This is a genomic window from Pseudoalteromonas sp. NJ631, assembly GCF_000276645.1.
Taxonomy (GTDB): Bacteria; Pseudomonadota; Gammaproteobacteria; order Enterobacterales; family Alteromonadaceae; genus Pseudoalteromonas; species Pseudoalteromonas piscicida.
The window spans coordinates 1-115343 of the sequence record NZ_AKXJ01000016.1 but is presented as its reverse complement, the minus strand read 5'-3'; the positions used below and the strand labels follow the sequence as shown (position 1 = coordinate 115343).

Annotated in this window: 102 protein-coding genes and 1 other RNA gene (1 of these 103 running past the window's edge); 43 read left to right on the top strand and 60 right to left on the bottom strand. The window is 43.1% G+C overall.

Features of this window, described 5'->3' with window-relative positions; genetic code table 11:
* Window positions 1-734, top strand: the final stretch of a protein-coding gene (locus tag A587_RS0120355) for a S8 family peptidase (RefSeq protein WP_017219080.1). 1417 nt of this gene lie to the left of the window's left edge; the window shows 734 of its 2151 coding nt (coding positions 1418-2151); its start codon lies off the left edge, out of view; the stop codon is at window positions 732-734.
* A 619-nt stretch (window positions 735-1353) separates the two neighbouring features.
* Here A587_RS0120355 and A587_RS0120350 read toward each other — a convergent pair.
* From A587_RS0120350 to prlC, 4 genes are all read right to left on the bottom strand, one after another.
* The gene (locus A587_RS0120350) at window positions 1354-3276 is read right to left on the bottom strand and encodes a methyl-accepting chemotaxis protein (RefSeq protein WP_017219079.1); all 1923 of its coding nucleotides are present in this window, start codon (window positions 3274-3276) and stop codon (window positions 1354-1356) included.
* A gap of 162 nt (window positions 3277-3438) precedes the next feature.
* Window positions 3439-4194 (bottom strand): class I SAM-dependent methyltransferase, encoded by a 756-nt coding sequence (locus tag A587_RS0120345; protein WP_017219078.1) that lies wholly within the window; start codon window positions 4192-4194, stop codon window positions 3439-3441.
* A gap of 74 nt (window positions 4195-4268) precedes the next feature.
* Entirely contained in the window at window positions 4269-5420 is a 1152-nt protein-coding gene (locus tag A587_RS0120340; RefSeq protein WP_017219077.1) for a response regulator, read from the bottom strand.
* A gap of 126 nt (window positions 5421-5546) precedes the next feature.
* A complete protein-coding gene (gene prlC, locus A587_RS0120335) occupies window positions 5547-7586 on the bottom strand; it encodes an oligopeptidase A (RefSeq protein ID WP_017219076.1) in 2040 nt (679 codons plus the stop codon).
* Between the two features lie 177 nt (window positions 7587-7763).
* Between prlC and gorA the strand changes: the two genes are divergently transcribed.
* Window positions 7764-9122 carry a glutathione-disulfide reductase gene (gorA, locus tag A587_RS0120330; protein WP_017219075.1) on the top strand — a complete coding sequence of 453 codons (1359 nt, stop codon included), beginning with the start codon at window positions 7764-7766 and terminating at the stop codon, window positions 9120-9122.
* Window positions 9123-9241: 119 nt separating this feature from the next.
* On the opposite strand, the gene A587_RS0120325 is transcribed toward gorA, so the two are convergent.
* Window positions 9242-11065, bottom strand: coding sequence for an alpha/beta hydrolase (locus tag A587_RS0120325; RefSeq protein WP_017219074.1), 1824 nt, complete (start codon window positions 11063-11065; stop codon window positions 9242-9244).
* A 131-nt stretch (window positions 11066-11196) separates the two neighbouring features.
* Here A587_RS0120325 and A587_RS0120320 point away from each other — a divergent pair, with 131 nt between their 5' ends.
* Window positions 11197-13170 (top strand): winged helix-turn-helix domain-containing protein, encoded by a 1974-nt coding sequence (locus A587_RS0120320; protein ID WP_017219073.1) that lies wholly within the window; start codon window positions 11197-11199, stop codon window positions 13168-13170.
* Between the two features lie 56 nt (window positions 13171-13226).
* Here the strand turns inward: A587_RS0120320 and rpmG are convergent, their stop codons facing one another.
* From rpmG to radC, 3 genes are all read right to left on the bottom strand, one after another.
* A complete protein-coding gene (gene rpmG / locus A587_RS0120315; RefSeq protein ID WP_010364212.1) occupies window positions 13227-13382 on the bottom strand; it encodes a 50S ribosomal protein L33 in 156 nt (51 codons plus the stop codon).
* An 11-nt stretch (window positions 13383-13393) separates the two neighbouring features.
* Window positions 13394-13630 (bottom strand): 50S ribosomal protein L28, encoded by a 237-nt coding sequence (gene rpmB, locus A587_RS0120310; RefSeq protein WP_010376746.1) that lies wholly within the window; start codon window positions 13628-13630, stop codon window positions 13394-13396.
* Between the two features lie 459 nt (window positions 13631-14089).
* Window positions 14090-14764 carry a RadC family protein gene (gene radC / locus A587_RS0120305; RefSeq protein ID WP_017219072.1) on the bottom strand — a complete coding sequence of 225 codons (675 nt, stop codon included), beginning with the start codon at window positions 14762-14764 and terminating at the stop codon, window positions 14090-14092.
* 128 nt (window positions 14765-14892) lie between these two features.
* Here radC and coaBC point away from each other — a divergent pair, with 128 nt between their 5' ends.
* The 4 genes from coaBC to A587_RS0120285 all read left to right on the top strand — a co-directional run bounded on the left by coaBC (window position 14893) and on the right by A587_RS0120285 (window position 22891).
* Window positions 14893-16089, top strand: a complete 1197-nt coding sequence (gene coaBC / locus A587_RS0120300) for a bifunctional phosphopantothenoylcysteine decarboxylase/phosphopantothenate--cysteine ligase CoaBC (RefSeq protein ID WP_017219071.1) — start codon at window positions 14893-14895, stop codon at window positions 16087-16089.
* A gap of 157 nt (window positions 16090-16246) precedes the next feature.
* A complete protein-coding gene (gene slmA, locus A587_RS0120295) occupies window positions 16247-16834 on the top strand; it encodes a nucleoid occlusion factor SlmA (RefSeq protein WP_010376740.1) in 588 nt (195 codons plus the stop codon).
* Window positions 16835-16940: 106 nt separating this feature from the next.
* Entirely contained in the window at window positions 16941-19712 is a 2772-nt protein-coding gene (locus A587_RS0120290) for a S9 family peptidase (protein ID WP_017219070.1), read from the top strand.
* A 266-nt stretch (window positions 19713-19978) separates the two neighbouring features.
* Window positions 19979-22891, top strand: a complete 2913-nt coding sequence (locus A587_RS0120285) for a TonB-dependent receptor plug domain-containing protein (protein WP_017219069.1) — start codon at window positions 19979-19981, stop codon at window positions 22889-22891.
* A 735-nt stretch (window positions 22892-23626) separates the two neighbouring features.
* Here the strand turns inward: A587_RS0120285 and A587_RS0120280 are convergent.
* A complete protein-coding gene (locus A587_RS0120280) occupies window positions 23627-23887 on the bottom strand; it encodes a hypothetical protein (protein WP_010376734.1) in 261 nt (86 codons plus the stop codon).
* A 123-nt stretch (window positions 23888-24010) separates the two neighbouring features.
* Entirely contained in the window at window positions 24011-26200 is a 2190-nt protein-coding gene (locus A587_RS0120275; RefSeq protein ID WP_017219068.1) for a bifunctional diguanylate cyclase/phosphodiesterase, read from the bottom strand.
* Window positions 26201-26420: 220 nt separating this feature from the next.
* Here A587_RS0120275 and A587_RS0120270 point away from each other — a divergent pair, with 220 nt between their 5' ends.
* Both A587_RS0120270 and A587_RS0120265 read left to right on the top strand, forming a co-directional pair.
* The gene (locus tag A587_RS0120270; RefSeq protein ID WP_026001075.1) at window positions 26421-26903 is read left to right on the top strand and encodes a hypothetical protein; all 483 of its coding nucleotides are present in this window, start codon (window positions 26421-26423) and stop codon (window positions 26901-26903) included.
* 1 nt (window position 26904) lies between these two features.
* The gene (locus A587_RS0120265) at window positions 26905-27783 is read left to right on the top strand and encodes a TIGR03899 family protein (protein ID WP_017219066.1); all 879 of its coding nucleotides are present in this window, start codon (window positions 26905-26907) and stop codon (window positions 27781-27783) included.
* Window positions 27784-27869: 86 nt separating this feature from the next.
* Here A587_RS0120265 and A587_RS0120260 read toward each other — a convergent pair whose 3' ends face one another.
* From A587_RS0120260 to rsmI, 13 genes are all read right to left on the bottom strand, one after another.
* Complete coding sequence (locus tag A587_RS0120260; RefSeq protein WP_017219065.1) at window positions 27870-28631, bottom strand: TIGR04219 family outer membrane beta-barrel protein; 762 nt, start codon at window positions 28629-28631, stop codon at window positions 27870-27872.
* A 4-nt stretch (window positions 28632-28635) separates the two neighbouring features.
* Window positions 28636-29622, bottom strand: a complete 987-nt coding sequence (locus tag A587_RS0120255) for a DUF2333 family protein (RefSeq protein WP_010376722.1) — start codon at window positions 29620-29622, stop codon at window positions 28636-28638.
* Window positions 29623-29639: 17 nt separating this feature from the next.
* A complete protein-coding gene (locus A587_RS0120250; RefSeq protein WP_017219064.1) occupies window positions 29640-30164 on the bottom strand; it encodes a copper chaperone PCu(A)C in 525 nt (174 codons plus the stop codon).
* Window positions 30165-30259: 95 nt separating this feature from the next.
* Window positions 30260-30601 (bottom strand): hypothetical protein, encoded by a 342-nt coding sequence (locus A587_RS0120245; RefSeq protein WP_010376718.1) that lies wholly within the window; start codon window positions 30599-30601, stop codon window positions 30260-30262.
* A gap of 23 nt (window positions 30602-30624) precedes the next feature.
* Window positions 30625-30834, bottom strand: coding sequence for a PspC domain-containing protein (locus tag A587_RS0120240; protein WP_010376716.1), 210 nt, complete (start codon window positions 30832-30834; stop codon window positions 30625-30627).
* 47 nt (window positions 30835-30881) lie between these two features.
* Window positions 30882-31538 (bottom strand): PspA/IM30 family protein, encoded by a 657-nt coding sequence (locus tag A587_RS0120235; protein ID WP_017219063.1) that lies wholly within the window; start codon window positions 31536-31538, stop codon window positions 30882-30884.
* A 179-nt stretch (window positions 31539-31717) separates the two neighbouring features.
* On the bottom strand, window positions 31718-32737 hold the full coding sequence (gene dusA / locus A587_RS0120230) for a tRNA dihydrouridine(20/20a) synthase DusA (RefSeq protein ID WP_017219062.1): 1020 nt from the start codon (window positions 32735-32737) through the stop codon (window positions 31718-31720).
* Window positions 32738-32950: 213 nt separating this feature from the next.
* A complete protein-coding gene (locus A587_RS0120220; protein ID WP_017219060.1) occupies window positions 32951-34426 on the bottom strand; it encodes a serine hydrolase domain-containing protein in 1476 nt (491 codons plus the stop codon).
* A gap of 219 nt (window positions 34427-34645) precedes the next feature.
* Entirely contained in the window at window positions 34646-35302 is a 657-nt protein-coding gene (locus A587_RS0120215; protein WP_017219059.1) for a substrate-binding periplasmic protein, read from the bottom strand.
* Between the two features lie 225 nt (window positions 35303-35527).
* A complete protein-coding gene (locus A587_RS0120210; RefSeq protein ID WP_017219058.1) occupies window positions 35528-36931 on the bottom strand; it encodes an MBL fold metallo-hydrolase RNA specificity domain-containing protein in 1404 nt (467 codons plus the stop codon).
* Between the two features lie 136 nt (window positions 36932-37067).
* Window positions 37068-38264: a hypothetical protein gene (locus tag A587_RS0120205; protein ID WP_017219057.1), complete on the bottom strand. Its 1197-nt coding sequence runs from the start codon at window positions 38262-38264 to the stop codon at window positions 37068-37070.
* 267 nt (window positions 38265-38531) lie between these two features.
* Window positions 38532-38902, bottom strand: an RNA gene (rnpB, locus tag A587_RS24565) — RNase P RNA component class A.
* A gap of 54 nt (window positions 38903-38956) precedes the next feature.
* The gene (gene rsmI, locus A587_RS0120200) at window positions 38957-39817 is read right to left on the bottom strand and encodes a 16S rRNA (cytidine(1402)-2'-O)-methyltransferase (protein WP_017219056.1); all 861 of its coding nucleotides are present in this window, start codon (window positions 39815-39817) and stop codon (window positions 38957-38959) included.
* A gap of 60 nt (window positions 39818-39877) precedes the next feature.
* Here rsmI and A587_RS0120195 point away from each other — a divergent pair, with 60 nt between their 5' ends.
* From A587_RS0120195 to dolP, 4 genes are read left to right on the top strand one after another with little or no spacing between them, the layout of a single operon-like run.
* Window positions 39878-41764 carry a penicillin-binding protein activator gene (locus A587_RS0120195; RefSeq protein WP_017219055.1) on the top strand — a complete coding sequence of 629 codons (1887 nt, stop codon included), beginning with the start codon at window positions 39878-39880 and terminating at the stop codon, window positions 41762-41764.
* A gap of 9 nt (window positions 41765-41773) precedes the next feature.
* Entirely contained in the window at window positions 41774-42139 is a 366-nt protein-coding gene (locus A587_RS0120190) for a YraN family protein (RefSeq protein WP_017219054.1), read from the top strand.
* A gap of 1 nt (window position 42140) precedes the next feature.
* Window positions 42141-42728, top strand: a complete 588-nt coding sequence (locus A587_RS0120185; RefSeq protein WP_010376705.1) for an SIS domain-containing protein — start codon at window positions 42141-42143, stop codon at window positions 42726-42728.
* On the top strand, window positions 42725-43291 hold the full coding sequence (dolP, locus tag A587_RS0120180; RefSeq protein ID WP_017219053.1) for a division/outer membrane stress-associated lipid-binding lipoprotein: 567 nt from the start codon (window positions 42725-42727) through the stop codon (window positions 43289-43291). The genes A587_RS0120185 and dolP overlap by 4 nt, the downstream gene beginning before the upstream one ends.
* 44 nt (window positions 43292-43335) lie before the next feature.
* Here the strand turns inward: dolP and A587_RS0120175 are convergent, their stop codons facing one another.
* From A587_RS0120175 to zapE, 8 genes are all read right to left on the bottom strand, one after another.
* A complete protein-coding gene (locus tag A587_RS0120175; RefSeq protein WP_010376703.1) occupies window positions 43336-43761 on the bottom strand; it encodes a ClpXP protease specificity-enhancing factor in 426 nt (141 codons plus the stop codon).
* Window positions 43761-44387, bottom strand: coding sequence for a stringent starvation protein SspA (gene sspA / locus A587_RS0120170; RefSeq protein ID WP_017219052.1), 627 nt, complete (start codon window positions 44385-44387; stop codon window positions 43761-43763). The genes A587_RS0120175 and sspA overlap by 1 nt, the downstream gene beginning before the upstream one ends.
* 96 nt (window positions 44388-44483) lie before the next feature.
* Window positions 44484-45221, bottom strand: coding sequence for a cytochrome c1 (locus A587_RS0120165; protein ID WP_017219051.1), 738 nt, complete (start codon window positions 45219-45221; stop codon window positions 44484-44486).
* The gene (locus A587_RS0120160; protein ID WP_017219050.1) at window positions 45218-46519 is read right to left on the bottom strand and encodes a cytochrome b; all 1302 of its coding nucleotides are present in this window, start codon (window positions 46517-46519) and stop codon (window positions 45218-45220) included. The genes A587_RS0120165 and A587_RS0120160 overlap by 4 nt, the downstream gene beginning before the upstream one ends.
* A complete protein-coding gene (petA, locus tag A587_RS0120155; protein ID WP_010376697.1) occupies window positions 46519-47109 on the bottom strand; it encodes a ubiquinol-cytochrome c reductase iron-sulfur subunit in 591 nt (196 codons plus the stop codon). The genes A587_RS0120160 and petA overlap by 1 nt, the downstream gene beginning before the upstream one ends.
* 514 nt (window positions 47110-47623) lie before the next feature.
* Window positions 47624-48016, bottom strand: coding sequence for a 30S ribosomal protein S9 (gene rpsI, locus A587_RS0120150; RefSeq protein ID WP_161796706.1), 393 nt, complete (start codon window positions 48014-48016; stop codon window positions 47624-47626).
* An 8-nt stretch (window positions 48017-48024) separates the two neighbouring features.
* On the bottom strand, window positions 48025-48453 hold the full coding sequence (rplM, locus tag A587_RS0120145) for a 50S ribosomal protein L13 (RefSeq protein ID WP_010376694.1): 429 nt from the start codon (window positions 48451-48453) through the stop codon (window positions 48025-48027).
* 354 nt (window positions 48454-48807) lie between these two features.
* On the bottom strand, window positions 48808-49896 hold the full coding sequence (zapE, locus tag A587_RS0120140) for a cell division protein ZapE (RefSeq protein ID WP_017219049.1): 1089 nt from the start codon (window positions 49894-49896) through the stop codon (window positions 48808-48810).
* Between the two features lie 123 nt (window positions 49897-50019).
* Between zapE and A587_RS0120135 the strand changes: the two genes are divergently transcribed.
* The 3 genes from A587_RS0120135 (at window position 50020) to A587_RS0120125 (ending at window position 53389) form a co-directional block, all read left to right on the top strand.
* On the top strand, window positions 50020-50475 hold the full coding sequence (locus A587_RS0120135; protein WP_010376689.1) for a YhcB family protein: 456 nt from the start codon (window positions 50020-50022) through the stop codon (window positions 50473-50475).
* Between the two features lie 379 nt (window positions 50476-50854).
* Complete coding sequence (locus A587_RS0120130; protein ID WP_017219048.1) at window positions 50855-52207, top strand: DegQ family serine endoprotease; 1353 nt, start codon at window positions 50855-50857, stop codon at window positions 52205-52207.
* A 102-nt stretch (window positions 52208-52309) separates the two neighbouring features.
* On the top strand, window positions 52310-53389 hold the full coding sequence (locus A587_RS0120125) for a trypsin-like peptidase domain-containing protein (RefSeq protein ID WP_017219047.1): 1080 nt from the start codon (window positions 52310-52312) through the stop codon (window positions 53387-53389).
* 54 nt (window positions 53390-53443) lie between these two features.
* On the opposite strand, the gene murA is transcribed toward A587_RS0120125, so the two are convergent.
* Genes murA through A587_RS0120090 form a run of 7 tightly spaced genes read right to left on the bottom strand, consistent with a single transcriptional unit; the run spans window position 53444 to window position 58100 of the window.
* Window positions 53444-54703, bottom strand: coding sequence for a UDP-N-acetylglucosamine 1-carboxyvinyltransferase (gene murA / locus A587_RS0120120; RefSeq protein WP_017219046.1), 1260 nt, complete (start codon window positions 54701-54703; stop codon window positions 53444-53446).
* Between the two features lie 12 nt (window positions 54704-54715).
* On the bottom strand, window positions 54716-54973 hold the full coding sequence (locus A587_RS0120115; protein WP_010376682.1) for a BolA family protein: 258 nt from the start codon (window positions 54971-54973) through the stop codon (window positions 54716-54718).
* A gap of 5 nt (window positions 54974-54978) precedes the next feature.
* A complete protein-coding gene (locus tag A587_RS0120110; RefSeq protein WP_010376680.1) occupies window positions 54979-55284 on the bottom strand; it encodes an STAS domain-containing protein in 306 nt (101 codons plus the stop codon).
* On the bottom strand, window positions 55271-55957 hold the full coding sequence (locus tag A587_RS0120105; RefSeq protein ID WP_010376677.1) for an MlaC/ttg2D family ABC transporter substrate-binding protein: 687 nt from the start codon (window positions 55955-55957) through the stop codon (window positions 55271-55273). The genes A587_RS0120110 and A587_RS0120105 overlap by 14 nt, the downstream gene beginning before the upstream one ends.
* Before the next feature lie 2 nt (window positions 55958-55959).
* Window positions 55960-56505, bottom strand: coding sequence for an outer membrane lipid asymmetry maintenance protein MlaD (gene mlaD / locus A587_RS0120100; RefSeq protein WP_010376676.1), 546 nt, complete (start codon window positions 56503-56505; stop codon window positions 55960-55962).
* Window positions 56506-56517: 12 nt separating this feature from the next.
* Window positions 56518-57297 (bottom strand): lipid asymmetry maintenance ABC transporter permease subunit MlaE, encoded by a 780-nt coding sequence (mlaE, locus tag A587_RS0120095; RefSeq protein ID WP_010376675.1) that lies wholly within the window; start codon window positions 57295-57297, stop codon window positions 56518-56520.
* Window positions 57298-57299: 2 nt separating this feature from the next.
* Window positions 57300-58100 (bottom strand): ATP-binding cassette domain-containing protein, encoded by an 801-nt coding sequence (locus A587_RS0120090; protein ID WP_010376674.1) that lies wholly within the window; start codon window positions 58098-58100, stop codon window positions 57300-57302.
* A gap of 174 nt (window positions 58101-58274) precedes the next feature.
* On the opposite strand from A587_RS0120090, the gene A587_RS0120085 reads away from it, so the two are divergent.
* The 12 genes from A587_RS0120085 (at window position 58275) to mgtE (ending at window position 67907) form a co-directional block, all read left to right on the top strand.
* Entirely contained in the window at window positions 58275-59234 is a 960-nt protein-coding gene (locus tag A587_RS0120085) for a calcium/sodium antiporter (RefSeq protein WP_010376669.1), read from the top strand.
* A 9-nt stretch (window positions 59235-59243) separates the two neighbouring features.
* On the top strand, window positions 59244-60215 hold the full coding sequence (locus A587_RS0120080) for a KpsF/GutQ family sugar-phosphate isomerase (RefSeq protein WP_017219044.1): 972 nt from the start codon (window positions 59244-59246) through the stop codon (window positions 60213-60215).
* On the top strand, window positions 60215-60766 hold the full coding sequence (kdsC, locus tag A587_RS0120075; protein ID WP_017219043.1) for a 3-deoxy-manno-octulosonate-8-phosphatase KdsC: 552 nt from the start codon (window positions 60215-60217) through the stop codon (window positions 60764-60766). The genes A587_RS0120080 and kdsC overlap by 1 nt, the downstream gene beginning before the upstream one ends.
* On the top strand, window positions 60763-61317 hold the full coding sequence (gene lptC, locus A587_RS0120070; protein WP_017219042.1) for an LPS export ABC transporter periplasmic protein LptC: 555 nt from the start codon (window positions 60763-60765) through the stop codon (window positions 61315-61317). The genes kdsC and lptC overlap by 4 nt, the downstream gene beginning before the upstream one ends.
* Window positions 61307-61849 (top strand): lipopolysaccharide transport periplasmic protein LptA, encoded by a 543-nt coding sequence (gene lptA, locus A587_RS0120065; protein ID WP_017219041.1) that lies wholly within the window; start codon window positions 61307-61309, stop codon window positions 61847-61849. The genes lptC and lptA overlap by 11 nt, the downstream gene beginning before the upstream one ends.
* Complete coding sequence (gene lptB, locus A587_RS0120060; RefSeq protein WP_010376664.1) at window positions 61849-62574, top strand: LPS export ABC transporter ATP-binding protein; 726 nt, start codon at window positions 61849-61851, stop codon at window positions 62572-62574. Before lptA ends, lptB begins: the two co-directional genes overlap by 1 nt.
* A gap of 46 nt (window positions 62575-62620) precedes the next feature.
* Window positions 62621-64120, top strand: coding sequence for an RNA polymerase factor sigma-54 (locus A587_RS0120055; RefSeq protein ID WP_017219040.1), 1500 nt, complete (start codon window positions 62621-62623; stop codon window positions 64118-64120).
* A 29-nt stretch (window positions 64121-64149) separates the two neighbouring features.
* Window positions 64150-64437: a ribosome hibernation promoting factor gene (hpf, locus tag A587_RS0120050; RefSeq protein ID WP_010376661.1), complete on the top strand. Its 288-nt coding sequence runs from the start codon at window positions 64150-64152 to the stop codon at window positions 64435-64437.
* Between the two features lies 1 nt (window position 64438).
* On the top strand, window positions 64439-64897 hold the full coding sequence (ptsN, locus tag A587_RS0120045) for a PTS IIA-like nitrogen regulatory protein PtsN (RefSeq protein ID WP_010605936.1): 459 nt from the start codon (window positions 64439-64441) through the stop codon (window positions 64895-64897).
* Window positions 64890-65756 (top strand): RNase adapter RapZ, encoded by an 867-nt coding sequence (rapZ, locus tag A587_RS0120040; protein ID WP_010605937.1) that lies wholly within the window; start codon window positions 64890-64892, stop codon window positions 65754-65756. The genes ptsN and rapZ overlap by 8 nt, the downstream gene beginning before the upstream one ends.
* Window positions 65757-66026 carry an HPr family phosphocarrier protein gene (locus A587_RS0120035; protein WP_010376658.1) on the top strand — a complete coding sequence of 90 codons (270 nt, stop codon included), beginning with the start codon at window positions 65757-65759 and terminating at the stop codon, window positions 66024-66026.
* A 522-nt stretch (window positions 66027-66548) separates the two neighbouring features.
* Entirely contained in the window at window positions 66549-67907 is a 1359-nt protein-coding gene (mgtE, locus tag A587_RS0120030; protein ID WP_010376656.1) for a magnesium transporter, read from the top strand.
* A gap of 67 nt (window positions 67908-67974) precedes the next feature.
* Here mgtE and pmbA read toward each other — a convergent pair whose 3' ends face one another.
* Entirely contained in the window at window positions 67975-69324 is a 1350-nt protein-coding gene (gene pmbA, locus A587_RS0120025) for a metalloprotease PmbA (protein ID WP_010376655.1), read from the bottom strand.
* A 136-nt stretch (window positions 69325-69460) separates the two neighbouring features.
* Between pmbA and yjgA the strand changes: the two genes are divergently transcribed.
* Window positions 69461-69979: a ribosome biogenesis factor YjgA gene (gene yjgA / locus A587_RS0120020; RefSeq protein WP_010376654.1), complete on the top strand. Its 519-nt coding sequence runs from the start codon at window positions 69461-69463 to the stop codon at window positions 69977-69979.
* A gap of 343 nt (window positions 69980-70322) precedes the next feature.
* On the opposite strand, the gene tldD is transcribed toward yjgA, so the two are convergent.
* The 9 genes from tldD to A587_RS0119975 form a co-directional block, all read right to left on the bottom strand.
* Complete coding sequence (tldD, locus tag A587_RS0120015; protein WP_010376653.1) at window positions 70323-71762, bottom strand: metalloprotease TldD; 1440 nt, start codon at window positions 71760-71762, stop codon at window positions 70323-70325.
* Window positions 71759-72574 (bottom strand): carbon-nitrogen hydrolase family protein, encoded by an 816-nt coding sequence (locus tag A587_RS0120010; protein WP_017219039.1) that lies wholly within the window; start codon window positions 72572-72574, stop codon window positions 71759-71761. The genes tldD and A587_RS0120010 overlap by 4 nt, the downstream gene beginning before the upstream one ends.
* Window positions 72567-76496 carry a YhdP family protein gene (locus A587_RS0120005; protein WP_017219038.1) on the bottom strand — a complete coding sequence of 1310 codons (3930 nt, stop codon included), beginning with the start codon at window positions 76494-76496 and terminating at the stop codon, window positions 72567-72569. The genes A587_RS0120010 and A587_RS0120005 overlap by 8 nt, the downstream gene beginning before the upstream one ends.
* Window positions 76497-76510: 14 nt before the next feature.
* The gene (gene rng, locus A587_RS0120000; RefSeq protein ID WP_010376650.1) at window positions 76511-77983 is read right to left on the bottom strand and encodes a ribonuclease G; all 1473 of its coding nucleotides are present in this window, start codon (window positions 77981-77983) and stop codon (window positions 76511-76513) included.
* Window positions 77984-77986: 3 nt separating this feature from the next.
* Window positions 77987-78553: a Maf family protein gene (locus tag A587_RS0119995; RefSeq protein WP_017219037.1), complete on the bottom strand. Its 567-nt coding sequence runs from the start codon at window positions 78551-78553 to the stop codon at window positions 77987-77989.
* Window positions 78553-79032: a rod shape-determining protein MreD gene (mreD, locus tag A587_RS0119990; RefSeq protein WP_010376646.1), complete on the bottom strand. Its 480-nt coding sequence runs from the start codon at window positions 79030-79032 to the stop codon at window positions 78553-78555. Before mreD ends, A587_RS0119995 begins: the two co-directional genes overlap by 1 nt.
* Entirely contained in the window at window positions 79025-79867 is an 843-nt protein-coding gene (mreC, locus tag A587_RS0119985; RefSeq protein WP_010376644.1) for a rod shape-determining protein MreC, read from the bottom strand. The genes mreD and mreC overlap by 8 nt, the downstream gene beginning before the upstream one ends.
* Window positions 79867-80910, bottom strand: a complete 1044-nt coding sequence (locus A587_RS0119980; protein WP_010376642.1) for a rod shape-determining protein — start codon at window positions 80908-80910, stop codon at window positions 79867-79869. Before A587_RS0119980 ends, mreC begins: the two co-directional genes overlap by 1 nt.
* A 67-nt stretch (window positions 80911-80977) precedes the next feature.
* A complete protein-coding gene (locus A587_RS0119975; protein ID WP_017219036.1) occupies window positions 80978-82990 on the bottom strand; it encodes an SUMF1/EgtB/PvdO family nonheme iron enzyme in 2013 nt (670 codons plus the stop codon).
* Window positions 82991-83289: 299 nt separating this feature from the next.
* Between A587_RS0119975 and A587_RS0119970 the strand changes: the two genes are divergently transcribed.
* Complete coding sequence (locus A587_RS0119970; protein ID WP_017219035.1) at window positions 83290-84195, top strand: 1-aminocyclopropane-1-carboxylate deaminase/D-cysteine desulfhydrase; 906 nt, start codon at window positions 83290-83292, stop codon at window positions 84193-84195.
* A gap of 27 nt (window positions 84196-84222) precedes the next feature.
* Here A587_RS0119970 and A587_RS0119965 read toward each other — a convergent pair whose 3' ends face one another.
* A complete protein-coding gene (locus tag A587_RS0119965; RefSeq protein ID WP_017219034.1) occupies window positions 84223-85809 on the bottom strand; it encodes an EAL domain-containing protein in 1587 nt (528 codons plus the stop codon).
* A gap of 896 nt (window positions 85810-86705) precedes the next feature.
* On the opposite strand from A587_RS0119965, the gene A587_RS0119950 reads away from it, so the two are divergent.
* A complete protein-coding gene (locus A587_RS0119950) occupies window positions 86706-87038 on the top strand; it encodes a hypothetical protein (protein WP_157234688.1) in 333 nt (110 codons plus the stop codon).
* A gap of 126 nt (window positions 87039-87164) precedes the next feature.
* Here the strand turns inward: A587_RS0119950 and A587_RS0119945 are convergent, their stop codons facing one another.
* Window positions 87165-88118 carry a pyridoxal-phosphate dependent enzyme gene (locus A587_RS0119945; protein WP_017219031.1) on the bottom strand — a complete coding sequence of 318 codons (954 nt, stop codon included), beginning with the start codon at window positions 88116-88118 and terminating at the stop codon, window positions 87165-87167.
* 109 nt (window positions 88119-88227) lie between these two features.
* Between A587_RS0119945 and A587_RS24245 the strand changes: the two genes are divergently transcribed.
* From A587_RS24245 to A587_RS0119925, 4 genes are read left to right on the top strand one after another with little or no spacing between them, the layout of a single operon-like run.
* On the top strand, window positions 88228-91152 hold the full coding sequence (locus A587_RS24245; protein ID WP_017219030.1) for an SUMF1/EgtB/PvdO family nonheme iron enzyme: 2925 nt from the start codon (window positions 88228-88230) through the stop codon (window positions 91150-91152).
* Window positions 91094-92053, top strand: coding sequence for an ornithine cyclodeaminase family protein (locus tag A587_RS0119935; protein ID WP_017219029.1), 960 nt, complete (start codon window positions 91094-91096; stop codon window positions 92051-92053). Before A587_RS24245 ends, A587_RS0119935 begins: the two co-directional genes overlap by 59 nt.
* Before the next feature lies 1 nt (window position 92054).
* Window positions 92055-93404 (top strand): FAD-binding oxidoreductase, encoded by a 1350-nt coding sequence (locus tag A587_RS0119930; RefSeq protein ID WP_017219028.1) that lies wholly within the window; start codon window positions 92055-92057, stop codon window positions 93402-93404.
* Window positions 93401-94126, top strand: coding sequence for an aminotransferase class I/II-fold pyridoxal phosphate-dependent enzyme (locus A587_RS0119925; RefSeq protein ID WP_017219027.1), 726 nt, complete (start codon window positions 93401-93403; stop codon window positions 94124-94126). Before A587_RS0119930 ends, A587_RS0119925 begins: the two co-directional genes overlap by 4 nt.
* Before the next feature lie 192 nt (window positions 94127-94318).
* Here A587_RS0119925 and ssb read toward each other — a convergent pair whose 3' ends face one another.
* From ssb to A587_RS0119910, 3 genes are all read right to left on the bottom strand, one after another.
* Window positions 94319-94972 (bottom strand): single-stranded DNA-binding protein, encoded by a 654-nt coding sequence (gene ssb / locus A587_RS0119920; RefSeq protein WP_010376633.1) that lies wholly within the window; start codon window positions 94970-94972, stop codon window positions 94319-94321.
* 17 nt (window positions 94973-94989) lie between these two features.
* Window positions 94990-96357 carry an MFS transporter gene (locus tag A587_RS0119915; RefSeq protein ID WP_026001071.1) on the bottom strand — a complete coding sequence of 456 codons (1368 nt, stop codon included), beginning with the start codon at window positions 96355-96357 and terminating at the stop codon, window positions 94990-94992.
* A gap of 140 nt (window positions 96358-96497) precedes the next feature.
* A complete protein-coding gene (locus tag A587_RS0119910) occupies window positions 96498-97244 on the bottom strand; it encodes a substrate-binding periplasmic protein (RefSeq protein WP_017219025.1) in 747 nt (248 codons plus the stop codon).
* Window positions 97245-97424: 180 nt separating this feature from the next.
* On the opposite strand from A587_RS0119910, the gene uvrA reads away from it, so the two are divergent.
* Complete coding sequence (gene uvrA, locus A587_RS0119905; protein WP_017219024.1) at window positions 97425-100247, top strand: excinuclease ABC subunit UvrA; 2823 nt, start codon at window positions 97425-97427, stop codon at window positions 100245-100247.
* A gap of 50 nt (window positions 100248-100297) precedes the next feature.
* Window positions 100298-101392 (top strand): hypothetical protein, encoded by a 1095-nt coding sequence (locus A587_RS0119900; protein WP_017219023.1) that lies wholly within the window; start codon window positions 100298-100300, stop codon window positions 101390-101392.
* On the opposite strand, the gene A587_RS0119895 is transcribed toward A587_RS0119900, so the two are convergent.
* Window positions 101373-101771 (bottom strand): acyl-CoA thioesterase, encoded by a 399-nt coding sequence (locus A587_RS0119895; RefSeq protein WP_010605953.1) that lies wholly within the window; start codon window positions 101769-101771, stop codon window positions 101373-101375. The genes A587_RS0119900 and A587_RS0119895 overlap by 20 nt on opposite strands.
* 29 nt (window positions 101772-101800) lie before the next feature.
* Between A587_RS0119895 and A587_RS0119890 the strand changes: the two genes are divergently transcribed.
* Window positions 101801-102502, top strand: coding sequence for a 2OG-Fe(II) oxygenase (locus A587_RS0119890; RefSeq protein ID WP_017219022.1), 702 nt, complete (start codon window positions 101801-101803; stop codon window positions 102500-102502).
* 63 nt (window positions 102503-102565) lie between these two features.
* Here A587_RS0119890 and A587_RS0119885 read toward each other — a convergent pair whose 3' ends face one another.
* A complete protein-coding gene (locus tag A587_RS0119885) occupies window positions 102566-102934 on the bottom strand; it encodes a YacL family protein (protein ID WP_017219021.1) in 369 nt (122 codons plus the stop codon).
* Window positions 102935-103038: 104 nt separating this feature from the next.
* Between A587_RS0119885 and A587_RS0119880 the strand changes: the two genes are divergently transcribed.
* The gene (locus tag A587_RS0119880) at window positions 103039-103941 is read left to right on the top strand and encodes an AEC family transporter (protein WP_017219020.1); all 903 of its coding nucleotides are present in this window, start codon (window positions 103039-103041) and stop codon (window positions 103939-103941) included.
* Between the two features lie 3 nt (window positions 103942-103944).
* Here the strand turns inward: A587_RS0119880 and A587_RS0119875 are convergent, their stop codons facing one another.
* Window positions 103945-104172, bottom strand: coding sequence for a hypothetical protein (locus A587_RS0119875; RefSeq protein ID WP_010376621.1), 228 nt, complete (start codon window positions 104170-104172; stop codon window positions 103945-103947).
* Window positions 104173-104392: 220 nt separating this feature from the next.
* Between A587_RS0119875 and A587_RS0119870 the strand changes: the two genes are divergently transcribed.
* Entirely contained in the window at window positions 104393-105706 is a 1314-nt protein-coding gene (locus tag A587_RS0119870; RefSeq protein ID WP_017219019.1) for a short-chain fatty acid transporter, read from the top strand.
* 30 nt (window positions 105707-105736) lie between these two features.
* Here the strand turns inward: A587_RS0119870 and A587_RS0119865 are convergent, their stop codons facing one another.
* Complete coding sequence (locus A587_RS0119865) at window positions 105737-106747, bottom strand: metalloprotease (protein ID WP_017219018.1); 1011 nt, start codon at window positions 106745-106747, stop codon at window positions 105737-105739.
* A gap of 210 nt (window positions 106748-106957) precedes the next feature.
* Here A587_RS0119865 and A587_RS0119860 point away from each other — a divergent pair, with 210 nt between their 5' ends.
* Window positions 106958-108166 carry an EAL domain-containing response regulator gene (locus A587_RS0119860; RefSeq protein ID WP_010376614.1) on the top strand — a complete coding sequence of 403 codons (1209 nt, stop codon included), beginning with the start codon at window positions 106958-106960 and terminating at the stop codon, window positions 108164-108166.
* Here the strand turns inward: A587_RS0119860 and A587_RS0119855 are convergent.
* Window positions 108150-109277, bottom strand: a complete 1128-nt coding sequence (locus tag A587_RS0119855) for a hemolysin family protein (RefSeq protein ID WP_026001070.1) — start codon at window positions 109275-109277, stop codon at window positions 108150-108152. The two genes, A587_RS0119860 and A587_RS0119855, sit on opposite strands and share 17 nt — an antisense overlap.
* 166 nt (window positions 109278-109443) lie before the next feature.
* Between A587_RS0119855 and A587_RS0119850 the strand changes: the two genes are divergently transcribed.
* Window positions 109444-111897: an alpha/beta hydrolase family protein gene (locus A587_RS0119850; protein ID WP_017219016.1), complete on the top strand. Its 2454-nt coding sequence runs from the start codon at window positions 109444-109446 to the stop codon at window positions 111895-111897.
* Between the two features lie 225 nt (window positions 111898-112122).
* On the top strand, window positions 112123-112818 hold the full coding sequence (locus A587_RS0119845; RefSeq protein WP_017219015.1) for a response regulator transcription factor: 696 nt from the start codon (window positions 112123-112125) through the stop codon (window positions 112816-112818).
* Window positions 112819-112861: 43 nt separating this feature from the next.
* Here the strand turns inward: A587_RS0119845 and A587_RS0119840 are convergent, their stop codons facing one another.
* Both A587_RS0119840 and A587_RS0119835 read right to left on the bottom strand, forming a co-directional pair.
* Entirely contained in the window at window positions 112862-114382 is a 1521-nt protein-coding gene (locus tag A587_RS0119840; protein ID WP_017219014.1) for a YifB family Mg chelatase-like AAA ATPase, read from the bottom strand.
* Window positions 114383-114399: 17 nt separating this feature from the next.
* Entirely contained in the window at window positions 114400-115014 is a 615-nt protein-coding gene (locus A587_RS0119835; protein WP_010376603.1) for a trimeric intracellular cation channel family protein, read from the bottom strand.
* Window positions 115015-115343: the final 329 nt, after the last annotated feature.

Below are 115343 nucleotides of genomic sequence, written 5' to 3'. Positions count from 1 at the left end.
GTAGCTTCGCTGGTAGCTGTTCAAACTGTGGTACTGGTGTTGTTGATGCAGCCGCTGCGGTAAATGAAGCTTTAGGCGATGTTGTCACACCACCTACAGGTAATACGCTTGAAGATGGCGTTGCAAAAACGGGTCTAAGCGGCGCGGCTGGCAGCAATCAATTTTTCACTTTTGACGTACCCGCTGGTAAAACCAATGTAACCTTCACGATGAGCGGTGGAACAGGTGATGCTGACCTTTATGTAAAACTTGGCAGTCAACCAACTTCAGGCAGCTATGACTGTCGCCCATATGAAGGCGGTAATGCCGAAGTTTGTAGCTTTGACGCACCTCAAGCTGGTACATACCATGTAATGATTAACGGCTATAAAGCTTATTCAGGCGTAAGTTTAGTTGCGGCAACTTCGGGCTCTAGCACAGGTGGTCCACAAGCAGGTGGCGGTACAATTGAAGATATTTCAGCTTCAAGCGGCCAGTGGGTTCATTACACAATCGAAGTACCAGAGGGTATGAGCGACTTCACCGTGAAAACATTTGGTGGCTCAGGTGACGCTGACTTATTCGTTAAGTTTGGCTCACAACCTACAACAAGCAGCTATGACTGTCGTCCATACGAAAATGGTAATACCGAGACTTGTGTAATCACTAATCCACAAGCGGGTACATGGCACCTAAGCGTTAATGCTTACCGTACGTTCTCGGGTCTAACCTTAGACGCGCAGTACAAGCCATAAGCAAAATTTAGTAGGCTCAGATTGAGTCTTCTTTCCCCAACGAGAGGCCGCATTTGCGGCCTTTTTTAATTATTTCGAGTTTAGTTTGTGGGAACGAGTTTACCTCGCGAGCTTTTAACTGCTCGCCGCGTGAAGCGGCTCCGACGTTTTGTCTTATGCTGTCGAGATAAATCTCGACCTACAAAACACGCTGGTAGGAACGAGTTTACCTCGCGATCTTTTAACTGCTCGCCGCGTGAAGCGGCTCCGACATTTCAGCTTATGCTGTCGAGATAAATCTCGACCTACAACACTCGATGGTGGGTGCGAGTTTACCTCACGATCTTGTAACTGCTCGCCGCGTGAAGCGGCTCCGACGTTTCAGCTTATACTGTCGAGATAAATCTCGACCTACAAAACGCGCTGGTGGGAACGAGTTCACCTCGCGAGCTTTTAACTGCTCGCCGCATGAAGCGGCTCCGACGTTTTGGCTTATGCTGTCGAGATAAATCTCGACCTATAACACTCGCTGGTGGGAGCGAGTTTACCTCGCGAGCTTTCAACTGCTCGCCGCGTGAAGCGGCTCCGACGTTTTGTCTTATGCTGTCGAGATAAATCTCGACCTACAGCATAATCGTTATTACCGCAGGCCCAAAGTGCCCCTGATCTCCCGCATTTTTTCTTTAAGGCTTTGCTGGATTTGTTGCACTTGCTCATGTGAGCTATTAACCTGACCTTTCATGCTATCCATAGCGTGGCCAAAGGTATCTAAGAGATCCGATTGCTGATTGGCAAGATCCATTGCATGGGCGGCAACTTGGTTGGCGCTTTGTGCGCTCTCTGCCACACCTTCTGAATTGCGTTTCAACTCTTGTGCATGACCAGTTTGCTGCTGTGCCTCGTCTGCCAAAGCCGAGATTTGTGTCGATACTTTGTTTGAATTATCACTCAAAACATTTAATTGCTGGTGAATATCAGTCAGTGAGGCTTGTGTTTGCTGTGCAAGCTTTCGTACTTCATCCGCAACGACCGCAAACCCGCGGCCATGCTCACCTGCGCGCGCCGACTCAATCGCCGCGTTGAGCGCGAGTAGGTTTGTTTGTTCTGCGATGGAGCTGATCATATCAATTACTTTACTCACATCTGAAACACCATTAAGTAATTCATTTAAGCTCTCTAATCCCTGCTCTACCCGCTTTTGCGTGGTAGATGAAGCGCTCAACATAGCATCCGCATAGGACACACTTTGTGTCATTGCTTCAAAGGTGTTATTGGCATTGTCGGCAACTTGTGCGTTGATTTGATTGGCATCTGCCCCAAGCGCTTTAAGCGAGTCAAGCTGTGCTTGGTTTTGCTCCACCTGCTCAAACGTGTTTCCAGCTTGTGCAGAGATCTGCGCCAAGTTAGTGTTCATCTCTTCCATAAAGGTATTTATCACACTCAGCATTTCTGAGCGTTCGTCCGCTTCTGCTCGCTGCCTATCAATTAACTGATTAAAGTAACTCGCAATTTCGCCAATTTCAGTGTCTTGGTTTTTACTTTCAATATTACGTAATTCATTGCTTTCGATAAGCTGAGCGAAGCCATCGCGTAGTTGTCTTAGCGGAGTTAATACTTGATTGAACTGCACAAAATAGACACCACCAGCGAGCAGTACGAGTAACCCAATGGCCACACCAAACAGCATAAACACATTGGTTTTTACGTCAGCCTGCTCTGTTTTTAAGTTGGTCTCTGCTTGTAGGATATTCTCTGAGATTGCTTTAATATCACCTCGCAGTGCCAGCATGCCAGCTTGGCGTTGTTTGGACTGCTGCAAGGTATTTTCTAAGTCGCGGGCATAACGTTTAGGCCAGCTCACAAGCTCTGCTTTTATTTCTAGCGCTAAGTCTTCGGCTTCGGCACCTAAAAATAGCTCGTCTTCGTCTACCTCACTCATTACCCCTAAGTTTTCGAGTCGGTCTATTCGCGCGGCAATATCCTGCAAACGGCTTAAGCTCGACATCAAACTCTGCTCGGTCTGCTGTTCGTAAGCCATAACTAATTGGTAGGTATATAAGCTCAAATTCGAGACTTCGCTAAAGTAGTCTGAAGCGAGATTAAAGTAGGATTCTTTGGCAGCACTATCTTGTGCTTTAATTGCGTACTTAACGAGACTCGATGCTGAACCTGACATTTGCCTAAGCGCATTATCCAACAGCGCAAGTTCATTACCTGAGAGCTTGCCGAGTGCTCGATATTTACCTGCAATATCCTGTTGTAGTTGTGTGAGTTTAGTTTTAAGTTGCTCAGCAAGCGCTGGTGGCAACTGCTCTACACTTTGCTGTAATGCTTTGATTTGTTCATCAGCCTTACTTAAATACTGGCTATCGCCCGCACTCAAGTAATCTTCTACTGTACCCTCAAGCTCGATGATCACCGCATTTTTAACTTGATTGTAAGCGGCGTCTTGCACATCAAGCTCCGTTAACACTTGGCTTGCCCAAAACAGACTCGCCCCAAGTAGAATACTCGCTGTCGTCAGTAATATTGCCAATAACCGAGTAAAAGTAGACACGCGCATAGAATCACAACCCCTTAATCAAAATGCTCCGCAAGAGTATTAAGGATTTATGACAACTTGATTAAATCTGGTTACCTTTTCTGTACAATAGTACAAAACCATACTTTTTGCGTATATCCATCTAGATATCTACTGCACAAAATTAAATCAGGTAGTGGTGTGCTATTTCATCGCGGCATTAACATAAACGTCAAAGCGGTTTTTCTTGGTTTTTATTTGCATACTTGGCGTTTTATCATTTAAGAAGCCAGCGTAGTCTGGACGTTTTACCACAACTCTTTTAGTGGCTAACTGCAAAGCAAAAGGCAAAAGTGCGTCCGCATCTAAGTCATTGCCAACTAAGTCTTGAAATACTCGCATTTCTTTCTTCACTTGCGCTGACTTTTCACGATGCGGAAACATAGGATCAAGATATACTACATCCGGACGCCAACCCGCTTGCTCTAGCAAGTCATGGCTGGAGCCAAACTCCAGCCGCATAGTTGACCGCACCCATTCGCCAATTTCAGCATCTTGATAGGCGCGTTGCAAGCCGTCATATAGCAGCGCTGCGACTATCGGGTTACGCTCGTGTAACACGACTTTGCAACCCATAGACGCAAGCACAAAGGCATCGCGTCCAAGTCCCGCAGTTGCATCCAATACTGTAGGCACAGCACCTTTATTTAAGCCCACCGCTTTTGCAATTGCTTGTCCTTTGCCACCACCAAATTTGCGTCGATGAGCAACTGCGCCGGTAACAAAGTCAACTCGGATAGCACCGAGCTTTGGTTCATCTTTTTTGAATAACTGTAAGCCTAGTTCATCATAGACCAATTGAAACTCCGCCTCGTTAATAGTGAGGGCGGATAAATTAAACAGCTTAGTTAGCGTATCTAGGTAGGATCTGTTTTCTTCAAAAGGGGTGTGAATGTACAAGCTAAGCTCCCAAGGGTTACCAACCGTGGCAGTATACCCCTTTCCCTTTCTAGTGTCTTTGATTATCCAGTGGTTTAAAACAGTTCAATATCTGCTTGCGACGCCACTTCATCCTCACCCCAAGGTTTCGCTATTTTGTTTAAACTCTCTATAAGCTGCTGGCGTACCTCAGTCACTTCTCCTAACTTATATTTAATTATGGTTAGCTCATCGCTTAAATAAGTGAAATGCTCATAGAGCTCTTGCAACCGTTCTCTTTCACTTGACTCTAAGACTGCAAGCTTGTCGCTTTCTAGCACTGTCTGAAACTCAGCAACTTTACCACTGTAATGATCACCAACGCCGCTTAAATGATCGCTCAGCTCAGCAAATACTTGCCCGATATGTTCCACTTTATTGAGCGCATCTTCACTGACTTCCATGTCTCTGATTTTGGCATCAGTGGCTTCCAGTATGTGCGGAAACAGATCTTTATAGCGACCATAAACCGCAACATCGTCGACAGGCATGTTCTTAATCAGTAAAGAGACTTTAGGATAGTTAATGATAGTTCTGCGACCAAAATCAACAAAGCGACTGCCATCTTTGTGTTTCTCAAATAACTCTTGCTCTATCGGTTGAATCGCCCCTTCACTGGAGTAAAACATCGCGTCTTGGTGATACCAAAAGGCCACCGCAACATCGAGCTCCATCGGCATAAAAAACTCTAAAAAATGAGCGCTCAAAGTATTGAGGTCATGCGCGTGATACGATTGCCCAACGTAGCGCATTATACGACCCATATCACCAGAGTCGGTCATGGCGATTTCAGCTGTGGTTTGGGCGCGCTGTACGTCTTGTTTGAGCTGCGACGAGGTTTTTCTATAGTCATCAAGGACATTAATACGCGCTAGCAATTCTTCGGCGTTAAAGGGTTTGACTATGTAGTCGGCAGCGCCGGCGTTGTAGCCCCGCATTCGCTCTGAAATATCGGCACGAGAAGACAAAAACATAACTGGGATCTCAGTGGTGTCCTCTAGTTTTTTGAGTTGCTCACATACCTCAAAGCCCGACAGTCCAGGCATCTCGACATCAAGCAAAATAATATCCGGACGGTATTTTTTAGCCAACCGTAAGCCTTCCTCGCCATTTTTCGCATGTAATATTTTGCACGTACGCGATAGCGCCTCATCAACAATGTGATGGACGAGTTTATCATCATCAATGGCAAGAACCAGTTTCGTCATGTGGCTTTCCCTATTAATTCATATCTTTATAGAATAGTCAGAGATATTGAATTTGCTAACAAAAAGTCACACTTTCTAAGACAAAAAAAACGCCTTCAGAAGAAGGCGCTTGGAGTGGAAATATAACTAGGCGGCAATCCCGCTGTGGCGCAGCAACGCATCTACTTTTGGCTCTCGACCACGGAAGCGAGTAAACAGTACCATCGGCGCTTCTGATCCCCCCTTTTCAAGAATGTGATGCATAAATTCACGCCCAGTTTGCGGGTTAAATATCCCTTCTTCTTCAAACTTAGAAAACGCATCCGCAGACAGCACTTCTGCCCACTTATAAGAGTAGTAGCCCGCGCTATAGCCACCAGCAAAAATATGGCTAAAGCTATGCTGGAAGCGATTAAATTCAGGCGCTTTAACAACCGCAGTACGCTCACGCACCGCATTGAGCGTTGCTTGAATTTGGCAATCCGTATTTGGCTCAAAGTCTGCGTGAATATGAAAATCAAACAACGAAAACTCCAACTGACGTAGCATTTGCATGGCTGATTGGAAGTTCTTTGCCGCGAGTAATTTGTCTAACATTTCTTTTGGTAGCGGCTCACCCGTTTCATAGTGCCCTGAAATGAAGTTCAACGCTTCTTCTTCATAGCACCAGTTCTCTAAAAACTGACTTGGCAGCTCAACCGCATCCCATGCCACACCATTAATACCAGCAACTGGCGCTGCATCCACTTGCGTTAGCATGTGATGAATACCGTGACCAAACTCATGGAATAAGGTGGTTACTTCATTATGGGTAAATAGCGCAGGTTTATTGCCAACGGCTTTATTGAAGTTACACACTAAATAAGCGACAGGAGTCTGCAACGCACCATTTGCGCGTACTTTTCGGCCCATGCAGTCATCCATCCAAGCCCCACCACGCTTATGTTCACGGGCATATAGGTCGAGATAGAAATGACCACGTAACTCACCTTTATCATCGTGAATAGCAAAAAAGCGTACGTCTGGATGATAAGTATCAACGTCTTTAACTTCACTCACACGGATCCCAAATAGGCGATTTACGGTTTCAAATAAACCGGCAAGTACCTTATGCTCAGGGAAGTAAGGGCGCAGTGCCTCGTCAGAAATCGCATACTTAGCTTGTTTTAACTTTTCGCCATAATATGCGTAATCCCAAGGTTTTAGCTCACTTACACCGTGTTCTTTATTCGCAAAGTCACGAAGTTCAGCCACTTCTTGCTCGGCTTGTGGTTTTGACTTAGCGGCAAGATCATTCAAAAACTTAAATACTTGCTCTGGTGTCTCAGCCATTTTGGTTGCCAGTGATTTTTCTGCAAAACTAGAAAAGCCAAGCAACTGAGCCAGTTCGTGTCTAAGCGTAAGCGCTTCATGCATAATCGCTGAGTTATCAAACTCGCCAGCATTAGGCCCTTGATCCGAGGCGCGTGTTACAAACGCACGATAAGCTTCTTCACGGAGCGTTTGGCTATCTGCGTAAGTCATCACAGGAAGGTAAGAAGGAATATCTAGCGTAAATACCCAGCCCTCTAATCCTTTGGATTCGGCAGTATGGGCGGCGAGTGCTAAGGCTGATTCAGGTAGCCCAGTTAAATCAGACTCATCAGTAATATGCTTTTGCCATGTCTGAGTGGCATCCATTACGTTGTTGCCAAACTTTGATTCCAGCTCCGACAGTCGTGCCACAATTTCGCCATAGCGCTTTTGCTTCGCAGCTTCAAGCGCAATGCCAGAAAGTTGAAAATCACGCAGTGCATTATCCACCGACGTTTGCTGAGCAATCGTTAAGTTACCAAACTCAGCTGACTCTTTTACTGCTTTATAGGCTTCATATAGCCCCTGATGTTGGCCACTATAAGTCGAATATTCGGAGATTAATGGCAAACACTCATCATATGCTTTGCGCAGCGCGTCTGAATTGACCACTGAGTGCATATGCGACACTGGCGACCACATGCGGCTAAGTTTATCGTCCGCTTCTTCTAGCGGTAGTACAAAGTTGTCCCAGGTATAATTCGACTGCGCTAAAACAGTGTCGATAGTTTCACGACAGTGCGCGATGGCAGATTTTAATGCTTCAACAATATGTTCAGGCTTAATTTTCGAAAAAGGAGGCAATCCTTCTAGCCCGATTAATGGGTTACTCATGGGCACGCTCTTTATTTTCTAATCTAATATTGAGGTTGAAATAAGGGTGAATGACCGCATTTACAAGTATCTGAACAGATTTTTGCTTAATATCGGTCTTCGGTTGTGCACTTTTGCTATTTACTTAATATAAAGTAGTAGGGTTTAAGCAAAACAAATAATTGGCGAGGAATTTTTATGGCTCAACATTTTGACTATATCGCAATCGGTGGCGGTAGTGGTGGGATCGCATCTGCAAACCGAGCGGCGATGCGAGGTGCCAAGGTGGCATTAATAGAAGCAAAGCACTTAGGCGGTACTTGCGTAAACGTGGGCTGCGTTCCAAAAAAAGCGATGTGGCACGGCGCTCAAGTTGCTGAAGCCATTAAACTATACGCACCAGATTATGGTTTTGATGTTGAACTAAAGAACTTCGATTGGGGTAAGCTGGTAGAAAGCCGCGAAGCCTACATTGGCCGTATTCACCAAGGTTACAACGGCTACCTAGCGAAAAACGGCGTAACCGTGATCAATGGCTTTGCTAAGTTTGTTGATAACAACACTATTGAAGTCAATGGTGAGCACTACACTGCCGATCATATCAATATTACCGTCGGTGGCCGCCCAACGATCCCTAATATTCCAGGCGCTGAGCATGGTATCGATTCAAACGGTTTCTTTGAGCTTAAAGAGCAACCTCGCCGCGTAGCGGTTGTAGGCGCGGGTTATATCGCGGTAGAACTTGCGGGTGTATTGCACAGCTTGGGCACAGAAACCCACCTATTTGTTCGTAAGCACGCTCCACTTCGTAATTTTGATCCTATCTTGGTTGAAACCTTAACTGAGGTAATGGAAAAAGAAGGCCCAACGCTGCACACTCACGCAGTACCACAGTCAGTGACCAAAGAAGAGGATGGCTCAGTCACCTTACATCTTGAAAATGGTGAGTCTTACACCGTAGACAAACTGATCTGGGCAATTGGCCGTGAACCAATGACAGATCTTATCAACCTCGCTGCGACAGATGTAGAAACCACGTCTAGCGGCCATATTAAAGTCGACGAATGGCAAAACACCACAGCCAAAGGTATCTACGCGCTCGGTGATATTATGGATGGTGGCATAGAGCTGACTCCTGTTGCCGTGAAAGCAGGTCGAATGCTAGCCGAACGCTTATTCAATCCGGAATTGCCAAACGCAAAAATGGATTACGACTTAGTCCCCACCGTCGTCTTTAGCCACCCACCGATTGGTACCATTGGCCTAACAGAGCCGGAAGCGGAAGAGAAATACGGTAAAGACAATATCAAGGTCTATACCTCTACCTTTGCTGCAATGTACACCGCGGTCACTCAGCACCGCCAACCGTGTCGTATGAAACTTGTATGCGCAGGCCCAGAAGAAACCGTGGTAGGCCTACACGGCATCGGCTTTGCCGTAGATGAGATGATCCAAGGTTTCGCCGTCGCAATGAAGATGGGCGCAACCAAAGCAGACTTTGACTCGGTAGTCGCGATACACCCAACCGGCTCCGAGGAATTTGTCACCATGAGGTAACAGACTGATTTAAATATCAAATAATCTTTTAAAAATTAAACGCGAGCGGCAGACAAGCTCGCGTTTTTTTATATGTTAACTCAATGCTTCAAGCGTTCATCTAGCAAATTGGATAGGTGTCATTGGTTCGCAAGCTCAGTCAATGCCTGCTTGATAAGCTCAGGATGGGTAAATGGGATCAGGTGCTCAGTTGATGATATTGGTAAGTATTGCCCACCGCTGGTTTCAGCAACTTCTTGTGACCATTTTCTCCCCTCAGCCTCCCATTTTATTAGATTGGCTTTCACTTCCTCAGAGTCTGCATTGGCAATATCTAGTTTTTCAAACTCACTATCTATCACTGAAATCGGAATGCTGCTGTCTGGCTGCCAATTTCTTACTAACTCCAAGTCATCATGGTAGTTTATCATTTCGTGTACTCGAGTAAGTTGAGCTGCAACACTATGACGGGTTTGCATGATGTGATTGAAATATTGCCAATCCATGTAGTCTGCAAACTCACTCCCTTCAAGCAGAGCTTCAATGTGCGCCTGTTCTTCAGCTATTTTTCCATCCATTTTTTCTTGCCAATTACCGGCAGCAACATGATCAATCAAGTCTTGTCCGTATTGACGATAAACATCAACTGGGTAACCTTGATACTGAGCAATAGAATGTGGCAGTAAAATATCTGGGTCTAACCACAACATGCTTGCTATCTTTTGCTTAAATTCCTGTGATTTTTGCATCGCAATTAGCGGCACTGAATTACTATTTGCGTAACTCAGCAAATGCACATCACTGAGATTGAGCTTTTCAAATAGTACTGGAAGGTCGTGTGCAAATTTATTCATGGAAGGCGTGTCATCTACACTACTTAACCCCTGCCCTAGCCTATCAATGACGTAAACATTAAAACTGTCTGCCAAGTAAGGCTGTAGTAACGCGAACCAAGCACTGTCACTATGAAAATGCATATTCGCACCCGAGAGCATGACCACAGTTGGTCTATCAGTGTGCTGTTTTAATTGTCGAACATGGTAATAACCGTTGTTTACTGAGATAAGATCAGAACCTTGGGGCAGTGCATAACGACTTGTCGATTCAAAAAATGTCATTATCGATTCGGTGGTATGGACAGGTGGTAAATTCCAACTATGATGAGCCCCGTCTACACTAATTAGCTGCGTTTGAATATTGCGATTAGGATAGTGAGTTAACGTCACGCCTTCCGCTATTTCTTCATCAACAGATAAAGCAGCCTCATAATTTAAGTTAGCAATAATTTTAATCGCTTGAGGTGACGAGAGTAGCCCAAAATTTGCGTGACTTTTGCCATTATAAGGCAATACTGAGTCTGCTTTACCGTGCATAATTCGGTAGTTTGTAGGTGTCGAAAAATTACAGCTATCACCTAATTGGTAGGACATAGGTGCTGCAACCGTTACTATCGCATTAAACGTCCCCGAGCGGTTACATAATAGGTTTTGTACAAATAACCCGCCTTGAGAAAAGCCAGTCGCATAAATTTCACCGTCAATGACATCATATTTGGCTTTTATTTCCGCAATCATCTGATCAACAAAGCCTAAGTCATCTACACCTAAACGATGTGCCTTGTTACAACCACAGCCTTCATTCCACTCTTCATTTTTTGATTTGGGATAAACGACGATATAATCATCGCTTTGCTCATGTAGCTTGGTTAAACCTGCCATACCGTAAGCAGTGCCACCAGAACCATGAAAGGCTAACATCAGCTTGTACGCTTTATGCGACTTTTCAATCGGCTTCATATAATAGTAACGCCCATTGAGTTGATGAACCTCTAAACCATTTACGGGCTTTAACACTCCATCGTCATTGCTTGACGCCTTTTTGCTGTCGCTACTGCTGCCACAACCCGCGACTAAAGCTGCGAGTGTTAAACCTAACGCCTGTTTTAAAAACATTCGACTTGTCATGTTAGCCATTCCTATTTTATTGTTTTCATGTACTCTAAATACTTTGAAAAAGGCCGCGACGAATTCACATGAAATCGTTGTGAGGAATTCCTTACCAATAAATATAAACAATATAATCAAAGGGATAATAAATGCGCTATGAGATTGCAGCCATTCGGTTTGATACGGTTAATCGAACGCTGACAAGTAGCACAGACTCCATCAGACTTGAGCCTAAGCCATACTTATTGCTACAAACCTTAATTGCTGCAAATGGTAATGTTGTTTCGCGCGATAAACTCATTGCAGAAGTGTGGCGAGGTCGCGTAGTCACAGAAAGCGCAATCAATAAAGCCGTGTCGACGTTGCGCCAGTATATGAATAAATTAGATGGTAAAACTGAGTATATAGAGACTATCCCTACCCTTGGATACCGACTGATTCCCGCGGTCACAAGTCATACTCCGGCAACAATAAATAAGACCAGCTCCCAGATCGCGCCACTTTTAGGTGTTTCTCTACTTATTACCAGCGTATGTGCATTTATTGCCTATCAGTTCATGCAGCCAGCGCACAATAACGAACCACTCCTACCACAAAAATTAACGGGCCAGAGCGGTATTGAGCTGCAGTTAAGTAGCGCGCCAAAATATAAAAGCTTTAGTTACCTGCATCCTACCGACACTCAGCAGTCGGAGCTGTGGCTCAATCACAACGAGCAACATAGAAAGCTGTTTTCAGGCAACATCAGCGCACAAGCCTTAAGCTCAGACGCCAAACACATCGCCTATATTGACGATAATAATGGCTGTACCGTGAAACAGTTTGATATCGCGCAGGCACAGCACACTACGCTATTTTATTGCCAGCCTATCGAAAACATTAAACTAATATGGGGCGCAAATCCGCACGAAATCATTTATCGAAAACGCACAAATATACATAGTGGATACGGCCTTTACCGTTTCGATTCGAATACAAAGCAACATAGTCAGCTAACGCTTCCTCCAATCTCAGGAAACCTTAGAGGCGATCATCTATTTAGTTTATCTACAACTAAAGACCAACTCGCCGCCGCACGCTATCTTGGAGAAGATAAGCACGAACTGACGGTGTACGATTACCCAAGCATGTCAGTAAAGAGCACCGTTAAGTTACCTTATAATCTCACGGCACTAACTTGGTCTGCCAGCGGACAATCTATTTACTTTAGCGCAGGTAGTAGCGTTTATCGCGCTGATATAAAATCGAGTAAAGCAGAACTGCTTCACAAGCTCACAGCACCAATCGAAAGCCTAGTATTACAAGATAGCAATGAGACCCTGCTCTTTAACCAATATAAGTTAACTAGCCTAATTCACCTTTTCGACGCATCGGATCAAACCTTTTCACCACTTGTTGATAATCAGGCATTGAATCGCTTACCTCGCGCAAATCAAATGCCGCGAGTTTGGTATATTTCGGATCACGGCGCGCATTCCGCTTTATGGTCTATCGACACTGAAACACAACAACACACTCAAGTTGACTTGCCTCACATATTTAATTTTCAGCGCTTTCAACTTAACCACGATGCCTCAACAATACTGTATGAATATCAAGACGCTATTTACCAGTTTGCTATCAACAGCCAAAAAACAACACAACTTATAAGTCCTGAGCTTAAGCCTTACGTTGCCAATTACAGCCAAGATAACAACGAAATCATTTACAGCAGTGAACGTTCTGGTAGTTGGCAGTTATGGTCTCTAAATCTAATAACAAACCAACATCAGCAACTTACAACACAAGGTGGCTACAGCGGCTACAAGCTTAATAATGTGTTGTATTTTACCAAGTTTACACAACCCGGAATTTGGCAACTGGAAGACGGGCTAGAGTCTGTAGTTGTGACGGATGTACCAGTGAGAAATTGGTTGAATTGGCGACTCAGAGATAATGCGCTTTACTATGAAAAAGACAAAAGTATTTGGCGATTTGACCTGAAGACTAAACAAGAAAAGTTGTATTTCACCCCGCCACAACGATTTATTGGACAGTTTGATATATTGCAAAATGGCGATGTGATTTTCAGTGAGCTGAAGCAACCAAGTGGTGAGCTTTGGCAATTAACCGTGAAAAATTAAAGTACAAAAACAAAAAACCCAGCCGAGGCTGGGTTTTTATTGATTCTTGAAACGAATTACTTGATTTTCGCTTCTTTGAAGATCACGTGTTTACGAACCTTAGGGTCGAACTTTTTGATCTCCATTTTTTCAGGCATGTTACGCTTGTTCTTGTCGGTAGTGTAGAAATAACCAGTACCAGCAGTTGAAACTAAACGGATCTTATCACGCATGATTCAGCTCCTTAAACTTTTTCGCCGCGAGCACGGATATCTACTAATACCGCGTCGATGCCTTTTTTATCGATAATACGCATACCTTTAGTAGTAGTGCGTAGAGAAACGAAACGCTTTTCGCTTTCAACCCAAAAACGGTGTGTTTGTAGGTTAGGTAGGAAGCGACGCTTAGTAGCGTTGCGCGCGTGCGAACGGTGGTTACCAACCACTGGGCGCTTACCTGTAACTTGACAGACTTTAGACATGTCTATGTATCTCCAATAACTTCGCTCGAGCTTAATTTTCCCTTAAAGGCCTTTTAACTGCGTGCCCTAGGTAAAATCAAAGGGCGCTCTTTATACAGTATCTACAGGCAGAGATCAAGGTTCTGATCCTACTGAAATCAGCTCATGGGTAAATTTGATAGCGGCCAATTATAATGATCCGAAGCCCACTAGGAAAGTAAAAACTGCATTTAAATTGAACTAATTTATAAAATTTATACAAATATGCTGATTTAACGAGCAAATTTCTTTTTTGGCCCTTTGTCGATGGTGATTTTGACTGTCTAATTTTCGTGCTTATGCGTATATTTGGGCAGCAATACTCCACCAGCTACCTCACACTTCGAGTAAAAGTTGAGTGTTCAAGCTCCATTCCACTTTGCTCAGTTCGAAAGGACAGCTTGAGAAAGCAAAACCCACCTGATAAAACAGCAGCTCAGCTTAAATCAGTCCTCGTTCGGCAAACGAAATACAATGACTTCCAGCGACGATTAAATGATCAAGCACATTAATATCAACCAATGCCAAGCCTTGCTGCAATTTTTTCGTAATGAGTTTATCCGCTTCGCTGGGCTCTGCCACGCCCGATGGATGGTTATGGGCAAAAATCACAGCTGCACTATGGTATTTGAGTGCCGCCTTTACTACTTCTCTTGGATAAACCGAAGCTGCGTTAATTGTGCCGTGAAACAACACTTCATCTTTTATCAGACGATTTTGGTTGTCTAGATATAGCACCATAAACACTTCATGCCCAAGCCCCCGTAGTTGAGCACTCAAATAGTCACGTACCGCTGTCGGGTTTTGAAATACCGTTTCTCTTAAGCACTCTTCTTTTAGATAACGCCGGCTTAGCTCTAAAACGGCCTGTAACTGAGTATATTTGGCAACGCCTAAGCCTTTTAACGCTGAAAACTCTTCTAACGAGGCATTGAATAAACGCTGTAACGTTTGCTGTTCTTGCAACAAGGATTCGGCAAGCTCTATGGCATTTAATCCTTTGATCCCTGTGCGTAAAAAGATAGCCAATAACTCGGCGTTGGATAACGCCTCAGGGCCTTGTTCTATTAACTTTTCTCTTGGCCGTGCGGATTTGGGTAAGGCTGATATTTGCATCCTACTATTCCTTATATTTGTATGTCTCCTTGACTAAATTAAGCTTAGCGGGTGATCACGATTATTCAAAAGCAAACACAGACTGTGATATCTTTAGTTTATTGATACTGTGATCGTATAAAACAAACATGCAAAGAAATAAACGCCTCTTACTTGGGATCAGCGGTGGTATCGCTGCTTACAAATGCGCAGAACTTGTTCGCCGCCTAAAAGAACAGCAAATAGATGTCAAAGTGGTGATGACTGAGTCTGCCAAGCACTTTATCACGCCACTGACAATGCAGGCGGTCTCTGGTGAAATCGTTTCTGACTCTTTGCTTGACCCACAAGCAGAAGCATCAATGGGCCATATCGAATTTGCAAAATGGGCAGATCTAGTGCTGGTTGCTCCTGCGACCTCGAATATCCTCGCCAAAATGGCGGCAGGTATTGCGGATGATTTACTGACCACATTACTGCTCGCAACGCCCGCGCCTGTTGCCGTAGCGCCGGCAATGAATCAACAGATGTATGCACATCTATCGACTCAAGCAAATCTCAATACCCTTACTTCACGCCATGTCCAAATCTGGGGACCCGGTAAAGGCGAGCAAGCCTGCGGAGATGTAGGCGCAGGACGCATGCTTGAACCTCACGAGTTGGTACAACTGTGTTTAACTGCACTTCGCCCTACTGAGCAAGTATTAGCAGGAAAAACGGTAACTATCACCGCAGGACCGACACGCGAAGCATTAGATCCGGTACGTTTTATTACTAACCACAGTTCAGGAAAAATGGGCTTTAGCCTTGCCGAGGCGGCAAAAGCCTTAGGCGCAACCGTAAACCTGATCGCAGGGCCGGTTTCACTAAATACCCCCACAGGAATTACTCGAGTTGATGTAGAAAGTGCTGAGCAGATGCAACAGGCCGCACTCGAATATGCAGTACAGTCGGATATTTTTATCGGCTGCGCCGCAGTCGCTGATTACCGAGCAGCCAACGTTGCCGAACAAAAAATTAAAAAGCAAGGCGATGAAATCACACTTACACTGGTCAAAAACCCCGATATTATCGCCACTGTCGCAGCACTAAAACAGTCTCGTCCTTATACCGTTGGCTTTGCCGCTGAGACGCAGAATGTCGCCGAATATGCGCAAGGAAAATTGGTAAATAAAGGGCTGGATATGATCTGTGCGAATGATGTGTCGGATAGCACAGGTGGTTTTAATTCAGATAACAACGCATTGACCCTATATTGGAAAAAAGACCGACTTGAACTCCCTCACTCTAGCAAAAAAGAGTTAGCACTCACTGTCATGCAAGCTATTGCCGAAAAGATAAAATAACCTTCATGTAAAAGACTGGAAAGAAACTGAATAAAACATTAACATGATACCCCGATAACGTGTAAACGAGTCGGGGTTTGCACTTCTGCGCATCACTCTCTGTGCTTAATAAACCCGACAAAAACAATATAACAATTAGAAAAATAAGGGAAATTTCATGCCAGCGACAAAACGTAGTAATCGCAAAGAGCAAATTCTTCAATCACTCGCACAAATGCTGGAAACCAGCCCGGGACAGCGTATCACCACAGCTAAACTCGCTGCTGAAGTCGGGGTTTCAGAAGCTGCGCTTTACCGCCACTTTCCAAGTAAAGCGAGAATGTTTGAGGGGCTTATTGAGTTCATCGAAGATACGTTACTGTCACGCATTAATTTAATCCTAGAAAACGAAAAAGAAACTCGTAACCGGATCTACAACATTCTTACTCTACTCCTAGCCTTTGCAGAGAAAAATCCTGGGATCACGCGTATTTTAACGGGTGATGCACTACAAGGTGAGCAAGAACGTTTACGTGAACGAGTGCAAAGCTTATTTGAAAAGCTTGAGACACAATTCAAACAAGTATTAAGAGAGCGTAAATTGAGAGAAGGTAAGGCGTTCACGAGTGAAGAAAGTGTTCTGGCTAACCTATTCTTAGCTTTTGTTGAGGGTAAGATGAACCAGTTTGTCAGAAGTGACTTTAAAGCAAAACCAACCGCGCAATTTGATAAACAGTGGGTTGAGCTTGAGAAAATCTGGCTTTAAGCACCTGCGGCTAGCCGCTTAAATACATCCGCACACCGCAGAGCATTTTAGTTTCACCGTTAAAAGTGATAAAAACATCATAAATACATACTAAAATGCTCTAAATATGACTCTAAAACTCTCTCTCTTAAGCGCAGCACTTTTTAGTGTAAGCAGCTTAGCAGCTAAGCCCAGCCTTGAATTTAAAGATGTTTTTGATTTTCGTTACCCTCAGGGTACGGTGATCTCCGAACAAGGCACATTCCTCGGCCTAAGTGCAAAGCCTTACCGTGGTGACAGCGAAGGCCAAGTGTATTCTCTCAATAATAAAGCACTGATTGCATCGGTTCCCCGTGGCACGAATCCAGTTATTAATAAAAGTGGTCAATGGGTTGGCTTTACCCAACGCCCTACCCTACTTGAAAAAGAAACGGCAGATAAAAAGAAGAAGAAAACACTAAAAAACAACTTAGTGTTGGTGAATACCACAACTAAGGCCCAGCAAACCTTTAGCTCGGTTAAAGATTATCAACTTTCAGATGATGGCCTATGGCTGGTGTACCGTGAGGATGCAAAAAAAGGCGACAACAAATCAGACGCAAAAGCGAATACAGACGAGCAAACGGATGAACTCAAAATCAGTGCAGATAAAGGCGACGACACCTTAACGCTTGTGGTACTGAATCTTTCTAACAATGAGAGCACTCGCTATGACGACATCGCAGCATACAAAGTAGCACCAAATAGTAACGCGATACTGGTCAATCAGCGCAGTGAAGACGGCAGTAAAAACCGTGTGGCCGTTATTGACTTAGCAAGCAATCAAATCACAAGTCTTATTGATGAGCCCGGTGTGACTTTAGGAGACATTGCTTGGCAACCCAATTCTCAACATGTCGCTTTTTATTTAGGTAATTATGTCAACGATGACAAGCGCCGCCGCGACTACCAACTCAAATTATGGTCTCCAACAAGCAATAAAATAACCGACATCCACAACCCAAGCGGTTGGTTTTCAGGTAAGACAGCATCAATCAAATGGTCTGAAGATGGCTCACGACTGTTTTTTGAAAATCGTCCACAGCTTGAAGAAAAAGCCAAAGTGCTTAAATACACAGATGAAAGCTCACTTTTTGATTACGATACCATTCGCCAGCAAAAAGGCTTAAAGGTTTGGCACAATGCCGATCCTGAAATCAAAACTCGAGAAATAAAAACATGGAATGAAAGCCGTCGAGATCAACATTATCAAGCGGTTTATCATATTAATGGCGAGCGTATAGTACAGCTTGAAAACCTTCAAGTGCCTGCTATTTCATTGCGCACAAACGCAAATTTTGTGCTGGGCAGCGACGATACTCCCTACCTAAAGCAGATTATGTACAAAGGCTTCTATCGCGACTACTACAGCGTTGATATCAGCAGTGGTGATAAACAACTCATTGTTAAAGAAAGTTCAAATCGCCCTACCGTCGCGCCTGATGGTAAACATGCGGCCTATTTCGACGGTGAACAAGTCTGGTTGAAATCGCTATCCACACAACAGCTTACCCCGGTCAGCAAAGCGGTTAAAAACGCACTGTTTGCTGATGATAAACATGATAAACCAGAACCAAACGAAGGGTTTGGATTTGCTGGTTGGCAGCTCGATGGTTCGACGCTCTACGCCTACAGTAAATATGATATTTGGGCATTTGATACCAAAACGGCAAAAGCAACTCGACTAACTGACGGCTATAAGACCCAAACACAATACCGCATTGAGTATAAAGATAAGGACAAACTAGGCTTTAACCCAGACGATACCTTACTGTTAAGTGCGCACAACCTCGAAAATAAACAAACGCATATTGCAACGCTTTCCCTACAAGATAACAAGTTGCAAACTGTTTTGTCTGGCGAAGCTAAATATGGTGTTGTGAGAAAAGCCAAAGAGGCGGAAACTTATATTTTCACAAGACAGTCTTATCAAGAATTTCCTGATTATTGGATCTCAGATAGCAGCTTTAATAACCCGACAAAACTCACAGATTTAAATCCACAGCAGCAGACATTTGCTTGGGGCCAAAAACCTGAACTTGTGAAGTACAAAGGCTACGATGGCGAAGATCTTCAAGGCGTGTTAATCAAACCGGCTGATTATAAAGCTGGTGATAAAGTGCCAGTGGTGATTTACTTCTACCGCTATATGAGCCAGCGCATGTATGACTTCCCGAAAATGGAGTTAAATCACAGACCAAACCTGCCAATGTATACCTCAAACGGTTATGCGATATTCTTGCCTGATATTCGTTTTGAAATCGGCCACCCAGGGCGCTCTTCAACACAAACCATGATCAATGCAGCACAAGCGCTGATTGATACAGGTGTTGCGGATCCGGATAAAATTGGCTTACAAGGCCACTCTTGGGCTGGTTACCAAAGTGCATTTATGATCACACAGACAGATATGTTTAAAGCGGTTGTGTCTGGCGCGCCAGTATCTAATATGACCTCTGCGTTCAGTGGGATCCGTTTAGAATCGGGTCTTGCAAGACAGTTCCAGTACGAAACAGGCCAAAGCCGTATTGGTAAACCGCTAACAGAAGCGCCTGAATTATATATAGAAAACTCTCCAGTGTTTTACGCAGATAAAGTAAACACGCCAATTTTGATCATGTTTGGTGATAACGACGGCGCAGTGCCTTGGCAAGAAGGTATTCAATACTATTTAGCCTTAAGAAGACATGATAAAGACGCTATTTTCTTGCAATACGAAGGTGAACCGCACCATCTGAAAAAGCTGCCAAATCAGCTAGATTATTCAATTCGTATGAAAGAATACTTTGATTATCACCTGAAAGGATTGCCACCAGCAGAGTGGATTCAATCCGGTGAAGCATTTATCACTGAAGAGTAAGCAACTCCACAGGTATTCATCGTCAAGGACACCATCGCGGTGTCCTTTTTTTGGCAACAATTTACTCATTCCTTTGTTTTACTTTCATCTAGAAATGTTTTGTTTCAACTTTCATCCGTATAATTTCGTTATAAAAAAGCTCATATCTCCATTACATTTGACGGTTTTACAAACGAACCATTGAACTTTCAGTAGATGCGTTGTAAGTTCTATGTTGCAGGAACATTTTCCTACTCTGCTAATAAATAAATAAATAAGGAAATAAGATGAAACTTTCTAACCTATCAGCAACGATCAGGCTATCTCTACTGGCTTGTTCAACGCTGACTGCAGGCGTATCAGGTATCGCCCACGCTGAAGAAACAGATGCCAACGCTACTAATAGCGTAGAACGAATTGAGGTTACAGGTACTCGTATCAAGCGAGCTGCCATGACCGGTGCGAGCCCTGTAACAAGTGTTACGGCCGAAGACATTAAAGTTGCAGGTATTACTAGGGTAGAAGATCTACTCAACGATATGCCTGCAATCTTTGCTGACCAAACTTCAGGCCAAGCAAATGGAGCTACAGGTACCGCAACAGTAAACCTTCGTAACTTAGGCACAGAACGTACATTGGTACTCGTTAATGGACGTCGCTTGCCTTCTGGTTCTCCTGTTGCTGGTGGTATCGGTGCTGACCTTAACCAAATCCCAGCAGCTTTAGTTGATCGTGTCGATGTGTTAACTGGTGGTTCGTCAGCAACATACGGCTCAGACGCTGTTGCTGGTGTTGTAAACTTTATCATGAAAGACGACTTTGAAGGCTTCCAAGTTGAGTATCAAGGTAGTGTTTATCAACATGATAACGACCACAAAGACATGCAACGAGCACTAAAAGACAGAGGCTTCCCGGTACCTGACGGAAGTCAATGGGATGGCGACACCCATGATATCTCTCTGACTTTTGGTGCAAACTCTGCAGATGGCCGTGCTAACATCACAGGTTACGCGACTTGGCGTGATATCGAAGAGGTGACACAGGATAACCGTGACTACAGTGCCTGTGCTATGAATATAAACGCGACAGGTACACGTGTCTGTGGTGGTTCAGGAACAATTCCAGATGGCCGTATTACCGATTTCGATACCTATGACTACAAAGTATCTGGTACCGATCTAGTTCCTACAGCTGGCACAGTATACAACTACGGCCCACTAAACTATTTCCAACGTCCAGACAAACGTAAAACATTTGGTTTACTGGGTCACTATGATTTTAACGACAACCATACGTTTTATGCTGAGTTTAACTACATGGACAACCGCACAGTGGCTCAGATCGCACCTTCTGGTTCATTCCTGAATCAAGTTGATATTAGCTGTGATAACCCACTACTTTCAGCTTCACAAAGAAATACGCTTTGCGGACCTGATGGTGTTGCAACAGATGGTGTTGTTAAGGGTGCTTTCATCGGTAAACGTAATGTTGAAGGTGGCCCTCGTCAAGACGATATTCGCCATACCTCAACTCGTTTTGTACTAGGTGTTCGCGGTGAAATCGATGACAACTGGAGTTATGATGCGTATATGAACTTTGGTAACGTATCATATGCTCAGACTTACCAAAACGACATGTCTACAACCAGAATCATTCGTTCATTACAAGCAACAACAGATGATGACGGTAACGTGGTATGTAAGTCAGTTGTAGATGGTAGCGATCCAACCTGTATTCCTTGGAATATTTTCGATCCAGCGAACATCACTCAAGAGCAAATCGACTATCTAACTATGCCTCTATTTGCTCGTGGTGACACGAGAACAAAACAAATTAGTGGTTATGTTACTGGTGACCTTACTGAGTACGGTGTTGTAGTACCTGGTACTTCCACTGGTGTGGGCGTGGTATTTGGTCTTGAGCACAGAAAAGAGTCGCTAGACTTCAATCCGGATCAAGGCTTCCAGTCGGGTGACGGTGCAGGTCAAGGTGGTCCAGTTCTTGGCGTAAGTGGTGAATTTGACGTCAATGAATTCTTTACTGAATTTAACGTACCTTTAGTTGAAGACTCTGAATTTGCTGATTATATTACTTTAGAGTTAGCTTACCGCTACTCTGATTATTCAACGGATAAAACAACTAACACCTATAAAGGTGCATTTGATATCCGCGTTAATGACCAACTTGGTTTGAGAACAAGCTTCCAACGCGCAGTGCGTGCAGGTAACGTACGTGACCTATTCAGATCTGCTGGTTTAGGTTTGTTTAACTGGGAAGATCCATGTGGTGGCGCGAATCCAACTTTAACTGTTGAGCAGTGTGCCAGAACAGGTCTTGATCCATCTAAATATGGTTCTAACGCACTAATCAACCCAGCAGGTCAATACAATAGTATCACTGGTGGTAACCCAGACCTAGAGCCTGAGAAATCAGATACTATCTCGTTTGGTATTCTATTATCTCCTGAAGCCATTGAAGGTTTAGACATTGCGATTGACTACTTCGACATTACTGTTGAAGACGCAATTCAAGAAATCCCTGAAGCAACAATCTTCAATCAATGTGCGATTAATGGTAACGACGAGTTCTGTGGACTTATTAACCGTGGTCCAACAGGCTCATTGTGGCTAGGCCAGGATGCGATCACTGCGATTGATACCAACATTGGTAGCGTAGAAACAAGCGGTATCGATTTTGATGCATCATACCGTTATAACCTACCTGATGATATGGGTCTTTTACGCTTCAAGCTAATCGGTACATGGCTAGATAAGTTTGCAACTCAAAACTTACCAGGTGGTGATATTGACGATTGTGCTGGTCGTTGGGACAGAGCGGTATGTGAATACCCAGTTCCTGACTTTAAGTCAAACTTCTCAACAACTTGGGTAACACCTTGGGATGCAAACGTTACAGCAACCTATCGTTATGTAAGTGAAGTGAAGGAATTCGCACGAAATGACGACGGTCAAGTAATCGATGGACCAGTTCCAATGACTGCGCGTGACTACGTTGATATTGCAGTAACATGGAATGCTTCTGATAACCTGCAATTCCGCGGTGGTGTAAATAATATCTTTGATAATACTGCTCCACTAGTACCAAATGGTCCTGCAGGCCCAGCAAATGGTAACACTTACCCTGGTTTCTATGATTCTTTGGGTCGCTATATCTTCGCAGGTTTCACATTTAGACTGTAGTCTAAAGCCCGCAAGATTTAGTCGTAATTATGAGCCCCCGCAAGTTTAACGCTGCGGGGGCTTTTTTAGTTTAACGTCACTCTCACCACTGTTTAATAATGATGCCTAGAAGGCAAATATCTGTTAACCACTCATCTGACATCAAAGCTTTTTTAATAAGGTGAGCTATTTTTGAGGTTAGAAAGTCTTGTCGCTTGCTCCGCATCCAGCTAGCAGCAAGGCACCTAGTTGTTCTAAAAAAGAAGTTTTTAACTCAGCTAGCGTCAGATTTTTCTCTCACATCGAGTGGGTATTAAGACTATTTGGTATTAAAACATGAGATACCATGCATACAATAATATCTATCACCGCTAACGTTCATACACCGTAATCACAATTAAATAACCTGGGCTTCGGATAATTAATGCCTTTCTAGCAGCCAGTTTTAGCGCTAACTGCGTTGAATTCACTTCCAATAGCCAGCTATTGGTGCATAAATTCGCCTTGTTATCCCTAAAACTGTCTGGCTAGATAAGGGGATAATTTAATGTGTTATTAAAAACAATGAGTTAGCTCATTCCTTATCCAAACCTCAGGTTAAATAAGTGGAGATAGTCAGGAAAGATAAAGCGTAATTTAAACTTGAGAGAAAGAAAGGTAATTGCTCTAAAAGAGGAGTTTTCAGCGCAATTCGCAACTGTTTCCTCAATTAGAGCAAATAATTAGACTGCTCGTGCTAGTCTAACAAAGCAATATTTACTGACCGCCCTGGACGCCAACAGTACTCTGCTGACGGTTAAGCATGTCTTTTGCCGCACGTCGATCATGCTCGATCTGATCTTTAGTACGACATCTTCGTTTTGTAAACTTACTACCAGTGATGATATCTTGCTTACAGTATAAATCATCTTGATTTTTAGCTATCGTGCTCTCATTATTGTTTTTTGCCGACTCGGTCGTTGAATTACAACCCGTCAGAAGCACCAATAGGACAACACAAACTCCTGCGATTTTCATAGCAAATCCCTTATTATTGATAATACAAAGTACCTAAGTACATTTAAGAACGGAGTGTTCAAACTTTAGTCTAATCAACATTACAAAGAAAAGCAATTGCACCGATTTTAACAACACAATTGTCTAATTTGATTCTAAAAATTCAAGCAAGTCTCGCTCAGGCATTGGCTTTGCTAATAAAAATCCCTGTACCTCATCGCAGCCGAGCTTTTGTAGCACAGTCATTTGCTCTTCTGTCTCAACACCTTCCGCAATGGTTTTTAGGCCAAGATGCTGCCCTAAAGAGATGACAAGATCGGCAATAGCACCGCTGTCATCATGAGGAATATCTTTGACAAAAGCACGGTCGATTTTAAGCCGTGCTAAAGGAAGCTTTTGCAAATAGCTCAAAGAAGAAAATCCAGTACCAAAGTCATCAATAGCCACCTCAACACCAAATTCTTGTAACTCTTGGAGTGTATTGATCACCGAGTTTACCTCATCCATGACTACACTTTCTGTCACTTCAAGCTCAATATGCTTAGGCTCCACATTAAACGACAAGATAGTGTCCTTAACCTGCTGTGCATAGTTTGGCACCTTAAACTGCGGCACAGAGACGTTAACAGCAATGCTAAGCTCACCGAATCCCTGTTGCTGCAAAGTTGCCTGCAACTGACAGGCTTGTTCTAATACCCATTGGCCAATTTCGACAATAAGCCCTGCATTTTCCGCAAGCGGAACAAAAATCGCAGGGGAAATATAATTCCCGTTTCCAGAAGGCCAACGCAACAAAGCCTCACAGCCAATCACCTTGCGATCAGCAATAGAAAACTGAGGCTGATACCAGACCTCGAGTTTTTTCATCTCAAAATCTTGCCTGAGCTGTCTTATTAACCCCAGCTTCCAAGCCATTTTTTCTTCTAAATCTGGGGTATACCAATCCAGTGGAATACTCGACTGTTTTGCTTGGTTAAGCGCAATATACGCAAGTTTTAAGGTCTCTATTCCTTGCGGTTGGAAGTCTTCTTGACGGCACACTCCAATATGAAAGTGCATAGTCAACAAATGCTCCCCGACATGGTAGGGCACGCACAAGTTATCAATAAAAGACTCTTCATCAAACTGCGACTCTGGCATTAAAAAGCCAAACACATCCGCACCTATACGTGAAATTAACTGGGCCTCAGGAAACTCAATACTAATTCGCTCAGCAACTCCTAATAACAACAAGTTCCCAACTTCTTGGCCTAACCCGTTATTGATGTCAGAAAATTGAGCAATATCAACAAGAATAAAAACGAGCGACTGTTGTTGGTTAAAGTAAGACTCTATTTTCTCGATAAAATTAGCGCGATTAGGCAGTTTGGTGAGATTATCTTTGTAAGCAACCTCACGTAATTCATTGAATAGCTTAATATTATCAAGACCAACACCAACGTTCGTTAGGAATATCTCAGCAAACTTCAATTGCGCTTCCGATGGCTCAACCTCTAGCTCTAAATAAATGGCTGCTTTTTTGTTTTTGCTTTCAAGTAAGAAGGTAATGTCATGCGCGGTAGATTGGTGGGATTCGGTATCAATACAGTTTTGCACTTGCATGATGACACGACCATTATCAAGCTGCTCTATACCATGACCAAAGAATTCACGGTACTGCTCGCTACCGCCAAACACCCTTAAATGCATATCATCATCTAGGTAGCCACTCACTAAGCCTTCGCCTGACGCATCTAAAATATTTGCCAATTGGGCAACGACCGCTGATGCAAAGGAACCCATATCGGTATGACCGAGTATAGCGCGAGAAGCTGAAAGGATTTGCTCTAATGCGTGGCTTTGCGCTTCGAGCTCACAAATTTGTTGATAAGAACGGATAGCGGTAAGTAAAGAAGTAACCAGTTTGCTGCGGGTGAGTTCTGTCTTCATTTTATAATCGTTAATGTCGAACTCACGAATGATCTTTTCTTCCGGTGCATAACCCGGTTGACCTGTACGCATAATAATACGTACTGCCATATTTTTGATCTCTTCGCGCACTCGACGCACAACGTTAAGACCTGCGTCGTCGGTTTCCATCACTACATCGAGTAAAAGGATACTGATATTATTTTGTTCTTTTAAAATCTCAATGGCTTCTTTGCCGGAATAGGCGTGAAAAAACCTGAGCTTTTTGCCCCAAAACTCTAAATTAGACAGCGCAAGTTTAGTAACAGAATGGATCTCTGGATCATCATCAACGACTAAGACATCCCAAAAAGCACTTGTAGTTTCTTCTTCTTGAGTAACTTCTTCGTGCTCTGCAAACAAATAATCTTCTTGCTCAGGTGCCATGTTTTACCCTTTAAATCCGCACTACTCTTTAATTATAGGCACTGATTCACTCCAGTGTTTACCATCTTACAAAATATGGTACATTTTTACTATTACAGTTCTGTTTGATTAACATACATGAAATATTATAGTCGAGCATAGAACAAAATAGATGATTTAGCATACTTTTTACCAAAGAGGATTCTGTATCAAACGTTTATCTACTCCTATTAGAATGCTGATGATTTTGGCACTTGTCATTGTGATTGCTGGTTTAGCGATGCCACACCATTATAAAGTGGTAAAAAGCACCGATATTTCTGCAAATAACACAACACTCTCTCCATTGGTATTATCCCATTGGCCAGCATTATTTAATTGGCAAGCAACCGAAGACATCCACTTTCGTATTTTGCCAAAAAAGCAACGAGTGGGAGGCTCAGCTGTGTTAGTGCATCCTTGGGGAGAAGCTGAAATGACCATCACCAAAATCAACGAACAGAGTTTAGAGCTGTCATTACATGTAGACGATGAACATTTAGCCAAAATCAGCCTTAATTTGTTGACCGTTCAGGCCGATAAAAAACTGACCATCACGATTGAAGGAAGAGCCAATACGCCGTTTATTGGCAGTTTTATCGCACTTTTTATGCAGCAGTATTTACAGCAACTAACTAACTCTGCAGTGAACCATATGCACACACTATATAAACTACGAGCTTGATATGGCAGTCAAAAATGCACAAGTAAAGTCAGCCTTAGCGCTTTCGATTGAAGAAAAGCTCGGCTACCCCATGGTGAAACGGATCACACCGCTTGTCACTCAAAATGACCGTTATCAGTCTGATAAAAATAAAGACAACCAATACACGGTGCGAACTGAGCACGGTACACTAAAACGCGCTCTAAAGCGCCAACAACTAATCAAAATCCAGCGCCAGCAAAATCTTGAGGCCATTATGGGCATGGCACTTACTCTATGCCCCGAGGTTACCGCCCGAGGTCGCCCCGATCCCGATTGGTTGGAGCACTTCATCACCCTTGCAGAAGACATTGCCAATCACTCTATGCAAAAGTTGTGGGCAAAGATATTAGTGGGTGAAAGTATTACACCCGGCACTTTTTCAATTAAAAGTCTGCAAACCCTAAAGATGATGACCCAGCGTGAAGCAACCGCTTTACAAAGATGTGCACCATTGTGTGGTTACTTAGAAAAAGAAGACAGCTACCTTATTCTTCATGGATACTATAAAAAGCCGTCTATTTTTGATTTGCTACGTAAAGGCAGCACCGAATCCATCAACTTAAGCCAAGCTGGGCTGAACTTCCCAAATATACTTACGCTGATGGACATTAATATCCTTTATCGGCAAGAAATTGAGTCCGCATCGCTACAAAAAGGACAGTCAATGCAGCTGGTGTATTTACGTAAAAAAATGACCTTAACGGCCAAATCCAATGACTTGGTACTGAGCTATTACAAGTTGACGCAAACCGGAGACGAGCTAAAAAAACTACTCCAAAGCCCAATCAATAAACAATACAAGCAACTTGTAGAAAAGGCCTTTGAAAGCGAATTTTCTCTCGAGTGGGAAGATAGGTAAAGAAGTTGTTCTATTTACTCAACACAAACCAAAACGGCTTGGCCGATCACTCGCACCAAGCCGCTAAAGGAGTAAACTACACTATCTTAGAAATGTAGTTGGATCCCTGCAAATGGACCAGAGACATCTAAGTCAGTGTAGATATCATCGATATCATCTAGCTCAAGTACCATAGAGCGGTAACCCACTTTTACCGCCACATCAACAGCCATATTGTCGATAAACTCATAAGCGATACCAATTTGATAATCTTGGATTTTGCTGTCATCAATTGCAAGCATGCTGCCTTCGGCAAAAACACTTAGCCCTGTAAGTGGTAAACCCACTTCACCGCGCAAATAACCTAGAGGAACAAAGCCTGAGAATTCAACTTCTTCTTTGCGTGTTTGACCATTTGCAGTACCAGTTACCATGATAGAACCGTCAAACTGCTTAAAGTTCACACCAAAGTCTAACGTCAACAAGTCATTGTCTAGCACTTCGTAATACAATGTGTAGTCGATGTGGTTTAGATCTGCGTTTGTTGTCGCATCAGTACCTACCGTATAAACTTGGCCACCAAAGTCAAAAGACTCCGTTAACGTCGTTTGACCATTTAACTCAAGCTCGGTATAGCGTAACTTGATATTTGGTACCAGCGGTACTGGGTGCTCAAGTGCAGCATAGAAACTCGTAAAAGTTTCATCGTCAAAGTTAAAGGTTTGCATATTGCCTTTTTCAGCAAAGCTACCTTCGGTTTCGGTATCCCACCCTTCTGCACCGACATAAAGCCCGAGTACCGTGTCTGCGTGTGCAGCAGGTGCTAAGCAAGCGAGAGATAATGCCGCTGCTAAAAAGTGTTTTTTCATGATGTTATCCTTGCGCTAAAAGTTCACTAAGTTCGATGAGAGCCGCATTGGCTCGCGAAATATAATTTGCCATAACCAGAGAGTGGTTCGCTACCAAGCCAAAGCCACTGCCGTTTAACACCATAGGGCTCCACACCGTCTCTTGAGTCGCCTCTAACTCTCTGATGATCTGCTGTAGGCTGACAAGTGCATTTTTCTTTTCAAGCACAGGTCTAAAGTCATGCTCTACTGCTTTCATATAGTGCAGTAACGCCCACGTGGCGCCTCTGGCTTCATAAAATACATCATCAATCTGCCACCAAGAGGTTTTCACCATATTATGGCTTGGCGTCATGGTTGCTTGATCAGCTGCCGAATCCCCAGCTAAATCGGTATTTAATCTGTCTTGACCTACGCTTGCACTTAATCTTTGGCTTAGACTGCCCATGCGCTTTTCGGCCTCTTTTAGCCAAGCTCTCAAGTTATCAGCACGCGCATAAAACTGACTGTCGCGGTTACTATTATCAGAGATTTGAGTCAAATACTGACGTAGTAAGTCATTGCCTTTTTGATATTCACCTTCAGCACTTGGCCACATCCACGCTGTTGAACTGATATTAAACTGTGGTTGTGCTAGCTTTAAACTTGGGTGTTCAGTCGATTGAGATTGTGAACGACTAAAATCTTTACGCATCGAAAGTGTAAGATCTCGTGTCATCTCAAGCACGCCGTATTCCCAAGCAGGCATGTTATCCATCATTACGCTTGGTGGCATCATGTCATTCGACAAGTAACCACCTGGCTTATTTAAAAGCGTATCTGTCACTTTAATCAAGGTATGTGTCGTTACATATCCAGTGACTAATGTATTGCCATTTTTCTGCGCATCCGCTTTTGCTGCTGCGACGACGTCAAACTGCTCTGGTTCCACACTCCAATACACGGCTATAACATAACCCAGAAGTATGACAGCGATAATGCCAGAGATGATTTTTCCCGTATGATTTCCCATTTAATACCTCACTGTTTTTAGTGATGAGAGTGATGTCCGGCGTTTGATTTTTCTTTGCCACCAAACATGTCTGCAAGTGCGACGACTTCCGCCATGGTGAAGATCCTATCGCCATCAGCAAAATATAGCGTAAGCTTACGCTTCTCACCGACTTTTAATGTTTCTACTGGCTCAAACACCATTAAGTGATAACCACCAGGTTGAAATGTCACTGATTTACCCGCAGGGATCGCAAGCTCGTCGACACGTTGCATTTTCATCATGTCTTCTTTATGAACATGCTCGTGAATTTCAACACGCTTAACGCCTTCAAGCGAAGCCTTAATCAACACTTTCTTTTGCTGCGTTGGGTTTTCAATAACGAGGTAACCTGCAGTTGAAGGTGCTGCCGGTAAAAAAGTACGCACGGTTGCGTTGTGAACAGAAAGTTGCTCCGAACCATGATGATGTTCACCATGTTCATGCCCTTGATGAGCTGAAGCGTTAAAGCCGATAAAAGTTGATAAAGCAAAAATTAAGGTTTTGATTACACTTGATTTCATGTTGGCTTTCCTTGGATTTATAACTGCAAATAACTATATCACAGATCCCAATTTAGCGTGTTTTTTATCTCCTACCGCCAACAAAAACCCACAGCTCACACTTTTGCTTGAGCAGATTTGTCTACCACTAACCACACAATTGCAATAATACAGATGAGTGGAAATAGCACTATTAGCGAATTAAATAGCAACGTCATTACTAGCCCAATGAACACAATAAGGAGCATCCCTAAAACACCTGCGCTCAAGAGTGCTCCCAGCACCACCAGCGCTACAATTGCAAATAGCAACGTGAGTATTTCAAAGCCAAACCAACCTAGGTCAAATCCCATATCGAGTTGCAGATCGCTGATGTCTAACCATACCAGTGGCAGCGACACCCAAGATAGCGCCAATAAAAATACCAGCGCTAATAATATACCGGCCACGACTTTCATAGTGTCTACCTCGTCGCCGTTACTTAGTTTTCGTATTGCGCTTTTGGCATTGCAAACCAAGCGACGCCATACGCCAATAGCACCAACATTGGAAACTTAAAAAACAGCAATACCGTTAGTAAACGTGTTAACCAAATTGGCATATCAAAACGTTGTGCTAGTTGCGCACATACGCCACCAATTTTCTTTGAACTATTCATTTGAGACAGTGTTGATTGATATCTATTTTTCATCTTTATCCCCTTTCGCTTTGATTACTCAGTCGTTGCTGTGGGCGAGCCTAGCTCGCCATTTTTTGCTTCAGTTGGGCTAATTCATCGTCGATTTGTTGTTGCTTTTGCTCATCTTCAAAGCGCTGCCATACATCAGGCTGCCCTAAGTCATAGGATTCGACTTCAGCTTCAAGGCGCGCCACCTTACGCTCTAACTCGTCGAACTTGCGCGTTGCAGAGTGCATGTCGTCACTATTCAGCGTTTGTTTGATGGTTAACCTTGCCTTGCCAGCTTCCAAGCGGCGCAACATGGCCTTTTCTTTTGCCTTTAATTGCTGAATTTTGCTTTGCAGCTTGTCAGCATCTGCGCTGAGCTTTTCAAGTGCAGGCGTTAGATCATCAATTTTTTGCTGTGCTTCTTGTGCTTTTTCGGTTTCTCGCTGCTTTTGCTCAAGGGCTGAGCGGGCAAGATCTTCACGACCTTTTTCAAGAGCATGTTCGGCTTTGCTTTGCCACGTTGCCGCAGCTTTATTTGCTTGCTCAACTTGACGCTGCGCTACTTTTTGTTGGCAAATAAGCTCAGCTGCCGTTGCACGACAATCAGATAGCGCTTCTTCTAAATCACGCACTAACTGAGTTGCCATTTTTTGTGGGTCTTCGGCTTTGTCTAGTAATGCGTTAAGTTCTGCTTTGATAAGATCTTCAATTCTGTTGATGATGGTCATTGTTCGGCTCCTTTTATAATATAGTTAGACTATTCCAAGAGCCGTGCCAAAAATAAAAACAAAATTAAATCATTGAGTTAAGATTTTTTGAAAAGAAAAATAGATTTATTGAGAGACATTAAATAGTGAAAAAGACGATAAAATCGTCTTTTTCACACACAGTATTGGAGCAATATATTTTATGCTTCAGGTACAAAAGACAGCGCCTTTTCCATCACCTCTATGCCAGCCTCTTTTTTGTGGCCATTTTCTGATAAATGACGACGGAATCCTCTCGCACCGGGCTGATTTTGAAAAATACCCAACATGTGACGCGCAATATGCCAAAAATTTGCACCATTCGACATTTCACTTTCAAAGTAGTCATACATGCTTCTTACGACTTGATGGCGAGTTTGCGTAAACGCAGCTTCGCCATACAATAGCTCATCAACCTGCGACAACATAAACGGGTTGCTGTAGGCTTCACGGCCAACCATGACGCCGTCAAGGTGAGCCAAATGATGCTGACATTCCTCAAGGGTTTTAACGCCACCATTAATACTAATATGCAGATCTGGATAGTCTTTCTTTAATTGATAAACACGAGGATAATCTAATGGTGGGATCTCACGGTTTTCTTTCGGGCTTAAGCCTTGCAACCATGCTTTACGGGCATGAATGATAAAGTCATCACAGCCCACCGCCTGCGAGGCTTCAATCAACGCCGTAAGAAACTCATAAGAGTCTTGTTCATCAATACCAATGCGCGTTTTTACCGTTACCGGAATATCCACTTCTGCCTTCATCGCCGCCACACAATCAGCAACTAACTGCGGCTCAGCCATTAAACACGCACCAAAGCGACCATTTTGCACGCGATCTGACGGGCAACCCACGTTTAGGTTTACCTCACTGTAACCATATTGCTCAGCACGCTTGGCGCACTCTGCCAACGCCTTAGGATCAGAGCCACCCAACTGCAATGCCACCGGTAACTCATGCGCACCAAATGCCAAATAATCCCCTTTACCAAAAATAATCGCTCCTGTAGTGATCATTTCAGTATAAAGCACCGCATGTTTAGTCAGCTTACGGTGAAAGGTTCTGCAATGGCGATCCGTCCAATCCAGCATGGGTGCAACGCTAAAGCGGCGAAAGGCATCAACACAGTGATTAGGTGTTTGTGGCTCAAAGGGTGGAGTAGGTTGTTGGCTCATGGTATGACTTTCTCAATCAGGTTTACTATCAATGACCTGTACTAGTTATGTCTATAGCAGTACATAGCTCAAATAGGTGATTGCGTAGTATACCGCAGCTTCTAATACTTCGTTAAGTATAGACAGCGATTTATTGCCAATACTAAAAAGCCGCAAGTAATTGAACTTGCGGCTTTCGATTTGTTTAGGCTGCCGCCACAATCTTATGGTGAGTTAAAGATACTCCTTCACTTCCGCCACTTTATTTGTTGCGAACTGACTGTTTGGATTTATCGCAAGTAACTGCTGATAGTGCTCAAGTGCTTGCGCATACTGCTTATTTAACTCATACGCTTGCGCGATGCTGTTATGGTAATAGGACTGCTCGTTATTTTGTGTCAGCGCAAATTTAAAGATTTCGATACCATTATTAACTTGGCCATCTTCAACAAGCTTATTGCCCCACTCCACTAGGATCTCTAAATCATACATTACACCGGTATCTTGCTGCGCTTTTGCAAACGTAGCCGCAAAGTCGGTAAAGCCATGTTTATCTGTAAGCTGCTTTAAGTACACCATCGGCTGATAGGCCTTTTGCTTACTTGCGTCGTTAAAGTTGGGAATATAATAAGCGGCAATATCATCAACAAACTCAATGGGTAATCCACCCAATAGGTTAGTAAGCACAATCACGGAAACCTTATCTTCAGGGTAGGTGATCACCGTAGTCGCGTTTCCACCGCTTGCGCTGATCGCTGGGTGATATTTACGCTGAATCACTTGCCAGCCCATTGCATAGCCGTTTTCTTTGGTGTTAAAGGCTTCTGTGCGTCCGTTGTTCAGCTTAACTGGCGTCCATAGCATATCCAACTCTTTAACCAGCTCACCTTGTTGTAGTGATACAACATAGTTAGCCAGTTCAGTTGCGGTTGAACTCATTCCCGCTGCGGTTCTTAGCATATATGGGAATTCGCCGTAAAAGTTTTTGTAATTTCCCTCACCTAAATGAATATATTGGCGAGCCTGATTTGGCACCATAAGTTCAAGATAATCAAAACCTGCCTGCGCTGTCTTTGGCATATTGGCACGTGCTAACTGCATCTTGGTAATAAAAGCAGGAAACCCTTCAGGTGCATATTTATCAATGATTTTACCCAAAATCACATAGCCGGTTTGGTTATAACTAAAACGGGAGTTAGGTGTAAATTGAAGAGGTTGCTTTTGCACAGCTTGCCATGAGGCACCAATATCATTCGGTACAATGGTTTCTAGGGCATAATTTGATGCGAGGATCGGCGGCAGACCTGTGGTATGAGCCATTAATTGGTTAATTTTGAGTTGCTGCCAAGCCTTTGGTAAATCGGGTAAGTGCTTACCAATTTCATCGTCCATGTTGAGATAACCTTGTTCAGCGAGCTGTACAATCGCAACACCGGTAAACGCCTTTGTCATCGAATTAATCGGAAATAAAGTCTGCTCAGTCACAGGCACTTGATGCTGTAAGTCTGCAAAACCATAACTTCCTTGCTTAATGATTTTATCGTCTTTTACTACAGCTAACTGTAAGCCCGGAATGTGCCTTTCTTTCATGAGGGTTTTGATCAGCTTGTCTACCGACTCAGCCTTCACTAAGGATGAAAATAATGCCGACCATAAAAGCGTGCCAAACCATAACAGGGTTGATAGTAAAACTTTGTTGTTCTTGTACATGATTGTTCCATCGTTCATTTACATTAAGAGATGGTTAGTTATTTTCAAGTCTTATGCCAAAACTAAATTTATTTTATTTTCAATATCTTAATTAAAAATTATTGCTTCCAGTTAAGCCTACATAAAAACAAAATAGTGAAAAAGATAAAGAAATAGTGAATTTGACGAACATATCAGGGGATTTTGGTAAACAGCGGAATAATGAGGCATACAGCACGATCATTCTCTTTCAACGGCATGGTATTGTTGCTGTATTTGTTTAAACGCTGCTGTTTGTTTAAAGGAGAGCATCGCGGCATCAAACTCATTTGCTCGTTCGGCCAAACGCCCTAACTTGGGTAACGTGATATAGGCAGGATTTATATTCAGCGGTGGTTGTAATAGCTTAACTTGGTCAAGCGCCCCTAAGGCTTTTAACTCCATCATTGCAGTTAAATCATTTTCAAATACAGCATCAACCCGCCCTAATAGCAACATTTGCAAACTACTTTGGGACGTATTGGTTAATTGAATATACTTCACTAAGTGTTGACGCGTACGCTGAAACTCGTCATCGTTCGCCTTGTCTCGGTATATTGAGACTGTATGTTGATGCAAAAACATGGCTATGTTTCCGTCAAATGTGATGGTGCTATCTTTTCTGACTATGATCACGTTTTTTTGATCTAGGATGGGCCGATTTTGAAAAACCATATAACTTGCGTAACCTCGCCGCATAAGTACCGTCAAGACAATATCACGCAGCCCTTTTTGCGCCATGTATGCGACTCTGGGCCACGGAAAATATTCAATCTTTATCGGCCAATCAAGTCGCTGAGCTAATGCTTGCAACACCTTTATCGCATAGCCATCCGGCTCACCGTCAGTATTAAGCATTGTTTTAGGGGTCGGCGTTAGACTCCTGATAAGGTGCTAATAGCTTATCTGACGCGTGCGTTTTTGCACTACCAAGAGTACAAGCTAAAACACTGAATAAATATAAGATAAAGCAAAGTCTCAAACTCAAAATCTCATTAGTTAGCACTGCAATGACACATACTACTATTTGCTATCACTTATTATTTTGTCGTTAGTTATATAACTATTCTCAGCAAATAGCCGCTAAAACTCTATTGTTTCCCCCAACACGGGAATTTCAGCCCGAATGTTATGTTGCAGCTTAAGCGCCTCTGCAAGTCCTTCTAATGCGTCGGGTTCACCGTGAACAAGCATCACTTTAGGACAACTTTTAAAATGGCTAACCCATTCAATCAATGCAGCTTGCCCGGCATGTGCTGAAAAGCCGTTTAGTGTTTCGATATTTGCTTTCACTATAATATCATCGCCAAATAATTTGATGCGTTGGGCGCCGTCAACCAATATCCTTCCTAAGGTGCCTTTGGCCTGATATCCGACAAAGATGATGGTATTGCGACTATCCCAAATGCGATGTTTAAAATGATGAGTGATCCGCCCACCTGTACACATTCCACTACCCGCGATGATTAATGCCCCGCTGCTTATTTTGTTAATTGCCATTGAGTCTTCGGCATCTACCATCAAATGCAATGTAGATAAGAAATTTTTGAGTAAGCTTTGCTCTCCGGTATGAAGTTTTTTAACGCCTTCACAATTCAAAGTCGGGAGCCACTGGTCGTATACTTCAGTGACCTCAATAGCCATTGGACTATCGAGAAAAACTTGCCAATTATCAAGCTCACCGGCGTGCTGTAACTTACCTAGATAAAGCAATAACTCCTGCGCTCTGCCCACTGCAAACGCGGGGATCATCACATTACCACCGCGTGCAAACGCATCGTCCAAAATGCCTTTTAGTTGGGTTTGTGTATCACCTAAAGACTTATGTTCACGGTCCCCATAGGTACCTTCCATTAATACAATATCAGCTTGTTCTAGCAACGTAGGATCATTCATCAACAGTGTATCTTTGTTACCAAGATCACCCGAAAAAACCACCTTTTTCTGTTTCCCTTGCTCATCAAAGGTTAGCTCTGTAATTGCCGAGCCAAGAATGTGCCCAGCATCGTGAAAGCGCACACTCGCGCCTTTTGCAATTTTTACTTCTTGCTGATAAACAATAGGCTTGAGACAGTCCAATACATCCAGTACATCTTCTTTGGTGTACTGTGCGGGAATATCATCGAGCCCCTTACGTGCACGCTTTCTGTTTTCTCTACGCAAATCATTTTCGTATAAACTTAACGCATCAAATAGCATAATGGGCAACAATTGCGACGTCGCCTCTGTGCAATAGATTGGGCCTGTAAAGCCATCATGTAATAAGCAAGGCAGCCTACCCGAATGGTCCGAGTGCGCATGGGAGAGAATAACCATATCAATACTATTTGGATTAAATTCAAATTGCTCACGCGAGATAAGGTGCTTTGCTCTCATCCCTTGATGCATACCGCAATCAAGTAGTACATCACCTAATGAAGGCGAGCTAATAAGGTGGCAAGACCCTGTAACTTCTTGCGCAGCCCCATGGAAGGTAATTGTTGCCATCGCTTTTACTCATTTCTTCGCTCGGGGTAGTTCCCCTTGGGTTTATGTAAGTTTAGTTACAAAAATCCAAGTTGCTTATGTGCTGCATCAAAAGAGTTACAGATGTGAGTTTTATAGTTTTAGCTGGTATAACCAATTAAAGTAGATACTCAATGTCATTAGCTATCACGGTTAGCTTTGGCATTTTCCCTTCTAAAGCCTGTAGACGAGATATGTTTTGCTGAGGGTGACCATAACTATTGTCGCCAACAGATATAGGGCACTCAATATTTGGAAAAGCAGTTTGCCACCTAGAGACACTTAAATAACCCGCTTCACCACCATGGTGAGGGGTCACTAGGATCACTCCCCTATCACTAAATGAGGAGGTGCTTACCGCGTCCAATATCTTCGGATAATGATGATCTCCTGTAAGCAGAGCCACTTTATTTTTACCTTTAATCGCTAACATGATACCAGTTTGATTTCTTGAGCTGCCGGCGCTAGCTCTGTAGACATCTATCGTTGCTGAAGAATAAATCGAGCTGAGCGTGATTTCTCTTCCTTTTCGCGAAATTGTTGTACGTAAACATACAATAGCAACATTATTACTCTCTAAGTGCTCTATGGTATCTCTGTAAACTAAAGTATCGGGAATATTATCTGGACCAAATACAGCGTCACAATCAGCGAGCTGTGTGGGGCTGCAAAACTTTAACGCTTGAAAATGATCCATATCCCAGTGACTGATGATAACGGTATAGCGACGACCATTCATTGCACGCATTCTTCTAGAAATGAGATCTTTCACTTGCCGGTCACTATATCGTTGAGATGCTCCAAAATCATAAACTAAGACATGCTCGGAGCTGTGCACTTCATTCCAATTACCTTGGCCACAATTAACAACGGTCAAACTATTCCACTGATGCTCTAACTTAATAAACGGGAGAGTAGGAGTAGAGGGAGAAATAAATTGCGTATCGGTGAGGTACTGACTGAATGTAAAATGAGAGCGTGTGCGTAGTGAGTATGCGACAAAAGCACTTCCCTCACCGTTTTCTAATTCAAACTCCTCATTTTCTAATTCAAACTCCTCAAAAAAGGTATACGGCATGCTATAGAAAGAACCAGCAGCTAGACGGCTATGTCTCATATGTGGAGTAGTCAGCCGGTAAAACCTTGCCACTTCAGGTATCAACTCTTGCCCAAACAACCGAGCTACCGACTGAGCATCTTCATAGCAACAAAAGTCGATAATGTACTCTACTTTGTCACCTTCACCCGGCCTGCTATAACTCTCTATATAAATCACAATATTTCGGGCTGATTGTTTAGTTTGGTTGCTGCTCACAACTTCTCTCTCTTATTTCATTTTATTGAGTAAGCCTACTTTATAAAATTGAGCTAACTTACTCGACTCAATAGCCAATGCAAAATCTAACGCTGCTATTACTATGATTACATACTAGCAAAATAGTGCATTGGCACAAAAATCAAAAAGTTAGATGGAAGTGATTAAGTTTAAAGATACAAAGTCTGTTAGGAAGTTAATACTAAAAGTTGGTAGTTTGAGAGAACCGCTCGATTTACTTCAGCAAATCAAGCGGTTCTCTTGAATGGGGTGAGTCAGCCTATAAGCCGGGTTCTGTTCACTCCCGAAGGAGATCGATAATCATTCGTCTAGGCCTAGGATCGCTCCTAGGCTCAAGCAACCTACCCGGTTCCGATGCGGGCCACACCATAAGGAACCCTATTTGGTCTTGCTCCGGGTGGAGTTTACCTTGCAACCAACTGTTACCAGTGGCCCGGTGCGCTCTTACCGCACCCTTTCACCCTTACCGGTCCCGAAGGACTTAGGCGGTCTTCTCTCTGCTGCACTTGTCGTAGGCTCACGCCCCCCAGCCGTTAGCTGGCACCCTGCCCATTGGAGCCCGGACTTTCCTCCCCCTGATCATTTTCGTCACAGGCAGCGATTATCCGGCTGACTCAGGCGGGCGATTATACGCACTTTAATGCAATAACGCACGCGATAAATTGCGTGTATTACGCTTCTCGCTCAGCAATGATAGCCTTATACAAGGCGTTCTTTTTTAGCCCTAAATATTCAGCAGCCACGCCGCAAGCCTTCTTTAATGGCATTTCTGGCTCTAGTAACTCAATCAGTTTTTTCGCTTCTGGCGTTAATGCTTGTTCATCTCTTTGTTCACCGGGTAGCATCAACACCAGTTCGCCTTTTTGCTTTTCAGGCGTTGCGGTTAAAAACTCAATGAGCTCAGTAACCGTGCCACTGAAAAAGGTTTCATAGGTTTTGGTCAGTTCTTTAGCAAAAACGACTTGTTGTGTTTCGCCCAGCGCGATTTTCATATCTTCTAGACTTGCCATAATGCGGTGGGTGCTTTCGTACAAGATACTGGTGATGCCAGAGGCGACTGCATCTTTAAAAAATTGCTGACGCGCTTGGCTTTTTGCTGGTGAAAATCCCACGAATTGGAATTTATCTGTTGGTAAGCCTGAACAACTCACCGCAGCAATGGCGGCACACGCGCCTGGAACGGGAGTCACAGTAGCACCTGCTTCACGGCACAGGTTTACCACGGCATAGCCTGGATCGCTGATAAGCGGCGTCCCCGCATCAGACACTAACGCGATATCTTTACCTTCGTTTAACCAATCTAAAATTTGCTGCGCTTTTTGCTTCTCGTTGTGATCATGCAGTGCAAAAGTTTTTGCTTTAATGCTAAAGTGGCTCAATAATTTACCGGTGTGGCGCGTATCTTCGGCAGCGATTAAATCGACCTGACTTAACACTTTCAGTGCACGTTCACTGATGTCATCTAAATTACCTATTGGTGTCGCTACAATATGTAGGGTGCCGATTTTGTTTTCGTTGTGAAGATTAGCCATTGAGCTCTCCAATATCAGTCAGTAAGATATCCACTCAGTCGTGAAAAAGAAGGTTTGCCTGTGCAGTTTAAAAAGATAGCGCTTTTAGTTGCCATATTGTCGGGGTTATCCGCTTGTAGTACAAGCACAAATGTCACCAAATCCGCCCAAGAAACTAAAACAACTAAAGCCGTTAGCCAATCGGATGACAATGCCGCGTCGTTATTTGCAAAGGCGCAGAGTAAAGAAGGCGTTGCCAAAATCCAATTGCTATATGCTGCCAGAGACGCTGCTATCTTAGAAAAAGACTGGCAAATATTAGGGCAAATTGGTTTAGCGATGGAAGCTAAAGCCAGTGTTGATCATATTCAAAACAAATTATACATCGCACTTGCTCGCAAAGAATTGTCGCAGTATGCCAATGCGTTAGCCATCCTGAACACGCTAGAGGGTAGGCTCAACACCCCTGAACACCAAGCTTGGTATGAGTATTTACTGGGTAGTATTTATGCCTCTCAGCAACTACCAAAAAAAGCGTTGGTTGAGTACTTTAAAGCGGCTGATATTGCCAATGAACATAACTTAGCGGTGGCTGGGTTAAACGAAGAGATTTGGCTCGCGCTACAGCAGCTATCAAGTTACGCCCTAGAGCGCTTTGATTCTGGCTCTGTTTTACAGCGTGGTTGGGTAACACTAGCTAAATATCAACAAATTTATTTGGGTTCGAGCGTCCAGCTCGACCAAGCTATGAATAATTGGCGTCGTCGTTTTGCTAATCACCCTGCGGTTGCTTTGCTGCCTAAAGATTTACAAGGTGCTGTTGCGCTCGAACCTTACCAAGTTAAAAGACTTGCGGTGTTATTACCACAATCTGGTGCGAGCGAGCGACTCGGCACAGCGCTTAAAAATGGTTTCTTGGCTGCCACTGACGAAGGGACGATTGAAGAAGTCTTCTTCATTGATGAAATGGCATCCGAGTCTGAAATCGTAACGCAACTTGCTGAGGCAAATGTCGATTTTGTCATTGGTCCATTATTAAAATCCAACGTTGAAAAACTACTCGCAGATAAAGGTTTTGCGGCTTACCCAACTTTGTTTTTAAATGCACGCGAAACGCTTACGCCTAGCAGTAGTGAACAGTACTTTTTTGCGCTTAATCCTGAGCATGAAGTCGAGCAAGCAATGAAGCACTTTCTTGCTAAAGGCTATAAAAAACCCATGTTACTGGCTCCAGCGAATGCCTCTGGTAAGCGTTTAATTGAGTATTTTGATCAAGGTTGGAAACGCTACAGTGAGACCGCACCAGAAGTAGGTTATTACACTAATAGTAAAAATATGGCGGATGTCATCACCGACATTTTAGAGGTGGACGCTTCAAAGTCACGCACAAGCGTCATCAAAAGTCTATTTCGCAAAGAGGTCAAAAGCGAAACACGCTCTAGACGCGACATTGATGCCATCTATATTTTAGGTGATGCAATGGAAACTCGACTGCTCAAACCTTATTTAGACGTCAATGTCAGTACATTTGCCGACAGGATCCCTTTATATGCGAGCTCTCGCAGCTATAGTAAACAAATTGATGTTACTGATAAGGGCGATTTAGAAGGACTTTATTTTACCGAACAGCCTTGGATGCTACCGGGTGCTGTTGAAAAAGCACCGCTTCGAGATGACTATCAATCTTTGTGGCCTGAGCAGGCCGACTTAGAGCAGCGCTTGTTTGCAATGGCATATGACGCCACGAATTTAGTCCCCGAGCTGCGCCAATTGGCTTGGCTCTCGGGTAAAAGTTTTGATGGCTTAACCGGCCAGCTCAGCATCCGCGGTGGTAGTGATGTTGTGCGAAAGCTCAGTTGGGCACAGTATCATAATAAACAAATTCGTTTGGTGAGCTTAGATGAACAGCCTCCGCTACCATTATTTATGCAACAAGAGAAACCTACGGGAGACTCTTTGATCAGATAGGATATCTGGATGTTTAAAGGACTATTTAGCAACACACGGAGTAAGGGCGAGCATTTTGAGTTGATTGCGGAGCAATTCTTGATAAAACAAGGATTAACCCCCGTCACCAGAAACTATCTCTGTAAATACGGAGAGATAGATCTCATTATGCAAGAGTCGCAAACCTTAGTGTTTATTGAAGTAAAGTACCGCGATAGCAGCCACTTTGGTGGCGCAATTAACGCACTATCAAAAACTAAGCTTCAAAGATTAAAGCGTAGTATTTATAATTATTTAGCACAGCAAAATTTGCATAACACGCAACTTAGAGTCGACTTTGTTGCCATTCAAGGGGCCGATCCCCCTGAAATAAACTGGATTAGAAATATTTTTTAGCATGCAAGAATCTATAAAGTCTATATTTACAGAGTCAATTCAAGCGCAGATAGCGGCGGGCGAAGTATTGCCTAAAGCGTTAGAAACCGCAGCTATGACCATGGCTCAGAGCCTGATCAATGGCAATAAAATCATCTGCTGCGGCGCACCAAGTAATCATATGTTGGCGCACCACTTCGCAACCATCTTAAGCAACTTTTACGAAACCGAACGCCCGTGTCTGCCCGCAATTGCACTAACGAATGAGCAATATAATCTGGCGTCACCAGAAAATGGCAAAGCCAGAGAGCGCTTTGCCAAGCAAATACGCGCATTCGCGCAGCAAGGTGACTTGCTGGTGGCGTATGCCATAAACGGGCAAGAAAAGGCGGTTATTGGCGCAGTGGAAGCTGCCCTTACGAGAGATATGAAAGTCATCGCCTTAGTTGGCGATGATGGTGGTGAAATTACCGGCCTGTTGGGTCCACAGGATGTAGAGATCCGGATCCCAAGTAAACGCCCCAGCCGGATAATCGAGTCACAACTATTCAATACTCACTGTTTAAGTGAGCTAATCGACGCAATTTTATTCCCTCAGGACGAAGTATGATGATGAGAATAACCTCTTTACTTGCCGCTATCTTGTTACTACAAGGGTGTGCTGCTGCGGTAGTTGCTGGTACAGCCGGTGCGGTATCTGCTGCAAATGATAGACGCACTATCGGTGCACAAATTGACGATAACAATATCGAGATCAAAGGTACGCTTGCCATTAAAGAGATTAAGCGCCTTGCAGATCATGCCAATATCACACTGGTGAGTGTTAATGGCGTAGTATTAATGATTGGTCAGGTCACCAATCAAGAAATGAAAACGGAAGCTGAGCGTGCACTACAGAACGTTGCTGGGATTAAGCAAGTACATAATCAGTTGAGAATAAGCTCAAACATCGGCATCACGACGCAAACACATGATACGTGGCTGACCTCCAAAGTTAAAACCAAACTATTGGCAGCCGACGAAGTCAATGGCGCAAATATTAAGGTAGTTACCGAGAATGCCGAAGTGTTCTTAATGGGTCTAGTCTCCAAGCAAGAAGCAAACTCAGCGGTAGAAATCGCCAGAAATATTAATGGTGTAAAACGTGTGATTAAAGCCTTTGAGTACATATAAACAATAACGTATAGCCATAAAAAAACCTGCATTCGCAGGTTTTTTTATTTTATCACTCGAAGGTGAGAACCTTTTTTCTTTTCAGGTTCTGGCTTAGTCTCTGGCGATTGTGAGACATCCGTCTCTTCTACCAAATCAAACTCTTCATCTTCAAAGATTTCTTCTTCAGGTGTAAATACCGTCCCTTCACCGTTTTCTCTTGCATAGATAGCCAATACTGCACCGTTAGGCACATATACCTGCATCGGTTGACCACCAAACCGAGCGTTAAAGCTCAGCGCTTGATTGTCCATAGAGAAATTCGTCACAGCAGACGGGCTTACGTTCAACACAATTTGCCCTTCTTGCACAAATTGTGTTGGAACCTGTACTGAGGGAAAGTCTGCGTTCACCACTAAATGCGGTGTACATTCGTTATCGACAATCCACTCGTAAAACGCGCGTAGTAAGTAAGGACGATTAGACGTCATTACGATCTGATCTCACGCTCTGCATCAGTTAGCGATGCTTGGAATGAGTCACGCTCAAATAAACGCAGCATATATTCTTTTAGCTCTTTGCTACCAGCGCCATTCAGCTCAATACCAAGCTGTGGTAAACGCCAAAGTAGTGGAGCTAAATAACAATCAACTAGGCTGAACTCTTCACTCATGAAGTAAGGTGCTTCATTAAAGATAGGTGCTACAGCTAGCAGCGCTTCAGTTAACTCTTTACGAGCTTGAGCCGCTTCATCACCACCCGCAGTGATTTTTTCAGCAAGTGAATACCAGTCAGTTTCAATGCGGTGCATCATTAAACGACTACGACCACGCATTACTGGGTACACAGGCATCAGAGGAGGATGCGGGAAGCGCTCGTCTAGATACTCCATAATGATATTCGCTTGGTACAAGCCAAGCTCACGATCGATTAGCGTAGGAACAGTGCCGTACGGGTTAATCTCGTGTAGAGCTTCTGGTAAGTTGTCCTTTTCAGCCTGATGAATATCAACACTTACACCTTTCTCAGCAAGTACAATACGTACCTGGTGACTGTACATACAGTTTGACCCAGAAAAAAGTGTCATTACAGGGCGCTTATTGGCAGCAACGGCCATGCCTACCTCCATTAAAAAACTAAAAGTAATTAAATCACTTTAAACAGCAAAAGGGGCGAACGCCCCTATTGCAAAAATTACCTTTGAATATTCAAATTAATGAACATCTCTCCAGTATTCTTTCTTCAAGAAGAATGCCAGGATGAAGAAGATAACTAAGAAACCAATAACCTTAATACCTAAAGCTTCTGACTCTAGGCGAGAAGGCTCACCTACATAAGCTAAGAAGTTTGTCAGGTCACGTGCTGCTTGGTCATATTCATCAACACTCATCTCACCGGTACCATCTGTTTCAGTGCCGACAACTTTAGTCACTGTGTGACCGTGTTCTTCCACTTCTTCAGTGATCGGTGTTGGCAAGCCTTGTAACTCTTGTAGTACGTGAGGCATACCGACCAATGGGAAAACAACGTTGTTCACACCAAATGGGCGAGACTCATCTTTATAGAATGACTTCAAGTAAGTATAGATGTAGTCCGGAGACTTAACACGAGAGATAAGTGTTAAGTCCGGCGGCGCAGCACCAAACCATTTTGCTGCATCATCTTTAGCCATAGAGTTTTTAATATGGCTACCTACTTTTGAACCATCGAAAATAAGCGTTTCTTGACCAATTTCAGTTGGAATACCGATGTCACGGAAAGTACGCTCATAACGCTGATATTGCATTTGGTGACAGCCAAGGCAGTAGTTCATAAATAACTTAGCGCCACGCTGTAAAGATGCTTTATCAGTTAAGTCGTTGTTTGCTTCCATCAAAGGTACTGATGGGCCCGCTGCCATCGATAACGTTGGCAACAATGCGAATAAACCGATTACTAGCTTTTTCATCATTTCGTCAACCTCGTTGGTAGTGGCTTTGTCTTCTCGTTTTTACTGTAGAAGAATAGCAACACGAAGAACATAAAGTAAGTTACTGTCGTAATTTGCGACAATAGCGTTTTAAAGTCAGTTTGCGGTGTTGCACCAATCCAACCAAGGATAACGAATGTGACAACAAACTGAGCAATGTTCAACTTATGGAAACCACAACGGTAGCGAATTGAACGAACCGAGCCACGGTCAATCCAAGGCAGTAGTGCCAATGCTACGATTGAAGCGCCCATTGCTAGTACACCAATCAACTTATCAGGAATAGCACGAAGGATCGCGTAGAATGGCGTAAAGTACCAAACTGGGAAAATGTGCTCTGGCGTTTTTAGCGGGTTTGCAGCTTCAAAGTTTGGCGCTTCAAGGAAGAAACCATTCATTTCTGGTGCAAAGAACACAATTGCGCAGAAGAAAATTAAGAAGCCAGCAACACCTAAGACATCTTTTACTGTGTAGTAAGGGTGGAATGGAATTGCATCCACAATATCTTTTTTATCCGTGTAGTATTCATGGAATTTAAACTTAGGTTTGTCTTCCTCAGCTACAGAGCCTTTCTTGCGCTTGATCTCAACACCGTCAGGGTTGTTTGAGCCTACTTCGTGCAGTGCGACAATATGAAGGAATACTAAGATAACCAGTACTAATGGTAATGCAATAACGTGTAGTGCAAAGAAGCGGTTAAGCGTTGCACCAGAAATAACGTAGTCACCACGGATCCAAAGCGTTAGGTCATCACCAATTACAGGGATTGCACCGAATAATGAAATGATTACCTGAGCACCCCAGAAAGACATCTGACCCCATGGCAATAAGTAGCCCATGAAAGCTTCAGCCATTAGCGCTAAGAAGATAAACATACCGAACAACCACAGTAATTCACGTGGCTTTTGATAAGAACCGTAGATCATACCGCGGAACATGTGAAGATAGACCACGATAAAGAATGCGGATGCGCCGGTAGAGTGTAGGTATCGTAATAACCAACCGTATTCAACATCACGCATGATGTATTCAACTGATGCAAATGCACCTTCAGCAGAAGGTACAAAGTTCATGGTTAGCCAGATACCCGTTACAATCTGGTTTACCAGTACTAAAATGGCGAGTGAACCAAACAAGTACCAGAAGTTAAAGTTTTTTGGCGCTGGGTATTGAGCAATGTGCATATTCCAGACGCGAGTCATCGGAATACGAGCATCGATCCAATCAACAACTTTACCCACAACGCCCGTATTTGCTGCTTTATCTACATTAACAGACATTATGCAACCCCTTCTTCTTCACCTACCAAAATGGTAGTGTCGTCAATAAAGGTATACGGAGGGATCTCTAAGTTTAGCGGTGCAGGTACGTTTTGGAATACGCGCCCCGCCATATCAAACTTCGAACCGTGACAAGGACAGAAGAAACCACTATCAGTGCCTTCTACTTTTTCACCAAAGCTTCCGTTAAGGAAAGATGGTGAACATCCTAAGTGAGTACAAATCCCAACTGCGACGAAAAGCTCAGGTCGCTTAGAACGGAAACCATTCTGCGCAGATGCCAACTGCTGTGGCTCTTCAGAGTTAGGATCACGAAGTTGGTCTTCGTGTTGCTTCATTTGTTCTAGCATTTTTGGTGTACGATTAACAATCCAAACCGGTTTGCCTCGCCACTCAACACGAATAAGTTGTCCAGACTCAAGCTTGCTGATATCTACTTCTACAGGCGCACCTGCAGATTTAGCTCGCTCACTTGGATTCCAGGACGCAATAAAAGGAACAGCAGCTCCAACCGCACCAACGCCACCTACAACAGAGGTAGCGATAGTTAAAAAGCGACGTCGGCTGTTGTCTACAGGCGCATTGCTCATCCACTTATCTCCACTTGATTCCCAACACTTGCTATATTGAGAACATCAGTTACAGCAGGTTAATTTAAGAAATTACAAAATAGACGCGATCATAAATAAATACCTTGATTAAAACAAGGTTATTCCAGATCCATGCCCGAATAAACCCGCAGAAAATCATCTATGATTACTTCGAGCATGAAACCGAGTATTTATGATATCGCATCTGACACAACAATATACTGACTAAGATCAACCCCCCGACTAAGGATACGCACCAAATCGCGTGACTGGATCTCAGGTCTTTCTACTTGCTTCGCCAATTGTAGCAAAAAAAACCGCCAAGTTACCGCTCGAATTGCACTAATTATTATATTTATTGAACTTTTTTAACTCGACGCGATATTTTTGAGCAAATAAGTAGGACAAAACGAATTAGATACCTCGTAAATACGAGAGATTGATGTACATAGGAGAAGCTAAAAACAAAAAACCCAGCATAAGCTGGGTTTTTGAATTCTTGAAACGTAATAAATTAACGCTTAGAGAACTGTGTCTTCTTACGTGCTTTCTTAAGACCAACTTTCTTACGCTCAACTTTACGAGCATCGCGAGTAACAAAGCCAGCTTTACGTAGAGCTGGACGTAGAGACTCGTCAAACTCCATTAGTGCACGTGTGATACCGTGACGGATAGCACCCGCTTGACCAGTTGTACCACCACCTGCAACAGTGATGTATAGGTCAAACTTTTCTGTCATTTCAACTAGCTCTAGAGGCTGACGAACAACCATGCGAGAAGTTTCACGACCGAAGAACTCTTCTAAAGAGCGCTTATTGATTACGATGTTGCCAGTGCCTGGGCGTAGGAATACGCGAGCACTTGAACTTTTACGACGACCTGTACCGTAGTATTGATTTGCCATGATAGTGCTCCTTAAATGTCTAGAACCTGAGGCTGCTGTGCAGCGTGGTTGTGCTCGTTACCAGCGTAAACTTTAAGTTTACGGAACATTTCACGACCTAGAGGACCGCGAGGTAACATGCCTTTAACCGCTTTCTCGATGATCATTTCAGGCTTTTTAGCTTGAAGTTTCTCAAAGTTGATAGACTTAAGGCCACCTGGGTAACCAGAGTGAGCATAATACATTTTGTCCTGAGTTTTGTTACCAGTTACAGTAACTTTCTCAGCGTTGATTACGATGATGTAGTCACCAGTGTCAACGTGTGGAGTATACTCAGCTTTGTGCTTACCGCGAAGGCGACGAGCGATTTCAGTAGCGATGCGACCTAAAGTTTTACCTTCAGCGTCAACTACGTACCAGTCACGTTTTACAGTTTCTGGTTTAGCAACAAACGTTTTCATTATAAAAATCCAAAGTTTTCAATTTTAAAACCACAGGCAGTCCTTGGACTACCGCTCTACTTGTATTTGCTTTAACCCCTTCGAGTTTAAGACTTTTATGCCGCTCAAGTCAGTGGCTAAGCCGACGAGGGCAATAGAACGCAACGTGGCAGGCCGCGGATTATAGCAAGCCTTCTGGGTGAAAACCAGCGCTTGGTGCTTTTTTCTACAAGAAAATCTGAAGAATTTCGAAAAAAATAGAAAAGGCAAAAAATCCAACGAAATGACGACGTGTGCGTGACAAGGACTCGTTCAAATAGGATGTTTACAAATACCCACACCGAACCAGTCCTCTTAACAAAAAAGTAATTGCCGTTAGGCTAAATGCTCTCTTGCTAAATACTCATGGGATTGCATTTCTTGCAAGCGGCTAATGCAGCGTTTGAACTCAAAATTCAGTGTACCTTCGGTATAAAGTTCAGTAATAGGCGCTGCAGCCGAGATGATAAGCGTCACATTACGCTCATAAAACTCATCGACGAGCGCAATAAAGCGCCTTGCCGCATCATCGTTTTGCTGACCCATTTGCTTCACATTAGATAGAATCACTGTGTTATATAAGCGACTGATCTCCATGTAATCCACTTGCGAACGAGCGGTTTCACATAGCGCAGGGAAATCAAACATAACAATACAATCAGACACCATTCGAGTTTGGATCATTCGACCTTCAATCTCAATCGCTTGTCCGGCTTTACCCGGCTCCGGAGAGAGTTTGTTAAAGTAGTCGAATAAGTTTTCATCCGCTTGTTTATCAAGTGGGCTGTGAAAAATTTCCGCTTGTTCCAACGTGCGCAAGCGATAGTCAATACCCGAGTCCACATTAACTACCTCAGTATTGGCTTTTACCAATTCAATGGCGGGTAAGAATCGTGCACGCTGCAAGCCATTTTTATACAAATCATCAGGCACAATATTCGATGTGGCCACTAACACGATACCGCGCGCAAACAGCGCCTGCATTAATCCACCCAGTAACATGGCATCAGTGATGTCTTGAACGAAAAATTCATCGAAACAGATAATGTCAGTTTCAGATTTGAACGTATCAGCGATGCTTTCCAGAGGGTTTTTCACTTCATTAAGCTTTTTCAGCTCTGTGTGAACACGATGCATAAAGCGGTGAAAATGCACCCGCATTTTACGCTCCGTCGGCAACGCATCGTAAAAGGTATCAACCAGATAAGTTTTACCGCGCCCTACTCCACCCCAAAAGTACAACCCTTTCACTTTTGGCGGCTCAGCTTTACCAAACAAGCGCGAGAAGAAGTTTGGTTTGACCGGGGGCTGATTGATAAGGTCGTCATACAATCGCTGTAAATGCTTTACGGCATTTTCTTGTGCGCTGTCATATTGAAAATCATCACGTTGTAGATCTTGCTGATATTTTTCCCAAGGCGTCATCGACTTAAATATTTTTTTACGATTTGTTTGTAGGTTATATTAACACGACTGTATTCACAGCGTATATTTAACTCTAACAGAGTTTTAATTTTATTTGCCGTTGAGGCACACAGGGAGAAACCTATGACTACCGTTACTTGGCTTGGATTACTGATCATTGTTGCCATTGCTGCATTCTTTTTAGGTGGCTTTGTAACGAAAAAGCAGTTCAAACACGACGAACTGGAAGTGCAAGCACAACAAGCTAAACACGACCTTGAGCAATATCGTCAAGACGTATCAGATCACCTAGCTAGCACCAAAAAGCTAGTAAATAAAATGCAGGATAGCTATCAGCAGCTGCTTACCCACGTAGAAGAAACCAACCAACTACTGACACAGGATCGTCCATCTCACCCTGCAGATCCTTTTTTCTCGAAAGAAACCACTGAACAACTACAAGCTTCTCTTCAAGCACGCCCAGAGAGAAGACGTAAGCAAGACCCAAGTTTTGAGGCACCACCAAGTGACTATGCCGAAGGTGAAACTGGATTATTTTCTGGTCAAAAAAAAGAAAGTGAGCAAATTAAAGCCTCTTGATGAAACTTTTTGTTGACCCCATAGTCTTTAAAAGAAGTTATTGATTCTAGGGCCTATTGATCTTTCGAGTTTGCTTTTTCAGCAGTTTGATTGGTATTTATACAAGGCAGAGCCTGTGTAGCATAGTTTTTCTATGTGAGTCAGGCGATAACACAGTAGAGATGCCAATCAAGCGCTGCCCTTTGGGTTCCCCTGAGTGCGCTTTGTTCATTGTTGTTCAACTTTTGCTTAGATTACTAGGCGGCAAGTCGAGCGTCGCGACCAAAACCCACTCAGAGGAACAAAAATCAAACCGCAAAGGTCAATAGGCCCTAATAAGAGGCTAATTATCAGCCCCTTATTACCTATATTAACGCTAATAGCGGAGTACTTCACGACTATGAAATTTAAACTATCTTTGTTATCGGCCGCTTTACTTTCTTCTAGCTTATTGCTGTTACCGCAGCAAAGCATGGCCAAACTTCCTGTTGCCGTAGACGGCCAACAACTACCAACGCTAGCACCTATGCTAGAAAAGGTCGCCCCGGGCGTTGTTAGTATCCAAGTAAAAGGTGCTAAAGAAGTGCGTCGCCGTGTCGACCCTTTCGACTTTTTCTTTGGACAACCGCAGCCTCGTAGCCAAAAGCGCCCTTTTAGTGGCCTCGGCTCAGGTGTCATCATCGATGCAGATAAAGGCTATGTTGTTACAAACAATCACGTTATTGATGATGCAGACGAAATGCTTGTCACCTTAAAAGATGGCAGAGAATTTGAGGCTAAATTAATCGGTAGCGACGCCGAATCTGATATCGCTTTACTACAAATCGACGGCGAAGAGCTAACAGAAATAAAACTCGCTAATTCAGACAAATTGAGAGTGGGTGATTTTTCCGTTGCTATTGGTAACCCATTTGGATTAAGTCATACAGTCACCTCAGGCATCATCAGTGCACTAGGCCGTAGCGGCTTAAATATCGAAGGCTATGAAGACTTTATTCAAACAGATGCGGCGATCAACCAAGGTAATTCAGGTGGTGCACTCGTTAACTTAAACGGCGAACTCATTGGTATCAACACCGCTATTTTAGGCGCATCTGGCGGTAATGTCGGGATCGGCTTTGCTATTCCATCAAACATGATGAAAAACCTAGTGGATCAAATTGTTGAGTACGGAGAAGTTCGTCGCGGTTCATTGGGTATATTAGGTCGAACCTTAGATGCTGGTCTTGCTAAAGCACAAGGCTTTGATGTTAAGCGCGGTGCTTATGTCATGCGCGTAGTGGAAGATTCAGCAGCGGACAAAGCGGGTCTGAAAGCCAATGATGTCATTGTCAGCCTCAACGGCGACGACATTGAAAGCTTTAATGAACTCCACGGCAAAGTGGCTACGATGGGTGAAGGTCGTGAGGTACGACTTGGTGTCTACCGTGATGGCAAAACCAAGTTTATCGACGTAGAGCTTGGTGGTAAGCAAGAAGAACAAGCGAATGCAGAGGATGTACATCCAAACCTACGAGGCGCGGTACTAGAGAGTGGCGAGCGCAATGGCAATGAAGGTGTCGTCATTACCTCAGTAGAACCTCGCTCACCAGCTGCACGTGTTGGCCTTGAAGAAGGCGATGTGATCATGCAAGTGAATCGCCAACGTGTCACTAGTGTTAAAGATATGTCTAAACTAATTAATGGCATTAAAGGTAATATCGTACTTGGGATTAAACGCGATCGCGAGACGGTTTTCTACCTCATTCAGTAACGAAATAGACAAATATTAAAAATGAAACACAGCGAAACTTGTCGCTGTGTTTTTTTTTGTGTCATTATTAGCAGTATTAGATAACGATAAATATAAGCTCTTGTGTTCAAATTAATTAAATTCATTTTTCCACCGCTGCTTGCCGGACTTGGGATCGCTTTTATCATCATTTGGTTTAATCCTGAGCTGAGGGATAACTTGCCAAAACTTGAGGCCCCACATATTCAGGCCCATCATATGAGTTTTGCTGATGCTGTAGAAAAAACGGCTCCAGCGGTCGTGACGATTTTTTCCGAGGGCTTTAGCAATCAGCCAAGATATCAGCGCCAAAGCACGGTTAGAGAACTTGGCTCTGGTGTTATTATGAGCCGAGATGGCTACATACTGACAAACTATCATGTGGTGAACAATGCCGACCAAATCATTGTGCTTCTTCCTGATGGCCGCCAGTATAGTGATACGCAACTGATAGGCTTTGACACGATTACGGACTTAGCTTTATTAAAAATTCCAGCTGAGAATTTGCCTGTCATTCCTATCGATCACGACTACTCACCACGTGTTGGAGATATAGTGCTCGCAATTGGTAACCCATTGAACATTGGACAAACCATTACCCAAGGTATTATCAGTGCAACGGGCAAACAGACTCTCACAGAAAGTCAGTTCAATAATTTGCTGCAAATGGATGCCGCGATTAATGTTGGTAACTCAGGTGGTGCCGTTGTCAATTCTAATGGCGCGCTAGTTGGCATTACCTCTGCACAATTTCGCACGCGCTTGAACATTGATATCCAAGGTATCTCGTTTGCTATCCCTTATGATCTTGCACTGGACGTCATGCATAAACTCATTATGGATGGTAGAGTGATCCGAGGCTATCTCGGCTTTAGAGGCACGCCAGTTGATAATACAGGTAAAAGCGTAACGGATCTTTACACACCTATTGTCGGCCTTGCTGTGAGTGAATTAGACCCCCTAGGTCCCGCATGGCAAGCTGGTATGAAAGAGCATGATATTGTGGTTAAAGTAGGTGGAGAGCCTGTGACTAATCCGCAAAAGACATTGAAGACGATAGGCAATACTGCGCCTGGTACTAAACTCGAGTTTGAAGTACTCAGAGGTGGTCAGCGCCTCACCATTACGGTGGAAGTCGCAGAACTCGAAACTGGACTATATTAGGAAAAAAAGCGTCCTAGAGGACGCTTTTTTGTTTTTTATTCAGAATCATTAAGCTCAGGTTTTACGGCGTTTTATATTTGCACCTAAACGACTCAGCTTATCTTCTATCTTCTGATAGCCCCTATCAACGTGATAGATGCGATCGACTATGGTTTCGCCTGTTGCAACTATACCCGTTAGAATAAGACTCGCTGAAGCGCGTAAATCGGTTGCCATTACCTGCGCACCAGATAACGACTCTGTCTCACCACAGATTGCAGTGTTGCCTTCTAATCGAATATTCGCGCCCATACGCTGTAGCTCTGGCACGTGCATAAAGCGGTTTTCAAAGATAGTTTCTGTGATTGTCGCGCTGCCTTCAGCCACCACATTTAATGCGGTAAACTGAGCTTGCATGTCTGTTGGAAAGCCAGGATGTGGCATGGTTTTGATATTAACGGCTTTTAAAGCGCGTTGACGCATATCCACATAAATACTATCTTCACTTACCTCAACAATCGCATTGGCGGCACGTAGCTTTTCAAGCACAGGTTCAAGGCTATGATAATCCGTGTTTTTACACAGCACTTCACCTTTTGCCATTGCCGCAGCAACCAAAAAGGTCCCTGTTTCGATGCGATCAGGAAGGATTTTATGCTCACAACCATTAAGACGCTCAACGCCTTCTATCTCAATTCGGCTCGAACCTGCACCGCTGATCTTGGCACCCATGGCAACTAAGCATTCAGCTAAGTTAATAATTTCAGGCTCTCGCGCAGCATTATCTATCACAGTTTTACCATCGGCGAGGGTTGCAGCCATCAGTAAGTTTTCAGTAGCACCAACGCTGACGGTTTCCATAAAGATCTCAGCGCCCCGAAGACGACCTTCGGTTACCGCATGAATATAACCATTCTCAACTTTGATCTTAGCGCCCATTTTCTCAAGGCCTGAAATATGCAGATCGACTGGACGAGCACCAATAGCACAGCCTCCCGGTAGGGATACTTGCGCTTGACCAAATCTTGCGACTAATGGGCCTAACGCCAGTACCGACGCACGCATTTGCTTAACGAGCTCATAAGGTGCAAGCACGCTATTTACCGTTGCACCATTGATTTCTAAGATATCGCCATCCCACTCAACTTCAGCGCCCAGTGTTTTTAATAAGGCTTCAGTGGTACCTATATCGCGTAAGTGCGGTACATTAGAAAAACGGCTTTTACCATCGCCAAGCAGAGCGGCGAATAAAATAGGTAGGGCTGCGTTTTTAGCCCCTGAAATAGTGACTTCACCGGCTAAAGTGGTGCCACCTTGGATAACAAACTGATCCATTGCGGCACTCCGTTATTGTGGAAGAATAAATTTGCGCTCTTTTTGCCATTCATCAGGTGTGAATGCACGAATACTAACAGCATGCATAGTGCCGTCTTTAATAGTATCCATCAGTGGGCCGTAGATCAGCTGTTCTCTTTTCAGCCTTCTTAATCCGTCAAAACACGTTCCAACAGCAATGACTTCGTAGTGACTACCATTAGCTTTAACGATGATCTCGTCAAGCGATAGTGCATCTCTCAATAAAGTTTCGACTTGATTTGTTTCCATTAGACTCACTCAAATAGGGTTGTCACCTGTCCCAACTCCATTAAATTTTGCAGTTGCTCAGGCGTATTTTTCAGCTCGAGACGAATGTCGCGCTGTTTCAATTGACCTAAAGAGTGAATTAACCAAGCTAAGCCCGCGGTGTCAACCCTTGTCACCTCAGAAAGGTTAAAATAGACGGTTGATTGTGCATTTTTCAACACTTGAACGATGGTCGACTGTTTCAGTGCGCTTGGTAAACTCGCTCTCGTAAGTTCACCAGTTAACACGATTTCACCTTTACTTTCGGTGAATGAAATATTAGGCGTCACCATCATCCCCTCTAAATTGCACCGGAAGCTTGCTCTTCTTATCTAACAGTTGGATCACATGTTCAATACCCTGCTGTCGTAAAATACCATGTAGCTCCGATTGTTTGGCATCAAGTAAACTAATGCCTTCCGCCATCATGTCAAAAGCACGCCAGTCACCGTCTTGTCCGCGTCTAACTTTAAAATCGATTTTGATATCAGGCTTGCCTGGCTCTACAATTTTGGTCTTAACAACCACCACAGCTTCATTCTCAAATGGGCGATGCTCACCAAACTCTACCTTTTGGTCTTTATATTGAGTAAATACACCAGCATAAGTCGCTACCAAGTAATTTTTGAATACCTCAATAAACTCTCTAATATGCTCGACAGCAGCAGCTTTCTCCTCTTTACTTTCAATGTTGCGAACCTTTTGAATATAAGAACCTAATACACGATACGCAGCGTATTTGTAATCAATGTAAGGCAAGAGCTCTTCTTCTACGATAACGCGTAAGTGTTCTTTGTCTTTTTCAATGATGTTTTGCTCTTTCGTAACACGCTGAAAAGTTTGCGCCGCAACTTGCTCCACCATTTTATAAGGATCGCTTGAGTCTACTTCTTTCGCCTGAACCAATGCGGTAGCCATCAATGCTACAAACAAAGTCAGACATTTCGCATAGATGTTTTTTAACATATTTACTCGCTCCCTTGATTAAATAGGAACTGACCTATTAGCTCTTCTAATACCAGTGCCGATTTTGTATCTGTGATCATGTCACCGTCTTTTAGCGCTTTTGTTTCCACACCAAAAAGAGACTCAAGATCAACGCTATCTTCACTCGTTACTTCCTGACCCAGACATTTTTGCTTCGCAGATTCAGCAGCAATAACGGGAGAAATACCTAAGTATTGCTCTCCCAAAATGCCCGAAGTCAAAATCGAAACCGACGATGTATCGGAAAACTGACACTCATAGTTTTTATCTAAACTCATTGAAACTACCGGCACGAACTCTTGTGGATGGATGTGAATTCCATCAACACGACCAATCACAACCCCACCCACCTTAATCGGGGCGCGGGTTTTCAACGAACCTATATTTTCGAACTTAGCATGCAAAGTGTAAGTTTCACCATTGCCGCTTAAGCCTGAGTTAGCCACCTTTAGCGCCAACATAACAAATGCAGCAATGCCCAATGCCACGAACAACCCAACTAAAATTTCTATTTTCCGTGTATTCATTTTTAAAACCTTTTAACTTGAGAACATAACCGCTGTTAATACAAAGTCAAAGCCAAGTACAGCCAGTGAAGAATGTACTACCGTCTCTGTCGTCGCTTTACTTATTCCTTCTGAAGTAGGAATACAGTCATAGCCTTTGTATAGCGCGATCCAAGTTACTAATAGTGCAAATACGAAACTCTTAATAAGACCATTTAAGATGTCTTGTTGAAACGACACTTGCGATTGCATAATTGACCAGAAGCTACCTGAATCTACGCCTAACCAATCAACACCCACCAAGTGTGCGCCTAAAATAGCGATCGCAGAGAATATCAATGCGAGTAACGGCATACTAATAAAACCGGCCCAAAAACGAGGGGCAACCACGCGCTTAAGCGGGTCTATCGCCATCATTTCTAAACTAGATAATTGCTCCGTTGCCTTCATCAAACCGATTTCTGCAGTTAACGCACTGCCTGCACGTCCTGCAAATAAGAGTGCGGTTACCACAGGGCCCAGCTCTCTAAGTAAACTCAAAGCAACCAAAGGTCCAAGGCTATCTTCAGCGCCATACCCAACTAACACGGTATAGCCTTGTAATGCCAATACCATGCCGATAAATAAACCAGACACCATGATAATCAACAATGATTGATGACCAACCATGTAAAGTTGCTTTATCAACAGCGGCGTGCCTTTTCGGAAATTAGGTAAGCTACATAGCGCCCCAAAAAGCATTGTTGTGGCACGGCCAAGTGCGGCAAAACGGCTGAGGGTTTTGTGGCCTAGTTTTTGTAAAAAGTCGACCATACTCACTCTCCTTGCAACAGCGCTTGCTGATAATCTGGCGCTTTAAAGTGGAATGGCACAGGACCATCCGCAAGGCCCTGTAAGAACTGCTGTACTAATGGCGATTCGTGTTCAAGCATCTGCTCAGGGGTTCCTGTACCAATCACACCTTGCTCTGCAATAATAACGACGTGGTCGGCAATACTCAGCACTTCCGTAACATCATGAGTGACTATCAGTGACGATAACCCCAATACTTCATTAAGGGACTTAATCAGCCGAACTAGAACGCCCATGGAGATCGGGTCCTGACCTGCAAACGGCTCATCGTACATAATTAATTCAGGATCAAGTGCAATAGAACGTGCTAAAGCCGCGCGTCTTGCCATACCACCAGAAAGCTCTGCCGGCATTAAATCTTTTGCACCACGAAGACCAACCGCTTGAAGCTTCATCAGCACCACTAAACGGATTAATTCTTCAGATAATTCGGTATGCTCGCGTAGAGGAAAAGCCACATTGTCGAACACGCTCATATCGGTAAACAAAGCACCGCTTTGAAATAACATACTCATCCGCGTTCGAGCTTGATACAAAGCTGCTCGTGACATGTTAGGGATACTGTTTCCAGCAAAAAGAATATCACCGCTATCAGGTTTAAGCTGACCACCGATTAATCGCAACATGGTAGTTTTACCAATGCCACTCGGCCCCATTATTGCGGTAATTTTGCCCTTTGGTACGGAAAAGCTCATGTTTTTGTAGATGATCCTTTCACCCCGAGAGAAGGTTACATCCTTGATTTCTACAATTGACTGCGACAAGTCGCTCTCCAGATCCAGACTATATTCATCCAAGTATGATACTTTTTTTTCAAACAAGATGGAAAATCGTTTTGGTAAAATTTTGTAAGTAGTGAAATGTAACGGTTTGCTTATACTTTCCAGAGCGCTTTTGGTAGTATCTATCGAAATTTTAATCCTATTGGCTAGAGGTTCATGGTTTTATCGTTTGTTATTCTCATTCTTGGCTTTATTGCACTGGTTTGGAGTGCTGACCGCTTTGTTTTTGGTGCGGCCGCTCTTGCACGAAACTTTGGTGTGCCAACATTAATTGTTGGTTTAACTATCGTGGCCATGGGTTCTTCAGCACCAGAAATGATGGTTGCTGCGCAAGCCGCTCTTGCAGATAAAACAGACACCGCCGTGGGCAATGCCATAGGTTCCAACATCGCCAATATCTTACTCGTTTTGGGTCTCACCGCGTTATTAAGGCCACTCTCCGTTGGCTCTGGTATTTTGCGCCGCGAAATGCCGCTGTTAGTCATCGTTTCATTGGCAGCTTGGTATATCGTTAGTGATAACCACTTTAGTTTCGTAGAAGGTGTTTTGTTATTAGTCGGTTTCGCCGCTTTTCTTCTTGCACTTATCATTATCACCAAGCGTGGTGGTGGAGATAATGATGACCCATTCGTCAGTGAAGCCTGTGAAGAAGTGCCAAATAATATTCCAACTCAAAAAGCCGTTTTCTGGTTAATCGTGGGTATGATTTTACTGCCTATTAGCGCGGACTATCTCGTTGGCGCCGCGGTTGACATCGCCAAATATTTTGGCATGAGTGACCTGCTAATAGGATTAACCATTATCGCCGTTGGTACTAGTTTACCCGAGCTTGCGGCATGTGTTGCTGGCGTACTTAAAAAAGAAGACGATCTAGCGCTTGGCAATATTATTGGCTCGAATATCTTTAATATATTGGCAGTGCTATCGATTGCTGGGATTATTAACCCATCTGTCCTCGACGCCAATATTGCGTCACGTGATATCTTTATTATGCTTGGCGCGACACTGCTGCTTATCCTAATGAGCCTCAGCTTAACAGGTCAGCGCCGCATCAACCGCTTGGAAGGTGGCATACTTGTCGCAAGCTTCGTCGGTTATATTTACTACATCATTTAAGGAAGCCTTGTGACAACGAACCCATTTATTGATTCTGCAAATCAAGTTTTTGCTACTGAACTTGCAGCAATAGAAGAAGTGCAACAGTTTGTTGATCAACAATTTGTAAAAGCCTGTGAAATTATGTTTGGCTGCCAAGGTCGCATCATCGTGATTGGCATGGGTAAGTCCGGCCACATCGGAAACAAAATCGCAGCGACACTCGCAAGTACTGGCAGCCCTGCATTTTTTGTTCATCCAGGAGAAGCAAGTCACGGCGACTTGGGTATGATCACCAAAGATGATGTGGTTTTGATGATCTCCAACTCAGGGGAAACCCAAGAGGTGATCTCAATCCTGCCTGTGATAAAGCGCTTAGGGGCCCCCGTTATTTCTATGACAGGCAACCCGAGCTCTACAATGGCTCGTAATGCGACGGTTCACCTTTGTGTTAAGGTATCAAAAGAAGCCTGCCCATTAGGACTTGCACCCACGGCGAGCACCACAGCTACGCTAGTGATGGGCGATGCACTCGCGGTTGCGCTACTTGAAGCCAGAGGCTTTACGGCTGATGATTTTGCACTTTCCCATCCAGGTGGTAGTTTAGGAAGACGTCTACTACTAACCGTTGCTGATGTCATGCATCAAGGGGATGCAATCCCTATGGTTAAAAGTCATTGCACAGTTAAAGAAGCTTTATTTGAAATGTCAGCTAAAAGTTTAGGTATGACGGCAATCGTAGATGAAAGCTCGCAATTGCAAGGTATTTTTACCGATGGCGACTTGCGCCGTATTATCGAACAAAAGATCGATATTCACACCACCCCAATCACGCAAGTTATGACGGCTAAAAGTACGACGGCACGCGCCGATATGCTCGCAGCAGAGGTACTCAATATCATGGAAACCAAACGGATTAACGGCTTGATTGTGGTAAACGAAAACAACATCCCGGTTGGCGCCTTGAATACGCAAGATTTACTTAGAGCGGGGGTGCTGTAATGCAATTTGAAGATTTATATCAGACGATTTCACCTAAAGCTTGGGAAAAAGCAAAACAAATCAAATTATTGATTTGCGATATTGATGGCGTATTCTCAGATGGCCGTATATACCTTGGTAATAATGGTGAAGAACTGAAAGCATTTAATACCAAAGATGGGTTTGGTGTTAAGGCCTTGATTGATTGTGGTATCGAAGTCGCCGTTATCACAGGTAGGCATTCACAAATAGTTCAGCAACGCATGACTAGTTTAAATGTAACTTATATTTACCAAGGCCAAGAAAACAAGTTAGTGGCATATGATGAACTGAAGACTAAGCTCAACCTTAGTGATGACGAAATTGCGTATATTGGTGATGATGGTCCAGACCTACCCGTAATGGAACGAGTCGGTTTTGCCGTTGCCGTCAATGATGCACATCCTCTTGTTAAACATATCGCTCATTACACAACCTTGATGCCTGGTGGTTTTGGTGCTGTGAGAGAACTGACTGATCTTCTAATGCTCAGCCAAAATCACTTATTGACTTCCAAAGGATCAAGTACATGACCGTATTGCGTGTCATCTTACTCATTGTTTTCGCTTCTTTAATGGTTTGGATGTGGTCGCCCATGTTTAATCCATCAGAGGCGGACTCAGCAAAAGAAGATGAACCGTTAGCTAAGCCCGATTATGTTGCAACCACGCTTCAGCAAACGACCTATAGTGAAAATGGCTTATTAAACTATCAGGTAACTGCTGATAAGATGGAGTTGTATCAAGATCTTGGCTTTAGTCACTTTGAAAAGCCTATTTTCACCTTATATAACGGTGAGCAAAATTGGCAAATAAGTGCATTAGAAGCAACACTGTACGAAAACAATACCTTGATATTAGAAGGCAATGTGCTGGCAAAGAATTTAACGCCTAACGCCATGATCACCGATATCAATGCCGATAATGTAAGAGTTGAAATTAAGCAAAAATTGATGAAGTCGGAACACCCTGTCGTTATCACGGGTCCTAGTCTTAGGATCACGGGTAAAGGACTGCATGCGGATCTACAAAAGCAAGTGATCGAACTCATCAACCACACAAAGACAATTTATTATGACCAGTAAAATCATTAACAAACTAGTTTTCATCGGCTTGCTTGCAAGTTCTACTCTAGTAATTGCTGCAGAACAAAATGAAGTCATTATTGATGCTGGCCGTCAGCAAGCTCAACTGCAAAGCAACATCGGTATTTTTGAACAGAATGTTGTTATTATTCATGGCAACAGAAAAATAAATGCCGATCGCCTAGAAGTCCATCGCCGCGCGGAGCTTGGTACTAACAAGCAACTGCTTGTTGCAACTGGCAGCCCAGCTATTTTCAGCGAACGTCAACCTGATGGTAATTTGCTAGAAGCCAAAGCAAACGAAATTCGCTACGACGTTGCGGAAGGCACCTTAGTCATTTCTGGCGATGCGGAAATCAATCAAACTGGGCAAAAAATCAATGCTCAGGTCATCACCTATGACATTGAAAAGCAACTGATCAGTGCTGAGCGCTCAGACCAAGAAGATTCCCGTGTAAGAACCATCCTTGTTCCTGTTGATGACAAAAAAGACGCAAAAGATAAAAAAGCGCAGGAAGAAGGTAACAATTAATGAGCGAGCTCAAAGCAACTGGTTTAGCAAAGAGTTATAAAGGCCGCCAGGTCGTCAAAAATGTTGGCTTAAGTGTTCAAGCTGGCAGCATTGTAGGCTTATTGGGCCCGAATGGCGCAGGTAAAACCACGACCTTTTATATGATTGTAGGGTTAGTACCAAGCGACAAAGGTTTTATTCAGATTGATGACGAAGATATCACTTTGCTACCGATGCACAGCCGCGCGCGACTTGGTATTGGTTATCTACCGCAAGAGTCTTCGATCTTTAGAAAACTCACGGTCTATCAAAATTTGATGGCGATTCTAGAAACTCGAAAAGACTTATCTAAAGTTGAAAGAGAAGCTGAACTCAATGAGTTACTGGACGAATTTAATATTCAACACATTCGCGACTCACAGGGCATGGCATTGTCGGGAGGCGAAAGAAGACGCGTAGAAATTGCTCGCGCTTTAGCCGCTAACCCTAAGTTTATCCTGTTAGATGAACCTTTTGCTGGTGTTGATCCTATTTCGGTGTTAGATATAAAGACAATCATAGAGCACCTAAAAAACCGCGGTATCGGTGTGCTAATCACCGATCATAACGTTAGAGAAACACTGGACGTATGTGAAAAAGCCTACATCGTTTCACATGGTGAGTTAATCGCTGCAGGCACGCCAGAACATGTTTTGGCAGATCAAACCGTAAGAGATGTCTACCTAGGCGAACAATTCAAGCTATAGTTAAGACGTAGTATTAATAACTGTTAAAAAGGATTGTTAGAGATACATGAGGCAATCATTACAGCTGCGCATGGGGCAGCAACTTACAATGACTCCACAACTGCAACAAGCCATTCGCTTGCTGCAGCTCAGTACATTGGACCTGCAACAAGAAATACAAGAAGCGTTAGACAGCAATCCATTGTTGGAAGTGGAAGAAGGTGATAATACTGACGGCGAAAACGCTGACCAACACAGTCAAGAAAAGAGCAGTGCTGACGACAATCAAGATTCAAGCGATGAAGTGCAGGTTAGTGACTATGAGATAGACTCAGATACTGCCATGAGCAAAGACACTGTGAGCGATGACCTTGCTATGGATGTCACTTGGGACGAGTATATGAGTGCAGCGCCCGCTGCAAGCTCAGGCCCACTTCCCGATGACGATAATGTTTATCAAGGGGAAACCTCTGAATCTCTTCATGATTATCTCATGTGGCAACTTGAGCTGACACCGTTTAGTCCAACAGATAGAGCGATTGCGATTGCGATTATTGAAGCGGTCGACCTGTCAGGCATTTTAACACTGTCTTGCGAAGACATTTTAGAAAGCATTAATGATGAGAGTAGCGAAGAGCCTATTGAGCTGGATGAAGTCGAAGCCGTGCTCAAACGTATTCAGCTTTTCGATCCTGTCGGTATCGCAGCGCGTAGTTTACAAGAATGCTTGTGTATTCAGCTAAATCAATTCGCCCCAGATACGCCATGGATTGCCGAAACGAAAATGATCCTGACAGAGCATATCGACTTGCTTGCCAGCCGTGACTATCGAACTTTGGCTAAGAAAACGCGCCTTAAAGAAGCCGATCTCAAAGAGGTCATGACGTTAATTCATAGTCTTAACCCAAAACCAGCGGCAAGCATTATTCATGAAGAGCCTGAATATGTGATCCCTGACGTATCGGTAAAAAAAGTAAAAGGTCGTTGGATCGTAGAGCTAAATCCTGATGCTATGCCTAAAATAAGAGTAAACGACCATTATGCTGCGATGTCTAGAACAGCGAAATCCAGCACAGATAGTCAGTTTATTCGCTCACATTTACAAGAAGCAAAGTGGTTTATTAAAAGCTTAGAAAGCCGAAATGATACATTATTAAAAGTTACCAATTGCATTGTGCAACAACAACAGGCATTCTTTGAACATGGCCCCGAAGCAATGCGCCCTATGGTGCTAAATGATGTTGCTGAAATGGTTGAGATGCATGAGTCCACAATTTCCCGTGTGACAACACAAAAATACATGCATACACCTCGGGGAATATTTGAGCTGAAGTACTTCTTCTCTAGCCATGTAAGTACAGAAAATGGAGGTGAGTGCTCTTCTACAGCAATTAGAGCACTTATCAAAAAGCTGATAGCTGCAGAAAATACCGCGAAGCCATTGAGTGACAGCAAAATTGCAGATATCTTAGCTGAGCAAGGAATTAAGGTAGCGAGACGTACGATTGCAAAATATCGTGAATCCCTAGCCATTCCACCGTCAAATCAGCGTAAAAGCTTGATATAAGACGTAAAACCCAAGAAGGAAAAATGCTTATGCAACTAAATCTAACTGGTCGCCATGTAGAAATTACTGACTCATTAAGAGACTATGTCACCAACAAGTTTGCGAAGCTAGAAAGGCACTTTGATCATATCAATAACGTGCATGTGATCCTTGATGTCGAGAAGCTAGTACAAAAAGCAGAAGCAACATTACACGTAAACGGCGGCGAGCTATTTGCATCAACAGAGCATCAAGATATGTATGCCGCAATTGATGGCCTCATCGACAAGCTAGATCGTCAAGTTATTAAACACAAAGAGAAGCTCACTCGACACTAAGATGAAATTAAGTGAATTAGTGAACAAGGACTGCAGTAAAGCTGCGGTCCTTTTTAATAGCAAAAAACGTATTTTAGAATACATCAGCGAACTGGCTCATAGCCAAATTCCAAATACCAGTCAGCATGCTATCTTAGACGCTTTAATGGCGCGAGAGAAATTAGGCAGCACAGGGATCGGTAAAGGTATTGCCATTCCTCATGGTCGACTTGAGGGTTTGGATAAAATCCTTGCAATGGTGCTTGTTAGCGAGCAAGGGATCCAGTTTGAAGCCATAGATAAGCAGCCTGTCGATATTTTTGTCGCGTTCATCGTACCCGAAGGTGATAATCAACAGCACCTGAAGACCTTAGCGGCGATTGCTGATACACTCAAAGACAAGTCTTTTTGCAAAATGCTTAGGCAAGCAAAAAGTGATGACGAGTTATATGCAGTGATCCAAGGTGAACTTGATGAGTGATGAAGAAAAAGGACTCGAGCTTATCATTATCAGTGGCCGCTCAGGCTCTGGTAAATCTGTAGCGCTTCGAGTATTGGAAGACTTAGGCTACTATTGTGTAGATAACATTCCAGTCAATTTACTGCCGTCTTTAGTCCGCAGCGTTTCCGACAATTATAATAAAATTGCAGTCAGTATTGATGTTAGAAACTTGCCTAAAGAACAGGACGAGTTTAATGACATTCTTGAATACTTGCCTGGTTTCGCCAAACCTACCCTGTTTTATTTAGACAGTGACGATCAAACCCTGATAAAACGCTTCTCAGAAACACGCCGTTTGCACCCTCTTTCACTACATAATCTTCCATTAGATGTTGCGATAAAGAAAGAACGGGAATTGTTAGACGTGTTGATCACACGCGCTGATTTTCTCATTGATACTACAGGCCTGAGCGTTCATCAACTTGCGGAAGATATCCGCGAAAAAATCTTAGGTAAGAAAGACAAACAACTCATTATTACCTTTGAATCTTTCGGCTTTAAACACGGCATCCCAAAACAAGCGGATTACGTTTTTGATGCGCGCTTTTTGCCCAACCCACATTGGGAGCCTGAGCTTAAGCCGCTAACTGGCCTAGATCAGCCAGTCAAAGACTATTTGTCGAGTCACAGCATCGTGCAAAAGTTTACTTGGCAGATCCAAACCTTTGTACAAACTTGGTTACCACACTTAGAGCGTAACAATCGCAGTTATCTAACGATCGCAATAGGATGTACTGGTGGGCAACATCGCTCGGTATACTTAGCGCAAACCATTGGCGAGCGATTTGCAAAAACCCATCCCAACGTCAAAATTCGCCACCGTGAGCAAGAGGGTTAAATGTTAGAAGATACGTTTTTAATCCAGAACAAGCTCGGCCTGCACGCTCGAGCAGCGACGGTTCTTGCGCAATTAGCAACCCAATTTGATGCCGAAGTGACCTTATATCAAGGAGACAAAAGTGCTGCTGCTGACAGCGTACTAGCGCTGTTGTTACTTGAAAGCAGCCAAGGAAAAGAAGTACGAGTGGTTTGTGAAGGTCCTGATGCTCAGTATGCACTAGACGCCATTGGTGGACTAATAGAAAATAAATTTAATGAATCCGAGTAACTTGGGCTACTAGCACCAAAATAGCACTAAGGTCTGATTCATTTATTCCCTGCTAATCTCCCCCTCCGTAACCAGACAGGTCTAATACCAATTAGTCTTAATACTTACTCAGTTTGAAGGAGCAAATCTGACGCTAACTGTGTTAAAAATCTTTCATTTTGAACAACTAAATAGCAAAATTTTCGCCGTGTTATCGACAAGATTTTCTCGCTTCAAAATAGATCACTTAATTAAGCGAATTGGTATAATAAGTCTCTCATAATTAAGCGTAAACCTTGGTAGTTCTCAATAAACTGAGTTACACTGTAATACCAATTTAGGTTTCTTTCGTGCAGTAAAGCGAGTTGCCGAGAAAATCCTACTTTATCGTTGCGTACACCTTTAACGTGTATTAACGGTAGCAACCCACCAGCAGAAACAACACGAATAAAATTCAAATTAAGAAATTGGTTTCTGCGATAAAGTAAATGAATTAGGTTAACTAAATCACGTTAGCCAACATTATTATCAAAAAGGATGCCTATGCCTGAAGTATTTGAACAAGACTACACACTGGAACAACTCCAAAAGGTAACTAAAGCCTTAAACAGTGGTCAGTTTGTTCAAGTTAGGCGTATGCTCGCAGAAACAGCTCCTTGTGACACAGCACTGCTTTTAGAATCATCCCCTCATAAAGTTCGCTCTATGCTGTGGCAGCTCGTTGACCCAGATATCCAAGGGGATGTCTTAGAGGAATTGTCAGAGGACGTAAGACTTGGGATCATCGCCCAGATGGAGCCGGAGCTAATTGCTGCCGCTACAGAAGACATGGACGACGATGACCTTGGTGATGTCCTGAGAAGCCTGCCTGATACCGTCTACCAAGATGTTATTGGTGCGATGGATAGCCAAGATAGAGAACGTGCGACACAAGCATTGTCCTACAAGGAGCACTCGGCCGGTGCGCTAATGAGCACCGACACGGTCACTATTCGACCCGATGTTACCTTAGAAGTTGTATTTAGATATCTACGTCTTAAAGGCGAATTGCCAGACGGTACGGACGAGTTGTATGTAGTTGATAAAGATAACTGCTTTTTAGGCACGCTGCCTGTCAATACCTTATTAACTAAGTCTCCTGACAGTATGGTTCGAGACTTGATGGATGAAGATAAGGAAACGATCCCTATCTCCATGGATGAGTCTGAAGTGGCGCAGCTTTTTGAGCGTCATAACTGGATCTCAGCTCCTGTAGTTGACGATAACGCCCATTTACTTGGTCGTGTCACCATTGATGACGTTGTTGACGTCATCCGTGAAGATGCTGAGCACAGCTTGTTAAGTATGGCAGGTCTTGAAGATGAAGAAGATACCTTTGCGCCAGTCCTAAAAAGTAGCCAGCGCCGCTCTATTTGGCTTGGGATTAACCTGTTAACCGCCTTAATGGCAGCGTTTGTTGCAAGCTTCTTCGAAGGTACTCTGGATATTTTACCTATTCTCGCGGTGTTAAATGGCATAGTACCAAGTATGGGTGGCGTTGCCGGTAGCCAAACGCTAACCCTAGTGATCCGTGGTATTGCCCTTGGTCATATTAACCAGACTAACCAAAAGTTTTTAATGGGTAAAGAGCTGGCGATAGGTGCCTTAAACGGCGTGCTGTGGTCTGTCTTGATCGCAGGGGTTATTGCTATATGGCAGTGGGATTTTACACTCGGTGCTGTAATTGCCTTCGCGATGTTTATGAACTTAGTCGCTGCAGGTATCGCGGGAGCCAGTATTCCAATTATGCTGAAGAAAATGAATATCGATCCAGCGCTAGCTGGTAGTGTGGTACTAACAACGGTTACTGATATTGTCGGGATCTTTGCATTCCTTGGCACCGCCACTTGGTTATTAGTGTAGCAGTAACATAGTCTACATAGCGGGAAATGCTGGTCAAAACCAGCATTTCTTGAGCTGATGAAGGGAGTTATTCGCCCGCTATTTGCATAGTATTGAGTAATATTGAGCCGGTTTGTACTGCGCCTCGACATTCAATATCACCGCCAATCCCTTCAATCCCCATAAACATATCTTTTAAATTACCAGCAATCGTAATTTCACTTACAGGATATTGAAGTTCTCCATTTTCAACCCAAAAACCAGCAGCGCCCCTTGAGTAATCACCAGTTACCGTATTAACACCTTGTCCCATTAGTTCAGTGACTAACAAGCCAGTGCCCATCGACGCAAGTAGGCTGGTTAAATCGTCGTGTGTTGGTTTTACTAACCAGTTATGGATCCCACCTGCGTGACCTGTCGCTTGCATATTCATTCTACGTGCGGCATAGCTTGCCAATAAATAAGTATTAAGCACGCCATCTGTGATAATTTCTCGGTCGATGGTTTTTACACCTTCACTATCAAAAGGACTAGAAGCAAGTCCTCTTAGTAAATGTGGCTTCTCTTCAATGTTTACGCAGCGATTAAAAATCTGTGTGTCTAAAGAATCCAATAAGAAGCTAGACTTGCGATATAGCGCGCCACCACCGATACCTGATACTAAGTGTCCAAATAAGCTGTTCGCGATATCTGCTCGAAAAATAACAGGCACTTTACGCGTTGATACCTTACGACTGCCTAATTTTGCCAGCGTTGATTGTGCCGCCTCTAAACCGACTTCTTCAGGGGACTTTAGCTCCGAGTGCACGCGAGATAACGTATATGCAGAGTCCCGTTGCATTTGCTCACCTTCTTTACCAATCACCATAGTACTCAGGCTGTGTCTGGTACGTGGGAACCCTGCAATTAAGCCATGGCTATTGCCATATACACGGATCCCTTGGTGGCTCGATAAGCTCGCGCCATCAGAATTCACGATTCGAGGATCGAATTCTAACGCTGCTTTTTCAGCAGCTATACATTGCTCAATGGCTTCATCGGGAGAAACTTGCCAAGGATGGAAAAGATCTAAATCTGTTGGTGACATCTCTAGCAAGGCTTTATCCGCCACACCATTACAGGGATCATCCGAGGTAAATCGAGCGATATCTATGGCTTTTTCAACCACAGAGCGCAGAGCTTCAGGACTCAGATCCGCTGTTGATGCTGAGCCTTTATGGTTACCCACATAAACGCTGATACCAAGACCACCGTCTTGATTAAACTCAATGGTTTCAACCTCTCCCATTCGTGTACTTACAGACAGACCAGAGGTGCTAGACATCGCCGCTTCTGCCGAAGTTGCACCTAGTTTTTTAGCATGCGCTAACACATCGGCAACTGCATTTTTCACATCATCAATTTGATTATATATAGGGTGTTGTTGAGGTTGAGTCATAGATACCTTATCCGCTCGCTCGTCTAACTAAAACATATTAGTTAATATGCTATCACAGCTACTAACTATTGTAGTGATCAATTGTGGTATACTCTAATGTTAGAGACCTTAATATTTACTAGTATAGACAAGACCAATGGCTAAACACGAGCAAACGACCGAAGAAGAGATTATTTACGTTTCAAAAAGCGAGCTTAAGCGCGAGGCGCTAGAGTTGCATGAACTAGGCTGTGAAATTGCAGGGCTTGCCAAGAAGCAGCGTGAGAAGTTACCTCTAACGGACGAGCTTAAAGAGGCCATGACTGTTGCGGATAGGATACGTGCTAAAACAGATGCTTACCGTCGTCATATGAACTATATTGCGAAGACATTGCGTAGTACTCCAAATGTCGAAGAGATTCAAGCTGCGATGGATTTGATGCTAAATAAGAACAATAAAGCAGACGTATTGCTGAACAAGATTGAGCTTATTCGCGATGAAGTGATTGCCAAAGGAGATAGCAAGATTAATGAGCTATTGGATAAGTATCCTGAACTTGAGCGTCAAAAAATGCGCCAGATGGCGCGCCAAGCAAGTAAAGAAGTAAAAGCTGAGAAGCCAGGCAAAGCCTACAAAGAGCTGTTTCAGTATTTAAAAGAAGCAATTATGCCGTAACGCAGTGTTGTGGCTCTGATACAACATAAAAAGGCGCTGATGCGCCTTTTTGCTTATGATTAGGGCCTGTTTACCTTTCAAGTTTGTTTTTGCAGCAGTTTGATTGGTATTTGTACAAGGCAGAGCCTGCGTAGCATAGTTATTCTATGTGAGTCAGGCGAGAACACAGTAGAAATACTAATCAAGCGCTGCCCTTTGGGTTCACCTGAGTGCGCTTTGTTCATTGTTGCTCAACTTTTTCCTAGATTACTAGGCGGCAAGTCGAGCGTCGCGACCAAAACACACTCAGGAGAACAAAAATCAAACAGCAAAGATCAACAGGCCCTAGTTATCGCAGGTAGTATTACGCTGTACCACCGACAGTAATTTCGTCAATCTTCAAACTCGGTTGGCCGACTCCCACAGGGACGCTTTGACCATCTTTACCACATACTCCAACACCTCTATCAAGTGCAAGGTCATTGCCTACCATAGAGACCTTTTTCATCACCTCTGGGCCATTGCCAATAAGCGTTGCGCCTTTAATTGGTTGGGTTATCTTACCATTCTCTATTAAGTAGGCTTCAGACGCTGAGAATACAAATTTGCCGGAGGTAATATCCACTTGACCACCGCCAAAGTTACTAGCAAAAATGCCTTTATCTACACTACGAATGATCTCTTCTTGACTGTGCTCACCCGCAAGCATGTAGGTATTTGTCATTCTCGGCATCGGTAAATGGGCATAAGACTCACGACGCGCATTACCTGTAGGCGCCACGCCCATTAAGCTTGCGTTTTGCTTGTCTTGCATATAGCCTTTCAAAATACCATTTTCAATCAGTACGTTGTATGCCGCTGGCGTACCTTCATCGTCCACATTCAAAGAGCCACGACGGTCGGCTATCGTGCCATCATCCACCACAGTACAAAGACTCGAAGCGACTTGTTCACCTATTTTGCCACTGAATGCAGAGGCACCTTTACGGTTAAAATCACCTTCTAGGCCATGTCCAACTGCTTCGTGTAACAAAACCCCCGGCCAACCTGAACCGAGCACCACAGGCATCGCACCTGCCGGAGCATCAATGGCGTCAAGATTCACGCGTGCTTGGCGTACAGCTTCTTTGGCAAACTGCACCCATCTCGGTGCACCGTCTACTAACTCTTTAAAGTAACCATAATCTAAACGCGCACCCCCACCGGCACTGCCACGCTCTCTGCGACCATTTTTCTCAAGTAGTACCGAGCAATTTAAACGTATTAGCGGGCGAATGTCGGTTGCAAATGTGCCATCGCTTGCGGCAATTAACACTTCTTCATATACCGCAGACAGCGAACTGACCACTTGCTGCGCCTCAGGCGCTAAATCGCGAATACACTGTTCAATCTCTCTAAGTAAAGCCACTTTATCCGCATCACTCATGCTGGTAATTGGCTGTGCTGGTTGAAATTGAATGGGTGCTTTTACATCGCTAAATACTTGGACTTTACTGCTTTCGCCAGCTTGCGCGATGCTACGCGCAGCTTCTGCAGCTTTGGTTAAGGCTTCAATATTGATGGCATCAGAATAACTAAAGCCTGTCTTCTCACCACTCACTGCACGTACACCAACACCACGTTCGATGTTGTAGCTGCCGTCTTTGACTATGCCGTCTTCCAGCACCCAAGTTTCATGGTAGCTTGATTGAAAGTACAGATCGGCATAATTTACTTTGTGCTGATGAATATACTCGAGAGTTTGTGATAATTGCTCACGTGTCAGCTGGCTATTGGTCAGTAAATTCTGCTCTACATTACTCATAAAAACTCACTTTTAAATCGGTTATGATCCGCAACCGGCATTTTTTGCCGGATCGAATCAAGAAACGCGCTATCTAGCTGCTGTGAAATGGGTTCTAAACTCGCACCAGAGTCAATTAAGACTTCACCCCAAGGCGATACAATTAAACTGTGTCCATAGGTTTCTCGGCCATTTTCATGACAACCTACTTGCGCGGCTGCAACAACATAGCATTGGTTTTCTATCGCCCTCGCCTGTAATAATGGCTGCCAGTGTGCCTTGCCCGTTGCACAGGTAAAAGCACTCGGGACTAAAAATAGCTCAGCTCCCTTCGCTCTCATCATTTGGAACAAACCGGGAAAGCGCAGATCATAGCACACGCTTAATCCAATTCTGCCAAATGGACTATCCACTACCACGACATCCTTCCCAGGCTCTGTTCGCTCAGATTCTCGGTATTGTTTAGTTTTGTCACTCACATCGGCGTCAAACAGATGGATCTTATTATAGCGTGCTACGATTTCGCCACTAGAATCAAATAAGTAACTCGCAGCTAGATATTTATCGTTCTGACTTGGTATCGCGATGGTACCTGCTGCCAACCAAATGTTATGGTGTTGACAAAGCGCTGAGAGCTCTTCGAGCAGTGCTTCATTATGCTGCGCGTATTCCCAAGTCTGTTGAGCATTGTCGCAAAACGCCAGCCAAGTTTCAGGTAAGCAGACTAAGGTTGGCTCTTCAACCACTAACTTAGCCAGCTGGTTTTTAAGGTAATCTATATTTGTTTGGGGTGCTTTAGCCGAGCTCATTGGCAATGCAATCACCTTAGCCATTACCACTTTCCTTATTTTGTGACACAAGAGGTTGCTCACTTTGCTTAAGTGTAGCACTTGGTTGTGATTCTGAATTCAAAGCTGGTGCTTCTTTACTTATATTCTCATCAGCTCCATCTGGCATAACTTCCTCACTAGGGGGCACAACCGGTTTCGGTAACTCAATTTCTTTACTCTTACGATCAACCTCGGTAACCACCGGCTCTTGCATCGTTCCGGTGATTTTAAAATTAATCTCAGAGATCACTCGCGCGGAGTGGATAACCTTATCTAATGCCAGTGCTGCTAACCCCGTCACCGGATTCACCGCCCATGCCATGATCACAGGTAAACTCGACGTGACTTGTGGTGCAACGGCCAAATCATAATTGATTTCGTGAGTATTGAGGTTGGCATAGCCACGTATCGTTAGATCAGCTGGCACGCCATCGAGCTTTGAATCTTCAGTGATCGCAATACCATTCGTTAGTTGTACCGAACCACTCATACTGTTATAGAAAAAGCCTTTAGAAAACACATCTCTAAAGTCCAAGCGTAGCTTTCTGATCAAAGAGTCCAAACTCAGTAGCGAAAAGACACGTGCACCTTTATCACTTATTTCTGCCAAATGACCCTCACCTAAGCGCCAAGTCAACTCGCCTCCTAGGCTAGGTAAATCCATTTCGTATGGTGCGCCTTGCCAATTGAGGGAAAAATCAATGTTGGCTCGGGAGTCTTTAATAGTTGAAGTAATATCAAACTCATCCGTTAGTTCACCGAAATCATCGCTGTTTAAGGCGCCGCTTAGCGTCGTTTTACCTTGCTCAAAGCGACCACTGGCATTGAGTTTATGATCTTTTTTGTCAATCACTAACTCTGAGATATTGAGTCTATTACCATCTCCAAACAACGACATATTGACCTGATCTAACTGATATTCACCGACTTTACAGTCACTACACACAAATTCGGTTGCAGGTAAGCTCAACAACCAATCTAACGAGTGAATGTCTCTTTCCACTGTCTCTTGCGCTTGCGGCTCTGACTTAGGTAAATTTAGACGTAGATAATCACTATTAATGTGAATAGGACGGCTTGAGTTTGATGCTGGAATAGCCACTTGTGAGCGCATTTCTTTACTATTGATTTTAAGCTGCATCGCGCCGTCAATCGCAGCCATAGTAAAGTCAACATCATGGAAAGGGATCTCTGAGAATGTTACTTTTGAGAAAGAGCCATTTACCTGATTCAGCGCTGGTAGAAATGCAGGGTCGGAACCTGAACTTGGCGCTTTGATAATACGGTTGATCAGTGGTAACCAAGGCAACAGCTCGACTTCTTGTTGTTTGATTGTGATATCAAAACCGGATGCATTTAAGCCTTCATCTTTACTGCCAATGATCAGGTGTGCATTACGCATCGCACCGGATCCATTTTCAATGATGCCATTAAAATACAATTGATTATCTAGGCTTGCCGTCACAAGATTCGAAATATCATCCCCTAATACTGTGCCGCTTAGCAGCTTAGCTTGATCAGCGGGTTTGCCGAATTGATCGGGTAAGTGACTCGCGATCCCCCGTAAATCACTGGCAAATTTGGCTTTATAGTTAAATCCCGCATCAGCAAAATTAAGCATAAGATCTGTGCTCAGCACGCTATTGCCTTCAAAGTAGCCGTCAATAATTCCATTAGCATGCGGTTGCAGTTGTTCTATTCCAGCCTCAAGGCTTACCTTGGTCGTTACTTGATAATTTTGCTTATCTCCGCTTCCTGATAAGTCTAACGAAAGGGGCATGTCCAGCCACTTAGCAGACAAATTATTCACTTTGATAGTGTCATCATCGAAGCTAACCACACCTTTCACTTGCTGTAATTGCATCCCAGGCTTTGCCAAAAAAATAGGATTGTTGTCTAGGTAGATGTCACCTTTAGCATGTACGGCACCTGAGTGCAGGTCGACGGCCAATTGCACATCCCCTTTTGCATCACCTTTACCTTGAACAATATCTAATATATTCGCGAGCGGATCTGCGAGCGGTGTTGCCGCAAAGAAAGGCTGTAACGTGCTCGCTTCTGTGGTGTGATTAATATCAACGGTCAGCACATCAGCGTGATTTAAATCCGCAATACTAACAATGACACTCTCATCAATACTTTGATTAACAAGTTCCCCACGGTGTGCGTAGATATCCATTCTTTCGTTTTCGAAGTGTAATGTGACATCACCTGAAGTAACGCTAGGCCAATCCGGCGCAAAACCAAAGGTAACCTCATTCAAACGTGATTTAACTTCAAACTGACCTTGCTTATCAGCGAATGGAAATTGTGAAAGCGCCCCACTCAGTAAGACTTGAGTCTGCAAGTGCTGACCACCTTGGATCCCTGCTTCTAAATAATCGACTAAGCTTTTACGCATAATACTGACAGGAAAGTACTGTGAAGCGATTTCACCACGCCCACCGAGTAGCTCCGCATATAAATCAAGCCGAGGGTCATCTGATAACTGCAAGGAAAATTCTGTGGCTAACGCTAAGTCTTGATTACTAAGCCAAAAGTTGGGACTGGAAACTTGCCAGCCTTGCGTTTGTTGATTGCGAATATAGACATCACCACTGAGCTGCTGGAGCTTAATATTATCTTTGAACGTCTCTTTTGATAGCAATTCAGTTTGTTCAGCACTTAAATTGAGCCTAATTTGCTCATCAGTTGCACTCACCTCTAATCTGGTACCATAAATGCCTGGGATCCCATGAAATGGCTCAAAAGCTAACTCTTCAATGACCCCCCATGCCGAAAAAGCATTATTAGTACCTAGACTGAATTTCGCTGCGCTCAGTTGACCATTGGGATTCATACCATACAGCAAATCTCGCCCTGGGAATTTAGCAAGTTGTGCTAACTCAGCTAAAAAGTTGGCGTTAATATCCTTTAGCCAAAAGGTCTTGTTATCTTTATGCCATTTTGCTTCAAATAAAATAGGAGCAAGCGCTTCTTGATTGCGACTAAACTGGATACCACTACTTTGCACCCACCAACCTTGTTGATCTGGCTTTAACAGAAATTGCGCGTCGTCTAATGCTAACGTGCGCTGATTTTCATCTTCTTGCCAAATCAACGTACTGGGTTTGATATCCACGGTGATATCTTGCAAAGTACCTTGCTCAAAGCCTAACCATAACTGAGTATTGATGTCTGCTTTTAGGTCTGGATGCGCTAAGGTGATAAGCTCTTCTAGCCAATCGACCGGATTAACCTTATCCGCAGATACATAGATATTCCCCGCCAATTCACGTAACTTTCGCCCTGACAAAGAAAGGCGAGCGTTAAACTGGCCTTGAGAAAACCCAGGTAATGCGATTTCTCCCGCACCTTCATGTAATGCGCTAGAGTTTTGCCACACTAAATCTTTCAATAGTAAACTGTGAGTCTTACCACTAGAAAAGGTGATATTTAGACGACTGTTTTGCACCGCAAAATGTCCAACATCGCCTAAGAAAAGGCTTTCAATTAATGCTTGCTGCTCAAAAGCACCCTGATCTTGAGCCGCGTTTAACTTACTCAGATCTATATCGGCTTCAAACCCTTCCAGTACAAAATAGTTAGATGCGATCTGCATTTGTCGTACAGACTCAAATACATTGAGCTGCAATGAGGTTTTGGCGATATTAATGGAAATTGGCGAGTCTTTATTATCTTTAAAAGAGAGCGATTCCAACACCAGAGCGGGCCCATTACCCTCCCAACTCGCACTGATCTGGCCAATACTAATATCAACATTCAGTTGCTTTTGGATCAGCGCTTCGATGTCACTTCTATAATCATTAGCATAGGGCAAGGCATACTTTAGCGCAGACACCAGCACCGCGAGTGTCACTAAAGTGATCGCAAAGATTTGCCACGCTTTACGCAGGCAGAAAAAACAGACGGCCTTAGCCTGCATGTACCGCTACCCTATTACATCATTACTACGTCAAACTGCTCTTGGCTATATAAGCTCTCAGTTTGAATGCTAACCTGCTTACCAATAAATAATTCAAGCTCAGCTAAATTATGATACTCATCGTTGATCAAGGCTTCGCTCACCGCTGGCGAGGCGTAAACCATAAACTTGTCAGCGTCATATGCACGATTCACACGCACGATTTCTCGTAGGATCTCATAGCAAACGGTTTCGACCGTTTTTAGTGAACCACGACCTGAACAGGATGGACACACATCACAAAGAATATGTTCTAGGCTCTCGCGCGTGCGCTTGCGGGTCATTTCTACAAGCCCAAGTGCAGAGAGTCCATTGATATTGGCTTTCGCTCGGTCTTTAGACAACGCAGTTTCTAAAGAGTGCAATACTCGGCGTTTATGCTCGTCAGATACCATGTCAATAAAGTCGATAATAATGATACCACCAAGGTTTCGTAACCTTAGTTGCCTCGCAATTGCTGACGTCGCTTCAACATTGGTATTAAAAATCGTCTCTTCGAGATTACGATGGCCAACAAATGCGCCTGTATTAACATCAACCGTTGTCATTGCTTCCGTTTGGTCAATGATAAGGTAGCCACCAGACTTTAACTCAACCTTGCGATGTAGTGCTTTTTGGATCTCAGTTTCAACATCAAACAAGTCAAAAATGGGGCGTTCACCTGGGTAATACTCAAGTGCACTTGCGAGTTGGGGAACAAACTCTTCAGTGAAAAGCTTTAGCTCTTGGTAAGTTAACTTTGAGTCAACACGGATACGCTCCATGTCCTCACCAACATAATCACGCAAGGTGCGAAATGCTAAGGTAAGATCCTCGTGCAAAATTTTTGCTTTGCTCGTTTTACGGCGGCGAGTCACAATTTTTTGCCAAAGCTTTTTCAAAAACTCCGCATCATGCTGTAACTCTGCTTCGGAAGCACCTTCGGCAGCGGTACGAACGATAAAACCACCGTTTTCGTCATTATATTGTGCAACGATCTCTTTTAACCGGTCGCGCTCTTGTTCGGTTTCAATACGCTGACTCACACCCACATGCGTCGCGTCAGGCATAAACACCAAATAACGTGAGGGAATAGTGATGTCGGTAGTCAGTCTAGCGCCTTTTGTGCCAAGCGGATCTTTGACCACTTGTACCATAATGAACTGGCCTTGTTTAACCAGCTCACGAATATCCTGCACTTTCTTAACTGGGGACTCGGCCACCCCCTCTTCGATGGAAGCGCTGTTCACGATATCTGACGCATGTAGAAACGCCGCTTTTTCCAAGCCGATATCCACAAAAGCAGCCTGCATACCAGGAAGAACTCGGCTTACTTTGCCAAGATAAATATTACCAACGATGCCGAGGTTACCGATCCGTTCAACTTGAACTTCTTGCAGCACCCCATTTTCGATTAAGGCTACGCGACTTTCACTTGGGGTGACATTGATTAGTAGTTCGCTACTCATATTTTATTTTAAAAACCGTTGAATTAATTCGTCTGTCTCATATAAAGGTAAGCCGACAACTGCAAAATAGCTACCTTGGATCTCAGTTACAAAGCGTCCACCTACCCCTTGGATCCCGTAGCCACCCGCTTTATCTTGTGGCTCGTTGGTGTCCCAGTAGGCATCAATTTCAGTTTCGCTGAGCGCTTTAAAAGTCACATTGGTCACAATCACATTGCTCAGTACTTTGCTTGTATCTGCAAGTGCAATCGCAGTCATTACCTGATGTGTATTACCAGAAAGGCGCTGCATCATCGCTTTGAAATCCGCTTTATCACGAGGCTTACCAAGCGCTTCTCCGTCAATGACAACCACAGTGTCACTGCCAAGAACCGGCTTGTCGGTATACCCTAGCGCCACACCTGATTGCGCTTTTAAACACGCCAAACGCTCCACAAGCTGTAATGCGGTTTCATCGTCTAGCGGACTTTCATCTGCATCAACACTAAATTGCTCGAACGAATAGCCAAGCTGAGAAAGTAGCGCTTTGCGACGCGGAGAAGCCGAAGCTAAATATAAAGAAATAGACATTATCTGATCCTAAACTGTCTACGATATTTTCTCAGCAGTGGGAATATCCACAGCCAGCACACCATGCCCGTAACTGCAGGCCAGAGATAATGCGGGTTAAAGTAGATATCAAGCAAGAAATGATTAAGCCAAAATTGTAACAAATGATAGAGCGCGAGAAATAGCCCGATCAGCACTGCTTGCTGCCAGATGGAGAAATTACGAATTTTCTGAAAGTTGCTGGCGGTAATATAAATACAAATGGAATAGGTCAATGAGTTCACCCCGAGTGGCGCGCCCATCGCTAAATCTATTATCAGGCCAGTCATCCAAGCCCAACCAATATTCACACGGTGAGGAACGGCCAAAGACCAGTACATCAGCACCAATAATACCCAGTCAGGACGAAATGGTTCAAGTGAAAAAGGCAATGGCATAAGTGCCATGATTAACGCAACAAAGACACTTAATGCAATCAATAAGTTGCTATGTTTACTCATGATTAATTGCCTCTTGGCTACGTTTACCTAACACCACGAGTAAGCGAATGCGATCTAGTTGTGCAATCGGCTCTGCCTGTACTTGTGCAAATGGTAGGCCTTCGTCTCTGTCTATCTCAGTAACTACAGCCACCGGATAGCCTTCAGGGAAAGTACCACCAAGCCCGGAAGTGACCAACACATCGCCAATGCGAATATCCATGCTATGCGGTACATGAGCAAGACGAACATTATTGATTTTACCCGTCCCCTCTACCACAGTGCGAACGTCATTACGCAATATTCTGACCGGTGTCGCATGGGTGGTATCTGTCATAAGCAGCACTCTTGAGGTCGTTGTACCGACTTGAGTTAGCTGCCCAACAATACCCATTTCGTCAATAACAGCCTGCCCTTCGCTGATCCCATCAATAGTACCGCGATTAATCACCACCTGATGACTATAAGGGTTCGAATGAACAGACAACACTTGAGATATTAAACGTTGATTGGTTTCCCTAGCTGACGCACCTAATAAGGCGCGCAATTCTTGATTTTCTTTTTGCAAAAACTGAAGCTGCTGTAATTGCTCACTCTGTATTAATTGTTTTTCTCTGAGTGCTTGGTTTTCTTGTTGCAGCTTTTCTCTGGTATTGAGACTTTTCAGGCCCAAGTTGAACGCTTCATAGGGAATGTTAGCGACGTACAGTAGCGGACTAACCAAAGTGTTTAAGCTGGTTCGCACCATAGTCCCACCAACCGTATAACGGTCACCAATGATCAGAATAATACTAAGCACAACTGCGACAGTAAGTCGCAGTTGTAAAGGTACGGTTCGGCCAAATAATAAATTCATCAGTCGTAACTAAATACGTCACCACCGTGCATGTCTATCATCTCTAACGCTTTACCACCACCTCTTGCCACACAAGTTAATGGATCATCGGCAACCACCACTGGAATACCAGTTTCTTCCATCAACAATCGATCTAAGTCTTTGAGTAATGCGCCACCACCTGTTAATACCATGCCGTGGGCAGAAATATCAGAGGCAAGCTCTGGTGGCGACTGCTCTAGCGCAACCATTACTGCACTTACAATCCCCATCAAAGGTTCTTGTAACGCTTCTAGGATTTCATGCGAATTGAGTGTGAAAGAGCGTGGTACCCCTTCAGCTAAGTTACGGCCGCGAACCTCAATCTCAATCGGCGTTTCGCTCTTAAAAGCAGAGCCAATTTCATGTTTGATATGCTCAGCCGTCGCTTCACCAATTAGGCTTCCGAAATTGCGACGTACATAGTTAATAATCGCTTCATCAAACTTATCACCACCGATACGTACTGAAGACGAATAAACAACACCATTTAGTGAGATAATCGCCACTTCCGTCGTACCACCACCGATATCAACAACCATTGAACCCGTTGCTTCAGATACTGGTAGACCAGCACCAATTGCAGCAGCCATTGGCTCTTCAATTAAGTACACTTCACGCGCACCGGCACCCATTGCGGATTCACGGATAGCACGCTTTTCAACTTGCGTTGCGCCACAAGGTACGCAAATAAGTACACGAGGGCTCGGACGCATAAAGTTATTATTGTGCACCTGTTTAATAAAGTGCTGTAACATTTTTTCTGTTACATAGAAGTCTGCAATCACCCCATCTTTCATCGGGCGAATAGCTTTGATGTTACCCGGCGTTCGACCTAGCATTTGCTTAGCCGCAGTACCCACTGATGCAACGCTTTTTGGGCCACCTGCTCGCTCCTGACGAATCGCCACCACCGATGGCTCATTCAGTACGATGCCTTCTTCTTTTACATAAATAAGTGTGTTTGCCGTCCCTAAATCGATAGAGAGATCGTTAGAAAATAATCCGCGTAATTTTTTAAACATGAGGCTGGGTGACCTTTCAGAATTCTGTCAAACAAAGCAGCATCACCTGCTGCTCTTAATTTACTACTTATCGCTCTCGAACAAGTCGAAAACCTATATAATTCGCTCTAAAATCTGGCGCTAACGCTAAGCGAGTTGACACTCGAGCCAAACTCGGCGCGAAGTTCCATGCACCGCCACGCACTGTAACATCGCTCTGAGAAGCACGCTTTTGCGTCCACTCCCAGACGTTTCCTACAGTATCATATAAGCCATAGCTATTCGGTGAAAATTGGGCAACTGGTGAAGGACTTTTATTAGACCACTCACTGCCACACCAACCACAATTAGCTAGGTTTCTTCCGATTTCATTACCCCATGGGTACTCAGATGCAGTGCCTGCACGCGCCGCATATTCCCATTCAACTTCATTGGGTAATCTAAATTGTTGTCCTTTTTCGCCAGATAACCAGTTGGCATACGCTTTGGCATCATCATAAGCAACACAAACAACGGGAAAATTATCTGATTGCTCGTAACCTGGGTTTTCCCAATTATATTCAAGCTCCCAAACCGGTTCGCCATTTTTATAGTATGCGCAGCCTTTACCTTGTTCGGCTAAGGTTTTATATCCAGTGCTTTGTGCAAAACGGCGAAAAGCCGCCACTGTAACCTCTGTGCTCTGCATGGCATATGAATGACTCAACACTTTTTCAACAATGGGACGCTCATTTGGTAAACCATTACCCGTCAGGTCGCCCATTTTAAAAGTGCCTGCGGGGATAATAGCTAGCTCATTTTCGGTGGTTGCTACGGCGACCACTTGCACTTGTTGCGCTTCAGGCTCAGGCTTTTTCGTTACAACAGACGTTACCGATTGGCGTTTCTTCACCAATTTCGCATTAATGGTTTGTGCCGCTCGTAGGTTAATGCGTGCTTTATAAGGTTCATAACCTAATTTACGGATCTCAACATCATAAAATCCGGCAGGAATTGCTACTGTCGTTTTTGTCGCGCCGTAGCTGACTCCATTAATAAATACTTCGTCGTCGTAAACATTTGATCTTAAAGTTAACTCGACTGTTTTATCAGCCGTTTGTGACTTTTTTACAAGAGGGGTCTCCACGACTGGCTGCTTTGTAATAGTCGCAACTTCAACCGGATCACTTTGCTCGTCCGAAAAAGTCAGTTGATTATCACTGTAGACGGTCGAGTAGTTCGACTGGTAATTTACGGCAAGTGGAGTGCCATACTCAGCACAATAACGATTGTCTAAGCTCAACAGGTTACATAAGCGGCTGCTATTTACATCACCACGCATCGTTACGCTGAGATTAACGTTGTAGTTGCCTTGTCCACTAAATCCACTATTTACAACATGGCTGCTCACCACTTGAACCTGCGCGCCAGCCATATTGCGTTTTGGCTCGACAACACGGCTCTCGGTTAGGTTTGCAAAAATCTGATCAATAAAGCGCTTAGTTGCTTTTTGAAGCCCCATTTGCTGACCACGCTGTTCACAAGCCGCCAAGGTTTCTGTGCGCTTACAGTTAATCGTGTGGTCTACCTCTAGCGTACCTTCACGAGTAAACTCATTACGCAGTCGCTCTACTCGCGCGGTGCCAAGCTGATCTTTTAAGTTTTCAAGCGTATTTACTAAGGTGTGCTTAGTTACACGGACCTGCTCAATATCTTTACGCTGTGATGCAATCGCCGCAATCTGCATCGCAATGTCTTCTTTATTCTGCTTGTGATCTGCCACTGCTTGCTGATAACGCGTTTGCGCAGAAGAAATATCAATGGAAGGATCATCAATTAGCCGACGATACAACTCATTCATTGCATCTAAGGCCTGATTTTTTTCTTTGTCTAACTCACCTGAACGTTTTCTCAATAACTCAAGTTGAGACTGCAGACGCGTTTCCTCAGCTAGGTGTTTTTCTAAAACGACCGAGTATCTGTCTAATTCGCTTTGCTTATTAGACAATTCAGACTCGATGGCAGTGACCGTCGCAGTATCTTGCGCCATAGCGCTTTGAGCAACAGTACCCATGGCCAGGATCGAGGCCGAGACAATAAAAGTTAAAGGAGCAATTCGCATATGTTCCATTCCCAACAGCGGCAATTGTTTGGTCTTGTTATTTCTTATAGTTAGGGCTCTATGCTATGTACTTACAAAGTAAAACACAAGCTTTGCACAATTAATATCTGAGTTTACAACTATTAACCAGCGTCTTGCCAGTTTTTAGCTGAGATTTTGTCTATTTTTCTCTAACATCTCGATGTGTTACTCATTCGAGTCCAAAATAGCAGATAGGTAATCAAGGATGTATGATAACCTCTGGAGTGAAACGCTCGGGTTATTTATTATAGTGTGCAAAATATCAGACTGATTTCATCATGCAAACCATCACCAATATCGCCGAGTCACCAATCCAAACTATTCACCACCCGACATTGGATAAATACGGTTTAACGTTGCAGGTTAAACGTGATGATTTGCTCCATCCTGTGATCCAAGGAAACAAATGGCGTAAACTAAAATACAACATACTCCACCTAAAGCAAGCTGGCCTTGAAGAGTTAGTCACTTTTGGCGGGGCGTTTTCCAATCACTTATATGCTACTAGCATGGCGTGCAAACTTTTCGCAATCAAAGGTCACTTAATTGTTAGAGGCCCAGAGATTGACCGGCACAACCCAACACTAAAAATGGCAAGCGCTTGCGGGCTAACACTTCATCCCGTGAGTCGAGTCGAATATCGGCAAAGAAATCAACCCGAATACATTCAAACTCTGCAAGCCAAGTTTAATAATGCTTATCTCATACCAGAAGGCGGCACTAATGCACTTGCACTCCAAGGCCTTGAAGAGCTAGCGCATTCCTTGCCTCAAAGTGATTATGTCATGACGGCTGTGGGTAGTGGCGGCACAGTGGCAGGACTAATCTCGGGATTGCCTAACCACACGCAGGTTTTAGGCGTTACGGTACTAAAAGGTGCTGAATACCTAGCACAGGAAATACATGAATTAATCACAATTCAGCGCTGCGCGCCATGGCAGCTACTCCATGATTTTCACCACGGAGGTTACGCCAAGACTACACCTGAATTGCTGAGGTTTTGTCATGAAATGAAGGTAAAATATCGTTTGCCTCTTGAGCCTATTTACACTGGTAAACTGTTTTACGCCATTTTCACATTGGCTCAACAAGGATACTTCAAAAGAGGCAGTGTGATCACCGCAATCCATACTGGCGGTTTACAAGGATTAGATGGTTTGAGATATCTGGCAAATAAAAAGTAGACCTAATCAGCTTATGCGGTTAGCGTTTTAGTGAATATCAGCGAGCTGTTGTAATGGTGCGGAGAAATAATGCCCTTGCGCGCCTTTCACTCCAAGCCCTTTGATGCAACTCAATTCAGCAACGGTTTCAACCCCCACGGCATACACGGGAATACCCAAGCTTCTCGCTTGAGCGACTATTTGCTTTACTGTGCGTTTACGATATGCAGACTTTTCAATGCCATGTACTAGCTCATAGCTAAGCTTGACAGCTTTTACCAACTCGGCAAGCGGTGAGCGCCCTAGCGTCAGAGCCTGCGTAACGTTATCCAAATAAATATCGCACCCAAGTCGGTTCAACCTATCAAAAACTGCTAGCAAACGCTCTCCATGTTGATAGACCTCTTCTATGCTAAGTTCAAACCCTATTGCCGCACCACTATGAGACGCAATGAGCTGCCCCTCTAGCCAATCAATAAACTGACTATCCACCCAACTCGAAATATGTAAGTTAATACTTACCTTACCAAAACTCCTTTCCTGCTCATAAACAGACAACACCTGCTTAACTATCGCTCTATCCAGAAACTGAAATTGCTCTGGAGTATAAAGGTGTTGCATCACCTGCTTGGCCGAAATTCGCCCCATTTCTTTGTGAGTCACTCTGAGTAGCGCTTCGCTTACAATTACGTCTTCGGCTAAAAAGTCGAACAACGGCTGGAAGAATAAGGAAAACTGTCCGGCTTTCAGATAACTCAGCAAAGCTTCACCGTCTTCGTTAAGGCGTTTTGCCAATAACTCTGTGAGATGAACTAGATGAATATGTTGCCACACTTGATTTTGCGCAATTGAGAGCGCTGATTTTGCGCTTTGATAAACCTGTGTCTGTTGTTTATTTTCCTGATAAAAACACGCGCCAAGCTTCACTTTGCTGCGAGATAAATCCCCCCGAAACTCTAGCAGTACTCGATAAACGATTTCGTGCATTTGCTTTGCCAAATCCATACCTTTAGTCGCCCCTATCTGCTTTACTGTCACGGCCAATGCCCCTGAAGCTAGATATTTAACTGCCACCGTCCCAAACTCTCCAACGCCTTTAACTAGCGCAAGCTGAAAATGTAACTGCAGATCAACTTCTTTAGGTGTACTGCACTTCCAATGGATTAACGCAAATAATGCATACTGCCCTTCAGAAGCAGGGGCTGGCAAAGCCACAGGCTTTTGCGCATTTGAGGTAGACTCAGTCATACCGTATAAAAACCACCATCGATGTACGAATAATACGAGCCCAATCGACAACAAATTGAAAAATATCAATATATATCCATGACTTATCCATATGGATTCATGGTACAAGGTAACCGTTTGGTCATTGACAACAAATTGATGTTCTTCTGCATTCGCCACAGGTAACAACGAAAAACCATACTTCGTAGCTATTTCACTTACTCCTGCAGCAAAAGCTTCCGATGATAACTGAGAAATTTCAGTCGCGGCTTCTTCGCCTTGCGTGTGAACCTGAAGGTGCAGTAAATGATTAAGAAGGAAATTTAGACACAACAACACCGCCAAACTTACCGCGACTAGCTTTTTTTGGTACTGACGACTAAATCCATCTAACAGCTGAGTTGGCATAATGTTTTTATTGGGTGGAAAGATAACTGAAGTGTTGTTCAAAATAGTGCAAAACTCAAGCTGGGTAAGGCTTTTATTGACATAGAAAAGTTAAGCGCCTGAGCATAAACTAGAAATGATTAAGATTTTTCGATCCATAGACTTGTCGATTAGCTTTTATACCAATGAGGCAAACCAAATGGAGTACTAAAAGCAACAACCTCAGCATATGGCAAAAAGATTGATTATTAAACCCTTATTCAGAGCGACCATCTAAAAATAATTAAATAAATTCAGGAGTCGTACAGTACGAAAACCCTTTATCAATAGTGACTTTAGCGAGATTCTTTTAGGCAATGGCGTCCACCTTATGAAATCGAATCCCCAATGAAAACAACCTATATTTGTTCTGTGTAAGAAAATTGATCGCATTCTGACCGGCAAACCTAAACAACTGACACTGAAATAGGAATTTCTATTCCCCAATCGACCAATTGAGCGGTGTGTTTTAAATTTGAATACTTTTTATAACCATCCCCCAGTCCGTTAATCACTTTATCACTGAGTAGAACTTTTCTGACAGCGTGAAAATTTGTTTTTCGATTTATCTTGCTCAAAAGGCGCATATTTAACACACTCTAAAGTGTCTAATATATCGCTTTGAAACTCAACTGAGCAGTTAAGCTCCTACCTTACCTATGCCTTCAAATGCCTTTTCAGTGCTAACAAGAACTGCAAGGCCAGCATAGTTATCTGCCATCACACATTTCAGTGTCAGCACCTTAAAGCGCCCAAGGCAGAGCTTATCTTTGGTTAATGGTAGTTAACAAAGTATGCTCTCACTCTGTGGACAGTTATCAACTCCCATTTCCATTCTTAATGAAGAAGAGTTGGCAATTTCTAGACTCGGTGGCAGTATGAATCGCTTACAGAAGGGTATCGACTCATTAAGTGGTAGCTTACTTATTAATACCTTAGGAAATGATGAAAACGGATATGATGATCCTGAGACTCACTATTCAACATTGAAGGAATCACTTGAAGAATTTAAAAGCGAATTTACAAGTGATCATGTGTTTGTTCAGTTTATCGATGATAATCTTACTGCTATAGATGAGCATATTGAAATGCTAAATGAACTTCACTCTGTGGATGGAGGGGAAGAGCTGGAAGACTTAATTAAGATTGACAAAGATTCAGCAGTGAATTCATCTTTAGGACGCTCAATATTTGATGATGTTGACAAATAAATAAAAACATCCTCGATAAAAGTTCATCAGCCAATATACGATAGTAAAATTTAAGAATTTATTAGCATTTCATAGCCAGCTAAAAACCCCAAAAATTACTTTTTAGTGCCTGTGACCGCACAGATTTCAACCGAATTTAAAATATTGTCTATGATCCATATTACTACCGCAAAGAACTACAACAGACAATTCCCCTTGCGGTATATTACTCTTTTCCTTTATGTAACCCGCATATGCCAGTGCCGCTGCTCCTTCAACTAATAGATTTTCTTGTAAAGCCAGCTTTTTATATGCAGTTAATATTTCTTTTTCTGAGCAAACAACTGATTTGTCAATCACTTCTTCGCAGATTCTAAGAGTCATAGTATCACTATCAATGTTGCCCGCTACTCCTTCCGCGATGGTCAGTTGTTGTTTAACATTGACAACTCTTTTCTCCAAAAGGCTATTATACAGTACACATGAGTTTTTAGCAGACACAGCCCACAGTTTAGTATTGAATTGAGCATTTTTTAAAATAGCCCCTACTCCAGAAGCCATTCCCCCTCCACCAACAGATAAGAAAACATTTAGTTTCTGGTTGGGTTTTATACTCTCGATTAATTCCAACGCAATAGTTGCTTGACCTGATATGATGTCAATATCATTATACGGGGAAACATAACAACCTTTTAAATTTTTGGCTAAATTTCTTGCATGTTGTTCAGCCTCTCCTGCTTCTCTACCATGTTTTTCTATAGACACCTTTAGTTCCTTTAGTAATCTAATTTTGCTAGCAGAAACGTTTTGCGGCAAGATAACATTCAATTTCAAATCAGTCCAAATGGCTGCTTGCGCACAAGCAATTCCATGATTGCCTGAAGACGCGGTATAGATATGATCGGCACCTTGTTGTTTTGCTAATAGAAGTTTGTTAGTCGCGCCTCTTATCTTGAACGAACCTGTTTCTTGAAGATTCTCACATTTAAACAGAAGTTGACTATCTACTTTCGATTCAATTAAGGGTGACGAATTTACCCAAGGTCTTATTCTCCCTGCTGCTTCCACAGTTTTTTTTACAATACAATCAATAATTTCCATAAACTTATTGCATATTATTTAAACACAATATATCGTAATATTTATTGAGGATGATTGAAAGTTTACTATAAGAATTTAAGCTATTAACTGCTAAATAGGGATAATTGAGTTGTTAGATTTTATCATAGCATTTTGGGAGCCAACATTCACTAAAGCCCTTAGCTGGACCAAAGAAAATATCTGGGCGATTATTTCAGGGACTGTACTAACTATTGGTTCATTATGGGGAATGCTTTTTGGAGGAAATCGAAATTTACTAGATATTCTAGGTAAATCGTCATTGAAGTTAAGTTCTACGAAAACGACAAGTTCAATGGAGCATCTTATCAACGATAGGTTCCGTGAAATTTCGCTCCTTTCGCATACTAAAATGAGATTTGGCGATCCAACTGTAAGTATTTACGACGTGGATGCCACAAACCAAATAGGTTTATTGAAAATTACAGATGTTTATACTCCGCTTTCAGTAGCTACTGAATTTGTTTCTAGTGATACCCCTCAAGTTGTTAATAAACCGGTACAAAATCGAGTTCCTATAGTAGAAGCTTTGGAGCTACCTGAATCTAATAGAGCTCTTGTTTTAGGGGATCCCGGAGCTGGTAAAAGCACCTTAATAGACGTCATAGTTTGTAAGTTAGCTAAGTCAAATTCTTTAGAAATTCCGATCCATGTTCGCCTTTCAGAGTTGTCTCCAAGAGAAGATTTAACATTTTGGCACGCTGTTGACGAAATTCAGTCATTAACTCAAAATGGAGAATTTGCGGAATCTGAAATTATTTCTAAACTTTCTGAAGCTCTGTCTAAAGGACAGGCAATCATACTTTTTGACGGTATAGACGAACTATCAGAAAAAAATACCGGTGGAGTAATTCAAACAATCAGGCATGCAGAACAAAAATTTCCTCATTGTCAAATTATTGCTACTTGCAGGACTACAGATTATCAAAATCTAGATCCCCAATTTAAATTAAATTTTTCAATACTACGGCTATTGCCTTTTGATCTCTCTGACATAATTGATTACGTAGACAGATGGTATTCTGTGCTGGAGCAAATAGATTTCCTAGTTGAAGTTAATAGTAGAAAAAGAGATCTTCAAGATACCCTAAGAAATTCTAGCGAATTAACACAATTGGGGGCAACACCTCTATTACTAACTTTAATGGTCTTGGTGCACACTACGAGTGGCGGACTGCCGAAATCTCGTGCCCTTTTATATAGTGAGACTTTGAAGCACCTTTTAGCTGAAAGTCCTCTATGGAGAAGGAAATATGGTGCTAGTGCGCTTGCTTTATCCGACTTACTGCCTGTAATTGAAAGGTTAGGTTTTGAAATCCATAAGCTAGAAGTGGAAAGCGACGAACCTGTAGTTGGGCTTAGCTTATCTCAAATTCACGATATCATAACAGATCACTTTGCCATAAATCATGATGTAGGAACGGCACAATACAAGCAAGTAAGAAGAAAGATAGAGTTAGTAAGAGAGAGAGTTGAGAATTCAAATGGGCTGTTAGTTGAAACGCGCAGAGGACATTTGGGTTTTAGTCATAGATCTCTTCAGGAGTTTGCGGCTGGAAAGCATTTTCTGAATCAAAGTAGCCCAGAGTTAATTAAGAGTCTGGCTACTTCTGCTCATTGGAGAGAACCATTAATTCTAATGGCAGGATATGGAGGGAGAGAAGCTAATGCATTATTTTTTATATCTAAAGTCATTGAAGAGTTAACACTAACAGCTGTTTCTGGTGCTAAACGTGATCGCCAATTAGCAATTCTATCGGGAGAAATGTTAGCTGAGATTGGCAAAGATACGTTAATAGCTAGGGGGCAGAGTTGGATAATTGACGATCTAAGTAAGCGCAATGACGAACGACTTTCAATTTGGACTCACGTTGTCGAGTTTTTAACTGATGCACAAGGAGCAAGGGATGTTGAAATTCGCGAGAGAATTACTATCTTACGTGTATTAGGGCGATTAGGAGACAAACGGTTTGTTGATTACCGAGGAAATTCTATACCAATTCAATCTAGGCTCTCATACTTTCCACCGACTTCTATTGAAATAGGAGATAAAAGTCCAAATAGACCTAAGCCTAAAAGCAAGTTGGTAGAAACTACACCTATTAGAAAGTACGTTTTTGATCAAGGCTTCCATGTAGTTAAATACCCCATCACCAACATTGAGTATGCTCAATTCATAGAAAACGGTGGTTATGAAGACTATAAGTACTGGTGTGAAGACGGAAGAAAGTGGTTAAAAGGGGAGCATGATTTTAGAGGTTTGTTGCAAACTAAAACTAAAGAATGGGTTACGAGAGATTTCGGACCAGAGCTAGCTTCAGGAAAATACCGAATGGAAGATATCCTTAGAGAGTCTGATGCAATGACCAGACCAAGAAAGGAACCGTTTTTTTGGAGAAACGAACGCTATAACCAAAGTAATCAGCCTGTAGTAGGTATAAATTTATGGGAAGCAAAGGCCTATTGTTTTTGGTTACAGGAACACCTCAAAGAACTGGGAAAAATTAGTTCTAATACTGTAATTCGGCTTCCACTGGAAAGAGAATGGGAAAGAGCTGCCAGAGGCTCTGTAGGAGGAACGGTTTACCCATGGGGCGATGAACCTCCAACAGCTGAACATGCACACACACGCAGAAACGGATTGGATCTTGACTATGCAACTCCTGTAGGTTCTTTTTCAAAGGGCCGAACCAATTTTGATCTATACGATATGGCGGGGAATGTCTGGGAGTGGACAATTAGTAGGGCTGTCCAACCCTTGGAAGAAGAAGATTACATTAGAGATAACATGCATGGCATAGTTGACGTTGTTGTAAGAGGCGGTTCTTGGTTTTCCGATGAACCCGAATCCATTCGTTGTGGATATAGGGGAATTGATTTACCGCAGAATGTATATTACGACGTTGGCTTCAGGCCATTCGTTTTTAATCATGGTCAAAATACTGGAGCGCAAGAAAATGAAAGAAATGAAAATATTAAACGAAACGGAAGTGCAAGAAGCCTTAGACCGAACTAAAGTACGAAGGGCTTTAAGAAGCGCTTTTGAAGGATTGTCAACCGGGTCAACTGTACAGCCAGCACAAACTCTAACGCTTTTTCCAAAAGATGAAGGTGACTGTATATTTTATCCCGGAGTTATTTACGATTTAGATTTGATTGGAGTGAAAGTTTCACCTTATATCAGTGCACTTGAACGAGACGGGAAGTACCCAGTTACGGCCTATACTCTGCTCATGTCAGCGTCATCAGGACAACCAATTTTACTATGTGATTCATATGCATTAACGACATGTCGAACCGCTGCCACAACTGCACTTGCATTGGAGTTTTTAACTCCGCCAAATTCTAAAAAATTAGCCTTAATAGGCACCGGCAAGGTTGCTTTGGAGCACTTGTCCTATGTCGCTGAACAGCATGATTGGAATGAAATTTCAGTTTGGTCTCCTTCTTTAAATGAAGATGCTGTGAAAGAAAAAGATATTTTGAAAAAAATTCAGGCTATTTCAAGTGTCGCGGGAATTTCGGAGTCTGCTGAAGACGCGGTAAAAAGTGCAAATGTAGTTATGCTTTGTACTTCTTCCGGTTCCAAAGTAATAGAAACTAAATGGTTATCTGATAATGTTGTTGTAACTTCAATAAGTACAAACGTTCAGCGGGCTCATGAGATAGATCCTAAATCATTATCAGAATTTACCGTTTTTTGTGATTATAAAGAAACGGCCCCAATAACGGCCGGTGAAATGGTCATTGCCATAGAAGATGGTTACTGGGACGCTTCTCAGATATCAGGAGATCTTAATGACCTAATAACTGGTAACGTTCTACCACCTCAAAACGGTAAAGTATTTTTCAGGTCAACTGGATTAGGTATTGAAGATCTTGCTATCGCAAGTTTATTAACTGCTACAAGCAATTAGCATGAAGAGTATAAAAACTTATCTTCAATCAATACCTGATTGTATTTTGATAACAAATGAAAGCGAAAAATACGAAGTAAAGAGGCGTATTTTCAATGGATATATAGATAAAAGGCCTATCGCAATTATATACCCTGAAACTGAGCAATCTTTAGAGGCTGCGATGTTTACGTGTTTAGAGCACAACATAAAGTTCACTATTCGAGCTGGGGGGCACAATGTTGCAGGAACTTCTATGCTCGATAATGGCGTGGTTATTGATGTATCTAGGTTATATCGAGTAGAAATAGATAGAGTAAACCGTATTGCTGTAATTCAACCTGGTGCCTTATGGAGAGATGTTGATACGTCTGCCGAAAAATTTGATCTATGTACACCTGGAGGAATAATTTCGGATACAGGTGTAGCAGGGCTTACTTTGGGAGGGGGTATTGGTTGGCTTAATGGTCTTTATGGGTTGGCATGTGATAACCTAGTTCAAGCAAAAGTACTTTTAGCAAACGGACAGCATATTCAAGTCAATAAAGATGAAAACTCCGACTTGTTTTGGGCATTAAAAGGAGGAGGAGGGAATTTTGGGTTAGTGACGAAGTTTGAACAGAGTCTTCATGAGCTTCCTGAAATTTACGCTGGCTCAATTTTATTCCCCGAAAGTTCATGGAAATCAGCACTTAAACGATATGTCGATACTTGCATGGAAGCGTCTGATAATTTGACCGCATCTTTCGTGGCAACAACAAAAGAAGGAGAAAAAGTCATTTCTGTTGATGTTTGCTACGCTGGTAACCCTAATTTAGGAATAAAAGAATCTAGTAAGTTTATTGGTCAAAATGTTGAAGTTGTTCTCTCCGATTCAAGAAAAATTAGGTCTTATGTGAATTGGCAAAGAATGTTTGATGATGATAGTAGACGAGGATTAAGAAGTTATTGGAGGTCTTTATTCATTCCTGACCCGAGTGACGAAAAGTTTGCGAAGATATTCACGAAGTATTTCAAGTCATGCCCAAGCATTTATACTATGTTGACATTTGACCATATCCACGGAGAAGCCTCTCGAGTAAAAGTATTAGATACTGCTTATAGCCATCGGGGTAAGATGTTTTTATTTTTGATAAATACTAACTGGTCGGCTAAAGACGATGACGCTATAAACATTGATTGGTGTAATAACTTCTATGGTGAGTTGTCATCAGTATTTGGAGGGGAAAATTATGTTAATTACCTTAGCAAAGAGGAAAGTCGAAGAGTGGAACTAGCGTATGGCGATGAAACGTTCGAAAAATTAAAGGTAATAAAAAGAAAGTATGATCCAAATAATGTCTTTTTTGGAAATCAGAATATTTCTATATGATTAACTTAAAAGCGCTTTCATCATTGACATATCAAGAGAGAATAAGTAGTCAGTTCAAATATGACTTGGGGCCAGCTTACCCTCAATTTGAATCATTGGCTGAGTGGAGGTTACTTAGAGATGATGCGCTACTAAGTGACAATTTACAAAGCTATTTTTCAAATGGAAAATTTAATGAAGTTTCTATTTGTCCAGAAATACAATTTGCAAAATTCTTAGATTATAGAGAAGAGCAGCTTGTCAATTGCGTACTCACAGGTTCATTGGCTTTAAACCGAGCATTAGCAGCATTGATAGAACAATTTAAAGAGAATAATGTAAACAAAACTAGAGTCGTTACGACCTCTCCTTGCATAGATATTATTAGAGCTATGGCTCTTGAGCAAACAGGAACTCCCCCTATTCCTGTCAGTTATGGAATTAATGGAGATTTTTCAATATCCGATGCCAAAGTGATTGTTGATAAAGTACAAACGTTAATAAATGAGGATCCTGATGTTGGGGCAATTGTTATGCTTACTTCACCAGAGAACCCAACAGGAAGAATATGGACAAACCATTGTATCGAATATATTTTAACACAGCTAAATTGCAATCGAGTAGCGCTTATTTTCGACCATTGTTTTATGTTCTCCGGGAAATACCCTAATAAAGAATCTTTATCTCCGGATTCATGCGCAATAGTTTCTACTTTCATACTTCTCCTCAGCAACCATTGCTAGAATATGTAAACAGCCACAACTTTACAATATTTTTTTTATACGATTTTTTACCCTTACTTTTTTACAAAAATAAAAAACCTCTCATTAGCTTTACACTAAAAAGAGGTCCTTAAAAACGTTTAAACTTATGTTTTATTTATTAATTTAAATCATAATAACAATCATAAGTTAACATATATTTTTTTATACGAATCAGAACGGAATATCATCATCAAAGTCAATTGGTGGCTCCATAGGGTTTGAGCTACCGCCTGATTGACCATTGTTTTGGTTCTGTTGTGGTGCAAAGCCGCCTTGAGACTGGCCACCAAATCCAGAAGACTGCTGAGAATTCTGTTGCGATTGCTGTGGTGCGAATCCACCTTGCTGTTGGTTTGACTGGCTTTGCTGTGGCTGCGAATATTGCTGCTGAGGCGCTTGATTATAGCTTTGTTGGCCATAATTATTTTGCTGCTGTTGACCACCTTGGTACTGGCCACCACCTTGACCCTGCTGCTCGCCACGACCACCTAGCATTTGCATTTGGCCACCCATGTCCACAACGATTTCTGTTGTGTACTTTTCTTGACCGCTTTGATCTGTCCACTTACGAGTCTGTAGACGACCTTCAATGTACACCTGCGAGCCTTTTCTTAAATACTCACCCGCAACTTCCGCAAGTTTGCCAAACAACACCACACGGTGCCATTCTGTACGCTCTTGCAATTGACCGGTGTTTTTATCTTTCCAGCTATCCGTAGTTGCAATGCTGATGTTAGCCACGCCGTTACCGTTTGGCATATAGCGAACTTCAGGATCTTGGCCCAGATTACCTACCAAAATTACTTTATTAACACCACGTGCCATGGCATTGTCTCCTCACACTATGACAAGCCCAACACTTGCTTGGCTTGCTTCAAATCAAAAATTTTATCATCTACTTTTAGGTAGCTACGATTCTCATCTCTTACTACCGTGGCCTCAAGTACCCCAGGTAATGAAACCAATTGATCTGCCAATTCCGTCGCTTGTTGCTCATTTTCTACAGCAGAAACTAAGCTGATCGCTTTGCTCTTAGGTGGTACTTGCATACCCCATGCGATAACAAACCATATTACCCCAATAATGGCCGTTGCGGCAAATATCGTATCGACCGCAAAATTTTGTGCCAAAATACCACCCAAAGCACCGCCTATAAATGCACCAAGAAACTGGCCAGATGAAAACACTCCCATCGCCGATCCCTTTTGGTTTGCTGGAGCTATGCGAGAAACCAACGCAGGCATAGTTGCTTCGAGAAAATTAAAGGCAATAAAATAGACCAGCATTGCACCTGCGATCACCCAAAGTGAATCTACAAAGCAATACAAAGTAATCGAGCTTACCACTAGCATTGCAATAGACAGCAAGAATGTCTGCTTTTCTTTTTGTTTGCGGATCGCCACTATCATCATCGGTGCCATCAAAATAAAAGCGAGTAAAAATACCGGAATGTAGAGTTGCCAATGCCTATCTGCTGCAAGGCCATCACGGATCAACTGACCTGGCAAGGCTACAAAAATTGTAGTCAGCGTCAAATGCAATAGCAACACCCCAAGATCAAGCCTCAGTAACTGTGGGTTTTGCACCAAGCGACGAATATCTGCAAAACTTGCAATTGTGTCGCCTTTTGGGGCTTTATTTACCGCATTTGGCACCATAAAGGTAATGATAGCGATACCTACAATTGCCAATACCGCCGTCAGCCAGAAGATCCCTGCGATACCAAAAGACGCTGCAATCATTGGTCCTAATAACATGGCTACAGCAAAGCTCATACCAATGCACATGCCAATGACCGCCATTACCTTGGGACGCTGCTCGTCGCGGCTCAAATCCGCAGCAAGCGCAAGTAAAGCACTTGCAATCGCGCCCATCCCCTGTAGGGCTCTACCAAATGTCACCCAATAGATTGAATCCGCTAATGCCGCGATAACGGATCCTAATGCAAATACCAACAACCCACCAATGATGATTGGCTTACGGCCAAACTTATCAGACAACCAACCCATAGGTATCTGCAGTACAGCTTGAGTCAAACCATAAGCACCAATAGCCAAACCAATCCACAGTGGCGAGACATCCTGTAAAGACTGGCCGTAAACAGCTAACACTGGCATCAGCATGAACAAACCAAGCATGCGGAAAGCGAAAACGCCAGCAAGAGAAATCGCGGCGCGCTTTTCAGTTGGATTTAAAGAGTCATTAGACATAAGGCGGTATTCATCACTATCGAAAATCACGCGCAAGTTTAACAAACTCTTTTCTTAACTTACACTAGCGCGAACGGATCTTTGCAATGCGCGTATTACTATCATGGATTTGATCACCCTACTACGAGAAAAAGAAAGCGTTAATTGACGCCGTATTTGGCCGTGATCTGATCTAATTTCCCGCTACGTTTTACCCGTTCAAATGCTTGACTCAAACGCTGCAATCGCTCGCTCGTGGTGCGTGCCTTGCTAAAAGCAAAATATACTGGGTTTTCGTTAATAACCAACGGACTAATAGTAAACTTTTCAAAATCAGGGTTATTTTTACTTTGATACAGAATGTTGAATTTTTCTTCTAAAAACCCTGCGATCCTGCCTTTTTTGAGCAAATTCAATTTTACCTGATTGTCGGGTACATAAATAAATTGCGTTTCACTGTCGGTACGACGCGCAAGGCGAGCTGTAAACGCCTCACCGTAATAAGCATTACGCTGAATAGCGATGGGCTTTGACAGATGGAATAACGACTCAAGTGAGTCAAGCTGGTGAGGCTCGCCTGAGTTCATTGCAAAAACAATGGTTTCCATGCGTTGAGGACCAATAAAATACGCAAACTGTTCACGTACTGGTGTTTTTGTGACGCTCAAAATAAGATCGATATCCCCCTCCTCTAAAAGCTTCAGCGCCCGACCCCAAGGAATACTTACGAAACGATAGCTACACCCCGCTTCATCTAACAAGGCTTTAGCGAAATCAACGTCCATACCGTGCCAAACAAGGTCGTCATTTAACTTAGACTGCGCTGCATAATTCTCAAACCGCACCACCAGCTCACAGGCGAAGACATTTTGGCAAAGCAGCGCCAAAAGCAATAAAAGTCGATACAAAATCAATATCCCAAGTTGATCGGTTTAATAAGTTTAGTTCGTTTAGCAGAGATAACTTAATTTTGTATTCGGGATGCGGTAATCTGTTCACTTCACATCATGCTTTGACTGATCCAGATTTCAATTTAGTGGATTAGTATCGCGTACTCAGTACAGCGCACGAAAAAACACAAGGGTCGTATGGATAAAATAGAAGTTAGAGGTGCCCGCACCCACAATTTAAAAGACATTTCACTCACCATTCCAAGAGACAAATTGATAGTGATCACGGGTCTTTCTGGCTCAGGGAAGTCGTCTTTAGCATTTGACACCTTATACGCAGAAGGCCAGCGTCGTTATGTTGAGTCTTTATCTGCGTACGCGAGGCAATTTTTATCGCTGATGGAAAAACCAGATGTGGATCACATTGAGGGCTTGTCTCCCGCGATTTCCATTGAGCAGAAGTCGACTTCTCACAATCCACGTTCAACCGTGGGAACCATTACCGAAATATACGACTATTTAAGATTACTCTTTGCCCGAGTGGGTGAACCGAGATGCCCTACGCATGATTTACCGTTAGCCGCACAAACTATCAGCCAAATGGTTGATACGGTTTTGGCGCTACCCGAGGGTAGCAAACTCATGCTGCTTGCACCGGTGGTGAAAAACCGTAAAGGTGAACACGTAAAACTGTTAGAAGAGCTTGCAAGCCAAGGTTTTATTCGTGCGCGTATTGATGGCGAGGTATGCGATCTCTCAGATCCACCGACACTAGAGTTACAGAAAAAACATACCATAGAAGTCGTGGTGGACCGTTTCAAAGTCAAAGCAGGGCTTGAGCAACGGTTAGCCGAATCTTTTGAAACCGCGCTTGATTTGGCTGATGGCATTGCGCAAATCGCCTATATGGATGATAGTGACGCAGACGAACTGATCTTCTCGGCCAATTTTGCCTGTCCAACTTGTGGCTATGCCATGAGCGAACTTGAACCAAGATTGTTTTCTTTCAATAACCCAGCTGGTGCCTGCCAAAGCTGTGATGGTTTGGGGGTAAAGCAGTACTTTGATCCCAAACGTGTAGTGCAAAACCCAGAACTAAGCTTGTCTGGCGGTGCAATCAAAGGGTGGGATAAACGCAGTTTTTACTATTTTCAGATGCTAAGCTCGGTTGCCGAGCAATATGGATTTGACTTAGAAACGCCATTTCAGGATCTGCCGAGTAAATTTCAAAAAGTGGTATTAGAAGGCTCAGGCAAAACTAAAATCGCGTTTAAGTATCGTAATGACAGAGGCGATCTTATCACCCGCAATCACGAGTTTGAAGGCGTGTTAAACAATATGAATCGCCGTTATCGGGAAACGGAGTCCAGTTCAGTAAGAGAAGAGCTCGCCAAATATCAAACCAGTCAAGCGTGTCCAAGTTGCCATGGCTCACGCCTGCGCGAAGAAGCTCGCCATGTGTTTATCGGCTCGACCAACCTGCCAACTGTAACAACGATGAGTATCGGCGAAGCCAGTCAATTTTTTATCGACTTAGCACTCACAGGCCAAAAAGCACAAATTGCGGACAAAATACTCAAAGAGATCCGCGACCGTTTATCTTTCTTGATCAATGTAGGCCTAAATTACCTCTCTTTGGAGCGTAGTGCTGATACTTTATCTGGCGGTGAAGCTCAGCGGATCCGTCTTGCAAGCCAAATTGGCGCCGGCCTCGTGGGAGTAATGTACGTACTGGATGAGCCTTCAATTGGTCTACATCAGCGCGATAACGACCGTTTACTTAAAACACTCACGCACTTAAGAGATCTTGGCAACACCGTAATTGTGGTAGAGCACGACGAAGATGCCATTCGTGCAGCCGATCACATCATCGATATCGGTCCAGGCGCCGGCGTACACGGCGGCTATGTCGTCGCTGAGGGAACTCGCGATGAAATAATGCAAAGTAAAGACTCATTAACGGGTCAATATCTCAGTGGCGAGAAATGCATTGAAGTTCCAGCGCAACGTCATCAATGTGATGACAAGTGGCTTGAGCTTAAAGGCGCAACGGGCAACAACCTAAAAAGTGTCGACTTAAAAGTGCCTGTTGGTCTTATGACCTGCGTAACAGGAGTATCTGGTTCGGGTAAATCCACCCTCATTAATGACACCCTATTCAAGCTTGCCCATCAGGAATTAAACGGTGCAACAACGCAAGAAGCTGCACCATATGAATCAGTTCATGGGCTAGATCACTTCGATAAAGTTATCGATATTGATCAAAGTCCTATCGGTCGCACACCACGTTCAAACCCAGCAACTTATACAGGGATCTTTACTGCTATCCGTGAACTATTTGCGGGGACGCAAGAATCGCGTTCACGCGGTTATAAGGTTGGCCGCTTTAGTTTTAATGTTAAAGGCGGTCGCTGTGAAGCCTGTCAAGGCGATGGCGTTATCAAGGTAGAAATGCACTTCCTGCCGGATGTCTACGTTCCTTGCGATGTCTGTACTGGTAAGCGCTATAACCGTGAAACACTGGAAGTGCTGTATAAAGGTAAAAATATCCACGAAGTGTTGGAAATGACCGTTGAGGACGCTAGAGAATTTTTTGATAAAATTCCCGCGATCAATCGCAAACTACAAACTTTAATGGACGTTGGCCTCTCCTACATTCGCTTAGGGCAAGCCGCCACGACTTTGTCCGGTGGTGAAGCGCAGCGTGTTAAGCTCGCTCGTGAACTATCAAAACGAGATACCGGTAAAACACTCTACATTCTCGATGAGCCAACCACAGGTCTGCACTTCCATGATATTCAACAGCTACTCGCCGTACTGCATCGTCTGCGCGATCATGGTAATACGGTATTAGTTATCGAGCATAACCTGGATGTTATCAAAACCGCGGATTGGATCGTGGACTTAGGTCCAGAGGGGGGAGCTGGAGGAGGTCAAATACTCGTCTCAGGTACACCTGAAACGGTGGCTAACTTTGCGGCTTCGCATACAGGTAAGTACCTTAAGCCTTTATTGTCTTAATTTCTAAAAGTCTCTATTATTGGTGCATAATAATTACAAATTCATTTATTATGCATCAACTTCTCGCACCAAAAAACTTAACCGCGTACCTAGCAAGACTGCGCTTTTCCATCGGCCAGTTTTGGCAAAGTCTAACACTGGCTCAACGTTATTATTTAGTCAGTTTTATCATTTTTATGTTCAGCTTGAGTGAAACTGAAGATAATAATTTCATCGGCTTTTTGATCTTAATAACCACTGTAACGGCACTATGTTATGAGTTTTGGCCGAGGATCATGACCTTTTGGGAAAGTGTGCCTGGCAAAGCACTAATACTGTTATTTTACGCCTTTATCGCGAACTTTGTGTTGGTTCAAGCTGATGGTCGTATTAATGATTTAACTGGCGTCAGCACAGATAACTTCCCCTACACACATAATTTGAGTGTGTTACTGTCGTTACCTACTTGGTTTTTTATTACCAGCACCTTCTTGTTAATTCTCGCGCAACTCTTTATGACCTGCTATGTTGTTGTGCTTTTCCTACTTAAGCCATTGCGTATAAAGCCTTTTTGGCACCAGAACCACTATCGCTATCCGGCAACAACAGCAATCATCAGGCTGATCATGTGCTTTGTTTTATTGGCTTTTTTGGTGCTTGGCATTACTAAATCAGGCGCTTCAACCGCATTTACTGAGTTTTCTTCTGATTTCAAAATAGATGAGGACGGAATTTCTTTCCAAGCCAACGCGAAAGAATCACGCACCTCTGACTCCACAGAAGAAAACGAAGGAGCATCGGAAACTCAACCACAACAGGCCAACATGAGTAGCGATACTCCACAACAAGATGAAGCACAGCCCACGGAAGATGAGCTGGAGTCGTTAACGGTATCTATTAATAACGATCCCAACCCGGATTTGCACGAGCAAGGCAAAAACTATAACGATGTGCTTAATCAAATACTGGCTTACTTTATCTTTCGCTTTGAGTCTGACGGAAACTCACGCTGTGAACATAGCGAAGGCAGTAATATTGTAGAATTAAACGATTATGAGATCTTAGAGATCATGCCGGATAACGCCGCGGAATACGGCTACACCTATACAGTAAAGCCTTGTATTTCAGCGGCAATTGGTCACCAGTTTAAGCCGCAGCAACCATAAAAGTACCTAGCGCATCGCGCTCTTGCTGACTCAGCGGTTGGGATTGCTTAACCGCAAAGTCATATCGCACCATAATGGTTTTACCTTCAGCACAACACTCTCCATGCTGCCAAGCCTGCTGCAAAATCACAAATGAGCTGTTGCCGATATGTTCAACAGCCGTTTTTATTTCGACTTCCTGACCATAAAATAGCTCCCCTTTAAAGGTGACTTCGACTTTAGCAACAATCAATTTCCACTCTTTTGGATTTAAATCTGGTGTAAATATTTTGAAAATAGGTGTGCGCGCGGCTTCAAACCACACAGGGAGTACGGTATTGTTGATATGTCCAAGCACATCTGTGTCGCAAAAACGCGGCATAAGCTTTTCAGACAGCATAATAACTCCAATAAAAACTAGGGAAAAACATGAGTGATTTTATTCGCGTTTACGATAACGCACTCAGTTCAGACTTTTGCGATGAATTCGTAAAGACCTTCGATCAAAGCCCACATTTAAAACAGGGGACTACGTCTGGTGGTGTCGACTTGAGTAAAAAAGTCAGTCACGACCTTTATTTAAATTCCTATCCAGACTATGCCAAACAGTTGCAACACATTCAACAGGTTACGGCAAAGCACTTATTTGAATACCTTGAAGAACATTTCTTTATGATCATCGGTGCATTTGGACTTAAAGTGTATCACCCCAAAACAGGTGAGCCTGTCGACCTCACTGTGGATAACTTTGAAGAAGTCGGCAAGCCACAACTCCCGGTCCTTGCTCAACAGCTGTTTCGTTTGGGTGCTATCCAAGCTCAACGCTATCAAATAAATAAAGGCGGCTACCCCTACTGGCACAGCGAAGTCTACCCTCAACATGACCATAATGAAGCCTTACACCGAGTGCTGTTATTTATGTTCTACCTTAACGATGTCGAGGAAGGTGGTGAGACCGAGTTTTATTATCAAAAGCGTAAAATTGCCCCAGTTAAAGGCTCTATGGTGATAGCGCCAGGGTATTTTACACATACACATAGAGGCAATATTCCGGTTTCTAACGATAAGTATATACTCACTTCGTGGGTGTTATTTAATAGAGCAGAGCAACTCTATGGTACGCCCAAATAAGCTATCTCTATACTTCAGGGGCTGTTGAACTCAAGCATGCAAGATCAACAGACCCCACAGAACTTATTTAGCTTTGGTAAATTCAGCCCACTCTATCAGCATGGGTAAAAAATCTTCATAACCACACACCGCCATCATACCCGACTCATCTAAAGCCAGTGCGTCTTCTTGGTACTGCGCTATGTCATCACTTTCATGAAACAGAGCGTGGCTTTCAAATAATGCTTCTTGCGGCGTGAACGTGGCGCGGATCTCTTTTCCGGCCAACACAAGCTCTTCTTTTTGATTTGGCAGGTTTTCAAGCTGTGTCAGCAGGCTGACAATGCACTCATGTGCAAGCTCCTCGCTTAGCCACCGACCTATCAACGCATGCTCGTCATTTAAGCGAGCACGAAACCCAGAAAGTGGGTCACGAATAAACTGGTATTCCATCTTTACTTCTTAACTAAATCACCTTCTTTTATTATACCTAAGTGGCGTCCGCTAAGCATTCATTGATAGAATTACCTTTTAACCACTCGATTGTTGGTCAATGCATGTCGCCTGTTGAGATCTTATTTCCTCTCATCTTTATCGTTATTTCTGGGTTTTTGAGTGCAAAGATAGGCTTTATCGCCATCAATCAGCTTGATGGCTTGCGTACTTTTATCTTTAATTTGTGTATTCCTGTGCTGTTATTTAGCAGTATGGTGCAAGCAGATCTGGAAAGCCTTACAACGGGTTCCTTGTTATTATCCTTTTATCTCCCAGTCGCTCTGACTTATGTAGGCTTATACCTATTTCTCTTTAAAGCGCAATATCGTTCAAAAGCAGACAGTGCAGCATTGGCATTAAGTGGCACCTACTCTAATACCGTGTTAGTCGGATTACCGATAATCTTAATGGCACTCGGTGAGCAAGCCGCTGCCATGGTATTTATGATTATTACATTCCACAGTGCGATGCTGTTTTTTATGACTTTTTTACTGGCAGCAAGACACAAAAATAAGGTAGATATTGTGAAACCCCTGCTGTTAAATCCAATAGTGATAAGTATTTCAAGTGGTTTGATATTGAACGTTGCTGGGTTAAAACTACCAAGTTTAATACTTGAAAGCTTTAGTTGGTTGGCAAAACCTGCCATTCCTGGTGCGCTATTTATTTTGGGTGCAAGCTTGGTGCAGTATGGCGTGCGAGGAAAGTTACACGGTGCAATATGGCTAAGTGCAGTAAAACTGATACTACTACCGGGATTGGTTTATCTCTTTGCCACTTATTTAGGATTAGCAACTCAACAAGTTCAGGTGGTGACTCTAATGAGTGCCTCTCCTTTAGGCATTAATGCCTATCTTGTTGCTAGACAGCTCGATAGCCAACAAGCAACGCTTGCTGCTACCGTTGTGCTGTCTACTGTGCTGAGTATGGTCAGCCTGACTGGGTGGTTATACTTTTTGGTATAACCGTTAATACCTAGGCGGCGTATACTTAGCAGCATCAATAATAGCCCACAAATGGAAAACGGCTGCAATCACGGGTGGAACCAATAAAAACCACAGCGCATACCCACCTACAACAACAATTGCGAAGATTAAAGCCGCCAATATACGACCTTGAACCAACTGACCAAGGCCAGGGAAAAAGACGTTACAAATCGCTGCAATTACATTACCACCAGAACCTTGTCCAGACATAGTTACCTCTCTTAGTTACTTAAAGTCTTTCTTTTTAATATATCAGATTTCATGCCAACCCTAACACTTTGATTTTAAAAGAAACCAATGAAACTCATTGTTTTCTGTTCACTATAAGTTAGCCTAAAACACTAACTTTTAGCTTAAAGTTTAGCTATATTATGATGCGTAATTCAATCACTTTGATTTACATAAAATAATAATGAAAACAGGATGTCTTATGCTTAGCAAGTTTACCACCCCGCTAACAAAATTAGTCGACAAGTATCTACCCGATCCATTTGTGATTGTACTTTTACTCACTTTTTTGGTGATGATACTCGCTGCACTATTTACTCCAGCAACGCCTGTCATGGTGCTTGAGGCATGGGGTAATGGTTTTTGGAAGCTGCTTACTTTTGCGATGCAAATGTTGTTAGTTTTATTATGTGGTCACATGCTTGCCGTGACCCCTCCAATAGCGAAAGCACTAGACCGTATAGCTGGCCTAGCTAAGACTCCCTCTCAAGCAATTATACTCACTACCTTTGTTGCGATGAGCGCCAGCTGGCTAAATTGGGGGTTTGGCTTAGTTGTCGGAGCTTTGTTTGCAAAGGCCATCGCCCGAAAAGTGAAAGTCGATTATCGCCTGTTAGTGGCTAGTGCTTACTCTGGTTTTGTTGTTTGGCACGCTGGTCTATCAGGCTCAGTCCCTCTAACTATCGCAACCCCGGGCCACTTTAGTGAAAAGAGCATCGGTATTGTTACCACTTCAGAGACAATCTTTGCACCATTTAACCTGCTCATCGTACTCAGTATTTTTATCGTTTTACCACTTATAAATACACTGATACTTCCCAAAGATGATGACGCAGTTATTGTTGATAAAGAAAAGCTCATTGAACAAAGTAATGATATCAGTAACCGCAATACTCCGGCTGCAAAATTAGAAAATGCCTCATGGCTTGGCATGTTAGGGGGAGCAATCGGTCTTAGCTACCTAGGCTTTTACTTTATATTTAACGCAGGCACAATGACATTGAATATCGTCATAGCCCTGTTTTTGTTCTTAGCCATGCTGCTACACAAAACCCCTGCAAATATTCTCAATAGTCTACAACAAGCAATTCAAGGTGGTGCCGGTATCGTGATCCAGTTTCCTTTTTATGCTGGGATCATGGCTATGATGGTAGAAACAGGACTTGCGCAACAAATATCTCAAGGATTTGTTTCTATTAGTAGTCAATGGACATTACCGCTGTGGAGCTTTTTAAGCGCAGGCCTTGTAAATATATTTGTGCCTTCTGGCGGCGGTCAGTGGGCGGTACAAGCACCAATAATCATTCCCGCAGCAGAAGCACTTAATGCAGACATAGCCAGAGTCGCCATGGCCGTTGCATGGGGTGATGCTTGGACTAACCTGATCCAGCCATTTTGGGCACTTCCGGTACTTGCAATTGCAGGTCTTAAAGCCAAAGATATTATGGGATTTTGCCTGATACAATTGCTGGTAACGGGTGTAATTATCGCAACTTTATTGTTGCTACCCCTGTAAGAAGGTGCGTAATGCACCTTCTTATACAGATTAACTTGATAAAATTTTCATTGGTAAGCTTAGGATTGGATTCTCTGAATCAGCAAAATGCATCATTACCGCAACATGACCTGTAATAACAACTATATACATAATGGCGCTGACCACTTGCCCATATCGGTCAAGGGGTAATAAGTGACTGTAATTACGGCCACGCCACTCAATCAGGATTTCAAAACTGCCAATCAAAATGAATATCACCAGTAAGATTAAGCCAAAGGTGTAACTTATCCACAGGCCGAATAATACTCCTGCCATACACACTAATAACCCCACCCAAGAACGCATTGAAAAGCTTATGCTTTTTAGAACATGCCCACCATCTAACGGCAAAATAGGTAGTAAATTGAATAAGTTCAACAGCGCACTTAATACAGCAACACCAGCAAAGATTTCCATCTCTGTCGCATAATACAACACAACTCCAAGGACTGAGGTTATTAAACCAAATGCCGGTCCCATCAACGAAATAACCACATCTTGCCAGCGGGTCGTGATCTTATCGTCACTTACAGCTAAGCCACCAACGAAAGGGATCAAATAGATACCTTTTGTTTTAATCCCAAAATAGCGCATAGCGCGGACGTGGCCATATTCATGAACGACTAAGCAAGCCACAAGCATAAGCGCAAACTGCCAAGAAAATAGCCATGCGTATCCTGCCACAGATGCGCCAGCCAACGCAGCTTTGACCACCTTTGCACTTTTAAATAACTTTAAGCCCAATGCTGCCAAACCAAATAAGCTGCGTTTTTCTTTAGGTGTTTCAGTGCTCACTTCAAGCCACTGAAGCTCAGCTCCATTGACTGCAATACCAAGCAAACCCTGAGGTAACTGCTCTGTATTTACCGCTAGTGCTTGTCCATCAATGGTCGCGAAAATGCCATTATGTTGCTCTTCAAAGGTAATGGCTTGCTGCTCGACAAAAAGCTGTACTACTTGTTGTTGGTTAAAAAAGATAGATACCGCTTTGTCCGCTAGCGAAAGCTCGACTCTATTCATATTCAGATCCAAAGGTCATTTGGGGCATTATCGCTAAAAGCGTCCGTTTCATAAAGCGCTGCCGAAATCTGAATTAGAAAAATGCAGGTAAAGTGTCATTATTGCGCTTCAAATTGAGTAAAAATCACCTTTTAAAGCGTATTGAGATTTGAGCACTTTAAATTATTTGTACTAGACTTTAAGGAGGTAAGGTATACGAAGGAATTGTTAATGTCATTAGCAAAACATCGGATAATGGTAGTAGATGATTCACCCGCGATCCTCGTCGTAATGCAAGCTATTATGACTGAACTTGGCATTGAGCATGTCACAACCTGCTCAAGTGCGGTGAATGCTGTAGAAAAAATACGGCAGACTCCTCATCAATTTGACGCCATTTTTACAGATCTCAATATGCCCGAAATGGATGGCATGGAGTTTATTCGCCAACTAGGAGAGCTAAGGTTCTCCGGCGGTATTATTATTATTTCCGAAATGGACGAAAAGATTATTGATCTAGCAACCAACCTTGCCAGACAATCCAATGCACATCTTATCGGCAATATTTCCAAGCCCGTACAATTGGTTGATGTCGAGCGTATGCTCAAAAAAATGGAGACGTATACCACTGTTAAACGTAGCCGTATTGAAAAGGTAACCGAAAGCGATCTTTTGCACGCCATTAGTCACAACGAAATTACCCCTTACTATCAGCCAAAGGTTCACCGTGGTGACAAAAAGATTAAAAGTGTCGAAGTGCTTGCCCGTATTGTGCCTAAAAATACCGAGCAGGTTATTTTACCGGATCATTTCATTGGCGTGGCCGAAGATACCGATCTAATCAACATCATTACTTTCCAGCTTTTTGAAAAGGCAACGGACGAGTTTAAAGCAATCAAATCTGAGCTAAATTACCCAATTAAACTGGCTTTTAATCTATCACCAGTGCAATTAAATGATCTGAGCTGCCCAGATAAACTGGCACTTATTCTAGAAATAAACCGTTTAAAGCCTAGTGATATCATTTTAGAAATTACTGAAAACCAACCGATGAATCAGTCTATTCAATTGGAAACAATGAACCGTTTACGGATCCGGGGGTTTGATATTTCGTTAGATGACTTTGGTACTGGATTTACCAATATCCAGCAGTTAAAGTCTTTGCCGTTTACTGAGATCAAAATCGACCGCTCTTTGATAACCCATGTGGAATCCGATCGCTTTTCACAGGTACTTATCGACAGCTTAATCGACATCGCACAAAATCAACAATTAGACATAGTAGCTGAAGGTATAGAGCGGATTGAAGAGCTACAATACCTTGACCGCTACAAGCATAGCCTATTAATGCAGGGTTTTTTAATCAGCAAACCTAAACCACTAACAGACCTAGTTGGGTGGATACACTCTTGGCAGCGCATGATTAATTCGAACCCTTAACCTCTGGAGAGGGCGTTTCCTCTCTATCGCTTTGCGTTTCAGACGCTTCTGCAGCTTCGTCGCTGTCTTCAATCAAATTATCATGATTATCTACTCGCTCTCGCCACTTTTGCTTGGCAGCAGCTTGCATATTGGTAGTTTGCTCTCGCTCATCAACAATATCCATTCCCATTAATGATTCAAGCAAATCTTCTAATGTCACTATGCCTTGTACATCGCCATATTCATCAATGACAAGCGCAATGTGTAGACGCTTTGCCAGTAACGCTTTGAATAGCTCTGGCGCAGCTAGCGTTTCCGGTACGGTATAAAGAGGGCGAGATAGCTTACCAATTTTATAGTCTTCTCCAAGCCTATGATAAGCAAGCATAATGTCATTCTTATGCACAAAGCCAATAATGTCGTCTGTATTTTTATCAAATACCAACACCCGAGAAAAAGCAACCGAACCATGCTCAGACAAATACTCGTGCACAGTCATATCTTTATGCACCTTAAACAGTACCGTTCTTGGTGTCATAATGCTTTCGAGTTTGGCGTGGCGAAAGCGCAACAAGCTGCGAATGGTTTCAGTTTCGTCTTGATGTAATGCGCCTGCTTCAGAGCCAATCTCCGCCATCGCTTCGATTTCTTGACGAATATAGTGAGCCTCATCTTCTTTACGGCCTATCACTTTTGTTAACTGATCAGACATCCACACAAAAGGCTTCAATATTCGAACTAACCATACCAACACACTGGAAACGATAGGTGTTAATCCGCGCCAATAAGTCGCTCCTAAAGTCTTTGGAATGATTTCTGACAGTACCAAAACCAGTAGCGTCATCACTGCAGACGCAATACCAACAGCTGCATCTGAAAATACCACAGCAGCTTGTGCACCAACCCCTGCAGCACCGGCGGTATGCGCAACGGTATTTAACGTTAGAATGGCAGATAAAGGCTGATCAATGTTGTCTTTAAGGCGTTGAACTCGCGATGCTAATGCATCATTGTCTTGCTTTAAGATCCCTATATGGCTTGGCGTAATACTAAGTAGCACCGCTTCCATCACCGAACAGATAAAAGAGATAGCTATTGCCAAAAACATGTAGGTCAATAATAAAACCAAGTAAATTCTCCTCTTTATTCAACGCTAAGTATTTGCTTAACTGCATACGTTATGTTGCTCATCAACACAGACTATTAAATTTAGGACGTCTATCGCAGCAATACAACCGGTTCAAAATACTATGATATAGTTTTATCATATAATTACCTACAATAGGCGCAAATAAATGAAATTACGTACAGCCGTCACTCTACTATTTACGGCAGTCTCAGCACAACTTTCAGCAAGCCCATTAGACGAATCAAAAATACAATTTTTGGGTCCCATCGCAGGCGAATCCACAATAAAGCCAGCTGACACAGCTCATCGTGATGCAATTATTGAAAACTTGCTACCATCATTACAACAAGACGCCAAACAGGTAACGCTATTCAATAATGAAAGCAAATGGCAACCACTGAATAAAATATCTCAATTAACGATACCAGGACTGCAGGCTCTGAAGTTTAATTTCACTACTGAACGTTTTGTCTCCGGTAAACTCAAGCTTGAGGGCGTCGAGGAGGCCAAAGTATTTCTAAATGGAGAGCCTGTCTCCGGTGTTAAAGAGGTTCAGCTTGATGTAGTCAAGGGCGATCATCAAATCCTCGTTATCGCTGAGCAGGTGAATGACTGGAATAAGGTTGATCTTAGCTTTGAAGGCGAAGCAGCACATGACGTTATCACGCTAACAGAAAAACAAACCAAAGCGCTGTCTGCAAAGCAACTGTTTGATGCTCCAACAGTGAGTGCTATCTCACTTGCACCTAACGGCGAATATTACATTTCTACCGTGCGCCACTACGATGATGAAAAAGGCAACTCAGCAATCACCGAAACTGCTTTATACAATGAAGATGGTGACATGCTTTATAGTTTCGATGGCATGAGTGCAACTAGCTTTGCATGGCGTGATGACAGCAGCAAACTCACCTATTTAAAAGATAATAAAGCTTACATCCTTGATCTAAAAACCTTTAAACGCACTCAAGTTGCTACTAAGCTCAATGGCGCGAATAGTATCGAGTTTTTTGATAATGACACGCTTATTTTTGCATGGACCAACAGCGGCAAAGAAGAAGGTAAACTGACTAAACATTATCAAGGATTAGAAGATAGATGGTCATATGCCCGCACTCAATCGCAAATCTTCTTACTCGATATCAAAAGTGGGCTACTTAATCCAGTAACCGTTGGCGCACAAAGCCACAGTTTGGCCGACTTTGACGCGCAAGCAAACACGGTTTTAGCAACGCGTAATAAGCAAGACTATGCGCAACCTCCTCACATGTTGACAGAGTTAATAGAAATTGATCTATCAAACAATCAGCAAAGTGTCATTGGCCAGTACCGTACATTTAGTGGTGCTCAATACACTAAAAATGGTATTTATGTAACTGCAGGTCCTGATTTTGCAGAAGGTGCGGGGCGCAACTTACCTGAAGGTATGCTCGCGAATAACTATGATGGCCAACTTTATTGGATAGATCGCAAAGGCCACAATGTAAAAGCACTGAGTAAAAACTTTGATCCAGCCATAGGCAGCTTTACCGTACTCAATAATGGCGATGTGGTACTAAAAGCGACTGACCAAGATCGTCAACAGCTTTTCCTCTTTGACGAAAGTAAGTCTACTTTCAAACGCTTAAACACCGGACTTGATGTTGTCGCGAATTATTCTGTGTCTAGTGAACGTAATCCAGAGATCTTATTCACAGGAACTACAGCATCAACTCCACAACAGTTAAAAACCATGTCAACCTCAGATAAGCGAGCTGACACGCTCTGGGACTCAACAAATATCGCATACCAGAATGCGGAAATTGCCAACCTAGAAGAGTTTAATTTTACTAATACTGAAGGCGTGGAGATTAAAGGCCGCGTGTATCTACCACACGATTTAGACAAAGCTAAAAAATACCCAGCTCTTGTTTATTACTACGGCGGTACTTCTCCAGTAACTCGTGGCTTTACAGGGCGTTATCCATTTAACTTATGGGCAGCAAAAGGTTATGTTGTTTATGTCTTGCAACCAACTGGTGCGACAGGTTTTGGTCAGAAATTCTCAGCAGAACACGTCAATGCTTGGGGTGAACACACCGCTAACGATATCATCATGGGTACCAAAGAGTTTGTGAAAGCATACCCTTTCGTTGATGACAAGCGTTTAGGTAATTTAGGTGCTTCTTACGGCGGCTTCATGACTATGCTGCTGACAACAAAAACTGATTTGTTCTCAGCTTCTATCTCACATGCTGGTATTTCTAATATTACTTCATACTGGGGCCAAGGCTGGTGGGGTTATTTGTATTCTGGCGAGGCCTCAAAAGGAAGTTTCCCCTGGAACAATCCAACCCTTTACTCACAACATAGCCCGGTATTTAATGCAGACAAAGTAACAACACCATTATTGTTAATTCACGGTGACGCGGATACCAATGTGCCGCCTGGTGAAAGTCACAATATGTATACCGCATTGAAGATCCTTGGCCAAGATGTTGAATTGGTCGAATACAAAGGCGCAGATCATCAAATATTCGCTCGTGACAAGCGCTTCCATTGGTGGAGCACCATGCTGGCTTATTTCGACAAACATTTAAAGCAAGAGCCACAGTGGTGGGAGCATCTATACGGTAAGTAATCAATGCTAGGTGGCACGGTGTGCCGCCTTTTTGGTTAGCGAAGCAGCAATCAAACACATCATTGTATATAATTTAATAATAAAGCTCGGTTTCCTCTTGATCGAACTAGGTTGTCAGGTTAACGTGCCAGATACAGAGTTGTAAGAATTCGTTTCATGTACTTCCAAGCAGCGATCTCTCAGTGTTATATTAACGACAATTAAACAACAATTAACAGTGAAAACATGAGCATAAAGGTTTTATTAGTTGAAGATGATGAACTCTTAGCAAAGCGACTGTGTAGTCACTTTGAAAATACCGAGTTCAGTATCACTGTAGACAATACAGGGGCTACTGCGCTTGAGCTTATTCAATCTCAAACCCAAAACCCATTTGCACTTGCTATTGTTGATGTTGTTTTACCTGCCACCGATGGCCTGCAACTTGCGAAAGAGATTAATACCTTATCAGACCTTGGTGTCATCATGCTTTCTAGCCGAGACTCTCAAGCCGACAGGATAGCAGGTCTTGCGCAAGGTGCTGATGACTACGTTTGTAAGCCTGTTGATACGCTTGAGCTTGAACTGCGTATGCGTGCCTTATACAAACGTTTAGTTGGTAATAAAGACGATGAATCAGAAGAATTTATCGAATATGCTGATTTTAAACTACACCCTGATAATCGTACCTTAATCAATCAACACGGCATTGAGTCTCGACTTACCGAAGCAGAGCATAAGGTATTGATTTGTCTTATTTCCAATGCTGGAAGGGCAACATCCAGAGAGCGTATTTCAGAAGACATTGGGCAACCTGATTGGAGCCCAAGCGACAGAACGGTTGATGTCTTAGTTGGCCGACTACGCAAAAAACTCGGCGATGAAAAAGAGCAAAAACGCATTGTGACGGTTCGCGGCAAGGGTTATATGTTATCAGCTTAACCTTTACCAATTATACACTCCCTATCTATTGAAATGCCGTTAGCTAGAACTGTGTTAACTGAGCTAACAACCTCTCCAGCGCACGATAACTAAGCGCTTCCTTTAAATGTGATAAGCCAATATTAGGTGTCGAGCTCAGATCTGCTATGGTACGCGCGACCTTGATTATTCGATGATATGAACGTGGTGATAGTTTTAGTTTTTCTGCTGCCTTTGCTAGAAATAAACGTTCAGTATCAGCAAGATAGCAGATATGATTTAGCTCTTTTACACTCAGTTGATCGTTACATTTTCCCTGACGTGCTAAAGCTGTTTTATAGGCCTGTTCCACCCTAGCCCTTATTGTCTCGCTAGACTCTCCATCACTCTGGGATTGTAGCTCTTCTGTTTTTAGACGAGGTAATTCTACCTGTAGATCTATTCGGTCTAAAAATGGACCTGAAATCTTAGCCAAATAGCGCAATACTTGATCCGGAGACGCTCGCTTGTCAGTGTAACAACCTGTAGGACTGGGATTTAATGCTGCGATCAGTTGAAAGTTTGCAGGGTAATCAACTTGCCGAGCTGCGCGTGAAATCGTTACCATGCCCGTTTCCATCGGTTCACGTAATGAGTCCAGTACCTTCCTATCAAATTCTGGCAACTCGTCCAAAAATAGAACTCCATTATTTGACAGTGATATCTCCCCAGGCTTAGGGTTCGACGAGCCTCCAACCAAAGCTACCGCAGAGCAAGTATGATGTGGAGCTCTAAAAGGCCTTGTTTTCCAGTTTGATTGGCTGATTGTTTTTCCCAGTATGGAATAGATAGAAGCTGTTTCTAATGCCTGATTATCCGTCATTAATGGCATTATCGTGGGTAGACGCTGAGCAAGCATCGATTTTCCAGTGCCCGGAGGACCAAGAAATAAAACGTTATGCCCACCTGCCGCAGCTATCTCTAGTACTCGCTTCGCCCCATCTTGCCCTTTCACCTCAGCCATATCCAGCAAGCTCCCACCTGAAGCTTGTATATTTAAATCGTTTGGGTAGAGTTGATTAAACATAAGTGATTGCTGGCCGCTTAAGCCTAACCATGCTGTACGCAAGCAGCTTATAGCAACACGATTAGCATCAGCGGCAAGGCTCGCAACTGCATCGTTTCCAATTGGTAAGTAAGCAGTTCTCCCCTCCTTCGCTGCTGCAATAACAGATGGCAAAATCGCAGTGACCGTCCTCAGCTCACCATTTAACGCAAGCTCACCATAAAACTCTTTATCAGCAATAGCATGACTATCTAGCTGCCCTGATGCGACGAGAACACCGAGTGCGATTGCAAAGTCAAAGCGGCCACCGTCTTTGGGTAGATCGGCAGGTGCTAAGTTTACTGTGATACGCTGTTCTGGAAATAAAAAGCCTGCATTAACAAGCGCACTACGGACGCGCTCTTTGGCTTCTTTAACTGAGGTTTCGGGTAATCCAACGATACTAAAGGCAGGTAAACCGTTGCTAAGGTGCACCTCAACAATTACCTCGGGAGCGGTAATACCAACTTGTGCTCGAGTGAAGACTCTTGCTAAAGACATCCATGTCTCCTGCTTACTTAAAATTTATAGTTAAATACGTGTAACACCAAGTGGTATCGCATAGCCGCTAATCTTAATAACAAGGTTGCCGCCATGGACAATACCATTACGTATTCTGTTGCCATGCCCAATTTAATTGCTTGAGTATAGACTATCCCGCCAAAAATGCAGGTGATCGCGTATAACTCTCCTTTTAGAAGTAGGGGGATCTCTCGAGCTAATACGTCTCTGATAACCCCACCAAAACACCCGGTCAATACGCCCATGATCACAGCTGTAGTATCAGGCATTCCGATACTTAAAGCCTTTTGTACTCCCATTACAGCGAAAAAAGCAAGTCCAATGGCATCAGCAACCTGCAGTACAGTTCTTGGAATATTTTGATGCCGATTTAGCCACCATATGCTCACAGCGACAGCAAATAAAATAGCGTAAATATAGCTAGTATCATGAAGCCAAAAAACAGGTTGATCTAAAATCAAGTCTCGTAATGTTCCCCCCCCGATACCAGTTACAGTCGCAAGGACAATCACACCAAAGCCATCCATGTGTTTACTATGCGCAATTAAGGTTCCCGAGATCGCAAAAACCATAACGCCTAAGAGATCAAACCAATGATAGAGTTCTGACATTTCGTAATTAGTTGTGAAACAAAAGCAAAATCATAACGAAGATCTCACACAAAAGGTAGTAGGATCGCCGATATTTACAGTTTTCAATGTACTGAGTAAAGTGACTTTATGAAATGTTTAGGATGAATACTTGTGGGTAAACCGCCTATCATGATACATGTTTATACTGTGGTGCAGCGCATCTACTTAGGTTTAGAATATTTTTTCAGAACTTCATTGCAAACCATCGGCGGATAAACCACCTCGCACCATATTGCACTGTGCTGATACTGTGGTAGGAGCGAGTTTACCTCGCGAGGTTTTAATTGCTTGCGAGGTTTTCTATACCC

What these genes read in the sequence shown, in the direction of transcription:
- rsmI (WP_017219056.1), bottom strand. Translation starts at nt 39,817, where the DNA reads ATGGCTAATCTTCACAACGAAAACAAAATCGGCACCCTACATATTGTA.
- A587_RS0120325 (WP_017219074.1), bottom strand. Translation starts at nt 11,065, where the DNA reads ATGACAAGTCGAATGTTTTTAAAACAGGCGTTAGGTTTAACACTCGCA.
- A587_RS0120270 (WP_026001075.1), top strand. Translation starts at nt 26,421, where the DNA reads ATGATTTTGGCACTTGTCATTGTGATTGCTGGTTTAGCGATGCCACAC.
- A587_RS0120215 (WP_017219059.1), bottom strand. Translation starts at nt 35,302, where the DNA reads ATGCTTAATACTGACGGTGAGCCGGATGGCTATGCGATAAAGGTGTTG.
- A587_RS0120135 (WP_010376689.1), top strand. Translation starts at nt 50,020, where the DNA reads ATGACTACCGTTACTTGGCTTGGATTACTGATCATTGTTGCCATTGCT.
- mgtE (WP_010376656.1), top strand. Translation starts at nt 66,549, where the DNA reads ATGCCTGAAGTATTTGAACAAGACTACACACTGGAACAACTCCAAAAG.
- lptB (WP_010376664.1), top strand. Translation starts at nt 61,849, where the DNA reads ATGAGCGAGCTCAAAGCAACTGGTTTAGCAAAGAGTTATAAAGGCCGC.
- pmbA (WP_010376655.1), bottom strand. Translation starts at nt 69,324, where the DNA reads ATGACTCAACCTCAACAACACCCTATATATAATCAAATTGATGATGTG.
- murA (WP_017219046.1), bottom strand. Translation starts at nt 54,703, where the DNA reads ATGGATCAGTTTGTTATCCAAGGTGGCACCACTTTAGCCGGTGAAGTC.
- A587_RS0119915 (WP_026001071.1), bottom strand. Translation starts at nt 96,357, where the DNA reads ATGTCTAATGACTCTTTAAATCCAACTGAAAAGCGCGCCGCGATTTCT.
- A587_RS0120275 (WP_017219068.1), bottom strand. Translation starts at nt 26,200, where the DNA reads ATGGCACCTGAGCAAGAAGATTATTTGTTTGCAGAGCACGAAGAAGTT.
- A587_RS0119860 (WP_010376614.1), top strand. Translation starts at nt 106,958, where the DNA reads ATGTCATTAGCAAAACATCGGATAATGGTAGTAGATGATTCACCCGCG.
- A587_RS0120210 (WP_017219058.1), bottom strand. Translation starts at nt 36,931, where the DNA reads ATGGCAACAATTACCTTCCATGGGGCTGCGCAAGAAGTTACAGGGTCT.
- yjgA (WP_010376654.1), top strand. Translation starts at nt 69,461, where the DNA reads ATGGCTAAACACGAGCAAACGACCGAAGAAGAGATTATTTACGTTTCA.
- dolP (WP_017219053.1), top strand. Translation starts at nt 42,725, where the DNA reads ATGATGATGAGAATAACCTCTTTACTTGCCGCTATCTTGTTACTACAA.
- A587_RS0119970 (WP_017219035.1), top strand. Translation starts at nt 83,290, where the DNA reads ATGCAAACCATCACCAATATCGCCGAGTCACCAATCCAAACTATTCAC.
- lptC (WP_017219042.1), top strand. Translation starts at nt 60,763, where the DNA reads ATGACCGTATTGCGTGTCATCTTACTCATTGTTTTCGCTTCTTTAATG.
- A587_RS0120235 (WP_017219063.1), bottom strand. Translation starts at nt 31,538, where the DNA reads ATGACCATCATCAACAGAATTGAAGATCTTATCAAAGCAGAACTTAAC.
- radC (WP_017219072.1), bottom strand. Translation starts at nt 14,764, where the DNA reads ATGCAAATATCAGCCTTACCCAAATCCGCACGGCCAAGAGAAAAGTTA.
- A587_RS0120190 (WP_017219054.1), top strand. Translation starts at nt 41,774, where the DNA reads ATGTTTAAAGGACTATTTAGCAACACACGGAGTAAGGGCGAGCATTTT.
- A587_RS0119900 (WP_017219023.1), top strand. Translation starts at nt 100,298, where the DNA reads ATGCATCAACTTCTCGCACCAAAAAACTTAACCGCGTACCTAGCAAGA.
- A587_RS0120010 (WP_017219039.1), bottom strand. Translation starts at nt 72,574, where the DNA reads ATGGCTAAGGTGATTGCATTGCCAATGAGCTCGGCTAAAGCACCCCAA.
- ssb (WP_010376633.1), bottom strand. Translation starts at nt 94,972, where the DNA reads ATGGCACGTGGTGTTAATAAAGTAATTTTGGTAGGTAATCTGGGCCAA.
- gorA (WP_017219075.1), top strand. Translation starts at nt 7,764, where the DNA reads ATGGCTCAACATTTTGACTATATCGCAATCGGTGGCGGTAGTGGTGGG.
- mlaD (WP_010376676.1), bottom strand. Translation starts at nt 56,505, where the DNA reads ATGAATACACGGAAAATAGAAATTTTAGTTGGGTTGTTCGTGGCATTG.
- A587_RS0120290 (WP_017219070.1), top strand. Translation starts at nt 16,941, where the DNA reads ATGACTCTAAAACTCTCTCTCTTAAGCGCAGCACTTTTTAGTGTAAGC.
- hpf (WP_010376661.1), top strand. Translation starts at nt 64,150, where the DNA reads ATGCAACTAAATCTAACTGGTCGCCATGTAGAAATTACTGACTCATTA.
- coaBC (WP_017219071.1), top strand. Translation starts at nt 14,893, where the DNA reads ATGCAAAGAAATAAACGCCTCTTACTTGGGATCAGCGGTGGTATCGCT.
- A587_RS0119870 (WP_017219019.1), top strand. Translation starts at nt 104,393, where the DNA reads ATGCTTAGCAAGTTTACCACCCCGCTAACAAAATTAGTCGACAAGTAT.
- A587_RS0119840 (WP_017219014.1), bottom strand. Translation starts at nt 114,382, where the DNA reads ATGTCTTTAGCAAGAGTCTTCACTCGAGCACAAGTTGGTATTACCGCT.
- A587_RS0120340 (WP_017219077.1), bottom strand. Translation starts at nt 5,420, where the DNA reads ATGACGAAACTGGTTCTTGCCATTGATGATGATAAACTCGTCCATCAC.
- rapZ (WP_010605937.1), top strand. Translation starts at nt 64,890, where the DNA reads ATGAGTGATGAAGAAAAAGGACTCGAGCTTATCATTATCAGTGGCCGC.
- A587_RS0120105 (WP_010376677.1), bottom strand. Translation starts at nt 55,957, where the DNA reads ATGTTAAAAAACATCTATGCGAAATGTCTGACTTTGTTTGTAGCATTG.
- mreC (WP_010376644.1), bottom strand. Translation starts at nt 79,867, where the DNA reads ATGAATTTATTATTTGGCCGAACCGTACCTTTACAACTGCGACTTACT.
- A587_RS0120110 (WP_010376680.1), bottom strand. Translation starts at nt 55,284, where the DNA reads ATGGTGACGCCTAATATTTCATTCACCGAAAGTAAAGGTGAAATCGTG.
- A587_RS0120265 (WP_017219066.1), top strand. Translation starts at nt 26,905, where the DNA reads ATGGCAGTCAAAAATGCACAAGTAAAGTCAGCCTTAGCGCTTTCGATT.
- A587_RS0120130 (WP_017219048.1), top strand. Translation starts at nt 50,855, where the DNA reads ATGAAATTTAAACTATCTTTGTTATCGGCCGCTTTACTTTCTTCTAGC.
- A587_RS0120260 (WP_017219065.1), bottom strand. Translation starts at nt 28,631, where the DNA reads ATGAAAAAACACTTTTTAGCAGCGGCATTATCTCTCGCTTGCTTAGCA.
- petA (WP_010376697.1), bottom strand. Translation starts at nt 47,109, where the DNA reads ATGAGCAATGCGCCTGTAGACAACAGCCGACGTCGCTTTTTAACTATC.
- prlC (WP_017219076.1), bottom strand. Translation starts at nt 7,586, where the DNA reads ATGAGTAACCCATTAATCGGGCTAGAAGGATTGCCTCCTTTTTCGAAA.
- A587_RS0119935 (WP_017219029.1), top strand. Translation starts at nt 91,094, where the DNA reads ATGAAAGAAATGAAAATATTAAACGAAACGGAAGTGCAAGAAGCCTTA.
- A587_RS0120185 (WP_010376705.1), top strand. Translation starts at nt 42,141, where the DNA reads ATGCAAGAATCTATAAAGTCTATATTTACAGAGTCAATTCAAGCGCAG.
- rplM (WP_010376694.1), bottom strand. Translation starts at nt 48,453, where the DNA reads ATGAAAACGTTTGTTGCTAAACCAGAAACTGTAAAACGTGACTGGTAC.
- slmA (WP_010376740.1), top strand. Translation starts at nt 16,247, where the DNA reads ATGCCAGCGACAAAACGTAGTAATCGCAAAGAGCAAATTCTTCAATCA.
- A587_RS0120035 (WP_010376658.1), top strand. Translation starts at nt 65,757, where the DNA reads ATGTTAGAAGATACGTTTTTAATCCAGAACAAGCTCGGCCTGCACGCT.
- A587_RS0119930 (WP_017219028.1), top strand. Translation starts at nt 92,055, where the DNA reads ATGAAGAGTATAAAAACTTATCTTCAATCAATACCTGATTGTATTTTG.
- A587_RS0119980 (WP_010376642.1), bottom strand. Translation starts at nt 80,910, where the DNA reads ATGTTTAAAAAATTACGCGGATTATTTTCTAACGATCTCTCTATCGAT.
- rng (WP_010376650.1), bottom strand. Translation starts at nt 77,983, where the DNA reads ATGAGTAGCGAACTACTAATCAATGTCACCCCAAGTGAAAGTCGCGTA.
- A587_RS0120220 (WP_017219060.1), bottom strand. Translation starts at nt 34,426, where the DNA reads ATGTACAAGAACAACAAAGTTTTACTATCAACCCTGTTATGGTTTGGC.
- A587_RS0120160 (WP_017219050.1), bottom strand. Translation starts at nt 46,519, where the DNA reads ATGTCTGTTAATGTAGATAAAGCAGCAAATACGGGCGTTGTGGGTAAA.
- A587_RS0119885 (WP_017219021.1), bottom strand. Translation starts at nt 102,934, where the DNA reads ATGGAATACCAGTTTATTCGTGACCCACTTTCTGGGTTTCGTGCTCGC.
- rpmG (WP_010364212.1), bottom strand. Translation starts at nt 13,382, where the DNA reads ATGCGTGATAAGATCCGTTTAGTTTCAACTGCTGGTACTGGTTATTTC.
- A587_RS0120055 (WP_017219040.1), top strand. Translation starts at nt 62,621, where the DNA reads ATGAGGCAATCATTACAGCTGCGCATGGGGCAGCAACTTACAATGACT.
- A587_RS0119945 (WP_017219031.1), bottom strand. Translation starts at nt 88,118, where the DNA reads ATGGAAATTATTGATTGTATTGTAAAAAAAACTGTGGAAGCAGCAGGG.
- uvrA (WP_017219024.1), top strand. Translation starts at nt 97,425, where the DNA reads ATGGATAAAATAGAAGTTAGAGGTGCCCGCACCCACAATTTAAAAGAC.
- A587_RS0120175 (WP_010376703.1), bottom strand. Translation starts at nt 43,761, where the DNA reads ATGACGTCTAATCGTCCTTACTTACTACGCGCGTTTTACGAGTGGATT.
- A587_RS0120085 (WP_010376669.1), top strand. Translation starts at nt 58,275, where the DNA reads ATGGTTTTATCGTTTGTTATTCTCATTCTTGGCTTTATTGCACTGGTT.
- A587_RS0119850 (WP_017219016.1), top strand. Translation starts at nt 109,444, where the DNA reads ATGAAATTACGTACAGCCGTCACTCTACTATTTACGGCAGTCTCAGCA.
- A587_RS0119875 (WP_010376621.1), bottom strand. Translation starts at nt 104,172, where the DNA reads ATGTCTGGACAAGGTTCTGGTGGTAATGTAATTGCAGCGATTTGTAAC.
- A587_RS0119925 (WP_017219027.1), top strand. Translation starts at nt 93,401, where the DNA reads ATGATTAACTTAAAAGCGCTTTCATCATTGACATATCAAGAGAGAATA.
- A587_RS0119950 (WP_157234688.1), top strand. Translation starts at nt 86,706, where the DNA reads ATGAATCGCTTACAGAAGGGTATCGACTCATTAAGTGGTAGCTTACTT.
- rpmB (WP_010376746.1), bottom strand. Translation starts at nt 13,630, where the DNA reads ATGTCTAAAGTCTGTCAAGTTACAGGTAAGCGCCCAGTGGTTGGTAAC.
- kdsC (WP_017219043.1), top strand. Translation starts at nt 60,215, where the DNA reads ATGCAATTTGAAGATTTATATCAGACGATTTCACCTAAAGCTTGGGAA.
- A587_RS0119865 (WP_017219018.1), bottom strand. Translation starts at nt 106,747, where the DNA reads ATGAATAGAGTCGAGCTTTCGCTAGCGGACAAAGCGGTATCTATCTTT.
- A587_RS0120240 (WP_010376716.1), bottom strand. Translation starts at nt 30,834, where the DNA reads ATGAAAAATAGATATCAATCAACACTGTCTCAAATGAATAGTTCAAAG.
- sspA (WP_017219052.1), bottom strand. Translation starts at nt 44,387, where the DNA reads ATGGCCGTTGCTGCCAATAAGCGCCCTGTAATGACACTTTTTTCTGGG.
- A587_RS0120005 (WP_017219038.1), bottom strand. Translation starts at nt 76,496, where the DNA reads ATGCAGGCTAAGGCCGTCTGTTTTTTCTGCCTGCGTAAAGCGTGGCAA.
- zapE (WP_017219049.1), bottom strand. Translation starts at nt 49,896, where the DNA reads ATGACGCCTTGGGAAAAATATCAGCAAGATCTACAACGTGATGATTTT.
- A587_RS0119895 (WP_010605953.1), bottom strand. Translation starts at nt 101,771, where the DNA reads ATGCTGTCTGAAAAGCTTATGCCGCGTTTTTGCGACACAGATGTGCTT.
- A587_RS0119995 (WP_017219037.1), bottom strand. Translation starts at nt 78,553, where the DNA reads ATGTCTATTTCTTTATATTTAGCTTCGGCTTCTCCGCGTCGCAAAGCG.
- A587_RS0119835 (WP_010376603.1), bottom strand. Translation starts at nt 115,014, where the DNA reads ATGTCAGAACTCTATCATTGGTTTGATCTCTTAGGCGTTATGGTTTTT.
- A587_RS0120245 (WP_010376718.1), bottom strand. Translation starts at nt 30,601, where the DNA reads ATGAAAGTCGTGGCCGGTATATTATTAGCGCTGGTATTTTTATTGGCG.
- mreD (WP_010376646.1), bottom strand. Translation starts at nt 79,032, where the DNA reads ATGAGTAAACATAGCAACTTATTGATTGCATTAAGTGTCTTTGTTGCG.
- A587_RS0119890 (WP_017219022.1), top strand. Translation starts at nt 101,801, where the DNA reads ATGAGTGATTTTATTCGCGTTTACGATAACGCACTCAGTTCAGACTTT.
- A587_RS0119845 (WP_017219015.1), top strand. Translation starts at nt 112,123, where the DNA reads ATGAGCATAAAGGTTTTATTAGTTGAAGATGATGAACTCTTAGCAAAG.
- A587_RS0120285 (WP_017219069.1), top strand. Translation starts at nt 19,979, where the DNA reads ATGAAACTTTCTAACCTATCAGCAACGATCAGGCTATCTCTACTGGCT.
- ptsN (WP_010605936.1), top strand. Translation starts at nt 64,439, where the DNA reads ATGAAATTAAGTGAATTAGTGAACAAGGACTGCAGTAAAGCTGCGGTC.
- A587_RS0120320 (WP_017219073.1), top strand. Translation starts at nt 11,197, where the DNA reads ATGCGCTATGAGATTGCAGCCATTCGGTTTGATACGGTTAATCGAACG.
- lptA (WP_017219041.1), top strand. Translation starts at nt 61,307, where the DNA reads ATGACCAGTAAAATCATTAACAAACTAGTTTTCATCGGCTTGCTTGCA.
- A587_RS0119880 (WP_017219020.1), top strand. Translation starts at nt 103,039, where the DNA reads ATGTCGCCTGTTGAGATCTTATTTCCTCTCATCTTTATCGTTATTTCT.
- tldD (WP_010376653.1), bottom strand. Translation starts at nt 71,762, where the DNA reads ATGAGTAATGTAGAGCAGAATTTACTGACCAATAGCCAGCTGACACGT.
- A587_RS0120115 (WP_010376682.1), bottom strand. Translation starts at nt 54,973, where the DNA reads ATGGAAACAAATCAAGTCGAAACTTTATTGAGAGATGCACTATCGCTT.
- A587_RS0120350 (WP_017219079.1), bottom strand. Translation starts at nt 3,276, where the DNA reads ATGCGCGTGTCTACTTTTACTCGGTTATTGGCAATATTACTGACGACA.
- A587_RS0119965 (WP_017219034.1), bottom strand. Translation starts at nt 85,809, where the DNA reads ATGCCAACTCAGCTGTTAGATGGATTTAGTCGTCAGTACCAAAAAAAG.
- A587_RS0120255 (WP_010376722.1), bottom strand. Translation starts at nt 29,622, where the DNA reads ATGGGAAATCATACGGGAAAAATCATCTCTGGCATTATCGCTGTCATA.
- A587_RS0120165 (WP_017219051.1), bottom strand. Translation starts at nt 45,221, where the DNA reads ATGATGAAAAAGCTAGTAATCGGTTTATTCGCATTGTTGCCAACGTTA.
- A587_RS0120250 (WP_017219064.1), bottom strand. Translation starts at nt 30,164, where the DNA reads ATGAAATCAAGTGTAATCAAAACCTTAATTTTTGCTTTATCAACTTTT.
- mlaE (WP_010376675.1), bottom strand. Translation starts at nt 57,297, where the DNA reads ATGGTCGACTTTTTACAAAAACTAGGCCACAAAACCCTCAGCCGTTTT.
- A587_RS0120280 (WP_010376734.1), bottom strand. Translation starts at nt 23,887, where the DNA reads ATGAAAATCGCAGGAGTTTGTGTTGTCCTATTGGTGCTTCTGACGGGT.
- dusA (WP_017219062.1), bottom strand. Translation starts at nt 32,737, where the DNA reads ATGAGCCAACAACCTACTCCACCCTTTGAGCCACAAACACCTAATCAC.
- A587_RS0119975 (WP_017219036.1), bottom strand. Translation starts at nt 82,990, where the DNA reads ATGCGAATTGCTCCTTTAACTTTTATTGTCTCGGCCTCGATCCTGGCC.